The organism is Vulcaniibacterium gelatinicum (genome assembly GCF_008033445.1).
Classification (GTDB): Bacteria; Pseudomonadota; Gammaproteobacteria; order Xanthomonadales; family Xanthomonadaceae; genus Vulcaniibacterium_B; species Vulcaniibacterium_B gelatinicum.
In genome coordinates, this window is the sequence record NZ_VNKO01000003.1 from 1 (window position 1) to 108,758 (window position 108,758).

Below are 108,758 nucleotides of genomic sequence, written 5' to 3' on the forward strand. Positions count from 1 at the left end.
GATCTTCGAGCGGGTGAATGCGTACCTGGCGCGCAAGGGCTTGAGCCTGCGCGCGGGCACGATCGTGGACGCCACGATCATCGCCGCGCCGAGCTCGACCAAGAACCGGGACGGCGAGCGCGACCCGGAGATGCACCAGACGAGGAAGGGCGACCAGTGGCACTTCGGGATGAAGGCGCACATCGGCGTCGATGACGAGTCCGGCCTGGTGCACCACGTGGAATGCACGGCGGCGAACGTGGCCGACGTGACCCAGGTGCACAAGTTGCTGCACGGCCGGGAGGACACGGTGTGCGGCGACAGCGGGTATACCGGCGCGGACAAGCGCGAGGAGCTGCAGGGGGTGGACGCCGGATTCCTGATCGCGGAGAAGCCCTCGAAGCTGCGCGCGATCCGGAATCGGCGCGAACGTCGCTACGCCGAGCGCTGGGAGCGCTACAAGGCGAGCCTGCGGGCGAAGGTGGAGCATCCGTTTCGGGTGATCAAGCGGCAGTTCGGCTACACCAAGGTGCGCTACCGCGGTCTGGCGAAGAACGCGGCGCAGGTGCTGACGCTGTTCGCGCTGTCGAACCTGTGGATGGCGCGCCGCTGTTTGTTGCAACCGACGGGGTAAATCCGCCCGATGGGCGGGGAAACCCGTCGAAAATCGCCGGAAATGGTGGGAAAGCGATCAAATCGAGGCTGGTCCGGCGCGCTGATGCTGAAATCCGAGTATCAGAGTGCGTTGATCAGACCTTCCCTAGTACAAGAAATAAACCAGCTCCGCCGCCGGACTGACCCTGAATCCGCACAGCGGGATGCTCTCGGCGAGGTCGGGGCCATCAGGCCGGGGGATGATCTGGTGGGTGAAGTAGGCTTCGAAGGCGCCCCACTCGGCCAGCGCTTCCATCGCTTGCAGGAGCTCCCCCGCAACGAACGGCCATTCTTCGAGCTCGAACAGCTCCCCCATGCCTTCCGGCACCAGGAAAAATTGTCCTTCCTGGCGGGCATGGAAACTGCCGACAGGTCTGACTTCGACTTTGTGGCCGGGCGAATCCGGGCAGGCCGCAGCGCCCACGCGCCAACCAGTCGCTGCGGGGAACTGCGCGAACGCTTCCCGCATGTTTTCCACGAGTTCGGAAACGAGCATATGGTCACTCCGGATCAAACACGCACCTTCACGCAGGGCGGCTACTGCCTCACCTGCGTGCGTATCCGGAACGAGCCAACGAAATAGAAATGGGGAAGCGGCCGCGGGTCGGCCTGCGAGTGATGGGCGACGCGCCCGCCCCTCTCCCGCAAGCGGAAGAGGGGCGACACCGAGGGAGACGAAACGGAGGTTCTCAGAGCATCGGCAACTTCAGCCCCTGCTCCTTCGCACACCGCTTCGCGATCTCGTAGCCGGCATCGGCATGGCGCATCACGCCGGTGCCGGGGTCGTTCCAGAGGACGCGGGCGAGGCGTTTGTCGGCGGCTTCGCTGCCGTCGCAGACGATGACCACGCCGCTGTGCTGGCTGTAGCCCATGCCGACGCCGCCGCCGTGGTGCAGGCTGACCCAGGTGGCGCCGCCGGCGACGTTGAGCATGGCGTTGAGCAGGGGCCAGTCGGAGACGGCGTCGGAGCCGTCGAGCATGGCCTCGGTCTCGCGGTTGGGGCTGGCGACGCTGCCGGAGTCGAGGTGGTCGCGGCCGATGACGATGGGGGCCTTCAGTTCGCCGTTGCGCACCATTTCGTTGAAGGCCAGGCCGAGCTTGTGGCGCGTCCCCAAGCCGACCCAGCAGATGCGCGCGGGCAGGCCCTGGAAGGCGATGCGTTCGCGGGCCATGTCGAGCCAGCGGTGCAGGTGGGCGTCGTCGGGGATCAGTTCCTTGACCTTGGCGTCGGTCTTGTAGATGTCCTCGGGGTCGCCGCTGAGCGCGACCCAGCGGAACGGGCCGACGCCGCGGCAGAACAGCGGACGCACGTAGGCAGGAACGAAGCCGGGGAAATCGAAGGCGCTCTTGCAGCCTTCGTCGAAGGCCATCTGGCGGATGTTGTTGCCGTAGTCGAACACGGGGATGCCCATGTCCTCGAACGCGAGCATGGCCTCCACGTGCACGCGCATGGACTTCTTGGCCGCGTCGCGCACGCGCTCGGGGTCCTGCACCTGCAGGCGCTGCCACTGCTCCACGGTCCAGCCGGCCGGCAGGTAGCCGTGCACGGGGTCGTGGGCGGAGGTCTGGTCGGTGACGGCGTCGGGGCGCACGCCGCGGCGCACCAGCTCGGGCAGCACTTCCGCGGCGTTGCCGAGCAGGGCGATGGAGCGGGCCTGGCCTGCCTCGGTGTACTTCTCGATGCGGGCCAGGGCGTCGTCGAGGTCGGTGGCCTGTTCGTCCACGTAGCGGGTGCGCAGGCGGAAATCAATGCGGCTCTGCTGGCACTCGATCGCGAGCATGCAGGCGCCGGCCATGGTCGCCGCCAGCGGCTGGGCGCCGCCCATGCCGCCCAGGCCGGCGGTCAGGATCCACTTGCCCTTGAGGTCGCCCTGGTAGTGCTGGCGGCCCATCTCGACGAAGGTTTCGTAGGTGCCCTGCACGATGCCCTGCGAGCCGATGTAGATCCAGCTGCCCGCGGTCATCTGGCCGTACATCATCAGGCCCTTGCGGTCGAGCTCGTGGAAGTGCTCCCAGGTCGCCCAGTGCGGAACGAGGTTGGAGTTGGCGAGCAGCACGCGCGGGGCGTCGGGGTGGGTGGGGAAGACGCCGACCGGCTTGCCGGACTGGATCAGCAGGGTCTCGTCGTCGTTCAGTTCGCGCAGCGCCTCGAGGATGGCGTCGAAGGACTCCCAGTCGCGCGCGGCGCGGCCGATGCCGCCGTACACCACCAGCTCGGCCGGGTTCTCGGCGACGTCCGGATCCAGGTTGTTCTGGAGCATGCGGTAGGCGGCCTCGGTCAGCCAGGACTTGCAGTGCAGCTGGCTGCCGCGCGGGGCGCGGACGACGCGGGAGGGGTCCTTGCGGGTGGGCATGGCGTACTCCGGACGGGGAACCGGCCAATTATCGCAAGCCGCAAACGGCGACGCCCGGCGCGGGGCCGGGCGTCGGGATCGGGAAGGGGCCGACGTCAGTTCACCGACGGATCGAGCATGCGCAGGGCGTCGGCCACATTGGTGCGGCCGGTGCGTTCCAGGTCGTCGCGGCTGTAGCTGCGGCCGCTGGCGTTCACGCAGACCGGTTCGGCCTTGGCGTTCTTGCCCGCCTCCTGGCGCGCGTTGCGGGTGGCGACGATGCGCGAGCCGGTATGACGCAGGCAAGCCGGTGAAGCTTCGCGCGGGGCGGTGTCTGCGGCGGGATCGCCGGCAGTGGCGGAAGGTGCCTGCGGAGCAGGCGCTGGCGCCTGTGCGAATGCGGCGGCAGCCACGACCGAAACGAGGGCGATCATGAGGATGCGGCGCATGGGGCACCTCCGGATTCGGAACGAAGTTGCGTTCGACTCCCCCTGTATACGCCTGCGGAGCGCGCTTTTCACGTGCCTGCAGCCCCCGGTTCAGAGACTCGTCAGACTGGCAGGCGGCGGCCGCTATCATCCAGCCGATGACCACATTCCGTGCACTCCTGGCCTCGTGCTGCCTGGCCTGGACCTTGGCCGGCTGCGCCGGCTGGCGGTCCGTCGCCCAGTCCACTCCGGCCGCCGCGCCCATCGCGCCCGCACCGGCGCCGCTGGTGCTGGTCTCGCTCGACGGTTTCCATCCCGATTGGCTGGATCCGGCGGCCACGCCGCATCTGGCGCGGCTGGCGCGAGAGGGGGTGTCTGCGGCGATGCGGCCGTCCTATCCATCGCTCACCTTCCCCAACCACTACACCGTGGTGACGGGGCGGCGGCCCGACCGGCACGGGATCGTGCACAACATCATGCGCGACCCGGCGCTGGGACGGTTCGCGAACTCCGACCCGGAAGCGGTCGGCGACGGGCGCTGGTGGCAGGAGGGCGAGCCGTTGTGGGTCACGGCGGAGAAGGCGGGGCTGCGCACGGCGACGTATTTCTGGCCGGGCAGCGAGGCGGCGGTGCACGGCGTGCGGCCCTCGCGCTGGAAGCGCTACGACGGCACGATCCCGGCGCAGGCGCGGGTGGACGAGGTGCTGGCGTGGCTGGATGCGCCCGCAGCCGCGCGGCCCCGGTTCGTCACGCTCTACTTCGGCATGGTGGACGAGGCCGTGCACGACCACGGGCCGGATTCGGCGCAGGCGCGGGCGGCGATCGCGGCGGTGGACGCGGCGCTCGGGCGGCTGGTGGCGGGACTGGAAACGCGCGGCCTGCTCGATGCGGTGCATCTGGTGGTGGTGTCCGACCACGGCATGGCGGCGGTGCCGCCGACGCAGGTGCTCGCGCTCGAGGACATGGTGGATCCCGCCGATGCGGAATGGGTGACATACGGGCAGGTGCTCGGCTTCGTGCCGCGCGCGGGGCGCGAGGCGGCGGCGGAGGCGGCGCTGCTCGGGACGCACCGCGGCTATGCGTGCTGGCGCCGGGAGGCACTGCCGGCGCGATGGCACTACGGCACGCACCGGCGGGTGCCGCCGATCGTGTGCCAGACCGAGGAAGGTTGGGATGCGTTGCCGCGGGCGCGTCTGGCGCAGCGGCCGGCGACGGTGCGCGGATCGCATGGTTACGATCCGGCGCTGGCTTCGATGCGGGCGCTGTTCGTGGCGCGCGGACCGGCGTTGCGCGCGGGCGCGACCCTGCTGGTGTTCGACAACGTGCACGTGTATCCGCTGCTGGCGCGGTTGCTCGGGGTGGATCCGCTGGCGGGCGATTGGGACCGGTGCGTGCTGGCGGGGGCGCTGCGGGAGCCGGTGGCGGGCTGCGGGCGCTGAGCCCCGGCTGCCATGTCCGAATCCGGCGAGTTCGACCCTGCCCGCGGTGCTAGCCTGCGGACATGGACTCCCCCACCGCCACGCTCGCCCTCGATCCGCAGGTCTGCGAACAGGCGCGGCTGAGCCGCGATCCGCGCTTCGACGGGTTGTTCTTCACCGCGGTGCGGAGCACGGGGATCTATTGCCGGCCGGTGTGCCCGGCGCCGACGCCCAAGCGCGAGAACGTCGCCTATTTCGGCACCGCCGCGGCGGCGGAAGCGGCGGGGTTCCGGCCGTGCCTGCGCTGCCGGCCGGAGCTGTCGCCGGAGGACGGGGCGTGGCGGCGCGGCGACGCGGTGCTGGCGCGGGCGCTGAAGCTGATCGAGGCGGGCGCGCTGGCGGAGCAGCCGCTGGCGGCGCTGGCCGAGCGGGTGCACATCGGCGAGCGGCACTTGCGGCGGCTGTTCGTGGAACGGCTCGGCGCCTCGCCGATCGGCGTGCACGGCACGCGCCGGTTGCTGTTCGCCAAGCAGTTGCTGACCGAGACCCGGCTGCCGGTCACCGAGATCGCGCTGGCGGCGGGCTTCCGCAGCCTGCGCCGATTCAACGACGCGTTCCGCGCCGCCTACCGGATGGCGCCGCGCGACCTGCGCCGGCAGGCGCAGGCGGACGTACCGGGCGAGACGCTGACGCTGCGCCTGGCGTACCGGCCGCCGTACGACTTCGCGGCGATGCTGGCGTTCCTCGGCGCGCGGGCGCTGCCGGGCGCGGAGGTGGTGGACGCAGGCCATTACCTGCGCGCGATCGGCCCTGCGGACGCGCCGGGCTGGCTGCGGGTCGGCGCGTGGGGCGGCGAGGAGCATGCGCTGCGGCTCGAGCTGCACGGCGCATCGCCGGCGACGCTGCTGCCGCTGGCGCAGCGGGTGCGGCGGATGTTCGACCTGGACGCCGATCCGCAGGCGATCGCCGCGACGCTCGGACGCGATGCGCGGCTGCGGCCGCTGCTGCGCCGGCGCCCGGGACTGCGCCTGCCGAGCGGCTGGGACGGATTCGAGATCGCGGTGCGCGCGATCCTCGGCCAGCAGGTCAGCGTGCCGGCGGCGCGGACCCTGGCCTCGCGGCTGGCGGCGCGTTTCGGCACGCCGTTGCCGGACGGCTTCCCGCACGGGTTGCGGCACCGGTTCCCCACCCCCGAAGCCCTGGCCGAAGCCGACCTGGAATCGGTCGGGGTGATGCGGGCGCGCGCCGACGCGGTACGCGGCGTGGCACGGGCGCTGCTGGACGGGCGGGTGGATTTCCGCCCCGAGCAGACGCTGGAGGAATTCGCCGCGCGCTGGGTCGCCCTGCCCGGCATCGGGCCGTGGACCGCGCAGTACATCGCGCTGCGCGCGCTCGGCCATCCCGACGCGTTCCCGGCCGAGGACCTGGTGCTGCAGCGCGCGGCCGCCGACGACGGCGGGCGGCTGACGGCGAAGGCGCTGCGCGCGCGTGCGGAAGCCTGGCGGCCGTGGCGCGCGTACGCGGTGATCCATCTGTGGCGCGAGGCGATGGCCACATCGGCGAAGACGAGGGGCACGACATGATCATCTTCCAGTACCACCCCACCCCGGTCGGCGCGCTGCTGCTGGCCGCGGACGCCACCGGCCTGCGCCACATCGAGTTCCCCGAGGCGCGGCACCCGGCGAAACCGGGCGCGGACTGGCGCGAGGGCGACGATGCGCTGCTGCGCGAGACGCGGCGCCAGCTCGACGAATATTTCGCCGGCGCACGCCGCAGCTTCGATCTGCCGCTCGCGCCGCACGGCACCCCGTTCCAGCTCATGGTGTGGCGCGCGCTGGCGACGATCCCCTACGGCGCCACACTCAGCTACGCCGGACTCGCCACACGCGTGGGCAAACCGAACGCGGTGCGCGCGGTGGGCGCGGCGAACGGCCGCAACCCGCTGCCGATCGTGCTGCCGTGCCACCGCGTGATCGGCGCCGACGGCAGCCTGACCGGCTTCGGCGGCGGCTTGCCGGTCAAACGATTCCTGCTCGAACTGGAAGGCGCGCTGGCTGCGCCGGGGCTGTTCGCCGCCGCGACCGCGGCGCGCTGAGCGCGCTCACTCCGCCAGCAGTTGCCGCATCGTCCGCTCGAACACCGCGGCGATGCGCTCGCCGGCGCGGTGTCGGCCGTTCTCCACCAGCCGTTCGCCGGCCACGTGCACTTCCTGCACCAGCGGCCGGTTGCCGGCGAACAGCCAGCGGTCCACCGCGTCCTCCGCGCGCACGCCGGCGAAGGTGGCCGCGTCGGTGTCGAGCTGCAGCCAGTCGGCGCAGGCGCCGGGCTCGAGCGCGCCGACTGCCTGCCCGCTGCCCGCCGCGCCGCCGGCGAGCGCGCCGCGCAGCAGCGTCTCGCCCACGCTCGACGAGACGCCGACCGCGATGTTGCGGTGGCGGGTGGCCAGGCGCTGGCCGTATTCGAGCCAGCGCAGTTCCTCCACCGGCGAGACCGACACGTGCGAGTCCGAGCCGATGCCCCAGCGGCCGCCGGCCTCGAGGTAGGCGCGCAGCGGGAACAGGCCGTCGCCGAGGTTGGCCTCGGTGGTCGGGCAGATCGCCACCGTGGCGCCGGCACGGGCGATGCCCTGCACTTCCGCCTCGGTCAGGTGGGTGGCGTGGACCAGGGTCCAGCGCGCGTCCACGTCCGCGTTCGCCAGCAGCCATTCCACCGGGCGCGCATTGCGCAGCGCCAGGCAGTCCTGCACCTCGCCGATCTGCTCGGCAATGTGGATGTGCACCGGCAGGTCGGGCGGCAGCGCGGCGAGCACCGCGCGCATCGCCTCCAGCGGCACCGCGCGCAGGCTGTGCAGAGCGCAGCCCAGGCGCAGGCGTTCGTCCTGGCGCGGCCGCAACCGCTCGAGCAGGCGCAGGTAGCCGTCCACGTCGTGGCCGAAGCGGCGCTGCCGTTCCGACAGCGGGCGGCCGTCGAAGCCGCCGGTCATGTACAGCACCGGCAGCAGGGTCAGGCGGATGCCGGTCTCGCGCGCGGCCTCGATCAGCGCATGCGACATCGCCGCCGGATCGTCGTAGGGCGTGCCGTCGGGCTGGTGGTGCAGGTAGTGGAACTCGCAGACCGTGGTGTAGCCGGCCTCGAGCATCTCCGCGTACAGCTGCGCGGCCACCGCGTGCACCGCCTCCGGCGTCATGCGCGCGGCGAAGCGGTACATGGTCTCGCGCCAGGTCCAGAAGCTGTCCTCCGGATGCGTCTGGCGCTCGGCCAGGCCCGCCATCGCGCGCTGGAACGCGTGCGAATGCAGGTTGGGGATGCCGGGCACGATCCAGCGGCCCGCGGCTTCGCGCGGCGGCCGGGCCGGGCCCAAGCGGCCGTCAGCGACGTCGAAGCCGGCGTCGGCGCGCCAGCCGGCGGGGGTCCACAGCATCGAGGCGTCGAGGCTCGGCATGGGCGCATTGTCCATCGCCCGCGGCCGGGATGCGACTTCGCCGTCTAGAATCGCGGCATGACTGCCTGGGACGGATTGATCGTCGGCGCCTCGCTGGCCACGCTCGACGGGGACCATTACGGCGCGATCGCCGACGGTGCGCTCGGCTGGCGTGACGGCACGCTCGTGTTCGTCGGCCCGCGCGCGGCGCTGCCCGGCGAGCCGCATGCGCTGGCGCGCGAGGTGATCGAGGCCCCGGGCTGGATCACGCCCGGGCTGGTGGACTGCCACACCCACCTGGTCTTCGCCGGCGACCGTGCGCGCGAGTTCGAGCTGCGCCTGCAGGGCGCCAGCTACGAGGAGATCGCCCGCGCCGGCGGCGGCATCCTCTCCACCGTGCGCGCGGTGCGCGAGACCGACGAGGACCTCCTGCTCGCACAGTCGCTGCCGCGCGCGCAGGCGCTGCTCGCCGACGGCGCCACCACGCTGGAGATCAAGTCCGGCTACGGCCTGGACCTGGACAACGAACGCAAGCTGCTGCGCGTCGCCCGCCGCATCGGCCAGGCGCTCGGCGTGACCGTGCGCACCACCTTCCTCGGCGCGCACGCGCTGCCGCCGGAGTACGCCGGCCGCGCCGACGATTACATCGCCGCGGTCTGCGCGTGGCTGCCGGTGCTGCATGGCGAGGGCCTGGTGGATGCGGTGGACGCGTTCTGCGAAGGCATCGGCTTCAGCCCGGCACAGACCCGGCGCGTGTTCGAGGCCGCACGCGCGCTCGACCTGCCGGTGAAGCTGCACGCCGACCAGCTCAGCGACCTCGGCGGCGCGGCGCTGGCGGCGGAGTTCGACGCGCTCTCGGCCGACCATGTCGAATACACCAGCGAGGCCGGCGTGCGCGCGATGGCCGCGCACGGCACCGTGGCCGTGCTGCTGCCGGGCGCGTTCCACGTGTTGCGGGAGACGAAGCTGCCGCCGCTGGATGCGCTGCGCGCCCACGGCGTACCGATGGCGGTGGCCACCGACTGCAATCCCGGCACCGCGCCACTGCTGTCGCTGCGCCAGGCGATGCAGCTGGCCTGCACCCATTTCCGCCTGACCCCGGAGGAAGCGCTGCGCGGCGCCACCGTGCACGCCGCGCGCGCGCTGGGCCTGTCCGATCGCGGCGTGCTGCGCCCGGGCATGCGCGCCGATTTCGTGCACTGGCGCGTCGGCCATCCGGCCGAGCTGGCCTACTGGCTGGGCGGTGCGCTGGCGCGGGCGGTGTACGCCGGCGGCCGGCGGCTCCACTGACGCCCCACGGGCGCCCTCCGCCGCAAACAAAAGGCCCCGCGTCCGCGGGGCCTTTTTTCGTCAGGCGATGGCGCGGAGGGTCACTCCTTCGCCGCGGCCTTCTTCGCCACCGCCTTCTTGGCCGGCGCCTTGGTCACGGCCTTGGCGGCCGCCTTCTTCACCACCGGCGCCTTGGCCGTGCCGGCCTTCTTGGCCGGAGACTTCGGACGCGCGTTGCCGTAGCTGGCGTTGTAGCGCTTGCCCTTGGCGGTCTTGCGGTCGCCCTTGCCCATCGTCGTGCTCCTGGAATGCGTGTGGATTTCGCTGCGCTGCGCGCAAGGGCGCGAAGCCTAGCACAAGCGCCGCCGCTCAGGGCGCGCAGCAGGCGTCCTGCGCGCAGCCGTCGGAGAGCCGCAGGTTGGCCAGGTGGGCCAGCCCGACCAGCGTGCCGCCCAGGGTCATCACCACCGCATGCGGCAGCAGCGACTGGTGCAGCGGTGCGTACAGCAGGCCCGCCCACAACGCCGCCAGCCCCAGCACCAGCAGCCCCAGCGCGCGCACCGCGCGGTGCCGGCGGTAGCCCCACAGCAGGCTGAACAGCCCGAGCAGGGTCGCGAAGATCACGAACCCCCGTTCGAACCCGTCGCCCAGCCACACCGCCACCCCCAACGGCGGCAGCACCGCCACCAGCAGCGGCAGCAGCGCGCAATGCGCCGCGCACAGCAGCGAGCCGAGCGCGCCGAGGCGGTCGGGCAACGAGCGGTGCGGGGCCAGGCGGGGCATGGATGACTTCCGGCTCAGGTTCGATTTGTTGGTACATTATAACATTACCTGAAACCGGTCCAGGATGGTTCCCGCATGCCGCAGCACTCCCAGCCTCGCCCCCCCGCCCGCCTGCCGCTGGCCCTGGCCCTGCAATTGGCCCTGAGCCTCCCCGCGCTCGCCGCCCCGGGCGCCGAGGATCCCCGTCACCGCGAACCCAAGGAGTTGGAGACGGTGGAGGTCCGCGGCGTGGTGCTCGGCGGCACCGCCGAGGCGCTGGCCCGCCCGGTGGAGGTGCTGGCCGGCGAGGGGCTGGATGCGGTCAAGGCCGTGACCCTGGGCGACACCGTCAACCGCCTGCCGGGCGTGCAGTCCACCTATTTCGGCCCCGGCGTCGGCCGTCCGATCGTGCGCGGTCTGGAAGGCGCGCGCGTGCAGGTGCTCGCCGACGGCCTGGGCAGCGGCGACGTGTCCACGGTCAGCGCCGACCACGCGGTGTCCATCGAACCGTTCCTTGCCGACCAGGTCGAGGTGCTCAAGGGCCCGGCCACCCTGCTCTACGGCAGCGGCGCGATCGGCGGCGCGGTGAACGTGATCGACGGCCGCGTGCCCGAGCGCGTGACGGAGGCGCCGCTCGAAGGCCGCGCGGAACTGCGCCACGGCTCGGTCAACGACGAGAAGACCGGCATGGTCCGGCTCGACGCCACCGCCGCCTCCGGCAACCTGGTGTTCCACTTCGACGCCCTGCACCGCGAGACCGGCGACTACGAGATCCCCGGCTTTGCCGAGAGCGCCGCGCTGCTGGCCGAGGAAGGCGAGGAACCCGACCCGGCCACGCGCGGCCTGCTGCCGAACAGCGCCGTGCGCACCGACAGCGGCGCGCTCGGCGTGTCCTGGATCGGCGCGCGCGGCTTCCTCGGCGTCGCCTACAGCCTGTTCGACACCCGCTACGGCATACCCGGCCACGCCCACGAGGAACACGAGGGCGAGGAACACGAAGGCGAAGAAGAAGAGGCGCACGGCGAAGGCGGCGTGCGCATCGCCCTGGACCAGCGCCGCAGCGAAGTGCGCGGCGGCTTGGACGACCTCGGCCCGTTCGCCTCGGTGCGGCTGAAGATCGCCGACACCGACTACACCCACACCGAATTCGAAGGTGGCGAAGTCGGCACCGTGTTCGACAACCGCGGCCGCGAGGCGCGCCTGGAGCTCACCCACCGCCCGTGGGGCGGCTGGAAGGGCGCGTTCGGCCTGCAGTGGTCGGACCGCGATTTCGCCGCGATCGGCGAGGAGGCGTTCGTGCCCGCCTCGCGTTCGCGCGATACCGGCCTGTTCTGGATCGGCGAGCGCGGCTTCGGCCCGGTCAAGCTCGAGCTCGGCGCGCGCCACGACCGCAACCGCGTCGCGGTGGACGAGAGCGTGGCCATCGGCCCCGACCGCGACTTCGACACCACCAGCCTCTCGGCCGCGCTGAAGTGGGACGTGAACGAGTCGCTGCACTTCTCCCTCGGCCTGGACCGCGCGCAGCGCGCGCCGACCGCGGAGGAGCTGTACTCCGACGGCGTGCACGTGGCCACGCAGAGCGTGGAACGCGGCGATCCGGCGCTCGACGTCGAGACCGCCCACCGCGCCGAGCTCGGCGCGCACTGGCACGGCGAGCGCCTCAAGCTCGGCGTCTCGCTGTACGAGGTGCGTTTCGACGACTTCATCTATCTCACCGACACCGGGCTGGTCGAGGAGGAACTGCCGGTGCGGCAGTGGACCCAGGGCGACGCGCGCTTCCGCGGCGTGGAGGCCGAGGCCGAATGGCAGATCGCCGACAATGCCAGCGGCGCGTGGGACCTGCGCCTGTTCGGCGACCGCGTGCGCGCCACGCTCGACGCCGGCGGCCATCTCCCGCGGATCGTGCCGGCGCGCCTGGGCGGCGAGCTGCGCTGGGAACTCGGCGCCTGGCGCGCCTCGCTCGGCGCGGTGCGCTACCTGCGCCAGGACGAGGTGGCGGCGAACGAACGCGAAACGCCCGGCTATACCCTGGTGGACGCGCACCTGGCCTGGCACCGCGACACGCCGGGCGGCAACGCCTGGGAGGTGTTCCTGGACGGCAGCAACCTGCTCGACGAGGAGGCGCGCCCGCACACCTCGTTCCTCAAGGACCTGGCGCCGCTGCCGGGGCGCGGCTTCACCGTCGGGGTGCGGACCTTCTTCTGAGGACCGCGTGCCGGGGGCGGGCGCTCAGCCCCCGGCGCAACGGGCGCACAGCCCGTGCACTTCCAGCGTCTGCGCGCGCGGGGCGAAGCCGAGCTCGCGCGCGCGCGTCTCGAGCGATTCGACCACGCTGGCGTCCTCCAGCTCGGTCGCCGACTGGCAGCGGTCGCAGATCAGGAACGGCACCGCGTGCGCCGCGGCGCCGGGGTGATGGCAGCCGACGTAGGCGTTGATCGAGGCGAGCTTGTGGATGAAGCCGTGCTCGAGCAGGAAGTCGAGCGCGCGGTACACCGTCGGCGGCGCGGCGCCCTCGTGGCTGGCCTTCATCAGGTCCAGCAGCTCGTAGGCCTTGACCGGGTGGCCGGCGTCGGCGATCAGGCGCAGCGCGCTGGCCCGGATCGCGGTCAGGCGCAGGCCGCGCTGCGCGCACACCCGCTCCACCTCGCGCACGAACGCGTCGGCGTCGTGCACGTGGTGCTGCGGATCGGTGCAGGCGGGGGTGTGGCGGCCCATGCCGCAAGCATGGTGCCGGAGCCCCGGCAAGACAAGCGCGCGGGTCAGGCCGGGATCCGCGCCAGCGCCGCGTCGATGCGCTCGAGCGCCTGGTCGCGCCCGGCCAGGTACACGGTGTGGCCGATGTCCGGGCTGACCTGGGTGCCGGTGATCGCCACCCGCATCGGCTGCGCCACCTTGCCCATGCCCAGGCCGAGCGCCTGCGCGGTCTCGGCCAGCGCGGCATTCACCGCCTCGGCGCTCCACTGCGGCAGCGCCGCGAGCCGGTCGCGCGCCTCGCGCAGCGGCGCGGCGGCGGCGGCGGTGAGGTGCTTGGCCACCGCGGCCTCGTCGTAGTGCGTGAGCGGCCGGTACCAGACCGCGGCGCGCTCGGCCATGTCCTTCAGCGTCTGCACCCGTTCGCGCAGCGCGATCACCACGTCGGCCGGATCGGGGCCTGCGGCGAGGTCGTAGCCCTGCTGGCGCAGGTGCCACTCCAGGTGCGCGGCGACCTCGCGCGGGTCGTCGTTCTTCAGGTACTGCTGGTTGAGCCAGCCGAGCTTGACCGTGTCGAAGCGCGCCGCGGACTGGTTCACGTCCTCGATCCGGAACTTCTCGATCATCTCGGCGATGGAGAAGATCTCCTGGTCGCCGTGCGACCAGCCCAGCCGCACCAGGTAGTTCAGCATCGCGTGCGGCAGGTAGCCGTCGTCGCGCCACTGCATCACGCTGACCGCGCCGTGGCGCTTGGACAGCTTGGTGCCGTCGGCGCCGAGGATCATCGGCAGGTGGGCGAAGTCCGGCACCGGCGCACCGAGCGCGTGGTACAGGTTGATCTGGCGCGGGGTGTTGTTGACGTGGTCGTCGCCGCGGATCACGTCGGTGATGCGCATGTCGATGTCGTCCACCACCACCGCGAAGTTGTAGGTGGGGTAGCCGTCCGGGCGCAGCAGCACCAGGTCGTCGAGTTCCTCGTTGGCGATCTCGATCCGGCCCTTGACCTTGTCGTGGAAGGCCACGCTGCCTGCGGTCGGGTTCTTGAAGCGGATCACCTTGTTCGGGTCGTCGCGCTCGAGCAGGCCCAGGTCGCGGGCGCGGCCGTCGTAGCGCGGCTTGCGCCCTTCGGCCAGCGCCTGCTGGCGCATCGCGTCGAGTTCCTCGCGCGTCTCGTAGGCGAAGTAGGCCTTGCCGGCGCGCACCAGGTCGTAGGCGACCTGGCGGTAACGCTCCAGGCGCGCGGTCTGGTACACCGGGCCCTCGTCCGGATCCAGGCCCAGCCAGTGCATGCCGTCCAGGATCGCCTGCACCGCCTCCGGCGTGCTGCGCTCGCGGTCGGTGTCCTCGATGCGCAGGATGAACTGGCCGCCGCGCCGGCGCGCCTCCAGCCAGCAGTACAGGGCCGTGCGCGCGCCGCCGATGTGCAGGTAGCCGGTGGGGCTGGGGGCGAAGCGGGTACGGCAGGTCATGACCGGGCTCGGGATGCGGGGAAAGCGCGGAATTCTAGCCTCCCCGCCGGCGGCGGGGAGGCTCCGCCTACAATGCCGCGATGCCGACCCTGTTCGTTTCCGACCTCCACCTCGACCCCGCCCGCCCCGCGATCACCGAGCTGTTCGGCCGGTTCCTGGACGGCGAGGCGCGCCATGCCGACGCGCTGTACATCCTGGGCGACCTGTTCGAGGCCTGGGTCGGGGACGACGATCCGTCCGAGGCCGGCGCCTTCGTCGCCGGGGGCCTGGCAGCGCTCGCGCGCGCCGGCGTGCCGGTGTACTTCGTGCGCGGCAACCGCGATTTCCTGCTCGGCGAGGACTACGCCCGCCGCTGCGGCATGACCGTGCTGCCCGACCCGGCGGTGGTGGTGCTGTACGGGCGGCCGGTGCTGCTGATGCACGGCGACCTGCTGTGCACCGACGACACCGCCTACCAGCAGTTCCGCGCCCAGACCCGCGACCCCGAGTGGCAGCGCCGGTTCCTGGCCCAGCCGCTCGCCGCGCGCCTGGCGTTCGCACAGCAGGCCCGCGCCGCCAGCCGAGCGCACCAGGGCGCGCTCAAGGATGCGGGCACGATGGAGACGATCACCGACGTCTCCCCCGCCACGGTGTCGGCCACCTTCGCCCGCTACGGCATCGGCACCCTGATCCACGGCCACACCCACCGCCCCGCGGTGCACACGCACGAAGGCGGCACGCGCATCGTGCTCGGCGACTGGTACGCGCAGGGCTCGGTGCTGCGCTACCGCGCCGACGGCTTCCAGCTCGAAGCGCTGTAAGGCCCCTCGTCCTCTGCGCTTTTCCACCCACGCGCCCGGAACGTGGGGAGCCCGTCCATGGGGTCTCCCGGGCGGGACTGTCGGCGGCAAGGATGCCGCCGACAAGCCCACAGGGACGTGTTCACGGCGTGTCCCGCCCGGGAGACCCCATGGGCGGGCTGGCGACGAAACACGAGTGCCGCCTTGCAATGCCACCCTGGATCATGGCGGCAATCGCTACGACCGCGCCCCCGCATCCAACTGCTGCAACGCCTCCAGCTCGTCCGCATCGAACCCCGCCGCGCTGCGCGCCTCGAGGTTGAACGGCCCGTACAGCACCGGCCGCGCGTACTCCGCCAGCAACGCCCGGAACCGCGCCCGCGGCTCCACTCCCGCACGCTCGCAATGCCAGCGGAACCAGCGCGACCCCGCCGCCACGTGCGCCACCTCCTCGCGCAGGATCAGCTCGAGGATCCCCGCGGTCTCCTCGTCCCCCAGCGCCCGCAGCTTCGCGATCATCCCCGGCGTGACGTCCAGCCCGCGCGCCTCCAGCACCCGCGGCACCAGCGCCATCCGCGCCATGCCGTCGTGCGCGGTCTTTTCCGCCATCTCCCACAGCCCGTTGTGCGCGTCGAAATCGCCGTAGTCGTGGCCGAGCGCACGCAACCGCGCACGCAGCAACCGGAAATGGCGTGCCTCGTCCTGCGCCACCGACACCCAGTCGGCGTAGTACGCGCGCGGCAGGCCGCGGAAGCGGTACACCGCGTCCCAGGCCAGGTCGATCGCGTTGAACTCGATGTGCGCCACCGCGTGCACGAACGCGACCAGCCCCTCCGGCGTGCCGAACCCCCGCTTCGGCAGCGCGCGTGGCGGCACCAGCCGCGGCCGCGCCGGCCGGCCCGGCATGCGGATCGGCTCCGGCGGCGGCGCATCGTCGGGAATCGCCGACTCCCCGCGGGCGAAGGCTTCGGCCGCGGAGAACGTGGCCGCGACCTTGGCCTCCGGCGTGTCCGCGTCGAGGCAGGCGCGGGCGGCGGCGAACAGGTCCAAGGGATTACGACGCCCGCCGCTTCTTCTTCGCCTCGTCCGAACGCATCTGCTGCAGGCGCTCGAAATAGCCCGGCTCCACGCCGGTCACGTACTCGCCGCTGAAGCACGAACTGTCGAACCTGCGGCCCGGGAACTTCGGCCCGGCCACCGCCGCCTCGAGGTCGGCCAGGTCCTGGTAGATCAGCCAGTCGCAGCCGAGCAGCGCCTGCACCTCCTCCTCGCTGCGGCCGTGCGCGATCAGCTCCTCCGCCGACGGCATGTCGATGCCGTAGATGTTCGGGTAGCGCACCGGCGGCGCGGCCGAGGCCAGGTACACCTTGCGCGCGCCGGCTTCGCGCGCCATCTGCACGATCTGCTGCGAGGTGGTGCCGCGCACGATCGAGTCGTCCACCAGCAGCACCACCCGGCCGCGGAACTCGAGCGGGATCGGGTTGAGCTTGCGCTTGACCGACTTCGCCCGCTCGCCCTGCCCCGGCATGATGAAGGTGCGGCCGACGTAGCGGTTCTTGATGAAGCCCTCGCGGTACTTCACCCCGAGCACGTTGGCGATCTCGAGCGCGGCGTCGCGCGAGGTGTCCGGGATCGGGATCACCACGTCGATGTCGTGGTCCGGACGCAGGCGCAGGATCTTCTCGCCGAGCTTGACGCCCATGCGCATCCGCGCCTTGTGCACCGAGATGTCCTCGATCATCGAGTCCGGGCGCGCGAAATAGACGTACTCGAAGATGCACGGCGCGTGCGGGCGCGGCTCGCAGCAGACACGGGTGTGCAGCTCGCCGCGTGCGGTGACCACCACCGCCTCGCCGGGGGCCACGTCGCGCATGCGCTCGAAGCCGAGCACGTCGAGCGCGACCGACTCGGAGGCGACCATGTACTCGTCGCCGGCCGGCGTGGTGCGCCGGCCGAGCACCAGCGGGCGGATGCCGTTCGGGTCGCGGAACGCGACCAGGCCCAGCCCCAGCACCGCCGTGATCACCGCATAGCCGCCCACGCAGCGCCGGTGCACGCCGGCGACCGCGGCGAACGCGGCCTCCGGGTTCAGCGCCTTCTGCGTGTCGAGCTCGTGCGCGAACACGTTCAGCAGCACTTCCGAGTCGGACTCGGTGTTGACGTTGCGGCGGTCCTGCTCGAACACCTCGCGGCGCAGCGCGTCGGTGTTGATCAGGTTGCCGTTGTGGACCAGGGCGATGCCGTAGGGCGAGTTGACGTAGAACGGCTGGGCCTCGTCCGAGCCCTCCGAGCCGGCGGTCGGGTAGCGGCAGTGGGCGATGCCCACGCGCCCGGTCAGCTGCCGCATCGCGGCCTCGTCGAACACGTCGCGGACCAGGCCGTTGCCCTTGTGCAGGCGCATCCGGCCGCCGTCGGCGGTGGCGATGCCGGCCGCGTCCTGGCCACGGTGCTGCAGCACCGTCAGGCCGTCATACAGCGCGGCGGCCACGTTTCCGGTGCCTGCGATTCCGACGATGCCACACATGCGGGGTTCTCTCCGCGGCCGGGCCGCTGTGATGCGAAATCAGGGGTGCGGACGGACCAGGCCGTCGATGCCGAGCCGCGCCTTCACCTGCGCGCGCAGCTGCTCGGCCTCGGCGCGCGCGAGCACGGGCCCGACGCGCACGCGGGTCAGCGTGCCCTTGTCGGTGCTCACCTGCTCGGTGAAGGCGCTGAAGCCGGCGGCGCGCGCACGGTCGCGCAGCGCAACGGCCTCGGCGGGCTTGCTGAAGGCGCCGAGCTGCACGGCGAAGCCCACCTCGCTCGCGGCGGGCGGCTTGGGCGCCGGCATCGGCGGGGTGGCCGGCTTGGCCGCGGCGGTCGGCGCCGGCGGCTGCGACGGCGCCGGGGCCGGCTCGGCCGCATCCAGAGTCACCACCCGGGCGTCCACGTCGCCGCGCACCTGCTGCGCGCGCAGGCGGGCGGCCTCGGCCTCGGCGTGGGTGGCGAACGGGCCGATGCGCACGCGCTGCAGCGTCTTGCCCTCCGCCTGCACCGCCTCGCGCCAGGCCGGCATACGGGCGGCGCGCAGCGCGGCCACCTGCCGGTCGGCGGCGGCGACGCTGGCGTAGCTGCCGAAGTTCACCGCGTAGTCGCCGCCGGCGGTCGGCGCGGGCAGCTTGTCCTGCGCCGCGGCCGGCGCGGCCGCGTCCGGCTGCGGCGCGGGCTCGGGTTCGGATGCGGGTTGGGACGCCGCGGGCGCAGCCTCGCCCGCTGCCGCGGGCGTGCTCGCGTCCAGGCCGATCACGCCTTCCGCGGCGGCCGGCGCGGGCGCCGTCAGCGGCAGGTCGCGGGTCTCGTAATCGCCCTCCGGCGCGGCCGGCATCTCCAGCGGCACGTCCGACACGCCGCTCTCCGGCGCGGGCCCCTGCACCAGCATCGGCAGGAAGATCACCGCCAGCGCGACCAGCACGGCGGCGCCGACCAGGCGCTGTTTCAGGGCAGGTTCCATTCGGGAGCTCGGCGCGGCCGGCGGAGGACCGGCGTCAGGACAGCCGCGGAATTATACCCGCCGCTCCCGCGCCGCCCATGAACCGAGCACCGCCTGCGCCGCGGCGACGGTGTGGAAGGAACCGAACACCAGCACCCGGTCGCCGGCGCGCGCCTCGGCCCGGACCGCGGCGAGCGCCTCGGCCACGGTGTCGCAGCGGACGGCGGTGGCCGCGGCGGTGCCGGCCAGGCGCTCGGCGAAGGCGTCCACCGGCTCGCCGCGCGGCCCGGCCTGCTCCAGGCCGGCGATGCACCAGGCGTCCACCTCGTGCGCCAGCTCGGCCACCACGCCCGCCGCGTCCTTGTCCGCCAGCGCCGCGTACACCGCCCAGGTGCGGCCCGCATGCGGGCTGGCACGCAGCCAGTCCGCCAGGGCGCGCGCCGCCTGCGGGTTGTGGCCGACGTCGAGCAGCCAGGCCACGCCGTCGCGCTCGATCCGCTGCAACCGCCCCGGCACCATCGCCGCGGCCACGCCCTCGGCCAGCGCCGCCTTCGGCAGCGGCCGTCCGAGCGCGCGCAGGGCCGCGATCGCGGTGGCGGCGTTGCGCAGCTGCACCGGCGCGGCCAGGCGCGGCATCGGCAGCTCGACCGAGAACCCCACCTCGCGCCAGCGCCAGTGCTGCGCATCCACCGGTTCGAAGAAGAAGTCGCAGCGCGCGCGCACCGCCGAGGCGCCGATCGCATAGGCATGGCGCAGCACGCTCGCCGGCGGGTCGTCCTCGCCCAGCACCAGCGGTTTCCACGGCCGCGCGATGCCGGCCTTCTCCTGTCCGATCGTTTCCCGGTCCGGGCCCAGCCAGTCCTGGTGGTCCAGGTCCACGGTCGTGATCACCGCGACGTCGGGATCCACCAGGTTCACCGCATCCAGGCGCCCGCCCAGGCCCACCTCCAGCACCGCCAGGTCGAGCCCGGCGCGCTGGAACAGCCACAGCGCGGCGAGCGTGCCGTACTCGAAATAGGTCAGCGGCGTGTCCGCGCGCGCGGCCTCCACCGCCGCGAACGCCGCCGCCAGCGCCTCGTCGGTGGCCTCCACGCCGTCCACGCGCACCCGCTCGTTGTAGCGCAACAGGTGCGGCGAGGTGTAGGCGCCGACCTTCCACCCCGCCGCGCGCGCGATCGCCTCGATGAAAGCCACCGTCGAGCCCTTGCCGTTGGTGCCGCCGACGGTGATCACCTTGCGCGCCGGGCGCCGCAGCCCCATCCGCGCCGCGACCTCGCGCACGCGCTCGAGGCCGAGCGCGATGGCCTTCGGGTGCTGGCGCTCGATCCAGGCGAGCCAGTCGGCGAGGGAACGGGACATGGGCGGCATTGTAGGGACGGGCCGCGTCACAACGCGCGGTGCACGGCCTCGCCGAACAACGGGGTGTCATGGCTGCAGTCGTTCAGGCGCACCACTTCCAGGCGTTCGACATCGGGGCCCTCGAGCAGGTTCAGCGTGGTCGGCGCCTGGCGGAAGCTCCACAGCCGCGCCAGCGGCAGGCCGAGCACGCGGCACAGCAGGACGCGGTTGACCGCATCGTGGGCGACGATGAGCAGGGTGTCGTCCTCGCCCAGGCCCGCGCAGGCGCGCACCAGCGCCGGCCAGGCGCGGTCGAGCACGTGCTGCAGCGATTCGCCCTGCGGCATCAGCACCTCGTGCGGGGTATGGCGCCAGGCGTGCAGGCGTTCGCCGTCGCGTTCGCGGATCTCGCCGGCGAGCAGCCCTTCCCAGGCGCCGTGGGCGATCTCCATCAACCCCTCGTCGGTGCGCAGCATCGCCGCGCGCGCATCGCCCAGCGCCAGCTCCGCGGTGCGGCGCGCGCGCTGCAGCGGCGAGGACACGGCACGGGCGATGGCGACCTCGTGCAGGCGCACGCCGAGCGCGCGCGCCTGCGCCTCGCCCAGCGGCGAGAGCGGGATGTCGGTCTGGCCCTGGTAGCGGCCTTCGGCGTTCCACGGGGTTTCGCCGTGGCGGGCAAGCAGGATCTTCATCGTCACACCTGTTGCAGCGAGAGGATTCCCGGCGTCGCGCGCAACTGCGCGAGTTGGGCTTCGTCGAGGGGGCGGTCCACCGTGATCGCGGCGCGCGCGTAGCCGTCGCCGGCCGCGCCGAGGGCGAAGTTGACGATGTTGATCCCGGCCGCACCGAGCGTGCTGCCGACCACGCCGACCATGCCCGGGCGGTCCTCGTTGCGCATCAGCAGCACGTGCGCCTGCGGGTCGAACTCGATCTCCACCCCGTCCAGGCGCACCACGCGCGGGCCGCGGTGCAAGGTCGCCTCGATCTCGCGGGTGCGCTGCCCGTCCGCGACCTGGATCCGCACCAGGCGGTCGAAGCCGTCGCCATCGCCGCCCACCGTCTCCGACACGGTGAGCCCGCGCGCAGCGGCCTCGTGCAGCGCGTTCACCGGCGTGACCCGGCCGGAATGCTCGCCGAGCAGCGCGGCCACGAGCAGGCGGGTGAGCGGACGGGTGTCCAGCGCCTCGGTGCGGCCGGCGTAGGTGACGTGCAGGCCGGTCGGCGCCGGCACCAGCTTCGCGGCCAGGCGGCCGAGCGCCGACATCAGCGGCATCCACGGCCCGACCTCGCGTGCGGCCTCGGCCGACAGCGGCGGCAGGTTGACGCAGCCGGCGACCGCGCCGGTCTGCAGGAAGTCCACGATCTGGCGCGCGAGGATGGTGCTGACCGCCTGCTGCGCCTCGCTGGTGGAAGCGCCCAGGTGCGGGGTCAGGATCAGGCGCGGGTGCCGGCGCAGCGGCGAATCGGCGGGCAGCGGTTCGGTGGCGAAGGTGTCGAGCGCGGCGCCGGCGAGGTGGCCTTCGTCGAGCAGGCGCAGCAGCGCAGCCTCGTCCACCAGGCCGCCGCGCGCGGCGTTGATCAGCCACGCACCGCGCTTCATCGAACGCAGGCGCGCCTCCGACAGCAGGTGGGTGGTCTCCTTCGTGCGCGGCACGTGCAGGGTCACGATGTCGGCGCTGGCGAGCAGCTCGTCGAGGGATTTCAGCGGCACGCTGCCCTTGCCCGCCGCCGCCGGCGGCAGGAACGGGTCGTGCGCGATCACCTCCATGCCGATGCCCTGGGCCTTGCGCGCGACGGTGCTGCCGATCCTCCCCAGGCCGATCACGCCGAGGGTCTTGCCCTCCAGCTCGAAGCCGGTCAGCCCCGCCTTCGGCCACTCGCCGGCCTTCATCCCGGCGTCGGCGCGCGGGATGTGGCGGGCCAGGGCGAACAGCAGCGACAGCGCGTGCTCGGCCGCGGCCAGGGTGTTGCCGTCGGGCGCATTCATCACCGCGATGCCGCGCGCGGTGGCGGCGTCCACGTCAATGGTGTCCACGCCGGCGCCGGCGCGGCCGATCACCTTCAGCCGCGGCGCGGCGGCGATCGCCTCGGCGGGTACCTGGGTGGCCGAGCGCACGATCAGCACGTCCACGTCCGCGAGCGCGGCGGCGAGCCGGGCGGGGTCCTTGATCGGGTCGGAGGTCTCGACCTGCCAGCCCGCTTCGCGCAGCAGGGTCAGGCCGTCTTCATGGATGCCGTCGCAGGCCAGGATCTTCATGTTTCGCAGGCTCCGGTGAGGGAAGGGAGCGCGGAAACCTGCGGGCCGGCACTGCGTGAAAGCCGCTGGAGCGCCGCGGGACGGGCCCGGGCGCGGAACCACTCACGTGTCGGGAGACGGGGCCGGCTGGCATGGGAATCCGCGACCGGCCCAGCGTAACAGAGTCCGGCCCTGTCGCGACCGGCCAAAACGAAAGTGCCCGTCCGAAGACGGGCCCCCTCGCGTCGGATCGGGCCGGCCACCGGCCCGGGTGGCATCTCATTCCGCCGCCTGCACCCCCTGCCCCGCCGACGGCACACCCATCTCCGCCAGCAGCGCCGGCGCCGGCATCACCTCCTGCATGATCCAGCGCATGTAGCGCTGGTCCACCGCGATCATGCGCGTCATGGTCGGATCGAACACCCAGTTCGAGCTCACCGACTCCCAGTTGCCGTCGAACGCCAGCCCGACCAGCCGCCCGTACGCATCGAGCACCGGCGAACCGGAGTTGCCGCCGGTGATGTCCAGGTCGGACAGGAAGTTGACCGGCACCGTGCCCAGACGCGGATCGTCGAGGCCGGCGTAGCGCTTCGCAGCGATCGCCTCCAGCTGCACCTTCGGCGCGTCGAACGGCTCCTCGCCGGTGGCCTTGGCCGCCACTTCCTCGAGCCGGGTGAATTCGGTCTGCACGCTGCCGTCGGCCTTGGTGTAGCCCATCACGTTGCCGAAGGTGATGCGCAGGGTCGAGTTGGCGTCCGGATACACGAACTGGCCGCGGCTCTTCTTGTAATCGGCCACCGCCTGCAGGTACCGCGGCCGCGCCACCAGCGCCTCGCCGGTGCGGATCTTGGCCTCCTCCTCGAGCTTGAGCACGGTCGGCATCACCGCCACCGCGAACCGGATCGCCGGATCGTCGCTGGCCTCGAACGCGGCGCGGTCGGCGGCGAACCACTGCATGCGCGCCTCGAGGTTGCCGAGCCTGCTGCCGGCGAGCGTGTCGAGCGCGCGCTGCACCGCCGCCTCGTCGTTGCCGCCGAGCCAGGCGTCCACCGCCGCCACGCGCTGCGCCGCCGGCAGCTTGAGGTACTCGCGCAGCCAGTACTCGACCAGCTTGCGGTCCATCTCCGGGTGCCAGCGGCGGTCCATCTGCTTCAGCGCGCCCTCGATCGAAGGCAGGTCGCGCTCCTGGTACCCCAGCTCGCGCTCGACGTCGGGCTTCTGCTTCTCGATCGCCAACCGGTACAGCGAGGCGGCCGCGCCGAGCACGCCGCTGCTGCGCAACTGGCCGAACACCAGGTCGCGCTCGCGCGTGGCCCGCGCCTGCGCCGCCAGCGCCACCAACGTCCGGTGCGCCTGCAGCGCGGCCCGGCCCTTCGCGCCCTGGCCGCGCAGCCAGGCCAGCACGGCCTGTTCCTCGGCCTGCTTGGCCGCAGCCGCGCCGATGCGCTTGAAGCCGTCGAGCTGGCCGTCATAGTTCTTCATCGCGTTCTGCCAGCTGCGCACCGTGTTCGCGTACTTCACCGCGATCTCGGGGTTGCGCTTGCCTTCGGCCTCCACCAGCGCCACCAGGCGCTTGTAGTGGCCGCCGACCACCGGATAGGTCCACTCCGCGGTGTCCCGGAACTCGTCGAGCAGGGCATAGCGGTTGGTGCGGCCGGGGTAGCCCGCGACCATCACGAAGTCGCCCGCGCCCAGCGGCCGGTCGGCGAGCTTCAGCCAGCGCCGGGGCTGGTACGGCACGTTGTCGGGCGAGTACGCCGCGGGCTTGCCGTCCTTGCCGACGTAGGCGCGGTAGAAGGCGAAGTCGCCGGTGTGGCGCGGCCACATCCAGTTGTCCACCTCGCCGCCGTAATTGCCCACGCTGCCCTGCGGCGCGTAGACCAGGCGCACGTCCTTGATCTCGAGGTTGCGGAACAGGCGGTAGGCGGCGCCGCCCATGAAGCTGGCCACGCGGCAGCGGTAGCCGGGCTCGGCCTCGCACTCGGCGACCAGCGTCTTCTCCATCGCGTCGGCCGCGCGCGTACGCGCCAGCGGGCCGTCGGCGGCGGCGATCGCGGCCTGCATCTGCGCGGTCACGTCGCGGATGGACTCGAGCACGTAGATGCGCGCGTTCGGCCCGGCCGACAGCTCCTCGGCGGTGCCGGCGGCGACGAACCCGTCCTTCATCAGGTTCTTCTCGGGCGTGGAGTTGAGCTGGATCGCGCCGTAGGCGCAGTGGTGGTTGGTCACCACCAGCCCCTGCGGCGAGACGAAGCTCGCGGTGCAGCCGCCGAGCGAGACCACCGCGCCCATCGGATCGCCGGTGAGGTCGGCGAGCTGGGCCGGGTCGAGCTTCAGGCCGGCCTGTTTCAGCGGGCCGGCGATCTCCGGCAGTTGCTGCGGCACCCACATGCCTTCGCCGGCATGGACGGCCTGGACGAGGCCGGAGGCGGCGAGGGCGAGGGCAAGGGCGAGACGGGTCGGACGCACGGACGGATTCCCCGGGTGAAAGGATCCCGGAGTTTAGCCCGCCCCGTGCGCCGCGTCGGGCATGACCGAAGGCACGGGCGACGCGGGGCCGTCGCGGCACGGCGCGTATAATCCGCGCCCTCGCCGCGCAATGGCGGCGCCGCCGGCCCTGCCCCATGTCGCAGTCCCCCTTCCCCGCCACCATGCGCGCGCTGGTCAAGCGCGAGGCCGCCAAGGGCATCTGGATGGAACAGGTGCCGGTGCCCGTGCCGGGCCCGAACGAGGTGCTGATCCGGCTCGAGAAGACCGCGATCTGCGGCACCGACCTGCACATCTACCTGTGGGACGAGTGGAGCCAGCGCACGATCCGGCCGGGGCTGGTGATCGGGCACGAGTTCGTCGGCCGCATCGCCGAACTCGGCCCGGGCGTGACCGGTTACCGCGTGGGCCAGCGAGTCAGCGCCGAAGGCCACATCGTCTGCGGCCACTGCCGCAACTGCCGCGGCGGGCGCCAGCACCTGTGCCCGAACACGGTGGGCATCGGCGTCAACCGCGACGGCGCGTTCGCCGAGTACATCGTCATGCCGGCCAGCAACCTGTGGCCGATCCCGGACCAGATCCCGAGCGAGCTGGCCGCGTTCTTCGACCCGTTCGGCAACGCCGCGCACTGCGCGCTCGAGTTCGACGTGGTCGGCGAGGACGTGCTGATCACCGGCGCCGGCCCGATCGGCATCATCGCCGCCGGCATCTGCAAGCACATCGGCGCACGCAACGTGGTGGTCACCGACGTCAACGACTACCGCCTCAAGCTCGCCGCCGACATGGGCGCCACGCGCGTGGTCAACGTCGCCAACACCTCGCTCAAGGAGGTGATGGCCGACCTGCACATGGAAGGCTTCGACGTGGGCCTGGAGATGAGCGGCAATCCGCGCGCGTTCAACGACATGCTCGACTGCATGTACCACGGCGGCAAGATCGCCCTGCTCGGCATCCTGCCCAAGGGCGCGGGCTGCGACTGGGACCGGATCATCTTCAAGGGCCTGACCCTGCACGGCATCTACGGCCGGCGGATGTACGAGACCTGGTACAAGATGACCCAGCTGGTGCTCGGCGGCTTCCCGCTGCACAAGGTGCTCACCCACCAGCTCCCGATCGAGGAGTTCCAGAAGGGCTTCGATCTGATGGAATCGGGCAGGGCCGGCAAGGTCGTGCTGAGCTGGAACTGAGCGGGCGGCCGCCTCAGGCCACCCGCACCCGCAGCCCGTCGCGCCGCCAGCGCGCGGCCAGCACCGCGAACATCGCGGTCAGCCACAGGCCGAGGTGCCACTCGAGCACGTTGCCCCAGCGGTCGTTGGCCTGCTCGTCGAGCACGAAGTACTCGCGCGCGATGCTGGCCAGCCCCAGCGCCATGAACCCGGCGGCGACGATCAGCAGCGGACGATAGGCCGGCGGCCGCGGCGGACGCGACAGCGCGGCCAGCGTCGCCAGCAGCGCCAGGTAGGTGCCACCGAAGTAGAGCTTGACGCCGTAGCGGCGCAGCACCGCGTAGATCTCGCCCTCGCTGCCCAGGAACGTGGCGTACAGGGCCAGGAACGCGCCGGCCACCAGCCCCAGCCACGGCAGCAGCCGCGCCGGGCCGCGCGCCGTGCCCCGCAGCCACTGCGCCACCGCCAGCCAGCACAGCACCTGCAGCGCGGCGCAGGGCAGCATGACCATGCGGAACAGGTCGTTGCCCAGGCCGTGGCGCGCGGCGCGACTGATCGAAACACAGCCCTGCGTGTAGGGATTGCAGTCGGGGATCAGGCCATCGCTGACCGACAGCCACCAGGCCAGGTGCGCGGCCAGGAACGGCAGCAGCGCGCACAGCAGCGGCAGCGGCCAGAGCGGGAGTCCGGGGCGCGGAGCGTCGGCCATGGCGCATGCTAGCGCCCGTGGCCGGCGGCCGCGAGCCGCTAGAATGCCGGTCCTCGCGCAGTTCCCCACAGGATCCCGCCATGTCCAGCGCCCCGGCCTCCGCCCGGCCCACCCTCACCCGGCGTTACGCCGACACCCTCGACGAGATCCGCGCCCAGGGCCTGTACAAGTCCGAGCGCATCATCACCTCGCCGCAGTCGGCGGAGATCACGCTCGCCGACGGCCGCACGGTGCTGAACTTCTGCGCCAACAACTACCTCGGCCTGGCCGACCATCCGGACATCATCGCCGCGGCCAAGCAGGCGCTGGACACACACGGCTTCGGCATGGCCAGCGTGCGCTTCATCTGCGGCACGCAGGACCTGCACAAGCAGTTGGAAAAGACGATCGCCGACTTCTTCGGCACCGAGGACACGATCCTGTACGCGGCCTGCTTCGACGCCAACGGCGGCCTGTTCGAGCCGCTGCTGGACGAGAACGACGCGATCGTCTCCGACGCGCTCAACCATGCCTCGATCATTGACGGCATCCGCCTGTGCAAGGCCAAACGCTACCGCTACGCCAACTGCGACATGGCCGATCTCGAGCGCCAGCTGCAGCAGGCGAAGGCCGACGGCGCGCGCACGATCCTGATCACCACCGACGGCGTGTTCTCGATGGACGGCTTCATCGCCCCGCTCGACGAGATCACCGCGCTGGCCCGGAAGTACGACGCGCTCGTGCACATCGACGAATGCCACGCCACCGGCTTCCTCGGCCCGACCGGCCGCGGCTCGGCCGAGGTCAAGGGCGTGATGGACCGGATCGACATCTTCACCGGCACGCTGGGCAAGGCGATGGGCGGCGCGCTCGGCGGCTTCACCACCGCCAGGAAGGAAGTGATCGAGCTGCTGCGCCAGCGCTCGCGCCCGTACCTGTTCTCCAACTCGCTGCCGCCGCACGTGGTGGCCGCCGGCATCAAGGCGTTCGAGATGCTGGACGCGGCCGGCGAGCTGCGCCAGCGGCTGGCCGAGAACACCCGCTACTTCCGCGAGCGCATGACCGACGCCGGCTTCGACCTCAAGCCCGGCACGCACCCGATCTGCCCGGTGATGCTGTACGACGCGCCGCTGGCGCAGCGCTTCGCCGAACGCCTGCTCGAGGAAGGCATCTACGCGATCGGCTTCTTCTTCCCGGTGGTGCCCAAGGGCCAGGCGCGCATCCGCACCCAGATGAGCGCGGCGCACACCCGCGAGCACCTCGACCGCGCGGTGGACGCCTTCACCCGCATCGGCCGCGAGCTGGGCGTGCTGAAGACGGGCTGAGCATCGGCGCCAATGCCCGCACCTCGGCGGGCGCGAGGTGCCGCCAGGCGCCCTTGGCCACATCGCCGAGCACGACCGGGCCGATCGCCACCCGCACCAGCCGCAGCACTTCCACCCCGCAGGCCGCGAGCAGGCGCCGGATGTGCCGGTTGCGGCCTTCGTCCAGCACCAGTTCGAGCCAGGCGTTCCGCTCGCCCGCGCGCAGCAGGCGCGCCGATTTCGCCGCCAGGTGCTCGCCGTCGCAGGCCACGCCGGTTTCGAGCCGGGCCAGCAGCGCCGCGTCCGGTATCGTGTCCACCTGCACGTGGTAGGTCTTGTCGGGCCCGCGCGCCGGGTCGGTGATCGCCGCAGCCCACACGGGGTCGTTGCTGAACAGCAGCAGCCCCTCGCTGGCCTTGTCCAGCCGTCCCACCGGCGCCAGCCACGGCAGCCCGGCGCCGTCGAAGCAGCGATAGACCGTCGCCCGCCCCTGCTCGTCGCGCGCCGTGGTGACCAGGCCGCGGGGCTTGTTCAAGGCGAGGTACAGCCGCGGCGCGGCATCGAGCGGCGCGCCGTCGAGCGTGATGCAGTGCCGGCCCGGAGCGATCGGGTGTTCCGGATCGCGCACGATGCGGCCATCCACCCGCACCCGTCCGTCGCGGATCCGGCGCGCGGCCTCACTGCGCGAGCACACGCCGTGCCGCGACAGCACGCGGGCCAGGCCATGGCGGGGCGGACGCTGCTGCCTCATGCGCGGACGGCCGCGGTGGCCGCGGCCGTCGAAACGGGGGTGCCGGCTCAGCGCTTCTCGTCGCCCGGCGCCTGCGGCGCAGGCGTCGGCGCGGCCTGGCCCTCCGCCGGTGCCGCCGCCGATGCCGCACCGCGGGCCACGCGCACTCCGCGCGCCTTCATCCAGGCGTCGAACTCGTCGGCGGTCATGCGCTTGCCGTTCTGGTGCATGTTGAAGCGCCAGGGCGTGTTGTCGAACTGCGTGCGCGGCTTGTAGGTGGCCGGGTCAATGACGTCGGCGGCCGGCGAAGGCGCCGGCTGCACGCTGGCGACGTTGCGGCACTGCTCGATCTTCAGGCGCAGCAGCACCTGGTCCACCGACTGCGCCTCGTCCAGGGCCTGGGCCAGCACCCCGCTCGGTGCCCCGAGCTGATGGATCGGGGTCACCAGTTCGGGCGCCACCGGCGGCAGCACCGTCGGCCGCACCGGCAACGCCGGCGGCGCGGCGAGTGCGGCGCAATCGGCCGGACTCTGGGCCTGCGCGGCCGCGACCAGCCCCCACAGCGACACCCCGATCAGCACGCGATGCATGCCCCACCTCCCGCACGAACTCGCCGCAGTGTAGGCCACGTCCCGGAGCGGCACAACGAACACGCTCTCCCGCGGCCGAATTGTGACGGCAGGCAGGCTCTCGCTCCGAATTCAGCAGGACGCCACCCCCGTCGGGGCGGCGCGCCCAGCGTCTCCCGCGGCTTGGGCGACGGCTTCTGCCGGCGCCGCGTTCGTACCGCTCAGCCACCGCCCTCGACGGAGCGAGGTTTGTTCAGTTCTCAGGCTCGGGCTTGCGCACGCACTTGTAGTCCGTGCTGTGCGGACCGTAAGAGACCGGATGCGTCCCGCGCGGGCACTTCGGGCGCAGCGGCTGGATGCTTTGCTGCTGCCTGTCCCGGGGCGTGGATTTCGTCTTGATCACGAGGCGACCTGCTTGCGGCTGCGGTTGCTGCTCCGATTGCGGCTGTGCGGAGACATTCCCGGCCGTGGCGTCGGCGGTGGCACCACCCTTCTGACCGTCGGCGGCGTACAACGGCACGGCGACGGCCAGGGCGGCCAAGGCGGCGACAGTGCGGAAGCGACGAGCGACATGTTTCATGGGACGGCTCCTTTCGGTCACGGAAAAATCGGCGCTCCCCTTTCCGGGATGGGGTGGCTCAGGCACCGGGTTTCTATCGCTTGGCCAAGACAGCAGTCAACCACTGCGACCCCGTTCATTCGGGTTGCCGTCAGGTCATGCCGGCACGCCGCATGCGCCCCAAAAGGAAGAAGCCCGGCCAGGCCGGGCTTCTTCGATACCGCTACCGCTCCATGCGATCGGCAGATCAGTTCTGCGCGTTCAGCTCGGTGCGACGGTTGGTTTCGCTCTTGCAGCCGGGGAACGCATCGCCCAGCGACTCGAGCGGACGGCTCTCGCCGTAGCCGTTCGGACCCGCCAGACGCGCGGCGTCGATGCCGTTGCTGGTCAGGTAGTCGTACACCGCGCGGGCGCGGCGCTCGGACAGGCCCTGGTTGTACTCGTCGCTGCCGCACTCATCGGTGTGGCCCGCGACCTCGACGCGCAGGTCCGGATACCGCTTCAGGATCTCGATCGCCTCGTTCAGGATCGCGATCGCGTCCGGACGCAGCTCGGACTTGTCGAAGTCGAAGTTCACGCCCTTGAGGTCGATGGACACCGGCACCGGGCAGCCGTCCGGACCGATGGTCTGACCCGGCTGCGAGCCCGGGCACTTGTCGTCGCAGTTGTTCACGCCGTCGCGGTCGTCGTCCAGGTCGGCGCAGCTCGGCGCGACCGGGGCCGGCGCGACCGGGGCGGTCGGCTCGGGGCCGAGCGGGATGACCACGCCCACCGAGGCGAGCAGGTCGGCGAACCAGTCCTGGTTGCGCGCGCTCACACTCTGGTCGTCGAAGTCGGCGCGATAGGCGAGCTCGGTGCGCAGGCCCACGCGACCCATGTCGCCCTGCATGCCCACGCCCACCTTGGCCGCCAGGTTGCCGTTCTTACGCTGGGCAGGCGAGTTCGGGCTCGGAATCACATACTCCTCCTCCGAGCGCTGGTAGCCCAAGCCCATCAGGAGGTACGGATGCCAGTTGTCCCCGCCCGCGTTGAAGTGGCGGCGCAAGTCGAAGGAGATGCCGTACTGGCTCCAGAGCAGATTGCGGTTGGCCTCGAACTTGGGGTTCTGGTAATTCAGCTCGGCGTCGAGCGACCAGTTCGGGCTGACGAACTTGCCCAGGCCCAAGCCTAAGAACGGAGCATTGCGGGTTCCGCGTTCAGAGTCCTGGATGTTGAAACCCGCCGAGCCAGTCACGTACCAGCGGTCGTCGAAGTCCTGGGCCGTAGCGGCCTGCGCGGCGAACAGACCGCCGAGCAGCGCGACGCTGAGAAGTTTCTTTTTCATGCTCAACTCCTTGATCAGGGTATTAAGAAACCGGTACAGCGCGAATCGATTGGACGGCCGTCAGCACGCCATCTCGGGCACCCTAGGTGCGGCCGCGTGAAAGCCGCGTTAACGCTAACATAACAGATGGGCCGCCGGCCACCCGCGCGGCGGGCGACCCATTCAGGTTCGCTCCGACTTCAGTCCGGATATCAGACCCGGTAGAGGTTCAGGTAATCCGAGATGGACATCGCCTCCAGCTCGGCCGGATCACCGGCCAGCTCCATCAGGCGGTCGGCCTGGGCCCTGGACAGGTGGGCGCGGATGGCGGCCTCGAACTTGGCCATCAACACCGGGATGCCCTCGGCGCGGCGGCGGCGGTGGCCGATCGGGTAGTCGATGGACACCTTGTCGGTGGCGGTGCCGTCCTTGAAGAACACCTGCACCGAGTTGCCGATGTAGCGCTTGTCCGGGTCGAAGTAGTCCTTGGTGAACTGCGGGTTCTCGCGCACCGTCATCTTCTCGCGCAGGGCGTCGATGCGCGGGTCGGCGGCGACGGCGTCGGTGTAGTCCTCGGCGGTGAGGCGGCCGAAGATCAGCGGCACGGCGACCATGTACTGGAGGCAGTGGTCGCGGTCGGCGTAGTTCGCCAGCGGGCCGGTCTTGTCGATGATGCGCACGCCGGCCTCCTGGGTCTCGATCTCGACCCGCTCGATCTCGTCCAGGCGGTCCTTGACTTGCGGATGCAGCTGCATCGCGCACTCGACCGCGGTCTGGGCGTGGAACTCGGCCGGGAAGCTGATCTTGAACAGCACGTTCTCCATCACGTACGTGCCGAACGGGCGCTCGAAGCGGAACTCCTGGCCCTTGAAGGCGACGTCGTAGAAGCCCCAGGTCTTGGCGGTCAGCGCGCTCGGGTAACCGATCTCCTTCTTCTGCACCGCGTTCAGGGCGTGGATCACGGCGCGGCGGCAGGCGTCGCCCGCGGCCCAGCTCTTGCGCGGGCCGGTGTTCGGGGCGTGGCGGTAGGTGCGCAGCACGCCGTTGTCGATCCAGCTGTGCGAGACGGCGTTGATCACCTCATCCTTCGTGCCGCCGAGCATCGCGGCCGAGACCGCGGTCGAGGCCAGGCGGACCAGGATCACGTGGTCCAGGCCGACCCGGTTGAAGGCGTTCTGCAGGGCGTACACGCCCTGGATCTCGTGCGCCTTGACCGCCCACTTCAGCACCTCGCCGACGGTCATCGGCTCGTCGCCGTCGCGCACCGCCTGGCGGCTCTTCCAGTCGGCCACGGCCAGGATCGCGCCGAGGTTGTCCGACGGGTGGCCCCACTCGGCCGCCAGCCAGGTGTCGTTGAAGTCGAGCCAGCGCACCAGGGTGCCGATGTTGAACGCGGCCTGGACCGGGTCGAGCTCGAACGAGGTGCCCGGCACCAGCGCGCCGCCGGGCAGGATCGCGCCGGGCACGATCGGGCCGAGGTGCCGCACGCACTCGGGGAACTTCATCGCCAGCATCGCGCAGGCCAGCGAGTCCATCAGCATGTAGCGCGCGGTGTCCAGCGCCTCCTTCGACTCGACCTGATAGTCGAGGACGTAGTCGGCGACGGCGACCATCGGCTGGTCGGGATTGGGGCGGGCGGCGGAACGGAGGTCGTAGTGGCTCATGCGCGGCTTCGCGGGCGAGAGGGAAGCCCGCTATTTTGCCAGAGCCGCGACAGGCGCCCCCGCCACCGCCAAAAGCATCGGAAAATCAGTGGGTTCCGATCCGCGTTCAGCCGGAGTTCGGTTTCCGGCCGTTACCGTGCGCGCGCTTTCCGGCCCGCCGCCGTTCAGGCGGGCACCGGCGCCGGCCCCCTCCCCGGCCGGCGCCCGGGCAAAGGCAGCCGCAGAGCCGCCGCCTTCGTATTGCGAATCCTTCGCAAGAGCCCGGCCATCCCTGGCCGGACTTTTCACGACGCCATGCCGGTCCCCGGCGCCGATCCCGTCTTCCCATGGAGCGGGGGCGGCACCGCCCGGCGCAACGGAGCAAGGAGTCCGACGACATGAAGCTGGCCTGGATCCTCTGGCTGTCGCAGATCCTGCCGCAGCCCGCCGCCGATTCGCTGTGCCTGAGCGCCACCGTGTACCTGGAGGCCCGCGACCAGTCGGTGCGCGGCCAGCAGGCGGTGGCCGAGGTGGCCCTGCGCCGTCGCGACAGCGGCCTGTGGGGCGACAGCGTGTGCGAGGTGGTCACCGCCCGCAAGCAGTTCGCGCCGACCCTCGTCTCCCCCCACACCCGGCTGAGGAACACCGAGGCCTGGGCACGGGCGGTCACCGTGGCCCTGGAGGCCGAGCGCAACTGGGCCCTGCCCCCCGGCCGGCGCAAGGAGCTGGTGCCGGGCGCCAGCCATTTCGCCGCCCACGCCCTCGCCAGCCCGAGCTGGCGCAACGCCTACCAGGTGGCGGTGATCGGCGACCACACCTTCTACAAGGTCCAGGCCCTGCGGCCGCGCGGTTCCTGAGTTTCGTTGCCCGGCGGGCATGAACGAAGAGGCCGCGCATCGCTGCGCGGCCTCTTCCACGTCCGGCGCTGGCGGCATGCGCGGGGAAGTCGCCAGGCCTCAGCGCCGCTCGATCGGCACGTACTCGCGGTCTTCCGGGCCGACGTAGTTCGCGCTCGGGCGGATGATCTTGCCGTCCTCGCGCTGCTCGATCACGTGCGCGCTCCAGCCGGTGGTGCGCGCGATCACGAACAGCGGGGTGAACATCGGCGTCGGGATGCCCATCATGTGGTAGGCGGACGCCGAGTACCAGTCGAGGTTCGGGAACATCTTCTTCAGGTCCCACATCAGCGTCTCGATCCGCTCGCTGACGTCGAACAGGGTCTGGTTGCCGCCCTCCGCGCAGAGCCTGCGCGAGATCTCCTTGATGATCGGGTTGCGCGGGTCGCCCACGGTGTACACCGGATGGCCGAAGCCGATGATGATCTCCTTGCGCTCCACCCGCGCGCGGATGTCGGCCTCGGCCTCGTCGGCGCTGCGGTAGCGGGCGATGATGTCCATCGCCACCTCGTTGGCGCCGCCGTGCTTCGGGCCGCGCAGCGCGCCGATCGCGCCGGTGATGCACGAATGCAGGTCGCTGCCGGTGCCGGCGATCACGCGCGCGGTGAAGGTCGAGGCGTTGAACTCGTGCTCGGCGTACAGGATCAGCGACTTGTCGAGCGAGTCGGCGTGCAACTGCGACGGCGGCTCGCCGTGGAGCAGGTGCAGGAAGTGGGCGGCGACGCTGTCGTCGTCGGTCTCGACATCAATGCGGCGGCCGTTGCGGGTGAAGTGCCACCAGTACAGCAGCATCGAGCCGAAGCTGGCGATCAGGCGGTCGGCGATGTCGCGCGCCTCGGCGGCCGGGTGCCCCTCGCGCTCGGGCAGCACGGTGCCGAGCACCGAGCAGCCGGTGCGCAGCACGTCCATCGGGTGGGCATTGGCCGGCACCAGCTCCAGCGCCTCCTGCACGATCGCCGGCAGGCCGCGCAGGCGCTTGAGCTTGGCCTTGTAGGCCTTCAGCTGCGAGGTGGTGGGCAGCACCCCGTGCACCAGCAGGTGCGCCACCTCCTCGAAGGTGGACCGGGTGGCCAGGTCCTTGATGTCGTAGCCGCGGTAATGCAGGTCGTTGCCGCTGCGGCCCACGGTGCACAGCGCGGTATTGCCCGCGGCGGTGCCGGACAGGGCGACGGACTTCTTGGCCTTCGGGAGGACTTGCTCGGTCATCTGCCTGCTCTCACTTCTTCGCGAAAAGGGTGTCGAGCTTGCGCTCGTACTCGTGGTAGCCGATCCGCTCGTACAGCTCCTCGCGGGTCTGCATCATGTCCACCACGTTGCGCTGGTGGCCGTCGCGGCGGATCGCCTCGTACACGGCCTCGGCCGCCTTGTTCATGGCGCGGAACGCCGACAGCGGGAACAGCTGGATCGCCACCCCCGCCGAGGCCAGCTCCTCGCGCGTGAACAGCGGCGTCTTGCCGAACTCGGTGATGTTGGCCAGCACCGGCGCCTTCACTGCCTCGACGAAGCGGCGGTAGGTGTCGAGGTCGTAGGCAGCCTCGGCGAAGATGCCGTCGGCGCCGGCCTCCACGCACGCCAATGCGCGCTCGATCGCCGCGTCCACGCCCTCCACCGCGATCGCGTCGGTGCGGGCGATCAGGAAGAAGTCCGGATCGGTCCTGGCGTCGGCCGCGGCCTTCACCCGGTCCACCATCTCGCCCAGCGGCACGATCTCCTTGCCGGGGCGGTGGCCGCAGCGCTTGGCGCCGACCTGGTCCTCGATGTGGCAGGCCGCCGCGCCGGCCTTGATCAACGACTTCACCGTGCGCTCGATGTTGAATGCGCTCGGGCCGAAGCCGGTGTCAATGTCCACCAGCAGCGGCAGGTCGCACACGTCGGTGATGCGCCGGGTGTCGATCAGCACGTCCTCGAGCGTGTTGATGCCGAGGTCGGGCAGGCCGAGCGAACCGGCGGCGACGCCGCCGCCGGAGAGGTAGATCGCACGGTAGCCGGCGCGTTTGGCCAGCAGGGCATGGTTGGCGTTGATCGCGCCGATCACCTGCAGCGGCTGCTCGGCGGCCAGGGCCTGGCGGAATCGTGCGCCGGGGGATGGCATCGTGGTTCGGCTCCCGTCAAGTGAAAGCCACGGAGCGGCACGGATGAACACGGATCATTGTCTTCTCATCCGTGTCCATCCGCGGAAACCCGTGGCGGGGGCGCTTTAGCCCAGCAGGTGAGCGACACCGGCGCGTTCTTCTTCCAGCTCGGCAAGCGTCTTGTTCATGCGCTCGCGGCTGAAGTCGTCGATCGGCAGGTCGCGCACGATGCTGTACTCGCCATTCTGCGTGGTCACCGGGAAGCCGTACATCACGCCTTCCGGGATGCCGTAGCTGCCGTCGGACGGCACGCCCATGGTCACCCACTTGCCGTTCGAGCCCAGCAGCCAGTCGCGCACGTGGTCGATCGCCGCATTGGCCGCCGAAGCCGCGGACGACAGGCCGCGCGCCTCGATGATGGCGGCGCCGCGCTTGCCGACGGTCGGGATGAACACGTTCGCGTTCCACTCCGGGTCGTTGATCATGTCCTTCAGCGACTTGCCGCCGGCGGTGGCGAAGCGGTAGTCGGGGTACATGGTCGGGCTATGGTTGCCCCACACCACCAGGCGCTCGATGTCGCCGACCGCCACGCCGGCCTTGGCCGCAAGCTGGCTCAGCGCGCGGTTGTGATCGAGGCGCAGCATCGCGGTGAAGTTCTTCGCCGGCAGGTCGGGCGCCGACTTCATGGCGATGTAGGCGTTGGTGTTGGCCGGGTTGCCGACCACCAGCACCTTGACGTCGCGGCTGGCCACCTCGTTCAGCGCCCGGCCCTGCTCGATGAAGATCTTGGCGTTCTCCAGCAGCAGGTCCTTGCGCTCCATGCCCGGGCCGCGCGGCTTGGCGCCGACCAGCAGGGCGACGTCGGCGTCCTTGAACGCCACACGCGGATCGTCGGTGCCGACCATGCCGGCGAGCAGCGGGAACGCGCAGTCCTCCAGCTCCATCATCACGCCGCGCAGCGCGGCCTGCGCCTTCTCCAGCGGCAGTTCGAGCAGCTGCAGGATCACCGGCTGGTCCTTGCCGAGCATCTCGCCCGAAGCGATGCGGAACAGCAGGGCGTAACCGATCTGGCCGGCGGCACCGGTGACGGCGACGCGGATGGGCTTCTTCATGGGGGGCACTCCAATGAACTGGATGTCGGGGACTACGGTTTCGTCATCCCGGCGCGAGTCGGGATCCACCCTGCCTTCCGCATGGCCGCCGGATGGCATTCCATGCAGCCGCCGGAAGCGGGATGGGCCCCGGCTTCCGCCGGGGCGACGGGGTGGTTACTGCAACTCGGCGAAGAACTCCTGGAACCGCTGCAGACCCGGCGCCAGCTGCGGCGTCGGGCAGGTGTAGCTGATGCGCAAGGCACGCGGCTCGCCGAAGGCCGAGCCCGGCACGCAGGCCACGCCCTTGGCTTCGAGCAGCGCGTTGCACAGTTCGACGTCGTTGCCAACCTTCAGCCCGGTCGGGCCATGGGTCCGGCCGTAGTAGGCGCTGACGTCGGGGAACACGTAGAACGCGCCCTGCGGCCGCGGGCAGCGCAGGCCCGGGATCTGCGCCAGCGCCGCCAGCACCTGGTCGCGCTTGGCCTGGAACTCGGCGCACTTCTGCACCGGCACGTCCTGCGGCCCGGTCAGCGCGGCGATCGCCGCGGCGGTGGTGATCTCGGGCAGGTTGGTGATGTGGTTCGAGTTCATCGTGACCACGGCCTGGGCCACCTGCTCGGGGCCGGCCATGAAGCCCACGCGCCAACCCGGCATGCCGTAGGTCTTCGACAGCGAATCGATGAAGATCACCCGGTCGCGCAGCTCCGGCCGCGCGTGCACGAAGTTGTGGTAGCCGACGCCGTCGAACACCATCCGGTTGTAGATGTCGTCGGTGATGATCCAGGTGTCCGGATGCCGCACCAGCACCTCGGCGAGCGCGGCGATCTCGTCCTTCGTATAGACCATGCCGGTCGGGTTCGAAGGATTGTTGAACAGGAACACCTTGGGCTTCTTCGCCAGCGCGGCGTCGAGCTGCGCCGGCGTGAGCTTGTAGTCCTGCTCCGGCGGGCACGGCAGCAGCTCGATCTTCGCGTTGACGATCTCGGCGATGTCCAGGTAGCTGGTCCAGTACGGGGTCGGGAACGCGATCGTGTCGCCCTCGTCCAGCAAGGCCTCGGCCAGGTTGTAGATCACGTGCTTGGCGCCGACACCGGTGGCGCAGTGGGCGCGGGTGTAGCCGGTCAGGCCGATCCCTTCCATGTGCCGGAGGAAGGCGTCCAGCAGTGCATCGGCGCCACGGTTGCTGCCGTACTGCCCGGAATCCCTGGCCAGCGCCTCGCGCGCGGCCGCGTACACGTGTTCGCCGGGGAGGAAATTGGGAACGCCGATCGAGAAGCTGATGATGTCGCGGCCTTCGGCCTTCAGGCGCTTGGCCTTCTCGGCCACGAGCATGATCGCGCTGGGCTTGGCGCGGCCGATGCGCCGGGCAAGCTGGGGCATGGAGATTGACCTGGTGGGGAGGCTGTGTATTGTACCGGCGCGGCCGGCCCGACGCAGCGGGCCGGCGTGGTCGCGCGGGGGCGGCGGCCGCCGCGAGGGGAAACATCCACAGGGGAAGGAGCACCATGACCGCACGCCGTAACGGTGGCTTCCGGGCCATCCTGCCGTTCGCCGCACTCCTGCTCGCCGCCCTGCTCAGTCTCGATGCGGCAGCGGTCACCCGCGCCAGGGTCGCCACCGACAACGACGGCAACCTGGTCAAGGTGGATGGCAGCATCGTCCTGATCGAGCCGGACATCGAGCTCTCCCTGGTCACCGCCGGCGGGTTGCTGGAGCCACGCAAGGAATGGTCCGACACCGCGCGGCGACTGTTCCCGGCGCAGGTCCGCCGCCAGCTCGCCGGGCGCAATGTCGAGCTCAAGCCCGACTTCGACGTCCCGGACGACCTCGACCCCGCTTCCCGCCTCGGCCAGATCGTCCGGCTCAACGAGGCGGTGGCGATGAGCATCACCCAGTACTCGATGCCCGGCAGCGTGCTGGCGACCAAGCGCGACGCGAAGGGCCGGGCGCGGATGGACTGGAGCCTGGGCACCGGCGTGTCGGCCCTGCGCGAGGCCACCGGCGCCGACTACGCGCTGTTCACCTACATCCGCGACAGCTACACCAGCGGCGGGCGCGCGGCATTGCGCATCGTCGGCTTCCTCCTGTTAGGCGGCGACATCGGCGGCGGCGCGCAGATCGGGGTGTCAACGCTGGTGGACCTGCGCACCGGCCAGGTCGTCTGGTACAACCTGCTCGCCAGCCAGACCGGCGACCTGCGCGACGAGCAGGGCGCGCAGCAGACGGTCAGGAACATGCTGCAGAAGCTGCCGCTCTGAGCCATGCGCCCGCGCCTGCCCCTCCGCACGATCGCTGCGGTGATGCTGGCCACCGCCGGCATCGGCATCGCATCCGCCGGAACCGTCGCCCACCTGCGCCCCGGGGAGCGTCCCGCGGCCGGTTCCACCGAGGCCGAGCTCTGGTACGCCATGGACCAGGCCGAGAAGGAAATCCGGCAGTCGCCCTACCTGGTGCGTGACCCGGCCCTGCAGGCCTATGTCGAGGGCGTGGTGTGCAAGGTCGCCGGCCCGTACTGCCGCGACCTGCGCGTCTACATCGTGGACATCCCGGTGTTCAACGCCTCGATGGCCCCGAACGGGGCCACCCTGGTGTTCACCGGAGCGCTCCTGCGCATGCGCGACGAGGCCGAACTCGCCGTGGTGATGGGCCACGAATTCGCCCACTACAAGGCCCGGCACTCGCTGGAAGGCTGGAACTCGGCCAAGCGCACGACCGCCTTCCTCAACACCTTCGGCCTGATCACGTTCGTCGCCGGCGTGCCCATCGCCGGCAACATCGCCATGCTCGGCGGCATCTCCTCGCTGTTCAAACAGTCGCGCGACAACGAGCGCGAGGCCGACCGGATCGGTTTCGAGGCCGCCACCGCGCAGGGCTACGACCCGCAGGCCGGGGTCCGGCTGTGGGAGCGCCTGCGGCGCGAGGAGAAGGCCGACCGCACGCACAAGGACCGTGCGGTGTTCGCCAGCCATCCGCAAAGCGAGGAGCGCATCGCCGACATCCGCGCCGCGGCCGCCACCCTCGCGCCCGGGCCGGCGACGACCAACCTCGAGACCTTCCGCGCTGCGATGCGGCCTTTCCAGGAGAAGTGGCTGGAGGCGGAGCTGTCGCGCCGCACCTACGACACGACCCTCCAGGTCCTCACCGAACTGCGGCAGGACGCGCCGCCCGAGAGCAAAGCGCTGTACACCTTCTACCTCGGCGAGGCCCACCGCCGCCGCAACCGCGGCGACGACAAGGCCAAGGCGGCCGCGCTCTACGCCGAGGCATTGTCGCTGCCGCAGCCGCCCGCCGCCGCCTGGCGCGAGCAGGGCATGCTGCTGCGCGAGCAGGGTGACCAGGCCAGCGCGCTGGCCGCGTTGCGCCGGTACCTGGAGGCGGCGCCCGACGCCGGGGACGCGGCGCTGGTCAGGCACTACATCACGAAACTGGAAACGACCCCATGACGCTCCGCAAGGGACAGGTCCGCGCGCTGCACGTCCTCCTCCTGCTGCTGGTCGCGCTGCTGGCCGCCTGCGCCAGCCCGGGCGGCCGGCTGCAGACGAAGGGCACGATCAAGGTGTTCGACATGACCCTCGACACGCCGCTGGACTGGGCGCGGATCAAGTCGCACCGCAACGAGCTGTGGACCATCGACGGCGTCATGCTCAACCGGCTGCTGATCTTCTCCGGGATCAAGCCGAACGAGCACGTGTTCCAGCTCCGGCGCGAGCGCAAGTCGCGCCCGGACGGGCCGTGGTACCGGCCCGGCATGCGCCTGGACGAGCTGCAGAAGCTGGTCACCGACGGCCTGGCCGACCAGCAGTGGACCGGCATCCGCGCCAGCAACCTCCGCCCGCACCAGTTCGGGAGCGTCGAAGGCGTGCGCTTCGACCTCGAACTGGCCAATCCGAGCGGGCTGCTCTACCGCGGAACGGTGGCCGTCGCCGAACGCAACGGCCGCCTGACCGTGCTGGTGTGGCTTGCGCCGCAGGAGCACTACCACGACCGCGACGTGGCCGCGGTCAACCACATGCTGGACACGATGCGCTTCAACTAGCCGCGTTCAGGCGGCCAGGATCCGGTTCCACTCGGCCACGCGGTCGGCCCTGGCGGCGAGCGCCGCCTCGGCGTCGCCCTCGATCCGCACCGAGCGGATCCGGTCGCCCTGGCGCATCGCGTCCACCACGTCCTGCCCTTGCACCACCTTGCCGAACACGGTGTGCTTGCCGTCCAGCCACGGGCAGGCGACGTGGGTGATGAAGAACTGGCTGCCGTTGGTGTTCGGGCCGGCATTGGCCATGGACAGCACGCCGCGCTCGTGGCGCAGGCCGTTGCCGGTCTCGTCCTCGAAGCGGTAGCCGGGGCCACCGCGGCCGGTGCCCTCGGGGCAGCCGCCCTGGATCATGAAATCGGCGATCACGCGGTGGAAGGTCAGGCCGTCGTAGAAGCCGCGCCGGGCCAGGTTGACGAAATTGGCGACGGTGAGCGGGGCCTTGTCGGCGGCCAGCTCGATGCGGATCGCGCCGCGGTCGGTGTCGAAATGGGCGGTGAGGGACATGGGAGCTCCGTTCAGCGGGGAAGAGGGCTGCGCGCCGGCTATAATACCCGGCTTCCCTTCCCCGCCCTTCCGCGCCAGCTCCGGCGCGAGCCTCCCTCATGCCGATCGAACGCCTGCGCAACATCGCCATCGTCGCCCACGTGGACCATGGCAAGACCACCCTCGTGGACCAGCTGCTCAAGCAGTCCGGCACGCTCAGCGAGCGCGCGGTGGTGCCGGAGCGGGTGATGGACAGCAACGACCTGGAGAAGGAACGCGGCATCACCATCCTCTCCAAGAACACCGCGATCCGCTGGACCGATCCGAAGACCGGCGAGGCCTGGCGCATCAACATCGTGGACACCCCCGGCCACGCCGATTTCGGCGGCGAGGTCGAGCGCGTGCTGTCCATGGTGGACTCGGTGCTGATCCTGGTGGACGCGTTCGACGGGCCGATGCCGCAGACGCGGTTCGTCACCCAGAAGGCGTTCGCGATGGGCTTCAAGCCGATCGTGGTCATCAACAAGGTGGACCGCCCCGGCGCGCGCCCGGGCTGGGTGCTGGACCAGACCTTCGACCTGTTCGACCGCCTCGGCGCCACCGACGAGCAGCTCGACTTCCCGGTGGTGTATGCCTCCGGCTTGCAGGGCTACGCCGGCCTGACCGAGGACGTGCGCGGCGGCGACATGACGGCGCTGTTCGAGGCGATCGTGCAGCACGTGCCGGCACCGCCGGTGGATCCGGACGGCCCGTTCCAGATGCGCATCAGCTCGCTCGACTACAACAGCTACGTCGGCATCATCGGCGTCGGCCGGATCCAGCGCGGCAAGGTGCGCACCAACATGCCGGTCACGGTGCTCGACCGCGAGGGCAAGGCGCGCGGCGGCCGCGTGCTGCAGGTGCTGGGCTTCATGGGCCTGGAGCGGATCGAGGTGCCGGAGGCGCAGGCCGGCGACATCATCGCCATCAGCGGCGTGGAGGGGCTGGGCATCTCCGAGACCGTGTGCGACCCGAGCGCGCCGGAGGCGCTGCCGGTGCTGACCGTGGACGAGCCGACCATCTCGATGACCTTCCAGGTCAACGACTCGCCCTTCGCCGGCCACAAGGAACGCAGCGGCGGCAAGTTCCTCACCAGCCGCCAGCTGCGCGACCGCCTGCTGCGCGAGACCCAGCACAACGTCGCGCTCAAGGTCGAGGACACCGCCGACGCCGACAAGTTCAAGGTCTCCGGCCGCGGCGAGCTGCACCTGTCCATCCTGATCGAGACCATGCGCCGCGAGGGCTACGAGCTGGCGGTGTCGCGTCCGGAAGTGATCGTGCGCGAGATCGACGGCGTGCCGCAGGAGCCCTACGAGCAGCTCGTGGTGGACCTGGACGAGCAGTACCAGGGCGGCGTGATGGGCCGCCTGGGCGAGCGCAAGGCGCAGCTGCGCAACATGGAGCCCGACGGCAAGGACCGGGTGCGCATGGAGTTCATCATCCCCGCGCGCGGCCTGATCGGCTTCCAGACCGAGTTCCGCACCCTCACCGCCGGCACCGGCCTGCTGTTCCACGTGTTCGACCACTACGGCCCGAAGGCCGAGGGCGCGATCGGCCAGCGCCAGAACGGCGTGCTGATCTCCAACGACACCGGCACCTCGACCGCCTACGCCCAGTTCGCGCTGCAGGAGCGCGGCCGGCTGCTGATCGAGCCGGGCGAGGAGATCTACGAAGGCCAGATCATCGGCATCCACGCCAAGGACAACGACCTCACCGTCAACGCCCTGCGCGCCAAGCAGCTCACCAACTTCCGCGCCGCCGGCAAGGACGACAACCTGATGCTGACCCCGCCGCTGAAGATGTCGCTGGAGCAGGCGCTGGAGTTCATCGACGACGACGAGCTGGTCGAGGTCACGCCGAAAGCGATCCGCCTGCGCAAGAAGCTGCGCGCCGAAGTGGACCGCAAGCGGGCCTCGCGCGCGGCCTGAGCCGGGCCGTCAGGCGCCGGCCGGCGCCGCCAGCTGCCCCTGCTTGCGCACGATCAGCATCGCAATCTCGAGCGCCTGCTCGTAGTTCAGGCGCGGATCCACGCTGGAGCGGTAGGCGCGCTCGAGGTCGCGCTCGGTGAGCTCGCGCGCGCCGCCCAGGCACTCGGTGACGTCCTCGCCGGTGAGCTCCAGGTGCACGCCGCCCAGGCGCGTGCCGGCGGCCGCGTGCAGGTCGAAGGCCTGCTCGAGCTCGCTGCGGATGTTGTCGAAACGACGGGTCTTGTAGCCGTTGGCGGTGGCCTCGGTGTTGCCGTGCATCGGGTCGCACACCCACAGCACGCGCCGGCCCTCGCGCTTGACCGCCTGCAGCAGCGGCGGCAGCTTCGCCGCGACGTTGGCCGCGCCCATGCGGTGGATCAGGGTCAGCCGCCCCGGCTCGTCGTCGGGATTGAGCGCCTCGACCAGCCGCAGCAGCTGGTCCGGCGTCACCGACGGGCCGATCTTGATCCCCACCGGATTGCGGATGCCGCGGAAGTACTCCACGTGCGCTCCGTCCAGCGCGGCGGTGCGCATCCCGATCCACGGGAAATGGGTGCTCAGGTTGAACCAGCCCCACTGCCGCGGCACCTGCCGGGTCAGCGCCTCCTCGTACGGCAGCAGCAGTGCCTCGTGCGAGGTGTAGAAGTCCACCCGGTTGAGGTTGTGCACCTCGCTGCCGGACAGCGTCTCCATGAAGCGCACCGCGTCGCCGATCGCGGCGACCATGCGCTGGTATTCCTCCGCCAGCGGCGAATGGCGCACCCAGCCCAGGTCCCAGTACTCGGGATGGTGCAGGTCGGCGAAACCGCCGTCGATCAGGGCGCGCACGAAGTTCATGGTCATGGCCGAGCGCGCGTGCGCCTTGACCATGCGCCGCGGGTCCGGCGTGCGTGCGGCCGGATCGAACTCGGGCGCGTTGACCATGTCGCCGCGGTAGCTCGGCAGCGTCACCCCGCCGATGGTCTCGGCGTCGGCCGAGCGCGGCTTGGCGTACTGGCCGGCGAAGCGGCCCACCCGCACCACCGGCTTGCGCAGGCCGTGCACCAGCACCAGGCTCATCTGCAGCAGCACCTTGAGCCGGTTGGAGATCACCTCCGAGTTGCACTCGGCGAAGCTCTCGGCGCAGTCGCCGCCCTGGAGCAGGAAGCGGCGCCCATCCTGGGCCTCGGCCAGCTGCTGCCGGAGCGCCAGGATCTCCCACGAGGTCACCAGCGGCGGCAACGCGCGCAGCTCGGCCTGCACCGCGGCGAGCTCGGCGGGATCCGGATACTCGGGGATCTGCGCCGCCGGACGCGCGCGCCAGCTCGACGGCGACCAGCCCTCGGGCAGGTGCACGGGATGCAGGGAGCGGTCGGTCGGGGTCATCGGTCGCAAGGGGGTGTTGCGGTGCATCAAGGCATCATCGCGCCCGACCGCCGGCGCCGCAACCGTTGCGCGCGCAACGACCCGGCCGGCGCGGCGGACCTCAGCGACGGCGGAACGCGGCGAACGCCGCCCAGCCCGCCAACAGCACGAACCAGACCAGGCTCCAGGCCGGCATGGACAGGCCGAGGAAGCTCCAGTCCACGTTGGCGCACTCGCCCGAGCCGGTCAGCACCTTGCGGATCACGCCGGTGAGCGGCATCGCCTCGAGCATGTAGTCAAGGCCGGGGCCGCACGCCGGCACCCGGTCGGGCGGCAGGTGCTGCAGCCACACGTGCCGCCCTGCGATCCCGAGCCCCACCAGCGCCGGCAGCAGCGCGACCACACCCCACGCGCGCCGTCCGCCCGCGCCCTGCGGCGCATGCAGCCCGCCGAGCAGGAACACCAGGCCCAGCGCGGCGAAGGCCACGCGCTGGAAAATGCACAGCGGGCACGGCTCCAGGCCGCCATGCAACTGGGTGTAGAGCGCGAACCCGATCAGCGCGGCGCAGGCAAGGAAGCCGGCGAGGAACTGGGCGCGGAAGGACCAGCGGAAGGGAGATGTCGTCATGCTGCGCACGATAGGCGGTCTGGCGCGTCCGCGGTAGCCTTGCGCGCGGCGGCGCACGGGCCGGGTTCACGCTGGTCGCGGGGGGGCGCCGCCGGAAACAGGAACGCCCCGGCAAGACCGGGGCGTCTCGGAGGCATCGCAGGGCTGCGCGGCGGCAGCCCGGCCGGATGGCTTACTCGGCCTCGGCGGCCTCGGCGGCCTGCGGGCGGTCCACCAGCTCGACATACGCCATCGGCGCGTTGTCGCCGGGGCGGAAGCCGCACTTGAGGATGCGCAGGTAGCCGCCCGGACGCTCGCGGTAGCGCGGGCCGAGCTCGACGAAGAGCTTGCCCACCGCCTGCTTGTCGCGCAGGCGGGCGAACGCGAGGCGGCGGTTGGCCACGCCGTCGTTCTTGGCCAGCGTGATCAGCGGCTCGGCGACCCGGCGCAGCTCCTTGGCCTTCGGCAGGGTGGTACGGATCAGTTCGTGCTTGATCAGCGACGCGGCCATGTTGCGGAACATCGCTTCGCGATGGGCGCTGGTGCGGCTGAACTTGCGTCCGGAGTTCTGGTGGCGCATGGTCGTGGTTCCTTTAACCCATCATGCCGTGCGAGGCGAGGCCCGCGGGCGGCCAGTTTTCGAGCTTCATCCCGAGCGAAAGGCCGCGCTGGGCCAGCACTTCCTTGATCTCGGTGAGCGACTTCTTACCCAGGTTCGGCGTCTTGAGCAGCTCCACCTCGGTCTTCTGGATCAGGTCGCCGATGTAGTAGATGCTCTCGGCCTTGAGGCAGTTGGCCGAACGCACGGTCAGCTCGAGGTCGTCGATCGGGCGCAGCAGGATCGGATCGATGCCGCCCGCGGCCGGCTTCGCCGCACCGCGCTCGCGGTGGGTGAAGTCGCCGAACACGCTGAGCTGGTCGGTGAGGATGTCGGCGGCGGTGCGCACGGCCTCCTCGGCGTCGATCGTGCCGTTGGTCTCGATGTCGAGGATCAGCTTGTCCAGGTCGGTGCGCTGCTCGACGCGCGCGGCCTCGACCGCGTACGCCACGCGGCGCACGGGCGAGAACGAGGCGTCCAGCATCAGGCGGCCGATCGCGCGGGTCTCCTCGTCCGGACGGCGACGGGCGGCGGCCGGCTGATAGCCGAAGCCGCGCTCGATCTTCAGGCGCATGTTCAGCGCCGTGTCCTTGGTGAGGTGGCAGATCACGTGGCCGGGGTTGAGCACCTCGACGTTGTGGTCGGTCTTGATGTCGCCGGCGGTGACCACACCCGGGCCCTGCTTGCTCAGGGTCAGGGTGGAGGAATCGCCGGTGTGCATGCGGATCGCGACATCCTTGAGGTTCAGCAGGACTTCGAGCACGTCCTCCTGCAGCCCCTCGACCGTGGTGTACTCGTGCAGGACGCCGTCGATCTCGACCTCGGTGATCGCAAAGCCGGGGATGGACGAGAGCAGCACGCGGCGCAGCGCGTTGCCGAGGGTGTGGCCGTAGCCGCGCTCCAGCGGCTCGATCACGACCTTGGCGCGGTGCTCGCTGATGCGCTCGATCTGCGGGCCACGCGGGCGCAGCACTTGGGTGGCGGTAACCGTCATTCGTGATGTCTCCTGCGACCGCCCGGGGGCGGCGGCCGATGGCAATGGATTACTTCGAGTACAGCTCGACGATCAGCGCTTCGTTGATGTCGGCCGGCAGGTCGGCGCGGTCGGGCACGGCCTTGAACACGCCGGCGAACTTCTTCGCGTCCACCTCGATCCACGACGGCGTCAGGTCCATCTGCTGGGCGACGGTCAGCGCCTCCTGCACCCGCAGCTGCTTCTGCGCGCGCTCGGACAGGGCGATGGTGTCGCCCGGCTTGACCTGGTACGAGGGCAGGTTCACCGACTTGCCGTTGACCAGCACGCCGCGGTGCGAGACCAGCTGGCGCGCGGCCGGGCGGGTCACGGCGAAGCCCATGCGGTAGACGACGTTGTCGAGGCGCGCCTCGAGCATCTGCAGCAGGGTCTCGCCGGTGTTGCCCTTCCGGGTCGAGGCCTTCTTGTAGTAGTTGCGGAACTGCCGCTCCAGCAGGCCGTAGATGCGCTTGACCTTCTGCTTCTCGCGCAGCTGGGTGGCATAGTCGGAAAGCTTGCCCTTGCGCGCGGTGGGGCCGTGCTGGCCGGGCTTCTGCTCCAGCTTGCACTTGGAGTCGAGCGCGCGGGTCGGCGTCTTCAGGCCGAGGTCGGCGCCCTCGCGGCGGGCGAGCTTGCAGGTGGGACCGATGTAACGAGCCATGTGTCTTCAGCTCCTCAGACGCGCCGCTTCTTGGGCGGACGGCAGCCGTTGTGCGGGATCGGCGTGACGTCGATGATGTTGGTGATCTTGTAGCCGACGGCGTTCAGCGAACGCACCGCCGACTCGCGGCCCGGACCCGGGCCCTTGATGCGCACCTCGAGCGACTTCAGCCCGTAGTCGAGCGCGGCACGGCCGGCCTTCTCGGCGGCGACCTGCGCGGCGAACGGGGTGGACTTGCGCGAACCGCGGAAGCCCGCACCGCCCGAGGTCGCCCACGCCAGCGCGTTGCCCTGGCGGTCGGTGATCGTGACGATGGTGTTGTTGAACGAGGCATGGACGTGCGCGATGCCGTCGGTGACGACGCGCTTGATCTTCTTCTTGGTCTTGGCAGCAGCAGCCGGCTTGGCCATGGTCTGGGTTCCTTACTTCTTGATGGCCTTGCGCGGGCCCTTGCGGGTGCGCGCGTTGGTACGGGTGCGCTGGCCACGCACGGGCAGGCCGCGACGGTGGCGCAGGCCGCGGTAGCAGCCGAGGTCCATCAGGCGCTTGATCGCCATGCCGACTTCGCGGCGCAGGTCGCCCTCGACCGTGTACTTGCCGATCTCGGCGCGCAGGCGCTCGACCTCGGCCTCGGTCAGGTCGCGGATCTTGGTGGACGGGCTGACGCCGGCCGCCTCGCAGACCTGCTTCGAACGGGTACGGCCGATGCCGTAGATGCTTTGCAGCCCGACCCAGACGTGCTTCTGGGCAGGCAGGTTGACGCCTGCAATACGCGCCATGACGCGATCTCCAAACTGGTTGGCCGCCGGGTTTGGCTACCCGGCCGAGTGAATCGGAAATTGTATCAGGGTCCCGAAAGCCCAGGAAGCCCGCGGCAGGGCCGCGGACCCGGCATGGGGAGTGTGCCCATGCTCCGGCGACGGACCCCGGCTGGCCCCAGGCCGACCGGCCTGGACCGCCCGCGCCACCCCGCGCGGGACCACCGGAGCCCACCCGCGCGCGGGACCGCCGCGCGGGTCGCCCATTCGGGATCCCGGGATCGCTCCGGGATCCGCCGCGGCACCGGGTCGTGCCGCACGGCGCGGGCGTGGCCCGCCGCCGTCTTCGGAGCGCCGGCCCGGCCGGCGCCCCGCCCCCTCACCGGCCTGGCAGGCCGGAGCGGGACCCCTTGAGGTTGGCCTTCTTCAGCAGGCTCTCGTACTGGTGCGACATCAGGTGGGCCTGGATCTGGGCGATGAAGTCCATCACCACGACCACCACGATCAGCAGCGAGGTGCCGCCGAAGTAGAACGAAGTGCCGAACTCGGTACGCATGAATTCCGGCAGCAGGCACACCAGCACCAGGTACAGCGCGCCGGCGGCCGTGAGCCGGGTCAGCACGCCGTCAATGTAGTCCGCCGTCGCCTTGCCCGGACGGATGCCCGGGATCAGCGCGCCCGACTTCTTCAGGTTGTCGGCGGTCTCCTGCGAGTTGAACACCAGCGCGGTGTAGAAGAACGCGAAGCCGACGATCAACCCGCCGTACAGCAGCATGTGCAGCGGCTCGCCCGGAGCCAGCGCCTGCGCCGCCTTCTGCAGCCAGGTCGCCTGGCCGGAGCTGCCGAACCAGGTGCTGGCCGTGGCCGGGAACATGATCAGGCTCGAGGCGAAGATCGGCGGGATCACGCCCGACATGTTGAGCTTGAGCGGCAGGAACGAGGTCTGGTTCATGTACGCGCTGCGGCCGCCCTGGCGGCGCGCGTAGTTGACCGTGACCCGGCGCTGGCCGCGCTCGATGAACACCACGAAGAAGGTGAACGCCAGCACGATCACCAGGATCGCGATCACCGTCAGCGGGCTCATGTCGCCGTTGCGCGCCTGCTCGAGCGTGCTCAGCACCGCGCCCGGCAGGCCGGCGACGATGCCGGCGAAGATGATCAGCGACACGCCGTTGCCGATGCCGCGCTCGGTCACCTGCTCGCCGAGCCACATCAGGAACATCGTGCCCGCGGTCAGCGCCACCACCGCGGTCAGGACGAAGCCCGGGCCGGGGTTGTACACGACCGGGATGCCGTTGCTGGCGCCGGAGTTCTGCAGCGCGATGGCGATGCCGGCGGCCTGGAAGATCGCCAGCGGGATCGCGCCCATGCGCGAGTACTGGGTGATCCGGCGGCGGCCGGACTCGCCCTCCTTCGACATCGCCTTCCAGCTCGGCAGGATCTGCGTCATCAGCTGGACGATGATCGAGGCCGAAATGTACGGGATCACGTTCAGCGCGAACAGGCTGAAGCGCTCCAGGGCACCACCGGAGAACATGTTGAACATGTCCACGATGGTGCCTTCCTGGGTCTCCATCAGCTGCAGCATCGCCTCCGGGTTCACGCCCGGGACCGGGATGTAGCAGCCGATGCGATAGACGATCAGCGCCCCGAGCACGAACAGCAGGCGCTGGCGGAGCTCGGTGAACTTGCCGAGCCCGCCGCCGAGGGAAGCCGCGTTGCCGCCTCGCGCCATGTGTCGCTTACTCCGCCAGGACCTGGCCGCCGACGGCCTCGATCGCCGCACGTGCGCCGGCGGTGGCCGGCACGCCCTTGAGCACGAACGCCTTGGTGACCTCGCCCTTCTTCACCACCTTGGCCTGCTTGGCGGTGGTCGGCACCAGCCCGGCGGCGCGCAGCGCGGCGAAATCGATCGTGCCGGCCTCGAGCTTGTCGAGCTGGTACAGCAGCACCTCGGCGGTGTCCTTGGCGGTGCGCGAACGGAAGCCGACCTTCGGCAGGCGGCGCTGCAACGGCATCTGGCCGCCTTCGAAGCCGGCCTTGACCTTGCCCTTGCCCGAACGCGCGTACTGGCCCTTGTGGCCGCGACCGGCGGTCTTGCCGAGGCCCGAGCCGATGCCGCGGCCGACGCGGACGCGCTCCTTGCGGGCGCCGGCGGCGGGCTTGAGAGTGTTCAGACGCATGTGGTTACTCCTCCACGCGGACGAGGTAGTGGAGCTGGTTGATCAGACCCCGCACCTGCGGGCTGTCCTTGAGCTCGCGCACGTCGTTGAGCTTGTTCAGGCCGAGCGCGCGCACCGACAGGCGGTGGCGCTGCTGGGCGCCGCGCAGGCCGCGCACCAGGCGAACCTTGACGGTGCCGGCGGCCGTGGTCTCGTTGTTCTTAGCCATTGACCAGGTCCTCCACCTTCTTGCCGCGCTTGGCCGCGATCCGCGACGGCGACTGCATGCTGGTCAGGCCCTTGACGGTGGCGCGCACCAGGTTGATCGGGTTGCGCGAACCGACGGCCTTGGCCAGCACGTTCTTCACGCCCACCGCCTCGAGCACGGCGCGCATGGCGCCGCCGGCGATCACGCCGGTACCCTCGGAGGCCGGCTGCATGAACACGCGCGCCGCGCCGTGCCCGGCCTTGACCGGGTGCCAGAGCGTGCCGTTGTTGAGCTCGACCGCGGCCATGTTGCGGCGCGCGTACTCCATGGACTTCTGGATCGCGACCGGCACCTCGCGGGCCTTGCCGTAGCCGAAGCCGACCTTGCCGGCGCCGTCGCCCACCACCGTCAGCGCGGTGAAGGTGAACTGGCGGCCGCCCTTGACCGTCTTGCTGACGCGGTTGACCGCGATCAGCTTCTCGATCATGCCGTCGTCGATTTCCTCGCGGTTGCGCTCGCGATCGCGGCCCCGCGGTTCACGTTGTTCTGCCATGTGGATCTCTCGCTGTCTGGATGGAATTTGCGGCGTGGCCGCTTATGGTTGTGGATTACCGCGGGTGTTTCGCGGCGGCGGACAACCCGTCGCCGCGCCCGGCACCACCCGTGCCGGCGGGTCGGTCCTGCGTGGGGCCTGCGCCCCGCGCATTCAAGTCAGAACTGCAGGCCGCCCTCGCGCGCCGCGTCCGCGAGCGCCTTCACGCGCCCGTGGTAGCGGTAGCCGGAGCGGTCGAACGCCACCTTCTCGATGCCGGCCGCGCGGGCGCGCTCGGCGATCATGCGGCCGACCTTGGCGGCGGCCTCGATGTTCTTCAGGCTCTTGAGGCCCTCGCGGACCTCGGCCTGCGCGGTCGAGGCCGAAGCCAGGACCTTCGAGCCGTCGGCGGTGAACAGCTGCGCGTAGATGTGCTGGCCGGTGCGCAGCACCGACAGGCGCGGCACGCCGAGCTTGCGGATGTGGGCACGCGTGGCCTTGGCGCGGCGCAGGCGGGCGATCTTCTTTTCCATGGTTTTGTTCCTCGAAGCTGAAGGAGCGGTTCCCGCGGGACCCGGCCCGGAAAGACCGGACCCCGTCGGTGCAGGCCGCGTCAGGCCTTCTTGGCTTCCTTACGGATGATGTTCTCGCCGGCGTACTTCACGCCCTTGCCCTTGTAGGGCTCCGGCGGACGGAACGCGCGGATCTTGGCGGCGACTTCGCCGACGCGCTGCTTGTCGGGGCCGCTGACCACGATCTCGGTCTGGCTCGGCGTGGCGAGGGTGATGCCCTCCGGCGCCTTGAACACGACCGGGTGGGAGAAGCCCAGCGACAGGCTCAGGTCCTTGCCCTGCATCGCGGCGCGGTAGCCGACGCCGACCAGCTCGAGCTTGCGCTCGAAGCCCTCGGACACGCCCTTGACCATGTTGGCCAGGATCGCGCGCAGGGTGCCGGCGAGCGGCACCAGCGACTCGTCGGCGGTGCTGAACATGGCCTGGCCGTTCTCGATGGCGAGCTCGATGCCGGCCGGCTTGGCCACGCTCAGGGTGCCCTTCGGGCCCTTGGCGCTGATGCTCTGCGGTGCGACGGTGACCTCGACGCCCTTGGGCAGGGCCACCGGCTTCTTGGCAACTCGGGACATGCGTGTTCCTCCCTTAGGCCACGAAGCACAGGACCTCACCGCCGACGCCCATCTGGCGCGCCTGCGCATCGGTCATGATGCCCTTGGAGGTGGAGATGATCGCGACGCCCAGGCCCCCGAGGACCTTCGGCAGCGCGTCCTTGCCGCGGTACTGGCGCAGGCCCGAGCGCGAGACGCGCTGCAGGCGCTCGATCACCGGGCGGCCTTCGAAATACTTCAGCACGATCTCCAGCTGCGCCTTGGCGCCGTCCTGGATCACGCGGTAGTCGGCGATGTAGCCCTCGTCCTTCAGGACCTTGGCGATCGCCGCCTTGATCTTGGACGACGGCATGGACACCGTCGGCTTGCCGACCGCGGCCGCATTCTTGATGCGGACCAGCATGTCGGCGATGGGATCAGTCATGCTCATGGATGTTTCCTTCGAGTAGCACCGATATCCGCGGGATCGCGAATTTCGTCTTGCCGGTTACCAGGACGCCTTGCGCAGGCCGGGGACGTCGCCGCGCATGGTGGCCTCGCGCAGCTTGTTGCGGCCCAGGCCGAACTTGGAGTACACGCCGCGCGGGCGCCCCGTCAGGGCGCAGCGGTTGCGCTGGCGGCAGGGCGAGGAGTCGCGCGGCAGCTTCTGCAGCTTGACCACCGCCTCCATCTTCTCCTCGTACGACGCGGTCGTGCTGGAGATGACCTTCTTCAGCGCCTCGCGCTTGGCGGCGTAGCGCTTGGCCAGCTTGGCGCGCTTGGCCTCGCGGTTGACCATCGAAGTCTTGGCCATGTGTCGGAGCCCCTCAGTTGCGGAACGGGAAGCGGAAGCCCTCGAGCAGGGCCTTGGCCTCGGCGTCGGTCTTCGCGGTGGTGGTGATGGCGATGTCCATGCCGCGCAGGGCGTCGATCTGGTCGAAGTCGATCTCCGGGAAGATGATCTGCTCCTTCACGCCCATGTTGTAGTTGCCGCGGCCGTCGAACGAACGCCCGGACACGCCGCGGAAGTCGCGGACGCGCGGCAGGGCGATGTTCACCAGACGGTCGAGGAACTCGTACATGCGGGCGCGGCGCAGGGTCACCTTGCAGCCGATCGGCCAGCCGTCACGGATCTTGAACGACGCCACCGAGATGCGCGACTTGGTCACCAGCGGCTTCTGGCCGGCGATCTTGGCCATGTCGGCCACCGCGTTCTCGAGCACCTTCTTGTTGGCAGCGGCCTCGCCCACGCCCATGTTGAGCGTGATCTTGACGAGACGGGGCACTTCCATCGGGTTGGTGTAGCCGAACTGCTTCATCAGCTTCGGCACCACCTCTTCCTTGTAGATCTTTTCAAGCCGGGTCATGTGGGCATTCCTCAGGCGTCGACCGCCTCACCGCTGGAGCGGAACACACGCAGCTTGCGTCCATCCTCCAGCACCTTGAAACCGACGCGTTCGCCCTTGCCGGTGGCCGGGTTGAACAGCATCACGTTGGAAATGTGGATCGGCGCCTCGCGCTCGATCACGCCGCCGGGCTGGCCGGCCTGCGGGTTCGGCTTGGTGTGGCGCTTGACCATGTTGATGTTCGAGACGACGACGCGGTCGCCGGCCACGCGCAGCACCTCGCCCTTCTTGCCCTTGTCCTTGCCGGCGATGACGACCACCTGGTCGCCCTTGCGGATACGGTTCATGTCAGCTCCTTCCGCTCAGAGCACTTCAGGCGCGAGCGAGACGATCTTCATGAACTTCTCGGACCGCAGCTCGCGGGTCACCGGCCCGAAGATGCGGGTGCCGATCGGTTCATGCTTGTTGTTCAGCAGCACGGCGGCGTTGCCGTCGAAGCGGATCAGGGAACCATCCGGACGGCGCACACCCTTGCGGGTGCGGACGACGACCGCGTTGTACACGTCGCCCTTCTTCACCTTGCCGCGCGGGATGGCGTCCTTGACGGTCACCTTGATGATGTCGCCGATGTGGGCGTAGCGGCGCTTGGAGCCGCCGAGCACCTTGATGCACATCAGCTCCTTCGCGCCCGAGTTGTCGGCGACCTCGAGATAGCTCTGCATCTGGATCATGGCTGCCTCTCCTTACTCGGCCGCACGGGCGACGATCTCGACGACCCGCCAGTTCTTGGTCTTGGACAGGGGCGCGCACTCGACCACGCGCACGATGTCGCCCTCGTTGCAGGCGTTCTCGGCGTCGTGGGCGTGGAGCCTGGTCGAGCGACGGATGTACTTGCCGTACAGCTCGTGCTTGACGTGGCGCTCGACGAGCACGGTCACGGTCTTGTCCATCTTGTTGCTGACGACGCGGCCTTCGACCGTGCGCAGCTTCTTCTGGGTGTTCTCGGTCATGGCAGGCCTCACTTCGTCGCGCCGTCGCGCAGCGCGCCGAGCAGCATGTTCACGCGGGCGATCTCGCGGCGCACGCGCCGGACCTCGTGGGTCTTGGCGAGCTGGCCGGTGGCCTTCTGCATGCGCAGCGCGAACTGCTCCTTCTGCAGCTCCACCAGGTGGGCCTTGAGCTCGTCCGACGACTTCTGACGCAGTTGCTTGAGTTCCATCAGCGCACCGTCCGGGTCACGAATTGGGTGGTCACCGACAGCTTGGCAGCGGCCAGGCGGAACGCCTCGCGCGCGACTTCCTCGCTGACGCCCTCGATCTCGTAGATCATGCGGCCCGGCTGGATCTGCGCGACCCAGTACTCGACGTTGCCCTTGCCCGAGCCCATTCGGACCTCGATCGGCTTCTGGGTGATCGGCTTGTCCGGGAACACGCGGATCCACATCTTGCCGCCGCGCTTGACGTAGCGGCTGATGGCGCGGCGCGCGGCCTCGATCTGGCGCGCGGTCAGGCGCCCGAACGAGGTGGCCTTCAGGCCGTACTCGCCGAAGCTGACCGCGTTGCCGTTCCAGCTCAGGCCTTCGTTGCGGCCCTTGTGGACCTTGCGGTATTTGGTTCGCTTGGGTTGCAGCATGGCTTAGTCCCTCGCCTCGCGGGGGGCACGGGCCGGGCGGGACGGACGCTCGCTACGCTCGGCGCGCGGGGCCTCCTCCTGCTTTTCCTGCCCGATCTGGCTGAAGTCGAACACCTCGCCCTTGTAGATCCACACCTTGACGCCGATGACGCCGTAGGTGGTGTGGGCCTCGGCGAAGCCGTAGTCGATGTCGGCGCGGAGGGTGTGCAGGGGCACGCGCCCCTCGCGGTACCACTCCGAACGCGCGATCTCGGCGCCGTTGAGGCGGCCGGCGACGTTGACCTTGATGCCGAGCGCGCCCAGGCGCATGGCGTTGCCGACCGCGCGCTTCATCGCGCGGCGGAACATGATGCGGCGCTCGAGCTGCTGGGCGATGGACTCGGCCACCAGCTGCGCATCGAGCTCGGGCTTGCGCACCTCGGTCACGTTGATGTGCGCCGGGACGCCCATCAGCTCGCTGACCTCCTTGCGCAGCTTCTCGATGTCCTCGCCGCGCTTGCCGATCACCACCCCCGGGCGGGCGGTGTGGATCGTCACGCGCGCGGTCTTGGCCGGACGCTCGATCAGGATCCTGCTGATCCCGGCCTGCGCCAGCTTCTTGCGCAGCATCTCGCGAACCTTGAGGTCGGCGGCGAGGTACTCGGCGTATTCCTTCTTGCCGGCGTACCACTTCGAGTTCCAGTCCTTGGCGATGCCCAGGCGGATGCCGGTCGGATGAACTTTATGACCCATCTGTCTTCACTCCGCCTTACTTGCCGGCACCGACGACCACGGTGATGTGGCTGGTGCGCTTGAGGATGCGGGTACCACGGCCCTTGGCGCGGGCCGCGAAACGCTTCAGCGCCGGGCCCTCGTCGACCATGATCGTCTTGACCTTCAGTTCGTCGATGTCGGCGCCCTGGTTGTTCTCGGCGTTGGCGATGGCCGACTCCACCACCTTGCGGATCAGGTGGGCGGCCTTCTTGTCCGAGAACTTCAGCAGGTTGACCGCGCGCTCGGCCGACAGGCCACGCACCTGGTCGGCGACCAGGCGGGCCTTCTGCGGGGAGATGCGCGCGGTGCGCAGGATGGCTTTCGCTTCCATGGTCATCTCCTTACTTGCCGGCCTTCTTGTCGCCGCCGTGGCCCTTGAAGGTCCGGGTCACCGCGAACTCGCCCAGCTTGTGGCCGACCATGTTCTCGTTGACCAGCACCGGGATGTGATTCTTGCCGTTGTGCACGGCGATGGTGAAACCGATCATCTCGGGCAGGATCGTCGAGCGGCGCGACCAGGTCTTGATCGGCTTCTTGCTGCTGCCCGCTGCCTCCACCTTCTTCAACAGGTGGTGGTCAACGAACGGTCCCTTCTTCAGTGAACGTGCCATGGCCGATTAGCTCCTGCGGTCGCGCACGATGAACTGCTGGGTGCGCTTGTTCTTGCGGGTCTTGTAACCCTTGGTCGGCACGCCCCACGGCGTGACCGGGTGCGGGTTGCCCTGGCCGGCGCGGCCTTCGCCGCCGCCGTGCGGGTGGTCCACCGGGTTCATCGCCGCGCCGCGCACGGTCGGACGGATGCCGCGCCAGCGCTTGGCGCCGGCCTTGCCGAGCTTCTCGAGGTTGTGCTCCTCGTTGCCGACCTCGCCGATGGTCGCGCGGCATTCGGCCGGAACCTTGCGCATCTCGCCCGAGCGCAGGCGCAGCGTGGCGTACCCCTGCTCGCGCGCGATCAGCTGCACGCCGGCGCCGGCAGCGCGGGCGAGCTGGGCGCCCTTGCCCGGCTTCATCTCGATGCAGTGCACGGTGGCGCCGATCGGGATGTTGCGCAGCGGCAGGGTGTTGCCGACCTTGATCGGGGCGTCACGGCCCGAGATCACCTGGTCGCCGCTCTTCAGGCCCTTCGGGGCGATGATGTAGCGGCGCTCGCCGTCCACGTAGCACAGCAGCGCGATGTGCGCAGTGCGGTTGGGGTCGTACTCGATCCGCTCCACGCGCGCCGGAATGCCTTCCTTGTCGCGCTTGAAGTCAATGATCCGGTAGTGCTGCTTGTGGCCGCCGCCGATGTGGCGGGTGGTGATGCGGCCGTAGTTGTTGCGGCCGCCGGTCTTGCCCTGCTTCTCGACCAGCGCGGCGTGCGGACGGCCCTTGTGCAGGCCCGGCGTCACCACGCGGACCGCGCTGCGGCGGCCGGCGGAAGTGGGCTTGAAAGTCATCAATGCCATGGGTCGTGTCCTCAGGCCTTGGCCATCATCACGTCGATCGTCTGGCCCTCGGCCAGGGTCACGTACGCCTTGCGCCAGTCGCCGCGGCGGCCCTGGCGGAAACGGAAGGACTTGTTCTTGCCCTTCACGTTCACCACATTCACCGCCTCGACCTTGACCTCGAACAGCTGCTCGACCGCGGCCTTGACGTCGGCCTTGGTGGCGCTCTTCGCGACCTCGAAGACGTACTGGTTCGACACTTCCTGCAGGCGCGCGGTCTTCTCGGACACGCGCGGCGCACGGATCACTTCATAGACGTTGACGGCGCTCATGCCAGCCACTCCTCGATCTTCTTGACCGCCTCGGTGGTCACCACGACGGTGTCGGCGGCGACCAGCGTGACCGGATCCAGGCCCTGCACGTCGCGCACCTCCACGTAGGGGATGTTGCGCGCGGACAGGTACAGCGCCTCGGAGGCGTCCTCGGTGACGATCAGCGGACGCTGGCCGACTTCCAGACCCTTGAGCTTGGCGATCAGGCCCTTGGTCTTCGGTGCGTCCACGTCGAACGCCTCGACCACCTTGATCCGGCCCTGGCGGTTGAGCTCCGACAGGATCGCGGCAATCGCCGCGCGGTACATCTTGCGGTTGACCTTCTGCGCGAAGCTGCGCGGCTTGGCCGCGAAGGTCACGCCGCCACCGACGAAGATCGGCGCGGTCAGCGCGCCGTGACGGGCGCCGCCGCCCTTCTGGCGCTTGGACTTCTTGGTGGTGCCGCTGACTTCCGAACGCGTCTTCTGCGCCTTGGTGCCGGCGCGGCCGGCGTTACGGTAGGCGACGACGACCTGGTGCACCAGGTCCTCGTTGAATTCGCGCCCGAACACGGCCTCGGACACCGCCAGCTTGTTGCTGCTACCCGTGATGGCGAGTTCCATAAATCAGGCTCCCTTGCTGGTCGGCCGCACGATGACGTCGCCGCCCGGCGCGCCGGGGACGGCGCCCTTGACCGCGATCAGGCCGCGCTCGGCGTCCACCTTGACGACCTGGAGGTTCTGCACGGTGTGGGTCTCGTGACCCATGTGACCGGCCATCTTCTTGCCCGGGAACACGCGGCCCGGCGTCTGGCGCTGGCCGATCGAGCCCGGGGCGCGATGCGACAGCGAGTTGCCGTGGCTGGCATCACCCATGGTGAAGTTCCAGCGCTTGATGGTGCCGGCGAAGCCCTTGCCCTTGGTCACGCCCTGCACATCCACGGCCTGGCCGACCTGGAAGATGTCGGCGCGGATCTCGCCGCCGAGCTGGAACTGGCCGACCTGGTCGTCTGGGATGCGGAACTCCCACAGCCCGCGGCCGGCCTCGACCTTGGCCTTGGCCAGGTGCCCGGCCTCCGGCTTGTTCAGCAGCGAGGCGCGCTTGACGCCGGCGGTGACCTGGATGGCGCTGTAGCCGTCGGTCTCCACCGTCTTGATCTGGGTGATGCGGTTCGGCGTGGCCTCGATCAGGGTCACCGGCACGGACTTGCCGTCCTCGGTGAAGATCCGGCTCATGCCGGCCTTGCGGCCGACAATGCCCAACGAATGCTTCTTCGCGGTCATGGCGGCGTCCTCAGGTCAGCTTGATCTGCACGTCGACGCCGGCCGCGAGCTCGAGCTTCATCAGCGCGTCCACGGTCTTGTCGTTGGGGTCGACGATGTCGAGCACGCGCTTGTGCGTGCGAGTCTCGTACTGGTCGCGCGCGTCCTTGTCGACGTGCGGCGACACCAGCACGGTGTAGCGCTCGATCTTGGTCGGCAACGGGATCGGGCCGCGCACCTGCGCGCCGGTCCGCTTGGCCGTCTCGACGATCTCGCTGGCCGAGCGGTCGATCAGACGATGATCGAACGCCTTGAGCCGAATCCGGATCTTCTGGTCCGCCATGACGGAGTTCCTCGGTATAAAGAGCGACGGGCCCGGCGGCTGGGTGCGCCGGACCCCGGTTTTGGTTCCCTCGACGCCCGGGGCTGAGCCCTGCACCCCGCGCGCTTCCCTGGTTCGAAAAACAAGGCAGGCCGGTCATCCCGGCCCGCCCAGACGGAGAATTGCGAACGCGCCGAAACGCCCCGCCATCGATGTCCCGAACATGCTTCGGAACGGGCGGAGCACTGCCGCGCGACCTATCCCTGTCTGGCGAAAACGAGGCGCCTCCTGCCCCTCATTTCGCTGATTCGCGGCCAAACCTGAACAGGTCTGCCGCGAGGGTCTTGCATTCTAGCGGGGAGCCGGGGCGGAGCGCAAGCCTGTCGCGCACACCGCCGCCCCTACCCGGACCCGACCGCCTGCGGCCGGGCCCGGAATCCGGCGCCCGCGACCGTGTCGCGGCGACGCCGGGCACCGCCCGCCCCAGCCCTCTCCCGCGCGCGGGAGAGGGGGAAACACGGGGCTTACTTCAGGATCTTCGCCACCACGCCGGCGCCGACCGTGCGGCCACCCTCGCGGATCGCGAACCGCAGACCCTCTTCCATCGCCACCGGGTTGATCAGCGACACCGACAGCTTCACGTTGTCGCCCGGCATCACCATATCCACGCCCTCCGGCAGCGTCACCGCGCCGGTCACGTCCGTGGTCCGGAAGTAGAACTGCGGGCGGTAGCCCTTGAAGAACGGCGTGTGACGGCCGCCCTCCTCCTTCGACAGCACGTACACCTCGCACTCGAAGTCGGTGTGCGGGGTGATCGTGCCCGGCTTCGCCAGCACCTGGCCGCGCTCCACCTCGTCGCGCTTGGTGCCGCGCAGCAGCAGACCCGCGTTGTCGCCCGCCTGGCCCTGGTCCAGCAGCTTGCGGAACATCTCCACGCCGGTCACCGTCGTCTTCTGCGTCGGACGGATGCCCACGATCTCGACTTCGTCGCCCACCTTGATCACGCCGCGCTCGATGCGGCCGGTCACCACCGTGCCGCGGCCCGAGATCGAGAACACGTCCTCCACCGGCATCAGGAACGGCTTGTCAATGTCGCGCTGCGGCTCCGGAATGTACGAGTCCAGCGCGTCCACCAGCTTGATGATCGACGGCACCCCGATCTCCGACTGGTCGCCCTCCAGCGCCTTCAGCGCCGAACCCTTGATGATCGGCGTGTCGTCGCCCGGGAAGTCGTACTTGCTCAGCAGCTCGCGGACCTCCATCTCCACCAGCTCCAGCAGCTCGGCGTCGTCCACCATGTCCGCCTTGTTCATGTACACCACGATGTACGGCACGCCCACCTGCCGCGCCAGCAGGATGTGCTCGCGCGTCTGCGGCATCGGGCCGTCCGCCGCCGACACCACCAGGATCGCGCCGTCCATCTGCGCCGCACCCGTGATCATGTTCTTCACGTAGTCCGCGTGGCCCGGGCAGTCCACGTGCGCGTAGTGCCGGGTCGGCGACTCGTACTCCACGTGCGCCGTCGAGATCGTGATCCCGCGCGCCTTCTCCTCCGGCGCCGCGTCAATCTGGTCGTACGCCTTGAACTCGCCGCCGAAACGCTCCGCACCGATCTTCGTCAGCGCCGCCGTCAGCGTCGTCTTGCCGTGGTCCACGTGACCGATCGTGCCCACGTTCACGTGCGGCTTCTTGCGCTCGAACTTTTCTTTGGACATGGCTTGCTACCTTGAGTGTTCTGGATTCGTGACTGGGATCAGGACTTCTTGATCACCGCTTCGGCGATGTTGGCCGGGGCCTCGGCGTAGTGGTCGAACTCCATGGTGAAGGTCGCGCGGCCCTGCGACATCGAGCGCAGGGTGGTCGCGTAACCGAACATCTCGCCGAGCGGGATCATCGCGCGGATGATCTTGCCGGAGGGGCTGTCGTCCTGGCCCTGGAGGATGCCGCGACGGCGGCTCACGTCGCCCATCACGTCGCCGAGGTAATCCTCGGGGGTGACGATCTCGACCTTCATGATCGGCTCGAGCAGGACCGGGCTGGCCTTCATGAAGCCTTCCTTGAAGGCCATGCTGCCCGCGATCTTGAACGCCATTTCGGACGAGTCCACCTCGTGGTAGGAGCCATCCACGAGCCGGACCTTGACGTCCACGACCGGGTAGCCGGCGAGCACGCCGTTGGCGGCGGCCTCCTGGATGCCCTTGTCCACCGCCGGGATGTACTCCTTCGGGATCACGCCGCCGACGATGGCGTTCTCGAACACGTAGCCCTTGCCTTCCTCGTTCGGCGACATCTCGATCCAGACGTGGCCGAACTGGCCCTTGCCGCCGGACTGGCGCACGAACTTGCCTTCGACCTTGACCGGCTTGCGGATGGTCTCGCGGTAGGCGACCTGCGGCTTGCCGACGTTGGCCTCGACGTTGAACTCGCGCTTCATGCGGTCAACGATGATCTCCAGGTGCAGCTCGCCCATGCCGGAGATGATGGTCTGGCCGGATTCCTCGTCGGTGCGGACGCGGAAGGACGGGTCCTCCTGCGCCAGGCGCGACAGGGCGATGCCCATCTTCTCCTGGTCGGACTTGGTCTTGGGCTCGACCGCCATCGAGATGACCGGCTCGGGGAAGGTCATGCGCTCGAGGGTGATGACGTGGTCGGGGGCGCACAGGGTGTCGCCGGTGGTCACGTCCTTCAGGCCCACGGCCGCGGCGATGTCGCCGGCGCGCACTTCCTTGATCTCGTCGCGCTGGTTGGCGTGCATCTGCAGGATGCGGCCGATGCGCTCCTTCTTCGACTTGACCGGGTTGTAGACCTGGTCGCCGGCGCTGAGCACGCCGGAGTAGACGCGGAAGAAGGTCAGGGTACCGACGTAGGGGTCGGTCATGATCTTGAACGCCAGCGCGGAAAACGGCTCGTTGTCCGAGGCCTTGCGCGAGGCCTCCTGCTCGCGCTCGTCCACGCCCCTGACCGGCGGGCGGTCGGCCGGCGACGGCAGGAAGCGCACGACCGCGTCGAGCATGGCCTGCACGCCCTTGTTCTTGAACGCGGTGCCGCAGAAGGCCGGGATGATCTCGCACTTGATGGTGCGCTCGCGGATGCCCGCGATGACCTCCTCCTCGGACAGCTCGCCCTCGTTGAGGTACTTGTCCATCAGCTCTTCGGAGGCCTCGGCCGCGGCCTCGACCATGAAGGCGCGCGCGGCGGCACACTCGTCGGCGAGGTGCGCGGGGATCTCGGCGTACTCGAACTTGGTGCCCTTGGACTCCATGTCCCAGACGATCGCCTTCATCTTCAGCAGGTCGACCACGCCCTCGAAGCTGTCCTCGGCGCCGATCGGCACCTGCATCGGCACCGGGTAGGCGCCCAGGCGCGACTTCAGCTGCTCCATCACCTTGCCGAAGTTGGCGCCGGTGCGGTCCATCTTGTTGACGAAGGCCAGGCGCGGCACGTTGTACTTGTTGGCCTGGCGCCACACCGTCTCCGACTGCGGCTGCACGCCGCCAACCGCGCACAGCACGAACACCGCGCCGTCGAGCACGCGCAGCGAGCGCTCCACCTCGATGGTGAAGTCCACGTGGCCCGGGGTGTCAATGATGTTGAAGCGGTGCTCGGGGAAGGACATGTCCATGCCCTTCCAGAAGCAGGTGGTGGCGGCCGAGGTGATGGTGATGCCGCGCTCCTGCTCCTGCTCCATCCAGTCCATCGTCGCGGCGCCTTCGTGCACCTCGCCGATCTTGTGGTTGACGCCGGTGTAGAACAGGATGCGCTCGGTCGTCGTGGTCTTGCCGGCATCAATGTGGGCCATGATGCCGAAGTTGCGGTAGCGCTCGATGGGAGTGGTGCGAGCCACGGGAATCTCTCGTGTTGCCGTCGTGCGGACGGGGTTTCCGGAAGGCTCAAGCCGCCTTGCGGCGGCCTGGGCTTGGGGGCGCGGCGGAAGTTCGCCGCGCCGGGCCGGGACGGCCCGGCAGGGACATCACCAGCGGTAGTGGGCGAACGCCTTGTTCGCTTCCGCCATGCGGTGGGTTTCCTCGCGCTTCTTGATCGCGCCGCCGCGGTTCTCGGAGGCGTCGATCAGCTCGGCGGCAAGCTTGCGCGGCATGCCGTTCTCGCCGCGCTTGCGCGCGGACTCGATCAGCCAGCGCATCGCCAGCGCCATGCGGCGGGAGGCACGCACTTCGACCGGCACCTGGTAGGTGGCGCCGCCGACGCGGCGGGACTTGACCTCGACCGCGGGGGCGACGTTGCCGAGCGCCTTCTCGACCAGCTCGAGCGGGTTGGCGTTCTTCTCGCCGATGACATCCATGGCGCCGTAGACGATCTTCTCGGCGACCGACTTCTTGCCGCTCTGCATCACCATGTTGATGAAGCGGGCGATGGTTTCGCTGCCGTGCTTGGGATCGGGCAGCACGCTGCGGCGGGGGACGGAACCTTTACGCGACATAGTGCATCACCCTCAGGACTTCGGACGCTTGGCGCCGTACTTGGAACGACCCTGGCGGCGCTTGGTGACGCCGGCGGCGTCGAGCGAACCGCGCACGGTGTGGTAGCGCACGCCCGGCAGGTCCTTGACGCGACCGCCGCGGATCAGCACCACCGAGTGCTCCTGCAGGTTGTGACCCTCGCCGCCGATGTACGAGATCACCTCGTAGCCGTTGGTCAGGCGCACCTTGGCCACCTTGCGCAGGGCCGAGTTCGGCTTCTTCGGCGTGGTGGTATAGACGCGGGTGCACACGCCGCGGCGCTGCGGGCAGTTCGCCAGCGCGGGCGAAGCGCTCTTGTGGGTTTGCGGGCTGCGCGGCTTGCGCACCAGCTGGTTGATCGTTGCCATTCGTGGGCTCTTTGCGGTTAGGCCGGGGCCTTGACTGAAAACGAAGCAGGCCGAACGGATCCGGCCCACTTAGACGGAAAAGTATAGCCCGCGTTAAACACGAGGGTCAACGCGAGCCGGCGGGGACCTCGGGGGCGGCCCCCCGGGGTCCGGATCTACGGTTCCCGCCCGTCCCTGGGCCGAACACGAGGCGGATCCGTCCGCCTCATTTCGGGGTCTGGGGCGGCCCGGAGGCCGCCGGGGGCATGGTTCAGCTGGCGCTCGACTCCTCGCCCGCCGCGGCCGGTTCGGCCTCGGCGGTGCCGCCGGCCAGCGTCTCCAGCTCGGCCTCGGTCAGGCCCGAGGCGGTGCGGCGACGCTGGTTGTGGTAGGCCAGCCCGGTGCCGGCCGGAATCAGGCGGCCGACGATCACGTTCTCCTTCAGGCCGCGCAGGCTGTCGCGGGTGCCCCGCACCGCGGCCTCGGTGAGCACGCGGGTGGTCTCCTGGAACGAGGCCGCCGAGATGAACGACTCGGTCGCCAGCGAGGCCTTGGTGATGCCGAGCAGCACCGGCTCGAACTTGGCCGGCAGTTCGCCCTTGGCCACGGCGGCGGCGTTGGCCTCGATCACGCGCTGGCGCTCGACCTGCTCGCCCTGCAGGAAGCGGGTGTCGCCCGGATCGGTGATCTCGACCTTGCGCAGCATCTGGCGAATGATCACCTCGATGTGCTTGTCGTTGATCTTCACGCCCTGCAGGCGGTAGACGTCCTGGATCTCCTTGACCAGGTACGCGGCCAGCTCCTCCACGCCCTTCAGGCGCAGGATGTCCTGCGGGTTGGGCTCGCCGTCCACGACCGTCTCGCCCTTCTCCACGTGCTCGCCCTCGAACACGATGATCTGGCGGTACTTCGGGATCAGCTCCTCGTGCTCCTCGCCGTCGGTGCCCTTGATGATCAGGCGCTGCTTGCCCTTGGTGTCCTTGCCGAAGCTGACCACGCCCGACTTCTCGGCCAGGATCGCCGGATCCTTGGGCTTGCGGGCCTCGAACAAGTCGGCCACGCGCGGCAGGCCGCCGGTGATGTCGCGGGTCTTGGACGCCTCCTGCGGGATCTTGGCGACCACGTCGCCGACCCCGACCGCGTCGCCGTCCTGCAGGTTGACGATCGAGCGCGGCGGCAGCAGGTACTGCGCCGGCAGGTCGGTGCCCGGGATGGTCAGGTCGTTGCCGTCCTTGTCCACGATCCGGACCAGCGGACGCAGGTCCTTGCCGGCCGAGCCGCGACGCTTGGGATCGGTGATCTCGCGCGAGGCCAGGCCGGTGAGCTCGTCGGTCTTCTCGATGACGGTGACGCCGTCCACGAAGTCCACGAAGCGCACGTAGCCGGCCACTTCCGAGACGATCGGGTGGTTGTGCGGGTCCCAGTTGGCGATGGTCTGGCCGGCCTTGACCTCGCCGCCGTCGCGGACGCTGATGGTGGCGCCGTACGGCAGCTTGTAGCGCTCGCGCTCGCGGCCGTGGGCGTCGAGCACCGACACCTCGCCCGAGCGCGACACCGCCACCAGGTGGCCGGCGGCGTGCTCGACGTGCTTGAGGTTGTTGAACTTCACCGAGCCGGTGGTCTTGACCGTGACGTTGTCGATCGCCGCCGCGCGCGAGGCCGCGCCGCCGATGTGGAACGTACGCATGGTCAGCTGCGTGCCCGGCTCGCCGATGGACTGCGCGGCGACCACGCCGACCGCCTCGCCGAGGTTGACCAGGTGGCCGCGGCCGAGGTCGCGGCCGTAGCAGTGCGCGCACACGCCGAAGGCGCTCTCGCAGGTGATGGTCGAGCGGACCTTGATCGCCTGGACGCCGGCCTCCTCGAGCTTCTGCACCCACTGCTCGTCGAGCAGCGTGTTGCGGGTGACGAACGGATCCTCGTCGTTGCCCGGCAGGAACACGTCCTCGGCCACGATCCGGCCGAGCACGCGGTCGCGCAGCGGCTCGACCACGTCGCCGCCTTCCACGATCGGGGTCATGGTCAGGCCGTCGCGGGTGCCGCAGTCCACCTCGGTGACCACCACGTCCTGGGCCACGTCCACCAGGCGCCGGGTCAGGTAGCCCGAGTTCGCGGTCTTGAGCGCGGTGTCGGCCAGGCCCTTGCGCGCGCCGTGGGTGGAGATGAAGTACTGCAGGACGTTCAGGCCCTCGCGGAAGTTCGCGGTGATCGGGGTCTCGATGATCGAGCCGTCCGGCTTGGCCATCAGGCCGCGCATGCCGGCCAGCTGGCGGATCTGCGCCTGCGAACCGCGCGCGCCCGAGTCGGCCATGATGAAGATCGAGTTCATGGACTTCTGCTCGACCGTCTCGCCCTTGGCGTTGACCACCTTCTCGGTGCCGATCGCGTCCATCATCGCCTTGGCGACCTTCTCGTTGGTGCGCGACCAGATGTCCACGACCTTGTTGTAGCGCTCGCCGGCAGTGACCAGGCCCGACTGGTACTGCTGCTGGATCTCCAGCACCTCGGCCTCGGCCTCGGCCAGGATCTCCTTCTTCTCCGCCGGGATGATCATGTCGTCGATGCCGATGGACACGCCGGCGCGGGTGGCGAAGCCGAAGCCGGTGTACATCAGCTTGTCGGCGAACACGACCGTGTCCTTCAGACCCAGGCGCCGATAGCAGGAGTTGATCAGGCGCGAGATGTTCTTCTTGGTCAGCTCGACGTTGATCAGCTCGAACGGCAGGCCCTCGGGCAGGATCTCGTGCAGCAGCGCGCGCCCGACGGTGGTCTCCACCAGGCTGCGGCGCGGGACGCGGCTGCCGTCCTCGGCGATCACCACCTCGTCGATGCGCACCTTGATCCGGGCGTGCAGCTCGACCACGCGGTTGTCGTAGGCGCGCTTGACCTCGGCGACGTTGGCGAACGCCATCCCCTCGCCCTTCTTGTTCTCCAGGGCGCGGGTCATGTAGTACAGGCCGAGCACCACGTCCTGCGACGGCACGATGATCGGCTCGCCGTTGGCCGGGCTGAGGATGTTGTTGGTGGACATCATCAGCGCGCGCGCCTCGAGCTGGGCCTCCAGGCTCAGCGGCACGTGCACGGCCATCTGGTCGCCGTCGAAGTCGGCGTTGAACGCGGTGCACACCAGCGGGTGCAGCTGGATCGCCTTGCCCTCGATCAGCACCGGCTCGAAGGCCTGGATGCCGAGGCGGTGCAGGGTCGGGGCGCGGTTGAGCAGGACCGGATGCTCGCGGATCACCTCCTCGAGGATGTCCCACACCTCCGGCTCCTCGCGCTCGACCAGCTTCTTGGCCGCCTTGATCGTGGTGGCCAGGCCGCGGCGCTGCAGCTTGGAGAAGATGAACGGCTTGAACAGCTCCAGCGCCATCTTCTTCGGCAGGCCGCACTCGTGCAGGCGCAGGGTCGGGCCGACCACGATCACCGAGCGGCCGGAGTAGTCCACGCGCTTGCCGAGCAGGTTCTGGCGGAACCGGCCCTGCTTGCCCTTGATCATGTCGGCCAGCGACTTGAGCGGGCGCTTGTTGGTGCCGGTGATGGCGCGGCCGCGGCGGCCGTTGTCCATCAGCGCGTCGACCGCCTCCTGCAGCATGCGCTTCTCGTTGCGCACGATGATGTCGGGCGCGTTGAGCTCGAGCAGGCGCTTGAGGCGGTTGTTGCGGTTGATGACCCGGCGGTACAGGTCGTTCAGGTCCGAGGTCGCGAAGCGGCCGCCGTCGAGCGGCACCAGCGGGCGCAGGTCGGGCGGCAGCACCGGCAGGACGGTCAGCACCATCCACTCCGGGCGGTTGCCGGACTCGATGAATGCCTCGATCAGCTTGATGCGCTTGGTCAGGCGCTTGAGCTTGGTCTCGGAGTTGGTGGCGGCGATCTCCTCCTTGAGCCGGACCAGTTCGGACTGGAGGTCGATCGTGCGCAGCAGCTCGTGCACGGCCTCGGCGCCCATCGCGGCGTCGAAGTCGTCGCCGTGCTCCTGGCGGGCCTGCATGTACTGCTCCTCGGTGAGCAGGGTGCCGCGCTCGAGCGGGGTCAGGCCCGGCTCGGTGACCACGTAGGCCTCGAAGTAGAGGATGCGCTCGATGTCGCGCAGGGTCATGTCGAGCATCAGGCCGATGCGCGAGGGCAGCGACTTCAGGAACCAGATGTGCGCGACCGGGCTGGCCAGGTCGATGTGGCCCATGCGCTCGCGGCGCACCTTGGCCAGGGTGACCTCGGTGCCGCACTTCTCGCAGACCACGCCGCGGTGCTTCATGCGCTTGTACTTGCCGCACAGGCACTCGTAGTCCTTGATCGGGCCGAAGATCGCGGCGCAGAACAGGCCGTCGCGCTCCGGCTTGAAGGTGCGGTAGTTGATCGTCTCGGGCTTCTTCACCTCGCCGTACGACCAGGAGCGGATGAGGTCCGGCGACGCCAGGCCGATCTTGATCGCGTCGAAGTCGAGCGTCTGGCGCTGCTGGTTGAAGAGGTTGAGCAGGTCTTTCATGTCTGTCTCCTAGCGGAGGAACTCGTCGAGGACGGGAAGGGAACAGGGGGTCGGGAGCAGGGGGGGGAGGGCAGGCTGTTCCCTGCTCCCTCTACCCTGCTCCCCGCTTCTCGTCAGTGCTCCTCCAGCTCCATGTTGATCGCCAGCGAGCGGATTTCCTTCACCAGCACGTTGAAGGACTCCGGCATGCCGGCGACCATCTCGTGCACGCCGTCCACGATGTTCTTGTACATCTGGTTGCGGCCCTGCACGTCGTCGGACTTCACCGTCAGCATCTCCTGCAGGGTGTAGGCCGCACCGTAGGCCTCCAGCGCCCACACCTCCATCTCGCCGAAGCGCTGGCCGCCGAACTGCGCCTTGCCGCCCAGCGGCTGCTGGGTGACCAGCGAGTACGGGCCGGTCGAGCGCGCGTGCATCTTGTCGTCCACGAGGTGGTTCAGCTTCAGCATGTGCATGTAGCCGACCGTGACCGGACGCTCGAACGCCTCGCCGGTGCGGCCGTCGTACAGCGTGGTCTGGCCGCTCTCGGGCAGGTCGGCCAGGCGCAGCATGGCCTTGATCTCGTCCTCCGCCGCGCCGTCGAACACCGGGGTGGCCATCGGCACGCCGTCGGTGAGGTTGGCGGCCAGGCGCAGCAGCTCCTCGTCGGAGAACTGCGACAGGTCCACGCGCTCGCCGAGCAGCTTGCGGTCGTGGTTGTAGATCTGGTCCAGGAACGCGCGCAGCTCGGACACCTTGGCCTGCGCCTCGAGCATGCGCTGGATCTTCTGGCCCAGGCCCTTGGCGGCCCAGCCCAGGTGCGTCTCGAGGATCTGGCCGATGTTCATGCGGCTCGGCACGCCGAGCGGGTTGAGCACGATGTCCACCGGGGTGCCGTCGGCCATGTACGGCATGTCCTCGACCGGCACGATGGTCGAGACCACGCCCTTGTTGCCGTGGCGGCCGGCCATCTTGTCGCCCGGCTGGATCCGGCGCTTCACCGCCAGGAACACCTTGACCATCTTCAGCACGCCCGGAGCGAGGTCGTCGCCCTGGGTGATCTTGGCGCGCTTGTCGGCGAAGCGCTTCTCGAACTCGGCCTTGTGCGCCTCGATCTGCTTGGACGCGCGCTCGATGGCGTCGTTGGCCTCGTCGTCCTTCATCCGCAGCTGGAACCAGTCGGACTTCTTCAGGCCGTCGAGGTAGGCGTCGGTGACGGTGTCGCCCTTCTTCAGGCCCGGGCCGCCGTTGGCGACCTTGCCGACCAGCTGCGAGCGCAGGCGCGCGTAGATCGCGCTCTCCAGGATCCGGAACTGGTCGTCGAAGTCCTTCTTGACGCGCTTGATCTCGTTCTCCTCGATCTGGCGCGCACGCTTGTCCTTCTCGATCCCGTCGCGGGTGAAGACCTGCACGTCAATGACGGTGCCGTCCATGCCCGGCGGCACGCGCAGCGAGCTGTCCTTCACGTCGGAGGCCTTCTCGCCGAAGATCGCACGCAGCAGCTTCTCCTCGGGGGTGAGCTGCGACTCGCCCTTCGGCGTGACCTTGCCGACCAGGATGTCGCCGGCGCGGACCTCGGCGCCGATGTAGACCACGCCCGACTCGTCCAGGCGCGAGAGCGCCTGCTCGGACACGTTCGGGATGTCGGCGGTGATCTCCTCGGGGCCGAGCTTGGTGTCGCGCGCGACGCAGGTCAGCTCCTCGATGTGGATCGTGGTGTAGCGATCCTCCTCGACCACGCGCTCGGAGAGCAGGATCGAGTCCTCGAAGTTGTAGCCGTTCCACGGCATGAACGCGACCAGCATGTTCTGGCCGAGCGCCAGCTCGCCGATGTCGGTCGAGGGGCCGTCGGCCAGCACGTCGCCGCGGGCCACGCGGTCGCCCACGTTCACCAGCGGACGCTGGTTGATGCAGGTGTTCTGGTTGGAGCGGGTGTACTTGACCAGCGTGTAGATGTCCACGCCGGCGTCGGTCTCGCCCGAGATCTCGTCCTCGTTCACCTTGACCACGATGCGGCCGGCGTCCACCTGCTCGATCACGCCGCCGCGGGCCGCGTTCACGGTCACGCCCGAGTCGCGCGCCACGGCGCGCTCGATGCCGGTGCCGACCAGCGGCTTCTGCGCGCGCAGCGTCGGCACCGCCTGGCGCTGCATGTTGGCGCCCATCAGCGCGCGGTTGGCGTCGTCGTGCTCGAGGAACGGCACCAGCGCCGCCGCCACCGACACGGTCTGCATCGGCGAGACGTCCATGTAGTGGATCTCGCTCGGCGGCTTGAGCAGCGACTCGCCCTGGTAGCGGCAGGCGACGAACTGCGCGGTCAGGTTGCCCTTCTCGTCCTGCGGCGCGTTGGCCTGGGCGATGACGTACTCGTTCTCCTCGATCGCCGACAGGTACTCGACCTCGTCGGTGACCTTGCCGTTGACGACCTTGCGGTACGGGGTCTCGAGGAAGCCGTAGCGGTTGGTGCGCGCGAACACCGCCAGCGAGTTGATCAGGCCGATGTTCGGGCCTTCCGGGGTCTCGATGGTGCAGACGCGGCCGTAGTGGGTCGGGTGCACGTCGCGCACCTCGAAGCCGGCGCGCTCGCGGGTCAGGCCGCCCGGGCCGAGCGCCGAGACGCGGCGCTTGTGGGTGACCTCGGACAGCGGGTTGTTCTGGTCCATGAACTGCGACAGCTGCGAGGAGCCGAAGAACTCCTTGATCGCGGCCGCCACCGGCTTGGCGTTGATCAGCTCCTGCGGCGTGAGCCCCTCGGACTCGGCCATGGACAGGCGCTCCTTGACCGCGCGCTCGACGCGGACCAGGCCGACACGGAACACGTTCTCGGCCATCTCGCCGACGCTGCGCACGCGGCGGTTGCCGAGGTGGTCGATGTCGTCCACGGTGCCGCGGCCGTTGCGGATCTCGCACAGCACCTTGATCACGTCGAGGATGTCGGAGGTCTGGCCCTGCGCGGCGAGCAGGCGCTGCGCCTCTTCGTCCTTGCCGCCCTTGTACTCGCTGAAGTAGCGGTGGTCGAACAGCACCGCCGGACCCTCGACCGACTTGCGGCCGAGGCGGCGGTTGAACTTCATCCGGCCCACGGCCGAGAGGTCGTAGCGCTCGAAGGTGAAGAACAGGTTGTGGAACAGGTTCTCGGCGGCCTCCTTGGTCGGCGGCTCGCCCGGGCGCATCATGCGGTAGATCTCGACCAGCGCCTCGAGCTTGGTCTTGGTCGGATCCAGGCGCAGGGTGTTGGACAGGTACGGGCCGCGGTCGAGGTCGTTGACCCAGATCGTGCCGATGCTCTCGATCCCGGCCTTGCGGAACCTGGCCAGGTGGTCCTCGGTGATCTCGTCGTTGGCGGCGGCCAGCAGCTCGCCGGTCTTCGCGTCCACCACGTCGTGGGCGAGGATGCGGCCGACCAGGTAGCCGTCCGGCACCGCCAGCGCGGCGATGCCCGACTGCTCGAGCTGCTTGACGTGGCGCGCGGTGATGCGCTTGCCGGCCTCGACGATCACGCGGTCGCCGTCGGCCAGGTCGAAGTCGAGGGTCTCGCCGCGCAGGCGCTCGGGCACCAGTTCGAGCTGCACGCCTTCCGGCAGGATGTGGAAGGTGTTGATCTCGAAGAAGTGCCGCAGCATCTCCTCGTTGGTGTAGCCGAGGGCGCGCAGCAGGATCGTCACCGGCAGCTTGCGGCGACGGTCGATGCGGGTGAACACGGCGTCCTTCGGGTCGAACTCGAAGTCGAGCCAGGAGCCGCGGTAGGGGATGATGCGGGCGCTGTACAACAGCTTGCCCGAACTGTGGGTCTTGCCGCGGTCGTGGTCGAAGAACACGCCCGGCGAGCGGTGCAGCTGGGAGACGATGACGCGCTCGGTGCCGTTGACGATGAAGGTGCCGTTCTGGGTCATGAGCGGGATCTCGCCCATGTACACCTCCTGCTCCTTCACATACTTGATCGCCTTGGTGGACGACTCGCGGTCGTAGATCACCAGGCGCACGGTCACGCGCAGCGGCGCACCGTAGGACAGGCCGCGGTTGCGGCACTCGCGCTCGTCGAACGGCGGCTCGCCGAGCTTGTAGCCCACGTACTCGAGGGCGGCGTTGCCGCTGTAGCTGACGATCGGGAACACCGACTTGAGCGCGGCGTGCAGGCCCTTGTCCTCACGCCTGGACGGCTCGACGTCCGCCTGGAGGAACTCGCGGTAGGAGTCCACCTGGATCGCGAGCAGGTACGGCACCTCGAGGATCGAGCGGCGCTTGCCGAAGTCCTTGCGGATGCGCTTCTTTTCGGTGAACGAGTAGGTCGTGGACGCTGTGGTCATGGGGCTGCCGCCTCGGTTGGAGCCGGGATCGGGGATCGCGGACCGGGTGCCGGCGACGACGGGAGAAGCAGGGCCCTCGCGGTGCGGGGAGGCTGCGTCATCGTTGCGTCGCCTGTTCCTGGTCGTGAATCTCAAATCCCTCGGGGGAGATTTGAACTGTCAGTTGGAAGCCGCGGGTATTGCCGGCACCCGCACGCCCTCTGCTGCTGCTTCCAACTACCAACTCGGTTGGGTTTTGCTGTCCTGCTGCAACGGCCAAAGGCCGGGGGCTTTCGCCCCCAGCCTCGGCTGGTCGCCAGTATCTCGCCGGCGACGCAAGTACCGCTTACTTGACTTCGACAGTCGCGCCAGCGGCCTCGAGCTCCTTCTTGAACTTCTCGGCGTCTTCCTTCGAGACGGCTTCCTTGACCGTCTGCGGGGCACCCTCGACCAGGTCCTTGGCCTCCTTCAGGCCCAGGCCGGTGATGGCGCGCACCGCCTTGATCACCTCGACCTTCTTCTCGCCGGCGGCCTTCAGCACGACGGTGAACTCGGTCTGCTCCTCGACCGGGGCCGCGGCGGCGACCGGGCCGGCGGCGACGGCCACCGGGGCGGCGGCGGAGACGCCGAACTTCTCTTCGATCGCCTTCACCAGCTCCATCACTTCCATCAGCGACTTGGCGGCGATGGCTTCGACGATCTGCTCGTTGGAAAGGGACATTGTGGTTTACCTCTGGAAATTGGAATCGGTAGGGGGGCGTCGCAACCGGCGGGGCGGTTGCCTCAGGCGGCGGACTCGGCCGGGGCGGCGTCGCCGCCACCCTGCTTGTCGGCCACGGCCTTCACGGCGCGGGCGAACATCGCGGCCGGCTCGGCCAGGACGCGCGCCAGCATCGCCAGCGCCTGCTCGCGGGTCGGCAGCGAAGCCAGCACCTCGACGTGGGCGGCGGGCAGCAGCTTGCCCTCCATCGCCACGACCTTGGGCTTGAGCTTCTCGTTGCCCTTGGCGAACTCCTTGATCAGGCGGCCGGCGGCGCCGGGCTCCTCGATCGAGAACGCGTACAGCAGCGGGCCGGTGAGGACGTCCTTGACGCACTCGTAGCCGGTGCCCGCCACGGCGCGCGCGGCCAGGGTGTTCTTGACCACCTTCAGGTACACGCCGGTCTCGCGAGCCTTCTTGCGCATCGCGGTCATCTGCTCGACCGTGGTGCCCGCGTACTCGGCGGCGACCAGGGAGTGGGCCTTCGCGGCCACTTCCGCCAGTTCGGCGACGACGGCTTGCTTCTGGGACAGGTTGAGAGCCATTGCACTCCTCCAAATGAACTCCGCTCGCGGCTCCTGCCGCTTGCGGTCCTGGGCGGCGCCGTCCTGGCGCCGGGGACGCGGAAGCGTCCCGGTGGTGGCCCTTCCAGAAAATGCTTCCAGAGGGGGCATCACCATCTGCGCAGGCCATTGCCCTGCCGGGCGCCGATTAAGCGGTCCCGCCTGCGGACGACGACGACTCCGTGCCTTCCGAGCCTCCCTGCCCGTCGTCGTTGCGCGCGGACCGCGCCTGCGGTCTTTGACGGCGTCGCCTCGGGCCGGAGCCCTCGGCGATGCCCTCAAAATTGGGTTACTTCAGCGAGAGCGACGCCTGGTCCACGATCACGCCCGGGCCCATGGTCGAGCTGAGCGAGATCTTCTGCAGGTAGGTGCCCTTCGCGCTGGCCGGCTTGGCCTTGAGCAGGTCGTGCAGCAGGGCGTGCAGGTTGCCCTTCAGCGCTTCCGGCTCGAAGCTGGCCTTGCCGATCGTGCAGTGGATGATGCCGGCCTTGTCGGTGCGGTAACGCACCTGGCCCGCCTTGGCGTTGCGCACCGCCTCGGCCGGGTTCGGCGACACCGTGCCGACCTTCGGGTTCGGCATCAGGCCGCGCGGACCGAGCACCTGGCCGAGCTTGCCGACCACGCGCATCGCGTCGGGGGTGGCGATCACCACGTCGTAATTGAGGTCGCCGGCCTGCATCTTCTCGGCCAGGTCGTCCATGCCGACCACGTCGGCGCCGGCGGCCAGGGCCTCCTCGGCCTTGGCGCCCGGCGGGCAGAACACGGCCACGCGCACGCTCTTGCCGGTGCCGGCGGGCAGCACGGTCGAGCCGCGCACCTGCTGGTCGGACTTCTTCGCGTCCACGCCCAGGCGCACCGCCACGTCAATGGACTCGGCGAACTTGGCCGTGGCGTGCTGCTTGATGATCTTCAGAGCCTCGTCGATCGGGTACGCCTTGCCCGGCTGCACCGCGGCCTTGATCGCCTTCTGTCGCTTGGTCATCGCCATGGTCTCAGCCCTCCACCACCAGGCCCATCGAGCGGGCCGAGCCCGCGATCGTGCGCACCGCCGCCTCGAGGCTGGCCGCGGTCAGGTCGGGTTCCTTCGCCTTGGCGATCTCCTCGAGCTGCTTGCGGGTGACCTTGCCCACCTTCTCCGTGTTCGGGCGCTTGGAACCCGACTGGATGCCGGCGGCCTTCTTCAGCAGGATCGAGGCCGGCGGGGTCTTGGTGACGAAGGTGAAGGTGCGGTCGGAGTAGGCGGTGATGACCACCGGGATCGGCAGGCCCGGCTCCAGCTTCTGCGTGGCGGCGTTGAACGCCTTGCAGAACTCCATGATGTTCAGGCCGCGCTGGCCGAGCGCCGGGCCCACGGGCGGGCTCGGGTTGGCCTGGCCGGCCTTGACCTGCAATTTGATGTAACCGACGACTTTCTTTGCCATTGCTTTGCTCCTGCGAGTGCGAACGCCTTGCGGCTCCTCGCGTCAGTTGCCGGGACGAACCGCTCGCCCCGGCGTATCCCTCGGTTCAGGCCTTCTCGACCTGGCCGAATTCCAGCTCCACCGGCGTGGAACGGCCGAAGATCAGCACGGCCACGCGCAGGCGGTTCTTCTCGTAGTTGACTTCCTCGACCACGCCGTTGAAGTCGTTGAACGGGCCGTCCACGACCCGCACCATCTCGCCCGGCTCGAACAGCACCTTCGGCTTGGGCTTCTCCACGCCCTCCTGGACCCGGTCGAGGATGGCCGCGGCCTCCTCGTCGCGGATCGGCAGCGGGCGGTCGGCGGTGCCGCCGATGAAGCCCATCACCTTCGGCGTCTCCTTGACCAGGTGCCAGCTCTCGTTGTCCATGCGCGGGATGCCGCCCTCGTCGTGGGTGGCGATCTGCACCAGGACGTAGCCCGGGAAGAACTTGCGCTCGGAACGGCGTTTCTGGCCGGAGCGCATCTCCACGACCTCCTCGGTCGGCACCAGCACCTCGCCGAAGCGGTCCTGCATGCCCATGCGCGCGATCCGGTCGCGCAGCGCCTGGGCCACCGCCTTCTCGAAGCCGGAATAGGCGTGGACCACGTACCAGCGCTTGGTAACTTCGCTCATGCTCACCGTCCCAGCAGGAACTTGACCGCGGCCTGGATCACGACGTCGAAGCCGGCCAGGATCAGGCTGATCACGATCACCGCGACGATGATCGCCAGCGTCGCCCGGCCCGCCTCCTGGCGGGTCGGCCACACCACCTTGCGCAGCTCGAAGCGGGCCTCGGCCAGGAACTCGCGGGTCTGCGCGCCCTTGGCCGTGGTCAGGAACACCACGGCGCCGGCGACCAGGCCGCCGATCACCGCCAGGCCGCGCAGGGCGCCCGGCCACTGGCCGAACCAGTAGAAGGCGAACACGCCCGCCGCGACCAGCGCGAGCGCCAGCGCGTGCTTGACGATGTCGCCTGGATTGGCGGCCTTGGGTTGTTCGACCTTGCTGTTCATCCGCTCTGTCGCCGTCGGGTCTCGACCGCGTCGTCAAGATTTCGGACCCGACCGTCCTTCGGCCGGGCCGCGCGGGCACGGGGCCCGCGGGAGTGGCACGCCAGGAGGGACTCGAACCCCCAACCTGCGGTTTTGGAGACCGCTGCTCTGCCGATTGAGCTACTGGCGTACTGGTTTTTGGGTCGTTTCCGGAAAAGGCAACGGCGGCTTGCGCCGCCTGCCCTCACCCCAGCCCTCTCCCGCGCGCGGGAGAGGGGGAAACACGGGGCTTACTTCAGGATCTTCGCCACCACGCCGGCGCCGACCGTGCGGCCACCCTCGCGGATCGCGAACCGCAGACCCTCTTCCATCGCCACCGGGTTGATCAGCGACACCGACAGCTTCACGTTGTCGCCCGGCATCACCATATCCACGCCCTCCGGCAGCGTCACCGCGCCGGTCACGTCCGTGGTCCGGAAGTAGAACTGCGGGCGGTAGCCCTTGAAGAACGGCGTGTGACGGCCGCCCTCCTCCTTCGACAGCACGTACACCTCGCACTCGAAGTCGGTGTGCGGGGTGATCGTGCCCGGCTTCGCCAGCACCTGGCCGCGCTCCACCTCGTCGCGCTTGGTGCCGCGCAGCAGCAGACCCGCGTTGTCGCCCGCCTGGCCCTGGTCCAGCAGCTTGCGGAACATCTCCACGCCGGTCACCGTCGTCTTCTGCGTCGGACGGATGCCCACGATCTCGACTTCGTCGCCCACCTTGATCACGCCGCGCTCGATGCGGCCGGTCACCACCGTGCCGCGGCCCGAGATCGAGAACACGTCCTCCACCGGCATCAGGAACGGCTTGTCAATGTCGCGCTGCGGCTCCGGAATGTACGAGTCCAGCGCGTCCACCAGCTTGATGATCGACGGCACCCCGATCTCCGACTGGTCGCCCTCCAGCGCCTTCAGCGCCGAACCCTTGATGATCGGCGTGTCGTCGCCCGGGAAGTCGTACTTGCTCAGCAGCTCGCGGACCTCCATCTCCACCAGCTCCAGCAGCTCGGCGTCGTCCACCATGTCCGCCTTGTTCATGTACACCACGATGTACGGCACGCCCACCTGCCGCGCCAGCAGGATGTGCTCGCGCGTCTGCGGCATCGGGCCGTCCGCCGCCGACACCACCAGGATCGCGCCGTCCATCTGCGCCGCACCCGTGATCATGTTCTTCACGTAGTCCGCGTGGCCCGGGCAGTCCACGTGCGCGTAGTGCCGGGTCGGCGACTCGTACTCCACGTGCGCCGTCGAGATCGTGATCCCGCGCGCCTTCTCCTCCGGCGCCGCGTCAATCTGGTCGTACGCCTTGAACTCGCCGCCGAAACGCTCCGCACCGATCTTCGTCAGCGCCGCCGTCAGCGTCGTCTTGCCGTGGTCCACGTGACCGATCGTGCCCACGTTCACGTGCGGCTTCTTGCGCTCGAACTTTTCCTTGGACATTGCGAGTTACCTGAGGACAAGGTGGAGTTGCGATGTGGTGCTCACGACTGGAATCGAACCAGCGACCTCCTCCTTACCAAGGAGGTGCTCTACCGACTGAGCTACGTGAGCAGGTTTTGGGCAGCGCTGCGTCGCGGCGTCAATGGAGCGGGAGACGGGAATCGAACCCGCACCATCAGCTTGGAAGGCTGAGGTTCTACCATTGAACTACTCCCGCGCCGGCAGCCCTGCTTGGGTGTTGCAACCGGCGGGTGGTAAGGCCGCCGGGTGTTGCGGTGGAACTGGTGGAGGGAGGTGGATTCGAACCACCGAAGGCGTAAGCCAGCAGATTTACAGTCTGCCCCCGTTGGCCGCTTGGGTATCCCTCCAAAAGAGCCCGAAATGATCGCTTGGCCGGTGCGGGATGTCAACGCATCAGACGTTGAAGCGGAAATGCAGGACGTCGCCCTCCTGCACCCTGTAGTCCCGGCCCTCCAGGCGCAGGCGCCCGGCGTCGCGGGCGCCGGCCTCGCCGCCGTAGCGGATGAAGTCCTCGTAGGCGATGGTCTCGGCGCGGATGAAGCCCTTCTCGAAGTCGGAGTGGATCACCCCCGCCGCCTGCGGGGCGGTGGCGCCGGCCTTGACCGTCCAGGCGCGCACCTCCTTCGGGCCGGCGGTGAAGTAGGTCTGCAGGCCGAGCAGGCGGTAGGCGGCGCGGATCACCCGGTTCAGGCCGGGCTCGTCCAGGCCCAGGTCGGCCAGGAAGGCGTCGCGGTCGGCGTCGTCGAGCTGGCTGAGCTCTTCCTCGATCGCGGCGCAGACCGGGACCACCTCGGCGCCCTCCCCCGCGGCCCGGGCGCGCACGGCGTCCAGGTACGGGTTGTCGCGGAAGCCGTCCTCGAGCACGTTGGCCACGTACATCACCGGCTTGAGGGTGAGCAGGAACAGGTCGCGGACCTGGGCCCGCTCGTCCTCGGACAAACCCAGGGCCCGGGCCGGCCGGCCCTCGTTCAGGCCGGCGGCGAGGCGGGTCAGGGCCTCCTTGCGGGCCACGGCCTCCTTGTCCCCGGTCTTGGCGGCGCGCTCGGCCTTGGCCAGGGCCTTCTCCACCGTCTCCAGGTCGGCCAGGGCCAGCTCGGTGTCAATGGTCTCGATGTCGGAGATCGGGTCCACCCGGCCGGCGACATGGACGATGTCGGGGTGCTCGAAGCAGCGCACGACGTGGGCGATCGCGTCCACCTCGCGGATGTGGGCCAGGAACTTGTTGCCCAGGCCCTCGCCCTGGGCCGCGCCGGCGACCAGGCCGGCGATGTCCACGAACTCGACCGCGGTGGGGATCACCTTCTGCGGCTTGACGATCCCGGCCAGCGCGTTCAGGCGCGGGTCCGGCACCGGGACCACGCCGACGTTCGGCTCGATCGTGCAGAAGGGGAAGTTGGCGGCGGCGATGCCGGCCTTGGTCAAGGCGTTGAACAGGGTCGACTTGCCGACGTTGGGCAGGCCGACGATGCCGCATTTGATGCCCATGGGGACGGGAACTCCGGTTATTTCGGGGTGTGCAGGCGCTTCATCGCCTCGTTGAAGTCGCCCGCGACCGCCAGCGGCAGGACCGCGAGGGCGTCGTCGATGGCGCGCAGGATGGCGGCCTCGTCGTCGCGCCCGGGCCGGCCGAGCACCCAGGGGGTGACTTTGTCCTTGTGCCCGGGATGGCCGATGCCGATCCGCAGGCGGTGGAACCGGCCATGGCCGAGCAGGCGCATGGTGTCGCGCAGGCCGTTCTGGCCGCCGTGGCCGCCGTCGAACTTGAGCCGGGCGGTGCCGGGCGGCAGGTCGAGGTCGTCGTGGACCAGCAGGGCCTGCTCCGGCTCGATCTTCCAGTAGCGCAGGGCGGCCAGCACCGCCTTGCCCGAGAGGTTCATGAACGTGGCCGGCTTGAGCAGCCAGACCGGCTGTCCGGCCACCTCGGCCTTGGCGGTCTCGCCGAACAGCCTGGCCTCCAGGCCGAAGCGCGCCCCCGCCTGCGCGGCGAGCGCGTCCACGAACCAGAACCCGGCGTTGTGCCGGGTGCGGGCGTGTTCCGGGCCCGGGTTGCCCAGGCCGACGATGAGGCGCAATCCGGTCATGCCGACTCGATCAGCGGCCGTCCGCTCCGTCCGCCCGGTTCATGCCGCGGCGCGGGGAGCGGACGAACCCGGCCGCCGGCGAAACCGAAGCCCGCCGGCGGGGTGGGCGACGCGATGCGGCGGCCGCGGGCGGCCGCCGCGCGCGATCACTTCTCTTCCTTCTTGACCTTGGCCGCCGGCACTTCGGCCGGCTCCGGCGCGGCGGTCTCCTCGACCTCCTCGCGGCCATGCTTGGCCACGACCACGGCCACGTCGTGCTCCTTGCCGAGCCGGAGCTCGGGGATCTCGACGCCGGCCGGCAGCTTGAGGTCGGACAGGTGGACGATGTCGCCGACCTTCAGCCCGGCCAGGTCCACCTCGATGAACTCCGGCAGGTCCTTCGGCAGGCAGCTGATCTCGATCTCGTTGAGTTCGTGGGTCACCACCACGCCCGCGGTCTTGCCGGCCGGCGACTTCTCCTGGTTGAGGAAGTGCAGCGGCACCTTCACGCGCAGGGTCTGGTTCTCGTCCACGCGCTGGAAGTCCAGGTGCATGATCAGCTGCTTGTACGGGTGGCGCTGCATGTCGCGCAGCAGCACCTTCTGCACCTGGCCGTCCACCTCGAGGTCGAGGATCGAGGAGTAGAACCACTCGTTCTGGCTGGCCAGCCAGACCTTGTCGTGGTCGAGCTGCAGCGGCTGCGGGGCGGCGCTGCCGCCGTAGAGGATGGCCGGGATCTGCGCCGTGCGGCGGAGGCGGCGGCTCGCACCCTTCCCCCCGACCTCGCGGCGCGTGGCCGTGATCTTGTGTTCGGTAGCCATGTTGCGTTCTCTCTTGCTTGCGTTGCATTGGGCCGCCTCGCGGCGGCAGGGCGACTCCCCCGCGACCAGGGGAGCCGGAAAACCTCAGTCCACGTACAGCGAACTCACCGATTCGCCGAAGGCGATGCGGCGGATGGTCTCGGCCAGCAGCTCGGCGACGCTGAGCTGGCGGATCCGGCTGCAGGCCCTGGCCGCCTCGCTGAGCGGGATGGTGTCGGTGACCACCAGCTCGTCGAGCTGCGACTTGCTGATGTTGCTGATCGCCGGGCCCGACAGCACCGGGTGGGTGCAGTAGGCCACCACCCGGGTGGCGCCGTTGTCCTTGAGCGCGGCGGCGGCGGCGCACAGGGTGCCGGCGGTGTCCACGATGTCGTCCACCAGCACGCAGGTCTTGCCGGCGACGTCGCCGATGATGTTCATCACCGTGGCGACGTTGGCGCGCGGGCGGCGCTTGTCGATGATCGCCAGGTCCGCGTCGTCCAGGCGCTTGGCGATCGCGCGTGCGCGCACCACGCCGCCGACGTCGGGCGAGACCACGATCAGGTTGTCGGTGCCCTGCGCGCGCCAGATGTCGGCCAGCAGCAGCGGCGAGGCGTAGACGTTGTCCACGGGCATGTCGAAGAAGCCCTGGATCTGGTCGGCGTGCAGGTCCACGGTCAGGACCCGGTCGGCGCCGACCGCGCCGAACATCTTGGCCGCGACCTTGGCCGTGATCGGCACCCGCGAGGAGCGCGGGCGGCGGTCCTGGCGGGCGTAGCCGAAGTACGGCACCACCGCGGTGACGCTGGCGGCCGAGGCGCGCTTGAGCGCGTCGATCAGCACCAGCAGCTCCATGAAGTTCTCGGCGGTGGGCGCGCAGGTCGGCTGGACGACGAACACCTCCTGCCGGCGCACGTTCTCCTCGATCTCGACCTGCACCTCGCCGTCGGAGAAGCGACCGACCAGGGCCTTGCCCGGGCGCACGCCCAGCTCGCGGCAGACCGCCTCGGCCAGCGGGCGGTTGGCGTTGCCGGTGAAGACAAGCAGGTTGCGGTCGTCTTGCATCGTCTTCTCGCTGCGCTCTGACCGTGGCGGTGGGGGGGTGGGGAACCGGGGACCGGGCGACTGGCAGGGGCGGTAGGATTCGAACCTACGAATGCCGGGATCAAAACCCGGTGCCTTGGACCGCTTGGCGACGCCCCTGTTTCGTTCCGGGAGCCGGCGATGCGGCCCGGCACCGGCGTCAGCCGGCCCGCAGCCCCTGCCGTTCGGCCGCCGCCAGCAGCGGCGAACGCGCCGCGCCCGCCGCGACCCAGGCGCGCAGGCCGGCCGGCAGCCGCGCAAGCGCGGCCTCGGCGGCCTCGCGGCTGGCGAATTCGACGAACACGCCGCTGCCCGTGCCGGTCAACCGTGGCGTGCCGACCTGCGCCAGCGCGGCGAACACGGCCTCGACGGCCGGCTCGCGGCGGCGCAGCACCGGCTCGAACGCGTTGCCGTGCACCGTTCCCGAAAGGAAGTCGGCTATTGTCGCGGGGGGCGAATCGCGCGTCAATTCAGGCGCTTGGAACAGCGCCGCGGTCGGCACGTGGACGCCGGGGTCGGCGAGCAGGTACCAGGCGGGCGGCAGCGGGACCGGGGTCAGCCGCTCGCCCACCCCTTCGGCCCAGGCGTTCTCGCCGCGGACGAACACCGGCACGTCGGCGCCCAGGCGCAGGCCGAGCGCGGCCAGGCGCTCGCGACCCAAGTGCCGCCCCCACAGCGCGTCCAGCGCCACCAGCGTGGTCGCGGCATCGGACGAGCCGCCGCCGAACCCGCCGCCGGCCGGAATGCGTTTTTCGATGACGATCTCCGCCCCTTGGGTGACGTTGGCTTCCTGTTGGAGCAGTTTGGCGGCACGAACCACGAGGTCGTCGGCTTCCGCCACGCCCGGCGCGCCCTCCCCGATGCGCCGGATCCGGCCGTCCTCGCGCAGGCGGATGCGCAGGGTGTCGCCCCAGTCGAGCAACCGGAACACGGTCTGCAGGGTGTGGTAGCCGTCGGCGCGGCGGCCGGTGACGTGCAGGAACAGGTTGAGCTTGGCCGGGGCCGGCCAGACGGTCCAGGCCCCGCTCATGGCCGCCAGGCATCCACGATCAGGCGCACCCGGGCCTCGCCGCGGCGGGCCTCGATCCGGGCGGGCAGCTCGGGGGCGCCGGCCACGGCCTGCCAGCCGTCGTACTCGATGGTCCAACCGCCCTGCTCCAGCCGCGCCAGGCGGCCGTCCCGGCCGAACGCCAGGGAGGGCGGGCCGAGCCGGTCCGCCGCGGCCGGGGCGCCGCGCACCCAGGCGCCGAGCGCGGTCACCGGGATCTCCCAGCGGGTGGCCTCGCGCAGCAGGGCCACCGGGTCGGGGCCGGAACGGGGGCCGCCGTCGAAGCCTTCCAGGGTCGCGCCGGAGGCGTCGCCGTGCAGACGCCAGCTCTGGCGGGTGACGGGGGCGCTGAGCTCGAGCACGTAGCGCTCGCCTTCCTGCCACCAGTCCAGGCGCCCGCTGCCGCCGTCGCGGCCGTTGGAGAGGGCGACGCGGCCGGACAGGCCCCAGGCCGTGTGCTGCGCCAGCGCCCGCTCACGCGCGGCCTGGTGTGCGGCGGGCGGGACGGCCAGCGGCGGCAGCCCGGGCCGTTCGGGGCGGGCCGCGCAGGCGGACAGCAGCAGCGCGGCCAGCGCGCCGACGAGGCGGACACGCGTCATGGGCGGAATTTTTCCAGCGCCCGCTTGAGCGCGCGGTTGTCGGGGTCGAGCTTGCGCGCTTCCTCGAACCAGGTGCGCGCCTCGTCCTGCCGGCCCAGCACCCACAGCACCTCGGCGATGTGCGCGGCGATCTCGGCGTCCTTCTGCATCGAGTACGCGCGGCGCAGCTGCACCAGCGCCTCCTGGTGCCGACCGAGGCGGTACAGCACCCAGCCGTGGCTATCGATGATCGCGGCGTTGTCGGGCTCGGCGGCGCGGGCGCGGTCGATCAGCTCCAGCGCCTCGGCGTAGCGGTCGGTGCGGTCGGCGAGGGTGTAGCCGAGCGCGTTGAGGGCGCTGACGTTGTCCGGCTCGATCGCCAGGATCCGGCGCAGGTCGGCCTCGGCGCGCGGGATGTCGTCGCGGCGCTCCCAGGCCAGGGCGCGCGAGTACAACAGCGCCGGGTCGTCGGGGAACGCGGCCAGGCCGCGGGCGAAGGCGTCCATCTCGGCCTCCGGCGCGCGGTCCTTCTGCCGCAGCTCGGCCTCGAGCAGGTAGGCGTCGCGGCGCGCGTCCTCCTCGGCCGCGGCGTCGGCCTGCAGCTTGCCGAGTTCGGCATAGGCCTCGTCCCTGCGCCCGAGTTCGTGCAGCACGTTCGCCCCGCGCAGGCGCGCGGCCGAACGCAAGGGGCCGCCCGGCACGCTGCGATACCACTCCAGCGCCTCGGCATGCCGGTCCAGGAACTCCGCCACCTGTCCCAGCAGCAGCCGGCGCTCGGGATCGGGGCGTGCGGAGTCGGCGCGCAGCTCGTCGTAGAGCGCGGTCAGCCCGGCCTCGTCCTCGGCTTCCGCCAGCAGCGAGGCGCGCAGGCGGTAGCTGCGTTCGTCCTGCGGGCCGCGCGCCATCACCCGCGCGGCCTCGGCGTACTCGCCGAGCGCGCCGTATTCGGCGGCGAGCGCCCAGCGCAGGTCGTCGAGCAGCAGCGCCTGGTCGCCGATCGCGGCCAGCGCGCGCCGCGCCCCCTCCCGGTCGCCGGCCTCGCGCAGCTGGCTGGCGCGCAGCAGGGCCACCCGGGGCTCGCCCGGAAAACGCTCGACCACGATGTCCACGATGCGCGCCGCCAGTTCGGGGCGTTGCAGGCGCTGGGCGAGGCCGCCGAAGGCGAGCCAGGCCTGGAGCCGGTCCGGGATCGCATCCGCCTCGACCAGCGCTTCCAGCACCTGCGCGACCAGTTGCGGATCCTTGCCGCCGCTGCCGAGGGCGACCAGGGCATGGCGCCAGCCGATGTCGTCGCCGCTGCGCAGCAGGGCCTGGAGCTGGCGGCGCGCGGTGCGGGCGTCGCCGCGGCGCAGGGCCAGGGTGGCCTCGACGCCGCCCATGCCCGGCGAACGCGCCGCGCGCTTGCGCCACAACGCGAGCCCCTGCTCGGCGAGGTCGTCGCGGTTGGCGAGCAGGGCGATGCGGGTGGCGCGCTCGGCCAGGCCGGCGTCGTCCACCGCGCGCGCGGCCTGCAGGTACCAGTGCGCGGCCTGTTCGAGCTGGCCGGCCTGGAGCGCGAACTCGCCGGCCATCAGCGGCGTCAGCGGTTCCTGCGGGCGGGTCGCCGCAGCCGCGGCGGCTGGCCAGGCCAGCGCGCAGGCGAGCAACGGCGCCAGCCACGCTTTCGCGGCCGGCATGCGACGCGGCGGGGTCGGGGCGCGCTGCGTGGCAGGCATCGTTCAAGTCCGGGGGAAGGCGGGCCGGTAGAATGACGGCCCTCGGCAGCCAGCTTAGCGCAAGCGCCTGAACGCGGTTCCATGAGCCTGTACGCCATCGGCCTCAACCACCAGACCGCGCCGGTCGGGCTGCGCGAACGCGTGGCGTTCTCGGCCGAGGCGCTGCCGGCGGCGCTGTGCGAGCTGCGCGCGCTGCCTTCGGTGCAGGAGGTCGCGCTGCTGTCCACCTGCAACCGCACCGAGCTGTACGCGCTCGGCGACGACGGCCAGGCGCTGTGCGACTGGCTCGCCGAACACGCCGGCACCGGGCCGGCGCACGACCTGCACGCCTACCTCTACCGGCACCAGGATCTGGACGCCGTCCGGCATCTGTTCCGGGTCGCCACCGGGCTGGATTCGCTGGTGCTCGGCGAGCCGCAGATCCTGGGCCAGGTGAAGGAGGCCTGGGCCACCGCGCGCGCCGCCGGCACGCTCGGGCCGCAGCTCGACCGCCTGTTCCAGCAGGCCTTCGCCACCGCCAAGCGCGCCCGCACCGACACCCGGATCGGCGCCAGCCCGGTGTCGGTGGCCTCGGTCGCGGTGCGGCTGGCGCAGGAATCGTTCGCGCGGCTGGAGGAATCCACCGTGCTGCTGGTCGGCGCCGGCGAGACCATCGAACTGGCCGCGCGCCATCTCAGCGACGGCAAGGTGCAGCGGCTGCTGGTCGCCAACCGCACCCTGGCCCATGCCCAGGAACTGGCCAGCCGCCACGGCGGCGTGGCCCTGCCGTTGACCGAACTCGAGCGCCACCTGGCCGAGGCCGACATCGTGCTCTCGGCCACCGCCAGCCGCACGCCGATCATCGGCCGCGCCCAGGTCGCGGCCGCGCTCGCCCAGCGCCGGCACCGGCACAACTACAGGCCGATCCTGCTGCTCGACCTGGCGGTGCCACGCGACATCGAGCCGGCGGTGGCGGAACTGCCCGACGTGTTCCTGTACACCGTGGACGACCTCGAGCGCGCGCTCGAGGACAACCGCCGCAGCCGGCGCGAGGCCGCGCGCGAGGCCGAGGCGATCGTCGAGCTGCACGCCGCGCGCTTCGTCGAACACAGCCTGGCCGCCGCCCGCCACGAGCCGCTCAAGCGCCTGCGTGCGCACGGCGAACGCGCCCGCGCCCAGGCGCTGGCGAAGGCGCGCGCGCAGCTCGCCAGCGGGCGGCCGCCGGAGGAAGTGCTGGAACTGCTCGCGCACACGCTCACCAACCGCCTGCTGCACGCGCCCACCGCGGCGCTGCGCGAAGCCGCGCTGACCGGCGATGCCGAGCTGGCGCGCGCGGCGGAGCGGATGTTCCCGCCGGACGCGGAAGGCGACGATCCCGCCGGCTAGTGCCGCGCGCGCTTTGACGCCGGCCCTGCCGGCCGGCAAGGTGCGCAGCCGCCTTGCCTTCCCCTCCCCGCCGAGCTCCGCTCCGCCGATGACCCCGTCCCTGCGCCGCAAGCTGGAAGCGCTCGCCGAGCGCCGCGAAGAACTCGAGCGCCTGCTCGCCGATCCCGCGGCGGCCAGCGACCCCGAGCGCTTCCGCGCGCTCTCGCGCGAGTTCGCCCAGCTCGAGCCGGTGGCGCGCGCGCTCGCCGCCGAGGCGCAGGCGCGGCGCGACCTGGCCGCCGCCGAGGCGATGCGCGACGACCCCGAGCTGCGCGAACTGGCCGAGGAGGAAATCGCCGCCGCGAGCGCGCGCCTGGCGGCACTGGAGACCGAACTGCTCGCGCACCTGGTGCCGAAGGACCCGCGCGACGAGGGCAACCTGTACCTGGAGGTGCGCGCCGGCACCGGCGGCGACGAGGCCGCGCTGTTCGCCGGCGACCTGTTCCGGATGTACGCGCGCTACGCCGAGCGCCAGGGCTGGAAGGTGGAGGTCGAATCGGCCAGCCCCGGCGAGCACGGCGGCTACAAGGAGATCGTGGCCCGGATCGAGGGCCGCGGCGCGTACTCGAAGCTGAAGTTCGAATCCGGCACCCATCGCGTGCAGCGCGTGCCCGAGACCGAGTCGCAGGGCCGCATCCACACCTCGGCGGCGACGGTGGCGATCATCGCCGAGGATCCCAGCGACGTCGCGGTCGAGCTCAACCCGGCCGACCTGCGCATCGACACCTACCGCTCCTCCGGCGCCGGCGGCCAGCACGTCAACAAGACCGAGTCGGCGATCCGCATCACCCACCTGCCGACCGGGATCGTGGTCGAGTCGCAGAGCGAGCGCTCGCAGCACGCCAACCGCGACAAGGCGATGAAGCGCCTGAAGGCGGTGCTGGTGGAGGCCGAACTGGCCCGGCGCGAGGCCGCGCAGGCGCAAGAGCGCAGGCTGCAGGTGGGCAGCGGCGACCGCAGCCAGCGGATCCGCACCTACAACTTCCCGCAGGGCCGGATCACCGACCACCGGGTGGAGGGCCTGACCCTGTACGACCTGCCGAACGTGCTCGACGGCCACCTCGAACCGCTGATCGAGCGCCTGCAGCGCGAGCACCAGGCCGACGCCCTGGCGCAGCTGGCCGGGGCCCAGGCGGCCTGACCCGCCGACCGGCTGCGACGGTTCCGGCCCCCGCCGCATCCACACTGACGACATGGCCGCCGCCTCGAGCTTCGCGATCGACGTGCCCGAGAGCCTGCTCGCCCGCGCGCGCGCCGGCGAGCGGGCGGCGTTCGAGCAGTTGTACCGCTGGTTCGAGCGGCCGGTGTTCACCCTCGCCCTGCGCATGTGCGGCGACCGCGAGGACGCCGCCGAGGTGCTGCAGGAAACGATGCTCAAGGTGTACGCGCAACTTGCCAGCTTCCGCGGCCGCGACGGCAGCCCGTTCTGGGGCTGGGTGCGGCAGATCGCGGTCAACGAGGCACTGATGCGGCTGCGGCGCGACCGCCGCCTGGCACAGGAAGTGGCGGCCGAGGCGGCCGCCGAATCCGAGGACCACGCCCCGCCGCCACCGGCCGCCGCCGATGCCGCGCTGCTGCAGCGCGCGCTGGCCGCGCTGCCGGCCGCGACCCGCAGCGTGCTCTGGCTGTACCACGCCGAGGGCTACACCCACGAGGAGATCGCGGCGCTGATGCAACGCACGCCCAGTTTTTCCAAGTCGCAGCTCGCGCGCGGCACCCGCCGCCTGCGCGCGCTGCTCGAGATCGCGGAGCCCACCCATGCCTGACGACATCCGCTCCATCCCCGCCCCGGGGAGCTGGGCCGAGGCCTTCGCCGCCCTGCCGCCGGAACGCCCCGACACCGACCTGTGGCCCGCGCTGGCCGCGCGGCTCGATGCCCGCCGCGGCCCGCGCTGGCCGACCTGGCTGGCGATCGCCGCCACGCTCGTGCTCGCGGTCGCGCTGCCGATGCGCCTGCTCGAACGCGCGCCCGCGGAGCCGGCGACGGACACCGCCGCGACGTCCGCGCCGGCCTCGGAACTGGACCGCTACTACGCCGAATCGGCGCGCCTGGAGACCCTGCTCGCCGCGACCCGCGACGAGCGCGTGGCCAGCGCCACCGGCATGGCGCTCGCCGGCGAACTCGATGCCGAGTTGGCGACGATCGACGCCGCGCTGCGCGATCCCGCCCTGGAAGAGGCGCAGCGGCTGGCGCTGTGGCGGCAGCGCGTGGACACGCTGCGCACGCTGGTCAGTTTCGAAGGCACCCAGCGCTGGCTCGCCGCGCAGGGCGAGCGCTACGACGCCGCGCTGGTGAGCGTGGATTGAGGCAACGCTGATGCAGTCAGCGTTGCCGCGCGTGCCATGGATGTCGCGCTGCGACGCTTTTGCCGTCCCCCGCATCCGGATGCAGTGGACGTACCCGTTTCCGATGAGGTGACCATGCCGCTTTCCCCTTCCCACCGCCTGGCCCGCGCGCTCGCGCTCGGCCTGCTGTTCAGCGGCGCCGCCGCCGCGCAGCAACCCACACCCAAGGCACGCGAGGCCGACAAGGCCGCCGAACTCGAGGCCGCGCGCGCCGAACTGCAGCGCGCCGCGCGCCGCGTCGCCGAACTGTCGCGCGAGCTCGGCGAGCAGAACACGCACGTGTTCGCCGATCGCCACGAACTGCGTCGCCCGGTGATCGGCGTGCTGCTCGCGCCCGACGACGAAGCCGGCGTGCGCATCGCCGGCGTCACCCCCGGCAGCCCGGCGGCCAAGGCCGGCCTGCGCGCCGGCGACCGCCTGCTGCGCATCGGCGGCACGCAGATCCTCGGCAGCAGCGGCGAGCTGCGGCTGGAGAACGCGCGCAAGCTGTTGCGCGCGCGGGACACCAGGACGCCGGTGCGGATCGAATACGCGCGCAGCGGCCGCACCGCCACGGTCAGCGTCACCCCGACGCTGGAGAACCGGCTGGTGGTCTGGAGCGGCGACGCACCGATGGCGCTGGCCGAAGGCCATCCGCTGCCGCCGGGCGTGGCCCCGCACATCCGGCACGAGGTGATGCGGCTGGGCGACTGCAAGGGCGAGGACTGCAAGGTCGTGGCGCTGAGCGAGGCGCTGCGCTGGCACGGCCTCAACCTGGCCTCGGTGGACGCGCGCCTGGGGCGTTATTTCGGCACCAGCGAGGGTGTGCTGGTGCTCAGCACCGGCGAGGGACTGCGCGGGCTGGAGCCGGGCGACGTGCTGCGCAAGGTTGACGGCAAGCCGGTGCGCACCCCGCGCGAGGCGATGGCCGCGCTGCACGCCAAACCCGCCGGCAGCAAGGTCACGGTCGAGTACCTGCGCGACCGCAAGGCCGCGACCGTGCAGGTGACGGTGCCGAAGGCCAGGCCGCTGCCGGTTCCGCCTGCGCCGCCGAAACCGCCCGCGCCGCCGGCTGCGCCCAAGGCGGCACCGCCGCCGCCCCCGCCTCCGCCGCCGGCCACATCCTTCGAGTACGAGATCGCCGGTGACGGCGGGCAGGTGCTGATCGCTTGGGCGGCGCCGCAGACGGTCGAGTTCGAACGGGTCGAAGTGCGCACCGACACCAACGACTGAACACTGCTGCGAGCCACCGCGCACGGCCCGGCCTGCACCGGGCCGTGCGCGTTTGTACCGCGCTCAGCGCGCGCCGTCCGCTCCGCGGGATGCGGGCCGGGCGGCGACCAGCGCCGTGCGCAACGCCTGTGCCTGGCGCCGCACCCACTCGGCCACGCGCGCATCCGGCACCAGCCCCTGCCCGTCGGCGACGTAGTCGAGCCCGGCCAGCACCTCGCGGTACGGGCCGAAGCCCTGCACCCGGAACGGGATCACGATCGCGCGGCCGCCTTCGGCACGCGCGCGTTCGACGAAGGCGCGGATGCGCGCCTCGGCGTCGCGGCGCTTGTCCGGCCAGTCCTCGCGCAGGGTTTCCACCTGCACACGCCGGAACGGCAGGGCCTGCCGCACCGGCTCGGCGCGCGCTTCCAGCCGCGCCAGCCAGCGCGCGTTCTCGGCATCGTCGCCGGGCCCGTGGGCGAGGATCAGCACGTCCTCGCGCGCGGGATCCTCGCTCAGCGCGCGGGCGCGGGCGGCGAGCACCTCGTCCATCTCCGGCGCCTCCAGCAGGCCTTCGCGGCCGAGGGCGAAGTCGGCGTCGCTGTCGAGCCGCCAGAACTCCATCCGGTGGCCGCCGTGCGCGCCATGCCCGGCCTGCGCATCCGCCGCCGGCCGCGCCGGCGCACCCGGCGCCAGGCCCAGGATCTGCGCGGTGCGCTCGTACCAGCTCTCGCCACTGACGAACAGCCGCACCACCCCGATCCGGCGCACGCCCTGCGCCTGCAGCCGCGCCACGCCCTCCTGCAGGCTGGCCGCGTCGGCCATGCCGAAGGCGACCTCGAGCGGGAACTCCGCGCGCAACGGTTGCAACGCCTGCGTGACCTCGCGGTTCCACTCGGCGTTGCCGCCGTGCGCCATCACCAGCACGCCGAAGCCGTCGTCGCGCCCTGCCGCCGCCGCGGGCAAGGCCAGTCCGAAGGCCATCAGCATCGTCAACATCCACGTTCTCATCGTTCCTGTCTCCTGCGACGTTACCAGGCGAACGCCACGCTCAGCGCGAGGCTGCGGCCGGGGCGGGTGTAGCGGTCCAGCGCCGGATCGGCGGCGGTCAGCCCGCCGACGTCGGCCCAGTCCCAGTACTTGCGATCGGTGAGGTTGAACACGCCGAGATCGAGCGTGGCGCCGGGCGCGAAGTCCCAGTGCGCGAGCAGGTCGAACACGGCATGTCCCGGCGGCGTGAACTGCGCCACCCCCGGCGTCAGGTCCGGCATGCGCCGCTGCCGGCGTGCGAAGCGGCCGTGCAGGCCGATGCCCCATGCCTGCGCGTCATAGCTCAGCCCGAGCGCGGCGCGCGCGGGGTCCACACTGGCGAGCGGCCGGCCGCTGCGCGCGTCCTCGCCGCGCTGCCATGCCGCCGCGCCCTGCAGGCGCAAGCCGCGCAGCGCCTCGCGCCAGGCGCCGAAGTCGAACCCGGCCTTGAACTCGAGTCCCTCGATCGTCGCCTCGGCGACGTTGCGCGACTGGAACACGCGGATCGGCGAGGCCGGCGGCGCGCTGACCAGCACCCCGGACTCGATGAAGTCGTCGTAGCGGTTGTGGAACACGGCCAGGCTCGCGTGCAGCGCGGGGCCGGCGTGGCGCAGGCCGAGTTCGAAGCCGTCGCTGGTTTCCGGTTTCAGGTCTGGATTGGGGATCGTGGCGTAGCCGTGCTGGAGGTTGGTGAAGCCGAGGTTGACGTCGTTGTACGGCGGCGAACGGAAGCCGCGCGCGTAGTTGCCGAACACCGACCAGTCCTCCGCGAACGTCCACACCGCGCCGAACTTGGGCGCGACGCTGGTTTCGGTGATGTCGGCGGGGACGATGCCCGGGTTGTCCTCGGCGAAGATCGGGTCCGGCTGCGGGCGCAGCGCGTAGCGGTCCACGCGCAGGCCCGGCACCAGGCGCAGGCGGCCGTCGGCGAGCGCGACCTCGTCCTGCACGAACAGCGCGGCGTTGGTGATCTCGCTGGGCGGGAAATCGCGCACCGGGAACACGTCCGGCGGCACCACGCGGGTGACCTGGCCGGTGGCCAGGGTGATCGCGCGGCCGTCGCGCTTCTGCCGCACTTCGGTGCGGGTCAGCTCCAGCCCCCAGGTCAGGGCGTGCTGCGCCGTGCCGGTGGCGAAGTCCTTGTGCAGCACGGCCTCCATGCCGAGCACGCGCTGGTCGAAGTCGAACTCGCGCTCGCGGCGCAGGGCCACGCCCGCCGCGTTGCGCTGGTGTTCGACCGTCGCCTGGGTGGTTTCGCTGTCCTGCCGGTACACCTGCCACTGCATGCGGTCGGCGAGCACGCTGCCGAGCGCATCGTGCTCGTGCGCGAGCGAGATCCGGGCCCGGGTCTGGTGGTCGTCGCCGATCAGCGACAGCGTGGTGGCGCGGGTGCGCGGCTGGAAGCCGAGCAGATGGCGCACGTCCGTGTCCGTCTCGTCCTCGTTGCCTTCCACGGTCAGCCGCCAGCGCTGGTCCGTGTCCGGTTCGAACACCAGCTTGGCCAGCAGGCTGCGGCCGTTGCGCTCCTGCGGGTTGGGCGTGGTGCGCAGCGCGCCGTCCACCGCGCGCGTGCCCTGGTTGCGGGTTTCGGTGCCCTGGCGGTGGCCGAGGGCGAGCAGTCCCGACCAGCGTTCGCCGCCGAGGGCGAGTGTGGCGCCGGCGAACAGACCCTGCCAGTCGCTCTCGTAGCCGAGCTTGACATCGAAGTGGGCGTCCCTGCCCGGCGCCAGGTCATCGGCGGGATCCTTGGTGACGAAGGCGACCACGCCGCCCAGCGCGTCGGAGCCGTACAGGGCGCTGGCCGGGCCGCGCACGATCTCCACGCGCTTGAGCGTGTCCAGGTCCACGAAGTTGCGGTTGGCATCGGAGAAGCTGCCGATCGCGAAGCTGTCGGAGACGGCGATGCCGTCGGTCTCGATCCGCACCCGGTTGCCGCCCAGGCCGCGCACGCGGATGTCCTTCAGGCCGAAGCGGCCGGTGCCGCTGCCGACCGAGACGCCGGGTTCGTAGCGCACCAGGTCCTTCAGGTCGCGCACCAGCTGGCGGTCGAGCTGTTCGCGCTCGATCACGCTGACGGTGTTCGGCACTTCGGCCAGGGTGCGTTCGGTGCGGGTGGCGGTGACGGTGACGGTGTCGAGGTCATGCGCGTCGGTGGCCGGCGCGGGGGCGGGCGCGGCGTGGGCGGATGCGGCGAGGGCGGCAAGTACGGCGAGCGGGAGCGGCTTGAGCGGCAAAGGCATGGCAGTCCATCGGCAGGGGAACCGGGAGGGCTGGCATGCGGCAGGGCCGCGGCTGGCGCTCGGGGGAGAGAGATCGGATCGCGCCGCGGCCCGGCATGGGCAGGGCCGCGGCGCGCGGGGCTACTTGGTCAGGATCAGTTTGTCGTTGCGGGTGTGGCGCAGGCGGTAGACCTCGCCACCGTGGCGGATCAGCACCTCACGCGCGCCGCGCAGCAGCACGGTGCTGTCCAGACAGCCCGGCGCCGGAGCCGGGGCGGGCTGCAGCGACAGCGAAGCACGAGGACCGGCGGCACGGCGCAACACGAGCGTCCGGATCGGGGGAGTCATCCTTGAAGCCTCCTGTGGCACGGTTCCGTAAACGATAATGATTCTCGTTTGCTTGTCAAGCGATTTGCCGAGGGCTGGTGACCTGGCGTGCGATGCAGGTGGCGGCAGCTTCGGGCGGGGGCGCCGGTCTGCCTGGGGTGGGGTTCGCCGCGTGGGCTCCGCGTCCGGCTCCGACACGCGGCCGCAGACCATCCCTGGCCTGCTCGAACCCCACCCCAGGCAGACCGACGCCTCGGGGATCTGTGTGTCAAAGCTTCGTCGGCCCCATGCGCTGTTGCCGTTGCTCGCCCCTCAAGCGCCCTGATGCCACCCGAGGGTTCGGTGTGCGGGGGTGTCGCGTCAAGCCGGCCATGGATGGCCGGCGCGCGAGTCAGGGCACGACGCCCTGACCGAGCGGAAAGCGACACCCCCCGCGCACCGGACCCGGGACGGCCAAACCACCCGCAATCAAACCAGCCCCGGGCCGATCAAACCTCCCGCAATCAAAGAGACAGAGCGCGGCGACTCAGGCAGTGGCCGCCTCGATCCTGCGCCACACCGCTTCCTCGAACCGGTCCACGAGCGCCAGCGCCTCCAGGTTCTGCTGCAGCTGCTCGACGCGGGTGGCGCCGAGCAGCACCGTGGACACGTGCGGATTGCGCAGGCACCACGCGATCGCCAGCGGTGCGGGCGCCACGCCGAGTTCCGCGGCGAGTTCGGTGAACCGGCGCGCACGCTCCAGGCGCCGCTCCTGCGCATCCCCGATCACCCAGCGCCGCAGCCAGCCGTACCGCTCCTCGCCCAGGCGCGCATCGGGCGGCATGCCCTCGTTGTACTTGCCGGTGAGCAGCCCCGAGGCCAGCGGCGACCAGATCGTGGTGCCCATCCCGTACTCCGCGTACAGCGGCGCGTACTCGAGCTCCACCCGCTCCCGGTGCAGCAGGTTGTACTGCGGCTGCTCCATGGTCGGCGGATGCAGGTGGTGCGCGCGCGCCACCTTGTGCGCCTCGCGGATCGCCGCCGCCGGCCATTCCGACGTCCCCCAGTACAGCACCTTGCCCTGCCGGATCAGGGTGTCCATCGCCCACACCGTCTCCTCGATCGGCGTGTCGGGGTCCGGACGGTGGCAGAAGTACAGATCGAGGTAATCCACGCGCAGGCGCCGCAGTGCGTCGTGGCAGGCGTCGCGCACGTGCTTGCGCGACAGCCCCTTCTGGGTCGGGCGCGGGCCCTTGGCCGCGCCGAAGAACACCTTGCTCGACACGCACCAGGCATCGCGCGGCAGGCGCAGGTCGGCGAGCGCGTCGCCCATCACCCGCTCGGCCTCGCCGTCGGCGTAGCCCTCGGCGTTGTCGAAGAAATTGATCCCGTGGTCGTAGGCGCAGGCCAGCAGCTCGCGCGCCTCGCCGCGGCCGATCCGGTTGCCGAAGGTGACCCAGGCGCCGAAGGACAGCGCCGAAAGCTGCAGGCCGGAAGCGCCGAGGCGGCGGTATTGCATGGCAGGGCTCCTGGGAACGCCGGGAATGCGCGGCGCGGCACAGTGTAGCCACGTGCCCGCAGCGGCCCGCGGGGGTACAATGCGCGGGCTTTCCTCCTCCGGGGAGTAGCCCACCCGCCACGGCGGGGTCGCGCGTCAACACACTTGGCCGGCCGGCCATGGCGCGCGGGTGGCAGCCAGACGGCTGCGACGGACAAGACCGAAGGCGGCACCGCGCAGCCCGGGCCGGGCACGCGATGCCTGCCTTCGCGTCCTGCGAACGCCCGGCCCCGGATCCCCCGATGGAATCGTTGCTCGTCTCCACCCTCGCGGTGGCGGTCGCCGAGATCGGCGACAAGACCCAACTGCTCGCCCTCCTGCTCGCCGCGCGCTTCCGCCGGCCGCTGCCGATCGCGGCCGGGATCCTGGTCGCCACCCTGCTCAACCACGCGCTCGCCGGCTGGCTGGGCGCGCTCGCCGCGCAATGGCTCACGCCGGAGCTGCTGCGCTGGGGCGTGGCCGGCAGCTTCCTGGCCGTCGCGCTCTGGTCGCTGCGGCCCGACGCGCTCGACGACGGCGGACCGGCGCCCACCCGCAACGCCTTCCTGGCGACCGCCGTCGCCTTCTTCCTGGCCGAGATCGGCGACAAGACCCAGGTCGCCACCGTACTGCTCGCCACCCAGTACGCGCCGCTGTCGGCGGTGGTGGCCGGCACCACGCTCGGCCTGCTGGCCGCGAACGTGCCGGTGGTGGTGCTGGGTGCGTGCTTCGCGCAGCGGCTGCCGTTGCGGGCGGCGCGGCGGACGGCGGCGGCGTTGTTCCTCGGGCTCGGGGGGTGGGTGGCCTGGCGCGGGATCGGCGCGTGAGGCGCTATCCTCGCCCCGGACGCGGCAGGGGAGGCGCATGCGCGCGACGCTGCAGAAGATGGGGGAGATCGTCCGCACGCTGCTGACGCGGCCGGACGAGATCGTGCTCGAGGTGGGCGCCAGCGGCGAGCTGCAGGTCGCGCGCCTGCGCGTGGTGCTGGCCGGCCTGCTGCTGCTCCTGCCGCTGGCCAACGCGCTCACCGGCGGCACCGTGAACGAAACCCTGATCGGCCTTGGCGCCGCGGTGCTGGTCAACGTCTTCGCCCACGTCTGGCTGGCGCTGGCGCGGCGCCGGCGGCGCTACCGCTGGCTGCCGTTCGCCACCTCGGCCTTCGACGTCACCGCCACCACCGGCGTGCTGGTGCTGCTGGCGTTCAACCACCTGCCCTCGGCGCTCAACAGCCTGATCGTCTGGTGCGGCTACCCGCTGGCGCTGATGCTCACCGCGCTGCGCGGCGACGGGCGCGTGACCCTGTTCGCGGGGGGGCTCGCGCTGATCGAGTACGCCCTCCTGGTGCTGGCGGTGTTCGCGCTCGCGCCCTCGCCCGAGGCCCTGCTCTCGGCCGATTACGGTGCGGTCACGGCCAGCGCGCAAGTGCAGCGCCTGGTCCTGCTCGTGCTGTTCGCCCTGATCACCACCACGGTGGTGTACCGCATGCAGCGCCTGGTGGAGATGTCCGGGCGCGACGGCCTGACCGGCCTGCCCAACCGCAGCTGGCTGCTGCACCGCATGCCGCGCCTGCTGGAGACGGCGCGGCGCGAGGGCACCAGCGTGTGCGTGGCGCTGATCGACCTGGACTGGTTCAGGCGCCTGAACGAGGACATCGGCCACCAGGCCGCCGACCGCGCCCTGCTGCACGTGGTGCGGATCCTGCAGGAGCTGCTCGAGGACGGCGAGTGGCTGGTGCGCCTGGGCGGCGGCGAGGAGTTCCTGCTGGTCCTGCGCAAGCCGCTGGGCACGTCCTGGGAGCGGGTGGACCTGATGCGGCGCACCGTCGCCGGGCGCCACTTCGTCCCGGAACCGCACGGCGAGCCGCTGCCGGTCACCTTCAGCGCCGGGGTGGCCTGCTTCCCGCACGAGGCCGACGACCTCTCCAGCCTGCTGCGCCGCGCCGACCAGCGCCTGCACGCGGCCAAGCGGATGGGACGCAACCGGGTGCTGGCCCGCGACGCCTGACCTGCGGCGGTTGCCGCGCGTGCCCCTGCGCACTAGGCTGCCGCGTCCGGCCGCGCGGGCGGCACACGGGGGAGACACGATGGAAGCTCTGGCACGGGTCGGCTTCGGCCTGTTCGGCCTGGCGGTGCTGGTCGGCATCGCCTGGCTGTTCTCGAACAACCGCAGGGCGGTGGACTGGCGGCTGGTGGCGACCGGCATCGCCCTCCAGGTCGCGTTCGCGGCGCTGGTCCTGATCGTGCCCGGCGGACGCGACGTGTTCGACGCGCTCGGCCGCGGCTTCGTCAAGATCCTCGGCTTCGTGGCGGCGGGCTCGAACTTCATCTTCGGCTCGCTGATGGACACCTCGAAGTTCGGCTTCGTCTTCGCCTTCCAGGTGCTGCCCACGATCATCTTCTTCGCCTCGCTGATGGGCGTGATGTACCACCTCGGGGTCATGCAGATGGTGGTCCGCGGCATGGCCTGGGCGATCACCAAGCTGATGCGGGTCTCCGGCGCGGAGACCACCAGCGTCTGCGCCAGCGTGTTCATCGGCCAGACCGAGGCGCCGCTCACGGTGCGCCCGTACATCCCGCGCATGACCGAATCGGAACTGCTGACGATGATGATCGGCGGCATGGCGCACATCGCCGGCGGCGTGCTGGCGGCCTACGTCGGCATGCTCGGCGGCGACGACCCGGCCCAGCAGGCGTTCTACGCCAAGCACCTGCTCGCGGCCTCGATCATGGCCGCGCCGGCCACGCTGGTGGTGGCCAAGCTGTTGGTCCCGGAGACCGGCGAGCCGCTCACCCGGGGCACGGTGCGGATCCAGGTCGAAAAGACCGCGAGCAACGTGATCGACGCCGCCGCCAGCGGCGCCGCCGACGGCCTGCGCCTGGCGCTGAACATCGCCGCCATGCTGCTGGCCTTCATCGCCCTGATCGCGCTGATCAACTGGCCGCTGACCTGGCTGGGCGAGGCCACCGGGCTGCAGCAGGCGCTGGGCAAGCCCACCGACCTGGCCGCCCTCTTCGGCATCCTGCTGGCGCCGCTGGCGTGGGTGATCGGCGTGCCGTGGCAGGACGCGACCGTGGTCGGCTCGCTGATCGGGCAGAAGGTGGTGATCAACGAGTTCGTCGCCTACCTGCAGCTCGCCGACATCGTCAATGGGCGCACGCCGGGCGTGACGCTCAGCGACCAGGGCCGGCTGATCGCCACCTATGCGTTGTGCGGCTTCGCCAACTTCAGTTCGATCGCGATCCAGATCGGCGGCATCGGCGGACTGGCGCCGGAGCGGCGCTCCGACCTGGCCCGGTTCGGCCTGCGCGCGGTGCTGGGCGGCTCGATCGCCACGTTCATGACCGCCACCATCGCCGGCGTGCTGACCTGGTTCGGCTCCTGAACCTGCGCGCGCCGCCCGTCCGCCCATGTCCCAGGCCAGCGTCACCGTCGTCGGTTCCTTCAACGTGGACCACGTCTGGCGCTGCGCCCGCCTGCCGCGGCCCGGCGAGACACTGGGCGGGCGCTACCTGAGCGGCCCCGGCGGCAAGGGCTTCAACCAGGCCATGGCCAGCGCCCGCGCCGGCGCCGCCACCCGCTTCGTCTGCGCGCTGGGCGAGGACGCCGGCGGCCAGCTCGCGCGCGCCCTCGCCGCGGCCGAGGGCATCGAGCTGCACGAGACGCGCAGCAGCGAACCGACCGGCACCGCCGGCATCTTCGTGGACGCGCAGGGGCGCAACAGCATCGTGATCGGCCCCGGCGCGAACGCGGCCCTGACGCCGGCCGACATCGAGGCCGAACGCGAGGCGCTGGTGCATGCCGCGGTGGTGCTGGCGCAACTGGAAACGCCGCTGCCGGCGGTGGAGCACGCGCTGCGCCTGGCCGGCGCCGCGGGCGCGTGCACGCTGCTCAACCCCGCGCCGGCCGACGTGGCGCTGCCGCAGGCGCTGCTGGCGCTGGTCCGCATCGCCACCCCGAACGAAACCGAGTTCTGCGCCTGGGCACAACGACAGACCGGCTCCGCGCCGGACCCCGACGCACTCGCCGCGCTGGCCGACGCCGCGCTGCACGCGCTGTGCCGGCGCCTGCTGCCGCAGGGCACGGTGGTGGTCACGCTCGGCGCCGCCGGCTGTTTCGTCTCGCATGCCGACCACGCCCGCCACGGCGACGCCCTGCCCTGCTACCGCGTGCCCGCCGCGCCGGCGCAGGCGGTGGACACCACCGGCGCGGGCGATGCCTTCAACGGCGCGCTGGCCGCCTCGCTGGCGCTGGAGCCGCAGGCCCCGTTCGCGCAGCACGTGCGCTTCGCCAGCCGCTACGCGGCGCTGTCGGTGGAGCGCCACGGCGCGGCGCTGGCGATGCCGCGGCGGGCCGAGGTGGACGCCCGCTTCGGCCCCTGACCGCGGCCCCCGGGGCCGCCCCGCTAGAATGCGCGCCATGCGCATCGGGCCGTACCAGATCGAGCCGAAGGTGGTCCTGGCGCCGATGGCCGGCGTCACCGACAAGCCGTTCCGGATGCTGTGCAAGCGCCTGGGCGCGGGCCTGTGCGTGTCGGAGATGACCACCTCCGACCCGCGCTTGTGGAACACCGCCAAGTCGCGCCACCGCATGGACCACGCCGGCGAGCCGGCGCCGGTCAGCGTGCAGATCGCCGGCACCGTGCCCGAGGCGATGGCCGAGGCCGCGCGCCACAACGTCGCCCACGGCGCGCAGATCATCGACATCAACATGGGCTGCCCGGCCAAGAAGGTGTGCAACGTCTGGGCCGGCTCGGCGCTGATGCGCGACCCGCCGCTGGTCGCGCGCATCCTCGAGGCGGTGGTGGAGGCGGTGGACGTGCCGGTCACGCTCAAGATCCGCACCGGCTGGGCCGCCGGCCACCGCAACGCGCTGGAGATCGCGCGCATCGCCGAGGCCAGCGGCATCGCCGCGCTGGCCATCCATGGCCGCACCCGCGACCAGCTGTACACCGGCCAGGCCGAGTACGACACCATCGCCGAGGTCAAGGCGGCGCTGTCCATCCCGGTGATCGCCAACGGCGACGTGGACTCGCCGGAGAAGGCCGCGCAGGTGCTGCGCGCCACCGGCGCCGACGCGGTGATGGTCGGCCGCGCCGCGCAGGGCCGGCCGTGGATCTTCCGCGGGATCGCGCACTACCTCGCCACCGGCGAGCGCCTGCCGGAGCCGTCGCTGGCGGAGGTGCGTGACATCCTGCTCGGCCACCTCGAACAGTTGCACGCGTTCTACGGCGAGGCAGCGGGGGTGCGCATCGCGCGCAAGCACCTGGGCTGGTACGCCAAGGACCATCCGGAGAACGCCGCCTTCCGCGCCGTGGTCAACCGCGCCGAAACCGCCGAGGCGCAGCTGCGCCTGACCCGCGACTATTTCGATGCCCTGATCGCAGGCATTCCGCCGGAACGCTCGCTAGCTGCGTAACAGGCACACGTACCGACGCCGTGCGTGTCGTCGGCACGCACGGCGCCCGAAACCTGCAGAGGAAAGCACCGACAAGACAACAGGCACCTGCCATCACAGATCCGCCACTCCCACCGCATTCGCAACCCTCACTGCATCCTGGACTGCCTTCTCCACCTGGACCAGCGCATCTGCGGTGGCACGTTTGACGCAAACGGAAGGACTTGGCCGACCGTTCGGAATCTGCTCGGCGAGTTCTTCACAGATGGTCGTTGCTGCCTTGCTGACACGGCCCTCCAGCTCGCGCACATCCGCGACACGCGCAAGATCGAGATCGCCATAATCGACGGCAATGCTCATGCTCGTTTCTTCGACGTAGCCATAACCACGATTGTCGAAGACGCGCCTGTACACAATCTGCGGCGCGGTGACCGTCACGGGCTTCAGCTCTGGAACCGCGCTTTGCGCCTGCGCTGCCGAGGCACCGGATGCAACCAGCAGCACCAGTGTCGCTCCACTTGCAACAATCTTGCCAGTCATGATCGTTCTCCTGACATTGGCCCTGCTCACGCCAGACTTTCCTGACAGACAGGATCCGGCACAGGGCAGTTAACGGGATCAATCCATCGCCATCGGGAGCGTGGCTGCCATGCCACCCGCCGGCACTGCCTCGTCGGAACCTCCAGATCCACCTTCGAGCCACGCGCACGCGCCGGACTTTGTGCGCATGTGTAATGTGCCGATTTAGCTGGCACACAGCCCGAAGCTGCAATCCCCCGTGCGGGGGAGGCATCGAGTGGCCGCATCCACCGCCGACACTGCACCGCCAGCCGCCACGTGGATTAAGCCGCAGTCAGGGTGCAGAAACCCCGCCTGCTACGCGCGTGCCTGGCACTTGCCGCCGCGGCAAGCACGTTCCACGGGCAAGTGGCCGGGATCCGCATCGCGTGCCAACACTCGGGCTGGTACGCTAGGCACCGCGCGGAGCATTCCGCCGCCTGAGCCGCCATGAGCGAAGCCAACCGTTCCTGCGAGTTCCCCTACCTGCACGGCTTCTCGCCGACCGAGCAGGCGCGCCTGGTCAAGCAGGCGCGGCTGGCCGAATCCACCATCTTCCGCAACATCGACTACACCGGCGTGACCCGCCTGCTCGAGGTCGGCTGCGGCGTCGGCGCGCAGACCGAGATCCTGCTGCGCCGCTTCCCCGACCTGCACGTCACCGGCGTGGACCTGAGCCAGGTGCAGCTCGACGCCGCCGCGCGCAACCTCGGCGCCATGCCCTGGCTCGCAGGCCGCTACACCCTGCAGCAGGCCGACGCCACCGACCTGCCCTATGAGGCGCGCAGTTTCGACGGCGCGTTCCTGTGCTGGGTGCTCGAGCACGTGCCCACCCCGGCGCGGGTGCTGGCCGAGGTGCGGCGCGTGCTGCGCCCCGGCTCGCCCGTGTACGTGACCGAGGTGATGAACTCCTCGTTCCTGCTCGACCCGTACTCGCCCAACACCTGGCGCTACTGGATGGCGTTCAACGACTTCCAGTACGACAGCGGCGGCGACCCGTTCATCGGCGCCAAGCTCGGCAACCTGCTGCTCGCCGGCGGCTTCCACGACGTCTCCACCGAGATCAAGACCTTCCACTTCGACAACCGCGAGCCGGGCCGGCGCAAGAGCATGGTCGCGTTCTGGGAGGAACTGCTGCTCTCGGCCGCGGACCAGCTGATCCAGGCCGGCAAGGTCACCCCCGACACCGTCGAGGGCATGCGCCGCGAGATGCACCAGGTGCAGAACGACCCGAACGCGGTGTTCTTCTACGCCTTCGTGCAGGCGCGGGCGGTCGTCTACTGACTCCCACTCGGCGCCCGGATCCCACCCGCGAAGCCGCAGGCGGCCCTGGCCGCCGCCGGGTGCCCCCCAACGGGCAGCGGCGCCGACGGGCCCTCACCCTGAATCCACCCCCAAGGGGCAAGATGCGTCCCCCCCGCCCCGCCCTGTATCATGGGCGGCCATCCTTTCATCCGAATCGAAGGATATCTGTCCGATGACCAGCTCCAGCTACCTGTTCACCTCCGAATCGGTCTCCGAAGGCCATCCGGACAAGATCGCCGACCAGATCTCGGATGCGGTGCTCGATGCGATCCTCGCCCAGGACAAGCGCGCGCGCGTGGCCTGCGAGACGCTGGTGAAGACGGGCGCGGCGATCGTCGCCGGCGAGGTGACCACCGGCGCATGGGTGGACATCGAGGCGCTGGCGCGCCAGGTCATCAACGCCATCGGCTACGACAACTCCAATGTCGGCTTCGACGGCCACACCTGCGCCATCATCAACATGCTCGGCAAGCAGTCGCCGGACATCGCCGCCGGCGTGGACCGCAAGAAGCCTGAGGAACAGGGCGCGGGCGACCAGGGCCTGATGTTCGGCTACGCCTGCAACGAGGCGCCCGAATTCATGCCGGCGCCGATCTACTACAGCCACCGCCTGGTCGAGCAGCAGGCCAAGGTGCGCAAGCAGAAGAACTCCAAGCTGCCGTGGCTGCGCCCGGACGCCAAGAGCCAGGTCACGCTACGCTACGAGAACGACAAGGTCGTGGGCCTGGACGCGGTGGTGCTGTCCACCCAGCACGACCCGGGCATCAAGCACAAGGACATCGTCGAGGGCGTGTACGAGCACATCCTGCGGCCGGTGCTGCCGAAGGCGTGGCTGGACAAGCTGCCCAAGGGCAAGCTGCACATCAACCCGACCGGGATCTTCGTGATCGGCGGCCCGGTGGGCGACTGCGGCCTGACCGGGCGCAAGATCATCGTGGACACCTACGGCGGCATGGCCCGCCACGGCGGCGGCGCGTTCTCCGGCAAGGACCCGTCGAAGGTGGACCGCTCGGCCGCCTACGCCGCGCGCTACGTGGCCAAGAACATCGTCGCCGCCGGCCTGGCCGACAAGTGCGAGGTGCAGGTCAGCTACGCGATCGGCGTGGCCGAGCCGACCTCGATCTCGGTCACCACCTTCGGCACCGGCAGGATCTCCGACGACCGGATCGAGAAGCTGATCCGCAAGCATTTCGACCTGCGTCCGTACGGCATCGTGAAGATGCTCGACCTGATCCATCCGATCTACCAGGACACCGCCGCCTACGGCCACTTCGGCCGCAAGCCGAAGCAGGTCAGCTACACCGACGGCGCCGGCAAGAAGCAGACCGCCACCGCCTTCTCCTGGGAGAAGACCGACAAGGCCGAGGAACTGCGCAAGGACGCCGGCCTGAAGAAGTAACCCACCGGACCCGGGCGTGCGGCGCACTGCCGCACGCCCTGCCCCGCCGAGGGGCGCTGCGACCGTGAAGGCACGGCCAGGCTCGGCGGGACGCGACACGCAGCAACGGCGCCCGTTCATCGAATCCCCCCGGATTCCGACCCGACGGAGCAACCCATGAACGCACAGATCAAGCCCGCCCCCGACTACAAGGTCGCCGACATCTCGCTCGCCGACTGGGGCCGCAAGGAGATCCAGATCGCCGAGCACGAGATGCCCGGCCTGATGGCGATCCGCCGCAAGTACGCCGCCGAGCAGCCGCTCAAGGGCGTGCGCGTCACCGGTTCGCTGCACATGACGATCCAGACCGCGGTGCTGATCGAGACCCTGAAGGATCTCGGCGCCAGCGTGCGCTGGGCGAGCTGCAACATCTTCTCGACCCAGGACCACGCCGCCGCGGCGATCGCCGCCAGCGGGGTGCCGGTGTTCGCCTGGAAGGGCGAGACGCTGGAGGAGTACTGGGACTGCACCCTCGACGCCATCACCCACCCGGGCATGAAGGGCCCGGAGCTGGTGGTGGACGACGGCGGCGACGTGACCCTGCTGATCCACAAGGGCTACGAGCTCGAGCAGGGCAGCAGGTGGGTGGACGAGCCGGCGTCCTCGCACGAGGAACAGGTGATCAAGAACCTGCTCAAGCGCGTGGCGAAGGAGCGCCCGGGCTTCTGGACCAACGTCGTGAAGGACTGGCGCGGCGTGTCCGAGGAGACCACGACCGGCGTGCACCGCCTGTACCAGCTCGCCGAGGCCGGCAAGCTGCTGGTGCCGGCGATCAACGTCAACGACTCGGTCACCAAGAGCAAGTTCGACAACCTGTACGGCTGCCGCGAGTCGCTGGCCGACGGCCTCAAGCGCGCGATGGACGTGATGCTGGCCGGCAAGGTCGCGGTGGTGTGCGGCTACGGCGACGTCGGCAAGGGCTCGGCGCACTCGCTGCGCGCCTACGGCTGCCGCGTGATCGTCACCGAGATTGATCCGATCAACGCCCTGCAGGCGGCGATGGAGGGCTTCCAGGTCGCCACCGTGGAGGACACGCTCGGCATCGCCGACATCTACGTCACCGCCACCGGCAACAAGGACGTGATCACGCTCGAGCACATGCTGCGGATGAAGGACCAGGCCATCGTCTGCAACATCGGCCACTTCGACAACGAGATCCAGGTGGACGCGCTCAACGCCTCGGGCGCCACCAGGGTCAACATCAAGCCGCAGGTGGACAAGTACGTGCTGCCGAACGGGCGCGAGATCTTCCTGCTCGCCGAGGGCCGGCTGGTCAACCTCGGCTGCGCCACCGGCCACCCGAGCTTCGTGATGTCGAACTCGTTCTCGAACCAGACGCTCGCGCAGATCGACCTGTGGAAGAACCGCGACGTGTACGAGAAGACGGTGTACCGCCTGCCGAAGAAGCTGGACGAGGAAGTCGCGCGCCTGCACCTGGACAAGATCGGCGTGAAGCTGACCCGGCTGACCCCGGAACAGGCCGACTACCTCGGCGTGCCGGTCGAGGGCCCGTACAAGCCGGAGCATTACCGGTACTGATCGCCGCACAGGCGGAACGCAGAACGGGCGCTTCGGCGCCCGTTTCCGTTTGCGCCGCCGTCATCCCGGTGGGCCGCGGGCTGAAATGCTTTCCTTCCATCGCGATGAAGCGATAGACTGACCCGGCCACCCAGGACCGCCCGCGCGATGGTGCCGATCAGCTTCGAGTTCTACCCGCCCAAGACCGACGAGCAGCGCGCCCAGCTCGACCGTACCGCGCGCCGGCTCAAGGCCGAGGCGCCGGAATACGTTTCCTGCACCTTCGGCGCCGGCGGCTCGACCCTGTCGTACACGCCGGAGACCGTGCAGCGGCTGCGCGACGCGCACGGCTTCGAGGCCGCGCCGCACCTGTCGTGCATGGGCGGCACCCGCGAGGAGATCCGGCAGTTGCTCAAGCTGTACCGGGCGATGGGCTGCCGGCGCCTGGTCGCGCTGCGCGGCGACCTGCCCTCGGGCATGGCGCGGATGGGCGATTTCCGCCACGCCTCGGACCTGGTCGAGTTCATCCGCCGCGAGCACGACGGGTACTTCCACATCGAGGTGGGCTGCTACCCGGAGATGCACCCGCAGGCGGAGGACGCCTTCGCCGACCTGCGCCATTTCAAGGCCAAGGTGGACGCCGGCGCGGACGGCGCGATCACCCAGTACTTCTACAACGCCGACGCCTACTTCCGCTTCGTGGACGACGCACGCCGGCTCGGGGTGACGATCCCGATCGTGCCGGGGGTCATGCCGATCTCCAACTTCACCCAGTTGCGGCGCTTCTCCGAAGCCTGCGGCGCGGAGCTGCCGCGCTGGCTGGTCAAGCGCATGCTGGCCTACGGCGACGACGTGGCGTCCATCCGCGCCTTCGCCGCCGAGTTCGTGGCCGACCTGTGCCGGCGGCTGATCGCGGGCGGCGCGCCCGGCCTGCACTTCTACACGCTCAACCTGTCGAAGCCGACCCTCGCGGTGCTGGCGCAGCTGCGCTGAGCGGGCGGCGCCGGCTCAGGCCGGTTCCACCCGCAGCGAGGCGCCTTCCACGCCCACGATGCGCACGCGCGCGCCGGCCGGCAGGTCCGGGCCGAGCGCGACCCAGAACGCGTCGCCGATCTTGAGCCGGCCGCGGCCGTCCACGATCGCCGACTCCAGCGGATGCACCTCCCCCACCAGCTGTTCGCCGCGGCGGTTGAGCAGCGGCTGCGTGCTGGCGCCCTGCGGATGGCGCTGCTTGTAGCGCCACCCGATCCACACCGACACCAGCGACAGCAGCGCGAACAGCATCCACTGCGCCGGATACGACATCGGCACCAGCATCTCGACCAGCGCGGTGCCGACCGCGGCGAAGCCGAGCCAGAGCATGAACGTGCCGGGCAACAGCGCCTCGAGCGCGAACAGGGCCAGCGCCACGCCCCACCAGAACCACGGCGATGCCATCATCGGCGCCTCCACTCAGGCCTTGGGCGCGGCCGGCGCCGGCTTGGCCGCCGCCGTCCTGTCCTGCACCGCCTTGGCCAGCTCGGCGATGCCGCCCAGCGCACCGAGCACGCCGGTGGCCTCCACCGGCAGCAGCAACAGCTTCTGGTTCGGCGAGCCGGCGAACTCCTTCAGCGCCTCGACGTACTTCTGCGCGACGAAGTAGTTGATCGCCTGCACGTCGCCCTTCGCGATCGCGTCGGAGACCATCTGCGTGGCCTTGGCCTCGGCCTCGGCCAGGCGTTCGCGCGCCTCGGCCTCGCGGAACGCGGCCTCCTTCTTGCCTTCGGCCTCCAGGATCGCGGCCTGCTTGTCGCCCTCGGCGCGCAGGATCTCGGACTGGCGGTGCCCTTCCGCCTCGAGGATGCTGGCGCGCTTGTCGCGCTCGGCCTTCATCTGCCGCGCCATCGCCTCGACCAGGTCGCGCGGCGGCTGGATGTCCTTGAGCTCGATGCGGTTGACCTTCAGCCCCCACGGATGGGTGGCCTGGTCCACCGCCATCAGCACCTTGGCGTTGATCTCGTCGCGCTTGGACAGCGATTCGTCCAGGTCCATCGAGCCGATCGCGGTGCGGATGTTGGTCATCACCAGGTTCAGGATCGCGAGCTCGAGGTTGGCCACCTCGTAGGCCGCCTTGGCCGCGTCCAGCACCTGGAAGTAGACCACGCCGTCCACCTTCACCACGGCGTTGTCCTTGGTGATGACGTCCTGGCTCGGCACATCCATCACCTGCTCCATCATGTTGAGCTTGCGGCCGATGCTGTCGATCCACGGCACGATGAAGCCCAGGCCCGGCGACAGGGTGTGGGTGTAGCGGCCGAACCGCTCCACCGTCCATTCGTAACCCTGCGGCACCACGCGCACGCCCTTGAGCACGGTGACGAGCGCGAACAGCAGCAGCACGCCGACGAAGATCTCCATGGTTCCCCCTTGCATGCGGCGCCCTCCGGCCGCTGGGGAATGGTAGCGCGGGCCGGGGCCCTGGCCGACAATGGCCCGCACCGCCGCCACCGCTCCGGACCATGCACGCCGCCGACGACTTCCAGCCGCTCTCGCTCGCCGTGCTGACCGTCTCCGACACGCGCACAGCCGCCGACGACACCTCCGGCGACTACCTCGCCGCCGCCGCGGCCGAGGCCGGCCACCGCGTGGTCGCACGCGCGCTGCTGCCGGACGACAAGTACCGGCTGCGCGCGCAGGTGGCGCAGTGGATCGCCGATCCGGCGGTGGACGGGATCCTGGTCACCGGCGGCACCGGCTTCACCGGCCGCGACTCCACGCCCGAGGCGCTGCTGCCGCTGCTGGACAAGGAGATGCCGGGCTTCGGCGAGCTGTTCCGCGCGCTGAGCTACGCCGAGATCGGCACCAGCACGCTGCAGTCGCGCGCCTTCGCCGGGCTGGCCAACGGCACGTTCCTGTTCGCGCTGCCGGGTTCGACCTCGGCCTGCCGCACCGCGTGGGAGCAGATCATCCGCGCCCAGCTCGACGCGCGCACCCGTCCCTGCAACCTGGCCCGGCTGCGGCCGCGGCTGAAGGAGTGAGACGATGCCGATCGACACCACCCTGCGCCTGCTGGCCCGTGCCCGCGGCATGAGCGCGGCCGAACTCGCCGCCGCGATCCCGCGCGCCGG

The 108,758-nt window shown here is 70.6% G+C and carries 112 protein-coding genes, 5 tRNA genes and 1 riboswitch (1 of these 118 running past the window's edge); of the genes, 30 read left to right on the forward strand and 87 right to left on the reverse strand.

From position 1 onward, the window contains the following. On the forward strand, positions 1-613 hold a 613-nt coding region (locus FPV26_RS02435; RefSeq protein WP_147652127.1), incomplete at its 5' end, for an IS5 family transposase. Between the two features lie 126 nt (positions 614-739). Here the strand turns inward: FPV26_RS02435 and FPV26_RS02440 are convergent. The 3 genes from FPV26_RS02440 to FPV26_RS02450 form a co-directional block, all read right to left on the reverse strand. Next, positions 740-1,129, reverse strand: coding sequence for a hypothetical protein (locus FPV26_RS02440; protein WP_147652128.1), 390 nt, complete (start codon positions 1,127-1,129; stop codon positions 740-742). 193 nt (positions 1,130-1,322) lie between these two features. Next, the gene (gene hutU / locus FPV26_RS02445; RefSeq protein WP_147652129.1) at positions 1,323-2,987 is read right to left on the reverse strand and encodes a urocanate hydratase; all 1,665 of its coding nucleotides are present in this window, start codon (positions 2,985-2,987) and stop codon (positions 1,323-1,325) included. Between the two features lie 95 nt (positions 2,988-3,082). Further along, entirely contained in the window at positions 3,083-3,415 is a 333-nt protein-coding gene (locus FPV26_RS02450; protein ID WP_147652130.1) for a hypothetical protein, read from the reverse strand. A gap of 137 nt (positions 3,416-3,552) precedes the next feature. Between FPV26_RS02450 and FPV26_RS02455 the strand changes: the two genes are divergently transcribed. The 3 genes from FPV26_RS02455 to FPV26_RS02465 all read left to right on the forward strand — a co-directional run bounded on the left by FPV26_RS02455 (position 3,553) and on the right by FPV26_RS02465 (position 6,907). Then, positions 3,553-4,833: an alkaline phosphatase family protein gene (locus FPV26_RS02455; RefSeq protein WP_147652131.1), complete on the forward strand. Its 1,281-nt coding sequence runs from the start codon at positions 3,553-3,555 to the stop codon at positions 4,831-4,833. Between the two features lie 62 nt (positions 4,834-4,895). After that, on the forward strand, positions 4,896-6,395 hold the full coding sequence (locus tag FPV26_RS02460) for a DNA-3-methyladenine glycosylase 2 (protein ID WP_147652132.1): 1,500 nt from the start codon (positions 4,896-4,898) through the stop codon (positions 6,393-6,395). Further along, a complete protein-coding gene (locus tag FPV26_RS02465) occupies positions 6,392-6,907 on the forward strand; it encodes a methylated-DNA--[protein]-cysteine S-methyltransferase (RefSeq protein ID WP_147652133.1) in 516 nt (171 codons plus the stop codon). The genes FPV26_RS02460 and FPV26_RS02465 overlap by 4 nt, the downstream gene beginning before the upstream one ends. Positions 6,908-6,913: 6 nt before the next feature. Here the strand turns inward: FPV26_RS02465 and FPV26_RS02470 are convergent, their stop codons facing one another. Continuing rightward, entirely contained in the window at positions 6,914-8,254 is a 1,341-nt protein-coding gene (locus tag FPV26_RS02470) for a formimidoylglutamate deiminase (protein ID WP_181952540.1), read from the reverse strand. 57 nt (positions 8,255-8,311) lie between these two features. On the opposite strand from FPV26_RS02470, the gene hutI reads away from it, so the two are divergent. Then, on the forward strand, positions 8,312-9,523 hold the full coding sequence (hutI, locus tag FPV26_RS02475) for an imidazolonepropionase (RefSeq protein ID WP_147652135.1): 1,212 nt from the start codon (positions 8,312-8,314) through the stop codon (positions 9,521-9,523). Positions 9,524-9,603: 80 nt separating this feature from the next. Here the strand turns inward: hutI and FPV26_RS02480 are convergent, their stop codons facing one another. Together FPV26_RS02480 and FPV26_RS02485 are read right to left on the reverse strand one after the other, a co-directional pair. Continuing rightward, entirely contained in the window at positions 9,604-9,795 is a 192-nt protein-coding gene (locus FPV26_RS02480) for a 30S ribosomal protein THX (protein ID WP_147652136.1), read from the reverse strand. Positions 9,796-9,871: 76 nt separating this feature from the next. After that, a complete protein-coding gene (locus FPV26_RS02485) occupies positions 9,872-10,285 on the reverse strand; it encodes a MerC domain-containing protein (RefSeq protein ID WP_147652137.1) in 414 nt (137 codons plus the stop codon). A 75-nt stretch (positions 10,286-10,360) separates the two neighbouring features. Here FPV26_RS02485 and FPV26_RS02490 point away from each other — a divergent pair, with 75 nt between their 5' ends. Continuing rightward, positions 10,361-12,469, forward strand: a complete 2,109-nt coding sequence (locus FPV26_RS02490) for a TonB-dependent receptor domain-containing protein (protein ID WP_147652138.1) — start codon at positions 10,361-10,363, stop codon at positions 12,467-12,469. 24 nt (positions 12,470-12,493) lie between these two features. Here FPV26_RS02490 and FPV26_RS02495 read toward each other — a convergent pair whose 3' ends face one another. Together FPV26_RS02495 and gltX are read right to left on the reverse strand one after the other, a co-directional pair. Further along, positions 12,494-12,979 (reverse strand): transcriptional repressor, encoded by a 486-nt coding sequence (locus FPV26_RS02495; RefSeq protein WP_147652139.1) that lies wholly within the window; start codon positions 12,977-12,979, stop codon positions 12,494-12,496. A 44-nt stretch (positions 12,980-13,023) separates the two neighbouring features. After that, the gene (gltX, locus tag FPV26_RS02500; RefSeq protein WP_147652140.1) at positions 13,024-14,424 is read right to left on the reverse strand and encodes a glutamate--tRNA ligase; all 1,401 of its coding nucleotides are present in this window, start codon (positions 14,422-14,424) and stop codon (positions 13,024-13,026) included. An 80-nt stretch (positions 14,425-14,504) separates the two neighbouring features. Between gltX and lpxH the strand changes: the two genes are divergently transcribed. Further along, positions 14,505-15,224: a UDP-2,3-diacylglucosamine diphosphatase gene (gene lpxH, locus FPV26_RS02505; RefSeq protein WP_147652141.1), complete on the forward strand. Its 720-nt coding sequence runs from the start codon at positions 14,505-14,507 to the stop codon at positions 15,222-15,224. A gap of 216 nt (positions 15,225-15,440) precedes the next feature. Here lpxH and FPV26_RS02510 read toward each other — a convergent pair whose 3' ends face one another. From FPV26_RS02510 to FPV26_RS02540, 7 genes are all read right to left on the reverse strand, one after another. Beyond that, entirely contained in the window at positions 15,441-16,253 is an 813-nt protein-coding gene (locus FPV26_RS02510) for a ferritin-like domain-containing protein (RefSeq protein ID WP_147652142.1), read from the reverse strand. Positions 16,254-16,257: 4 nt separating this feature from the next. Then, positions 16,258-17,727, reverse strand: a complete 1,470-nt coding sequence (gene purF / locus FPV26_RS02515; RefSeq protein WP_147652143.1) for an amidophosphoribosyltransferase — start codon at positions 17,725-17,727, stop codon at positions 16,258-16,260. A gap of 39 nt (positions 17,728-17,766) precedes the next feature. Next, positions 17,767-18,693: an SPOR domain-containing protein gene (locus FPV26_RS02520; RefSeq protein WP_147652144.1), complete on the reverse strand. Its 927-nt coding sequence runs from the start codon at positions 18,691-18,693 to the stop codon at positions 17,767-17,769. 51 nt (positions 18,694-18,744) lie between these two features. After that, entirely contained in the window at positions 18,745-20,040 is a 1,296-nt protein-coding gene (gene folC / locus FPV26_RS02525; RefSeq protein ID WP_425473035.1) for a bifunctional tetrahydrofolate synthase/dihydrofolate synthase, read from the reverse strand. A 17-nt stretch (positions 20,041-20,057) separates the two neighbouring features. Further along, positions 20,058-20,702: a histidine phosphatase family protein gene (locus FPV26_RS02530; protein WP_147652146.1), complete on the reverse strand. Its 645-nt coding sequence runs from the start codon at positions 20,700-20,702 to the stop codon at positions 20,058-20,060. 2 nt (positions 20,703-20,704) lie between these two features. Continuing rightward, positions 20,705-22,267, reverse strand: coding sequence for a phosphoglycerate dehydrogenase (serA, locus tag FPV26_RS02535; protein ID WP_147652147.1), 1,563 nt, complete (start codon positions 22,265-22,267; stop codon positions 20,705-20,707). 258 nt (positions 22,268-22,525) lie between these two features. Then, complete coding sequence (locus FPV26_RS02540; RefSeq protein ID WP_147652299.1) at positions 22,526-24,637, reverse strand: S46 family peptidase; 2,112 nt, start codon at positions 24,635-24,637, stop codon at positions 22,526-22,528. 260 nt (positions 24,638-24,897) lie between these two features. On the opposite strand from FPV26_RS02540, the gene tdh reads away from it, so the two are divergent. Beyond that, positions 24,898-25,920: an L-threonine 3-dehydrogenase gene (tdh, locus tag FPV26_RS02545; RefSeq protein ID WP_147652300.1), complete on the forward strand. Its 1,023-nt coding sequence runs from the start codon at positions 24,898-24,900 to the stop codon at positions 25,918-25,920. Positions 25,921-25,933: 13 nt separating this feature from the next. On the opposite strand, the gene FPV26_RS02550 is transcribed toward tdh, so the two are convergent. Next, a complete protein-coding gene (locus FPV26_RS02550; protein ID WP_147652148.1) occupies positions 25,934-26,608 on the reverse strand; it encodes a hypothetical protein in 675 nt (224 codons plus the stop codon). Between the two features lie 80 nt (positions 26,609-26,688). Between FPV26_RS02550 and kbl the strand changes: the two genes are divergently transcribed. Then, entirely contained in the window at positions 26,689-27,912 is a 1,224-nt protein-coding gene (gene kbl, locus FPV26_RS02555; RefSeq protein WP_147652149.1) for a glycine C-acetyltransferase, read from the forward strand. Here kbl and FPV26_RS02560 read toward each other — a convergent pair. From FPV26_RS02560 to FPV26_RS02580, 5 genes are all read right to left on the reverse strand, one after another. Further along, positions 27,869-28,642 carry a pseudouridine synthase gene (locus FPV26_RS02560; RefSeq protein WP_147652150.1) on the reverse strand — a complete coding sequence of 258 codons (774 nt, stop codon included), beginning with the start codon at positions 28,640-28,642 and terminating at the stop codon, positions 27,869-27,871. The two genes, kbl and FPV26_RS02560, sit on opposite strands and share 44 nt — an antisense overlap. Before the next feature lie 47 nt (positions 28,643-28,689). Next, positions 28,690-29,211, reverse strand: coding sequence for a hypothetical protein (locus tag FPV26_RS02565; protein WP_246109184.1), 522 nt, complete (start codon positions 29,209-29,211; stop codon positions 28,690-28,692). Positions 29,212-29,443: 232 nt separating this feature from the next. Further along, positions 29,444-29,770, reverse strand: a complete 327-nt coding sequence (locus FPV26_RS02570) for a hypothetical protein (RefSeq protein ID WP_220429065.1) — start codon at positions 29,768-29,770, stop codon at positions 29,444-29,446. Positions 29,771-29,996: 226 nt separating this feature from the next. After that, a complete protein-coding gene (locus tag FPV26_RS02575) occupies positions 29,997-31,073 on the reverse strand; it encodes an OmpA family protein (protein WP_147652151.1) in 1,077 nt (358 codons plus the stop codon). 191 nt (positions 31,074-31,264) lie between these two features. Next, positions 31,265-32,716 carry a bifunctional 2-methylcitrate dehydratase/aconitate hydratase gene (locus FPV26_RS02580; protein WP_147652152.1) on the reverse strand — a complete coding sequence of 484 codons (1,452 nt, stop codon included), beginning with the start codon at positions 32,714-32,716 and terminating at the stop codon, positions 31,265-31,267. A 377-nt stretch (positions 32,717-33,093) separates the two neighbouring features. Here FPV26_RS02580 and FPV26_RS02585 point away from each other — a divergent pair, with 377 nt between their 5' ends. Beyond that, positions 33,094-33,552, forward strand: a complete 459-nt coding sequence (locus FPV26_RS02585; RefSeq protein ID WP_147652153.1) for a cell wall hydrolase — start codon at positions 33,094-33,096, stop codon at positions 33,550-33,552. A gap of 99 nt (positions 33,553-33,651) precedes the next feature. On the opposite strand, the gene prpC is transcribed toward FPV26_RS02585, so the two are convergent. The 4 genes from prpC to FPV26_RS02605 all read right to left on the reverse strand — a co-directional run bounded on the left by prpC (position 33,652) and on the right by FPV26_RS02605 (position 38,137). Next, positions 33,652-34,797, reverse strand: coding sequence for a bifunctional 2-methylcitrate synthase/citrate synthase (gene prpC / locus FPV26_RS02590; protein WP_147652154.1), 1,146 nt, complete (start codon positions 34,795-34,797; stop codon positions 33,652-33,654). Between the two features lie 10 nt (positions 34,798-34,807). Further along, positions 34,808-35,683 (reverse strand): methylisocitrate lyase, encoded by an 876-nt coding sequence (gene prpB, locus FPV26_RS02595; RefSeq protein WP_147652155.1) that lies wholly within the window; start codon positions 35,681-35,683, stop codon positions 34,808-34,810. Between the two features lie 105 nt (positions 35,684-35,788). Then, positions 35,789-36,775, reverse strand: a complete 987-nt coding sequence (locus FPV26_RS02600; protein WP_147652156.1) for a malate dehydrogenase — start codon at positions 36,773-36,775, stop codon at positions 35,789-35,791. Between the two features lie 156 nt (positions 36,776-36,931). Continuing rightward, on the reverse strand, positions 36,932-38,137 hold the full coding sequence (locus FPV26_RS02605) for an aminotransferase class I/II-fold pyridoxal phosphate-dependent enzyme (RefSeq protein WP_147652157.1): 1,206 nt from the start codon (positions 38,135-38,137) through the stop codon (positions 36,932-36,934). A gap of 125 nt (positions 38,138-38,262) precedes the next feature. Between FPV26_RS02605 and FPV26_RS02610 the strand changes: the two genes are divergently transcribed. From FPV26_RS02610 to FPV26_RS02620, 3 genes are read left to right on the forward strand one after another with little or no spacing between them, the layout of a single operon-like run. Continuing rightward, a complete protein-coding gene (locus FPV26_RS02610) occupies positions 38,263-39,015 on the forward strand; it encodes a hypothetical protein (protein WP_147652158.1) in 753 nt (250 codons plus the stop codon). Between the two features lie 3 nt (positions 39,016-39,018). Continuing rightward, a complete protein-coding gene (locus FPV26_RS02615) occupies positions 39,019-40,200 on the forward strand; it encodes a M48 family metallopeptidase (RefSeq protein ID WP_147652159.1) in 1,182 nt (393 codons plus the stop codon). Beyond that, positions 40,197-40,793 (forward strand): hypothetical protein, encoded by a 597-nt coding sequence (locus FPV26_RS02620; RefSeq protein ID WP_147652160.1) that lies wholly within the window; start codon positions 40,197-40,199, stop codon positions 40,791-40,793. Before FPV26_RS02615 ends, FPV26_RS02620 begins: the two co-directional genes overlap by 4 nt. 6 nt (positions 40,794-40,799) lie before the next feature. Here the strand turns inward: FPV26_RS02620 and FPV26_RS02625 are convergent, their stop codons facing one another. After that, complete coding sequence (locus FPV26_RS02625; protein ID WP_147652161.1) at positions 40,800-41,294, reverse strand: peptidylprolyl isomerase; 495 nt, start codon at positions 41,292-41,294, stop codon at positions 40,800-40,802. Positions 41,295-41,392: 98 nt separating this feature from the next. Here FPV26_RS02625 and typA point away from each other — a divergent pair, with 98 nt between their 5' ends. Further along, complete coding sequence (gene typA, locus FPV26_RS02630; protein ID WP_147652162.1) at positions 41,393-43,240, forward strand: translational GTPase TypA; 1,848 nt, start codon at positions 41,393-41,395, stop codon at positions 43,238-43,240. Between the two features lie 9 nt (positions 43,241-43,249). On the opposite strand, the gene FPV26_RS02635 is transcribed toward typA, so the two are convergent. The 54 genes from FPV26_RS02635 to FPV26_RS02900 form a co-directional block, all read right to left on the reverse strand. Next, positions 43,250-44,644, reverse strand: coding sequence for a class II 3-deoxy-7-phosphoheptulonate synthase (locus FPV26_RS02635; RefSeq protein WP_147652302.1), 1,395 nt, complete (start codon positions 44,642-44,644; stop codon positions 43,250-43,252). A gap of 100 nt (positions 44,645-44,744) precedes the next feature. After that, complete coding sequence (locus tag FPV26_RS02640; RefSeq protein WP_147652163.1) at positions 44,745-45,251, reverse strand: disulfide bond formation protein B; 507 nt, start codon at positions 45,249-45,251, stop codon at positions 44,745-44,747. Positions 45,252-45,423: 172 nt separating this feature from the next. After that, the gene (gene rplQ / locus FPV26_RS02645) at positions 45,424-45,810 is read right to left on the reverse strand and encodes a 50S ribosomal protein L17 (RefSeq protein ID WP_147652164.1); all 387 of its coding nucleotides are present in this window, start codon (positions 45,808-45,810) and stop codon (positions 45,424-45,426) included. A gap of 13 nt (positions 45,811-45,823) precedes the next feature. Beyond that, positions 45,824-46,822, reverse strand: a complete 999-nt coding sequence (locus FPV26_RS02650; RefSeq protein WP_147652165.1) for a DNA-directed RNA polymerase subunit alpha — start codon at positions 46,820-46,822, stop codon at positions 45,824-45,826. A gap of 49 nt (positions 46,823-46,871) precedes the next feature. Further along, complete coding sequence (gene rpsD / locus FPV26_RS02655) at positions 46,872-47,501, reverse strand: 30S ribosomal protein S4 (protein WP_147652166.1); 630 nt, start codon at positions 47,499-47,501, stop codon at positions 46,872-46,874. Between the two features lie 14 nt (positions 47,502-47,515). After that, positions 47,516-47,911 (reverse strand): 30S ribosomal protein S11, encoded by a 396-nt coding sequence (gene rpsK, locus FPV26_RS02660; RefSeq protein ID WP_147652167.1) that lies wholly within the window; start codon positions 47,909-47,911, stop codon positions 47,516-47,518. A gap of 12 nt (positions 47,912-47,923) precedes the next feature. Further along, on the reverse strand, positions 47,924-48,280 hold the full coding sequence (rpsM, locus tag FPV26_RS02665; RefSeq protein WP_147652168.1) for a 30S ribosomal protein S13: 357 nt from the start codon (positions 48,278-48,280) through the stop codon (positions 47,924-47,926). 358 nt (positions 48,281-48,638) lie between these two features. Next, positions 48,639-49,994, reverse strand: a complete 1,356-nt coding sequence (gene secY, locus FPV26_RS02670; protein WP_147652169.1) for a preprotein translocase subunit SecY — start codon at positions 49,992-49,994, stop codon at positions 48,639-48,641. Positions 49,995-50,001: 7 nt separating this feature from the next. After that, the gene (gene rplO, locus FPV26_RS02675; RefSeq protein ID WP_147652170.1) at positions 50,002-50,442 is read right to left on the reverse strand and encodes a 50S ribosomal protein L15; all 441 of its coding nucleotides are present in this window, start codon (positions 50,440-50,442) and stop codon (positions 50,002-50,004) included. A gap of 4 nt (positions 50,443-50,446) precedes the next feature. Then, positions 50,447-50,650: a 50S ribosomal protein L30 gene (gene rpmD, locus FPV26_RS02680; RefSeq protein WP_147652171.1), complete on the reverse strand. Its 204-nt coding sequence runs from the start codon at positions 50,648-50,650 to the stop codon at positions 50,447-50,449. Beyond that, positions 50,643-51,182, reverse strand: coding sequence for a 30S ribosomal protein S5 (gene rpsE / locus FPV26_RS02685; protein ID WP_147652172.1), 540 nt, complete (start codon positions 51,180-51,182; stop codon positions 50,643-50,645). The genes rpmD and rpsE overlap by 8 nt, the downstream gene beginning before the upstream one ends. A gap of 158 nt (positions 51,183-51,340) precedes the next feature. Continuing rightward, positions 51,341-51,694 carry a 50S ribosomal protein L18 gene (gene rplR, locus FPV26_RS02690; RefSeq protein ID WP_147652173.1) on the reverse strand — a complete coding sequence of 118 codons (354 nt, stop codon included), beginning with the start codon at positions 51,692-51,694 and terminating at the stop codon, positions 51,341-51,343. A gap of 80 nt (positions 51,695-51,774) precedes the next feature. Next, on the reverse strand, positions 51,775-52,302 hold the full coding sequence (gene rplF, locus FPV26_RS02695) for a 50S ribosomal protein L6 (protein ID WP_147652174.1): 528 nt from the start codon (positions 52,300-52,302) through the stop codon (positions 51,775-51,777). Between the two features lie 13 nt (positions 52,303-52,315). After that, entirely contained in the window at positions 52,316-52,711 is a 396-nt protein-coding gene (gene rpsH / locus FPV26_RS02700; protein ID WP_147652175.1) for a 30S ribosomal protein S8, read from the reverse strand. Between the two features lie 57 nt (positions 52,712-52,768). Then, positions 52,769-53,074, reverse strand: coding sequence for a 30S ribosomal protein S14 (gene rpsN, locus FPV26_RS02705; RefSeq protein WP_147652176.1), 306 nt, complete (start codon positions 53,072-53,074; stop codon positions 52,769-52,771). 13 nt (positions 53,075-53,087) lie between these two features. After that, positions 53,088-53,627: a 50S ribosomal protein L5 gene (gene rplE / locus FPV26_RS02710; protein WP_147652177.1), complete on the reverse strand. Its 540-nt coding sequence runs from the start codon at positions 53,625-53,627 to the stop codon at positions 53,088-53,090. 11 nt (positions 53,628-53,638) lie between these two features. Further along, positions 53,639-53,953, reverse strand: a complete 315-nt coding sequence (gene rplX / locus FPV26_RS02715) for a 50S ribosomal protein L24 (protein ID WP_147652178.1) — start codon at positions 53,951-53,953, stop codon at positions 53,639-53,641. A 15-nt stretch (positions 53,954-53,968) separates the two neighbouring features. Further along, positions 53,969-54,337 (reverse strand): 50S ribosomal protein L14, encoded by a 369-nt coding sequence (gene rplN / locus FPV26_RS02720; protein ID WP_147652179.1) that lies wholly within the window; start codon positions 54,335-54,337, stop codon positions 53,969-53,971. Between the two features lie 12 nt (positions 54,338-54,349). After that, positions 54,350-54,616: a 30S ribosomal protein S17 gene (rpsQ, locus tag FPV26_RS02725; protein ID WP_147652180.1), complete on the reverse strand. Its 267-nt coding sequence runs from the start codon at positions 54,614-54,616 to the stop codon at positions 54,350-54,352. A gap of 8 nt (positions 54,617-54,624) precedes the next feature. Next, positions 54,625-54,825 (reverse strand): 50S ribosomal protein L29, encoded by a 201-nt coding sequence (gene rpmC / locus FPV26_RS02730; protein WP_147652181.1) that lies wholly within the window; start codon positions 54,823-54,825, stop codon positions 54,625-54,627. Next, on the reverse strand, positions 54,825-55,238 hold the full coding sequence (rplP, locus tag FPV26_RS02735; RefSeq protein ID WP_147652182.1) for a 50S ribosomal protein L16: 414 nt from the start codon (positions 55,236-55,238) through the stop codon (positions 54,825-54,827). Before rplP ends, rpmC begins: the two co-directional genes overlap by 1 nt. Positions 55,239-55,241: 3 nt before the next feature. Next, on the reverse strand, positions 55,242-55,970 hold the full coding sequence (gene rpsC / locus FPV26_RS02740) for a 30S ribosomal protein S3 (protein ID WP_147652183.1): 729 nt from the start codon (positions 55,968-55,970) through the stop codon (positions 55,242-55,244). A 16-nt stretch (positions 55,971-55,986) separates the two neighbouring features. Next, on the reverse strand, positions 55,987-56,322 hold the full coding sequence (rplV, locus tag FPV26_RS02745; protein WP_147652184.1) for a 50S ribosomal protein L22: 336 nt from the start codon (positions 56,320-56,322) through the stop codon (positions 55,987-55,989). Positions 56,323-56,332: 10 nt separating this feature from the next. Further along, positions 56,333-56,602, reverse strand: a complete 270-nt coding sequence (rpsS, locus tag FPV26_RS02750; RefSeq protein WP_147652185.1) for a 30S ribosomal protein S19 — start codon at positions 56,600-56,602, stop codon at positions 56,333-56,335. Between the two features lie 6 nt (positions 56,603-56,608). Further along, positions 56,609-57,436, reverse strand: coding sequence for a 50S ribosomal protein L2 (rplB, locus tag FPV26_RS02755; RefSeq protein WP_147652186.1), 828 nt, complete (start codon positions 57,434-57,436; stop codon positions 56,609-56,611). An 11-nt stretch (positions 57,437-57,447) separates the two neighbouring features. Further along, complete coding sequence (rplW, locus tag FPV26_RS02760; protein WP_147652187.1) at positions 57,448-57,747, reverse strand: 50S ribosomal protein L23; 300 nt, start codon at positions 57,745-57,747, stop codon at positions 57,448-57,450. Continuing rightward, complete coding sequence (gene rplD, locus FPV26_RS02765; RefSeq protein WP_147652188.1) at positions 57,744-58,349, reverse strand: 50S ribosomal protein L4; 606 nt, start codon at positions 58,347-58,349, stop codon at positions 57,744-57,746. Before rplD ends, rplW begins: the two co-directional genes overlap by 4 nt. Positions 58,350-58,352: 3 nt before the next feature. Next, positions 58,353-59,009: a 50S ribosomal protein L3 gene (gene rplC / locus FPV26_RS02770; protein WP_147652189.1), complete on the reverse strand. Its 657-nt coding sequence runs from the start codon at positions 59,007-59,009 to the stop codon at positions 58,353-58,355. 10 nt (positions 59,010-59,019) lie between these two features. Further along, positions 59,020-59,331, reverse strand: coding sequence for a 30S ribosomal protein S10 (gene rpsJ / locus FPV26_RS02775; protein WP_005408208.1), 312 nt, complete (start codon positions 59,329-59,331; stop codon positions 59,020-59,022). A 503-nt stretch (positions 59,332-59,834) separates the two neighbouring features. After that, complete coding sequence (tuf, locus tag FPV26_RS02780; RefSeq protein WP_147652190.1) at positions 59,835-61,025, reverse strand: elongation factor Tu; 1,191 nt, start codon at positions 61,023-61,025, stop codon at positions 59,835-59,837. A 38-nt stretch (positions 61,026-61,063) separates the two neighbouring features. After that, complete coding sequence (fusA, locus tag FPV26_RS02785) at positions 61,064-63,154, reverse strand: elongation factor G (RefSeq protein ID WP_147652191.1); 2,091 nt, start codon at positions 63,152-63,154, stop codon at positions 61,064-61,066. Between the two features lie 126 nt (positions 63,155-63,280). Continuing rightward, entirely contained in the window at positions 63,281-63,748 is a 468-nt protein-coding gene (gene rpsG, locus FPV26_RS02790; RefSeq protein WP_147652192.1) for a 30S ribosomal protein S7, read from the reverse strand. Between the two features lie 12 nt (positions 63,749-63,760). Beyond that, on the reverse strand, positions 63,761-64,135 hold the full coding sequence (gene rpsL / locus FPV26_RS02795; RefSeq protein ID WP_147652193.1) for a 30S ribosomal protein S12: 375 nt from the start codon (positions 64,133-64,135) through the stop codon (positions 63,761-63,763). A 250-nt stretch (positions 64,136-64,385) separates the two neighbouring features. Continuing rightward, positions 64,386-68,597, reverse strand: coding sequence for a DNA-directed RNA polymerase subunit beta' (gene rpoC, locus FPV26_RS02800; RefSeq protein ID WP_147652194.1), 4,212 nt, complete (start codon positions 68,595-68,597; stop codon positions 64,386-64,388). A gap of 113 nt (positions 68,598-68,710) precedes the next feature. Next, complete coding sequence (rpoB, locus tag FPV26_RS02805; protein ID WP_147652195.1) at positions 68,711-72,883, reverse strand: DNA-directed RNA polymerase subunit beta; 4,173 nt, start codon at positions 72,881-72,883, stop codon at positions 68,711-68,713. 325 nt (positions 72,884-73,208) lie between these two features. Continuing rightward, complete coding sequence (gene rplL, locus FPV26_RS02810; RefSeq protein ID WP_147652196.1) at positions 73,209-73,583, reverse strand: 50S ribosomal protein L7/L12; 375 nt, start codon at positions 73,581-73,583, stop codon at positions 73,209-73,211. 62 nt (positions 73,584-73,645) lie between these two features. Next, the gene (gene rplJ / locus FPV26_RS02815) at positions 73,646-74,167 is read right to left on the reverse strand and encodes a 50S ribosomal protein L10 (RefSeq protein WP_147652197.1); all 522 of its coding nucleotides are present in this window, start codon (positions 74,165-74,167) and stop codon (positions 73,646-73,648) included. 307 nt (positions 74,168-74,474) lie between these two features. Beyond that, positions 74,475-75,173 carry a 50S ribosomal protein L1 gene (rplA, locus tag FPV26_RS02820; protein WP_147652198.1) on the reverse strand — a complete coding sequence of 233 codons (699 nt, stop codon included), beginning with the start codon at positions 75,171-75,173 and terminating at the stop codon, positions 74,475-74,477. Between the two features lie 4 nt (positions 75,174-75,177). Then, positions 75,178-75,606, reverse strand: coding sequence for a 50S ribosomal protein L11 (rplK, locus tag FPV26_RS02825; RefSeq protein WP_147652199.1), 429 nt, complete (start codon positions 75,604-75,606; stop codon positions 75,178-75,180). Positions 75,607-75,691: 85 nt separating this feature from the next. Then, a complete protein-coding gene (gene nusG / locus FPV26_RS02830) occupies positions 75,692-76,261 on the reverse strand; it encodes a transcription termination/antitermination protein NusG (RefSeq protein WP_147652200.1) in 570 nt (189 codons plus the stop codon). A 2-nt stretch (positions 76,262-76,263) separates the two neighbouring features. Further along, on the reverse strand, positions 76,264-76,641 hold the full coding sequence (secE, locus tag FPV26_RS02835; RefSeq protein WP_147652201.1) for a preprotein translocase subunit SecE: 378 nt from the start codon (positions 76,639-76,641) through the stop codon (positions 76,264-76,266). A gap of 93 nt (positions 76,642-76,734) precedes the next feature. Beyond that, positions 76,735-76,810: transfer RNA gene (locus tag FPV26_RS02840), tRNA-Trp, on the reverse strand. Between the two features lie 100 nt (positions 76,811-76,910). Further along, positions 76,911-78,101: an elongation factor Tu gene (tuf, locus tag FPV26_RS02845; protein ID WP_147652190.1), complete on the reverse strand. Its 1,191-nt coding sequence runs from the start codon at positions 78,099-78,101 to the stop codon at positions 76,911-76,913. A 35-nt stretch (positions 78,102-78,136) separates the two neighbouring features. Beyond that, positions 78,137-78,212 (reverse strand) — tRNA-Thr (locus FPV26_RS02850). A gap of 32 nt (positions 78,213-78,244) precedes the next feature. After that, positions 78,245-78,318, reverse strand: a tRNA-Gly gene (locus tag FPV26_RS02855). A gap of 65 nt (positions 78,319-78,383) precedes the next feature. Further along, positions 78,384-78,469 (reverse strand) — tRNA-Tyr (locus FPV26_RS02860). A gap of 46 nt (positions 78,470-78,515) precedes the next feature. Then, complete coding sequence (ychF, locus tag FPV26_RS02865) at positions 78,516-79,607, reverse strand: redox-regulated ATPase YchF (RefSeq protein ID WP_147652202.1); 1,092 nt, start codon at positions 79,605-79,607, stop codon at positions 78,516-78,518. Positions 79,608-79,624: 17 nt separating this feature from the next. Further along, the gene (gene pth, locus FPV26_RS02870; RefSeq protein ID WP_147652203.1) at positions 79,625-80,203 is read right to left on the reverse strand and encodes an aminoacyl-tRNA hydrolase; all 579 of its coding nucleotides are present in this window, start codon (positions 80,201-80,203) and stop codon (positions 79,625-79,627) included. Positions 80,204-80,349: 146 nt separating this feature from the next. Further along, positions 80,350-81,003, reverse strand: a complete 654-nt coding sequence (locus FPV26_RS02875; RefSeq protein ID WP_147652204.1) for a 50S ribosomal protein L25/general stress protein Ctc — start codon at positions 81,001-81,003, stop codon at positions 80,350-80,352. Between the two features lie 84 nt (positions 81,004-81,087). After that, positions 81,088-82,047 (reverse strand): ribose-phosphate diphosphokinase, encoded by a 960-nt coding sequence (locus tag FPV26_RS02880; protein WP_147652205.1) that lies wholly within the window; start codon positions 82,045-82,047, stop codon positions 81,088-81,090. Between the two features lie 61 nt (positions 82,048-82,108). After that, positions 82,109-82,185, reverse strand: a tRNA-Gln gene (locus FPV26_RS02885). 40 nt (positions 82,186-82,225) lie between these two features. Then, positions 82,226-83,095, reverse strand: coding sequence for a 4-(cytidine 5'-diphospho)-2-C-methyl-D-erythritol kinase (ispE, locus tag FPV26_RS02890; RefSeq protein WP_147652206.1), 870 nt, complete (start codon positions 83,093-83,095; stop codon positions 82,226-82,228). After that, positions 83,092-83,712: a lipoprotein insertase outer membrane protein LolB gene (lolB, locus tag FPV26_RS02895; RefSeq protein WP_147652207.1), complete on the reverse strand. Its 621-nt coding sequence runs from the start codon at positions 83,710-83,712 to the stop codon at positions 83,092-83,094. The genes ispE and lolB overlap by 4 nt, the downstream gene beginning before the upstream one ends. Then, complete coding sequence (locus FPV26_RS02900) at positions 83,709-85,367, reverse strand: tetratricopeptide repeat protein (RefSeq protein ID WP_246109192.1); 1,659 nt, start codon at positions 85,365-85,367, stop codon at positions 83,709-83,711. The genes lolB and FPV26_RS02900 overlap by 4 nt, the downstream gene beginning before the upstream one ends. A gap of 120 nt (positions 85,368-85,487) precedes the next feature. Between FPV26_RS02900 and hemA the strand changes: the two genes are divergently transcribed. The 5 genes from hemA (at position 85,488) to FPV26_RS02925 (ending at position 90,368) form a co-directional block, all read left to right on the forward strand. Then, entirely contained in the window at positions 85,488-86,771 is a 1,284-nt protein-coding gene (hemA, locus tag FPV26_RS02905; RefSeq protein ID WP_147652209.1) for a glutamyl-tRNA reductase, read from the forward strand. Positions 86,772-86,859: 88 nt separating this feature from the next. Then, positions 86,860-87,951, forward strand: coding sequence for a peptide chain release factor 1 (gene prfA, locus FPV26_RS02910; protein WP_147652210.1), 1,092 nt, complete (start codon positions 86,860-86,862; stop codon positions 87,949-87,951). Positions 87,952-88,003: 52 nt separating this feature from the next. After that, the gene (locus FPV26_RS02915; protein ID WP_147652211.1) at positions 88,004-88,576 is read left to right on the forward strand and encodes an RNA polymerase sigma factor; all 573 of its coding nucleotides are present in this window, start codon (positions 88,004-88,006) and stop codon (positions 88,574-88,576) included. Beyond that, positions 88,569-89,117: a hypothetical protein gene (locus tag FPV26_RS02920; RefSeq protein WP_147652212.1), complete on the forward strand. Its 549-nt coding sequence runs from the start codon at positions 88,569-88,571 to the stop codon at positions 89,115-89,117. The genes FPV26_RS02915 and FPV26_RS02920 overlap by 8 nt, the downstream gene beginning before the upstream one ends. Before the next feature lie 114 nt (positions 89,118-89,231). After that, a complete protein-coding gene (locus tag FPV26_RS02925; RefSeq protein WP_181952541.1) occupies positions 89,232-90,368 on the forward strand; it encodes a PDZ domain-containing protein in 1,137 nt (378 codons plus the stop codon). Between the two features lie 63 nt (positions 90,369-90,431). Here the strand turns inward: FPV26_RS02925 and FPV26_RS02930 are convergent, their stop codons facing one another. The 4 genes from FPV26_RS02930 to FPV26_RS02945 form a co-directional block, all read right to left on the reverse strand. Beyond that, positions 90,432-91,346, reverse strand: coding sequence for a sirohydrochlorin chelatase family protein (locus FPV26_RS02930; RefSeq protein ID WP_181952542.1), 915 nt, complete (start codon positions 91,344-91,346; stop codon positions 90,432-90,434). Between the two features lie 32 nt (positions 91,347-91,378). After that, the gene (locus FPV26_RS02935; RefSeq protein ID WP_147652215.1) at positions 91,379-93,616 is read right to left on the reverse strand and encodes a TonB-dependent hemoglobin/transferrin/lactoferrin family receptor; all 2,238 of its coding nucleotides are present in this window, start codon (positions 93,614-93,616) and stop codon (positions 91,379-91,381) included. A gap of 120 nt (positions 93,617-93,736) precedes the next feature. Continuing rightward, on the reverse strand, positions 93,737-93,943 hold the full coding sequence (gene hemP / locus FPV26_RS12990) for a hemin uptake protein HemP (protein WP_147652216.1): 207 nt from the start codon (positions 93,941-93,943) through the stop codon (positions 93,737-93,739). 505 nt (positions 93,944-94,448) lie between these two features. Continuing rightward, entirely contained in the window at positions 94,449-95,420 is a 972-nt protein-coding gene (locus FPV26_RS02945; protein ID WP_147652217.1) for a potassium channel beta subunit family protein, read from the reverse strand. Positions 95,421-95,701: 281 nt separating this feature from the next. Between FPV26_RS02945 and FPV26_RS02950 the strand changes: the two genes are divergently transcribed. The 5 genes from FPV26_RS02950 (at position 95,702) to dusB (ending at position 100,853) form a co-directional block, all read left to right on the forward strand. After that, entirely contained in the window at positions 95,702-96,265 is a 564-nt protein-coding gene (locus FPV26_RS02950) for a TMEM165/GDT1 family protein (protein WP_147652218.1), read from the forward strand. Between the two features lie 37 nt (positions 96,266-96,302). Then, positions 96,303-97,442 (forward strand): GGDEF domain-containing protein, encoded by a 1,140-nt coding sequence (locus FPV26_RS02955; RefSeq protein WP_147652219.1) that lies wholly within the window; start codon positions 96,303-96,305, stop codon positions 97,440-97,442. Positions 97,443-97,521: 79 nt separating this feature from the next. Beyond that, the gene (locus FPV26_RS02960; protein WP_147652220.1) at positions 97,522-98,820 is read left to right on the forward strand and encodes a NupC/NupG family nucleoside CNT transporter; all 1,299 of its coding nucleotides are present in this window, start codon (positions 97,522-97,524) and stop codon (positions 98,818-98,820) included. A 25-nt stretch (positions 98,821-98,845) separates the two neighbouring features. Next, positions 98,846-99,817, forward strand: coding sequence for a ribokinase (locus FPV26_RS02965; RefSeq protein WP_147652221.1), 972 nt, complete (start codon positions 98,846-98,848; stop codon positions 99,815-99,817). A 37-nt stretch (positions 99,818-99,854) separates the two neighbouring features. Next, positions 99,855-100,853 (forward strand): tRNA dihydrouridine synthase DusB, encoded by a 999-nt coding sequence (gene dusB, locus FPV26_RS02970; protein ID WP_147652222.1) that lies wholly within the window; start codon positions 99,855-99,857, stop codon positions 100,851-100,853. A gap of 93 nt (positions 100,854-100,946) precedes the next feature. Here dusB and FPV26_RS02975 read toward each other — a convergent pair whose 3' ends face one another. After that, positions 100,947-101,372, reverse strand: coding sequence for a UrcA family protein (locus tag FPV26_RS02975; RefSeq protein ID WP_147652223.1), 426 nt, complete (start codon positions 101,370-101,372; stop codon positions 100,947-100,949). A gap of 468 nt (positions 101,373-101,840) precedes the next feature. On the opposite strand from FPV26_RS02975, the gene FPV26_RS02980 reads away from it, so the two are divergent. The 4 genes from FPV26_RS02980 to metF all read left to right on the forward strand — a co-directional run bounded on the left by FPV26_RS02980 (position 101,841) and on the right by metF (position 106,644). Next, positions 101,841-102,674 carry a class I SAM-dependent methyltransferase gene (locus tag FPV26_RS02980; RefSeq protein WP_147652224.1) on the forward strand — a complete coding sequence of 278 codons (834 nt, stop codon included), beginning with the start codon at positions 101,841-101,843 and terminating at the stop codon, positions 102,672-102,674. Between the two features lie 193 nt (positions 102,675-102,867). Beyond that, entirely contained in the window at positions 102,868-104,094 is a 1,227-nt protein-coding gene (gene metK / locus FPV26_RS02985) for a methionine adenosyltransferase (RefSeq protein ID WP_147652225.1), read from the forward strand. A 42-nt stretch (positions 104,095-104,136) separates the two neighbouring features. Continuing rightward, positions 104,137-104,215: riboswitch (S-adenosyl-L-homocysteine riboswitch) on the forward strand. 35 nt (positions 104,216-104,250) lie between these two features. Next, positions 104,251-105,672: an adenosylhomocysteinase gene (gene ahcY, locus FPV26_RS02990; RefSeq protein WP_147652226.1), complete on the forward strand. Its 1,422-nt coding sequence runs from the start codon at positions 104,251-104,253 to the stop codon at positions 105,670-105,672. 147 nt (positions 105,673-105,819) lie between these two features. Continuing rightward, positions 105,820-106,644 carry a methylenetetrahydrofolate reductase [NAD(P)H] gene (gene metF, locus FPV26_RS02995; RefSeq protein ID WP_147652227.1) on the forward strand — a complete coding sequence of 275 codons (825 nt, stop codon included), beginning with the start codon at positions 105,820-105,822 and terminating at the stop codon, positions 106,642-106,644. Positions 106,645-106,659: 15 nt separating this feature from the next. Here the strand turns inward: metF and FPV26_RS03000 are convergent, their stop codons facing one another. Together FPV26_RS03000 and FPV26_RS03005 are read right to left on the reverse strand one after the other, a co-directional pair. Then, positions 106,660-107,091: an NfeD family protein gene (locus tag FPV26_RS03000; protein WP_147652228.1), complete on the reverse strand. Its 432-nt coding sequence runs from the start codon at positions 107,089-107,091 to the stop codon at positions 106,660-106,662. Positions 107,092-107,103: 12 nt separating this feature from the next. Then, positions 107,104-108,048, reverse strand: coding sequence for an SPFH domain-containing protein (locus FPV26_RS03005; RefSeq protein WP_147652303.1), 945 nt, complete (start codon positions 108,046-108,048; stop codon positions 107,104-107,106). 101 nt (positions 108,049-108,149) lie between these two features. On the opposite strand from FPV26_RS03005, the gene moaB reads away from it, so the two are divergent. Together moaB and FPV26_RS03015 are read left to right on the forward strand one after the other, a co-directional pair. Next, positions 108,150-108,668: a molybdenum cofactor biosynthesis protein B gene (gene moaB, locus FPV26_RS03010; RefSeq protein WP_147652229.1), complete on the forward strand. Its 519-nt coding sequence runs from the start codon at positions 108,150-108,152 to the stop codon at positions 108,666-108,668. A gap of 4 nt (positions 108,669-108,672) precedes the next feature. Next, positions 108,673-108,758, forward strand: the 5' portion of a protein-coding gene (locus FPV26_RS03015; protein WP_147652230.1) for a helix-turn-helix domain-containing protein. It continues 262 nt past the right edge of the window; only the first 86 of its 348 coding nucleotides appear in the window; its start codon is at positions 108,673-108,675; the stop codon falls past the right edge of the window.

Excerpts from the sequence above, each read along its gene's own strand:
- FPV26_RS02875 (WP_147652204.1), bottom strand. The coding sequence starts at position 81,003 with ATGGCTACCGAACACAAGATCACGGCCACGCGCCGCGAGGTCGGGGGG.
- FPV26_RS02485 (WP_147652137.1), bottom strand. The coding sequence starts at position 10,285 with ATGCCCCGCCTGGCCCCGCACCGCTCGTTGCCCGACCGCCTCGGCGCG.
- FPV26_RS02470 (WP_181952540.1), bottom strand. The coding sequence starts at position 8,254 with ATGCCGAGCCTCGACGCCTCGATGCTGTGGACCCCCGCCGGCTGGCGC.
- FPV26_RS03005 (WP_147652303.1), bottom strand. The coding sequence starts at position 108,048 with ATGGAGATCTTCGTCGGCGTGCTGCTGCTGTTCGCGCTCGTCACCGTG.
- FPV26_RS02980 (WP_147652224.1), top strand. The coding sequence starts at position 101,841 with ATGAGCGAAGCCAACCGTTCCTGCGAGTTCCCCTACCTGCACGGCTTC.
- kbl (WP_147652149.1), top strand. The coding sequence starts at position 26,689 with ATGTCCAGCGCCCCGGCCTCCGCCCGGCCCACCCTCACCCGGCGTTAC.
- ychF (WP_147652202.1), bottom strand. The coding sequence starts at position 79,607 with ATGGGCATCAAATGCGGCATCGTCGGCCTGCCCAACGTCGGCAAGTCG.
- FPV26_RS02615 (WP_147652159.1), top strand. The coding sequence starts at position 39,019 with ATGCGCCCGCGCCTGCCCCTCCGCACGATCGCTGCGGTGATGCTGGCC.
- hutI (WP_147652135.1), top strand. The coding sequence starts at position 8,312 with ATGACTGCCTGGGACGGATTGATCGTCGGCGCCTCGCTGGCCACGCTC.
- FPV26_RS02975 (WP_147652223.1), bottom strand. The coding sequence starts at position 101,372 with ATGACTGGCAAGATTGTTGCAAGTGGAGCGACACTGGTGCTGCTGGTT.
- rplB (WP_147652186.1), bottom strand. The coding sequence starts at position 57,436 with ATGGCATTGATGACTTTCAAGCCCACTTCCGCCGGCCGCCGCAGCGCG.
- FPV26_RS02600 (WP_147652156.1), bottom strand. The coding sequence starts at position 36,775 with ATGAAGAAGCCCATCCGCGTCGCCGTCACCGGTGCCGCCGGCCAGATC.
- serA (WP_147652147.1), bottom strand. The coding sequence starts at position 22,267 with ATGAAGATCCTGGCCTGCGACGGCATCCATGAAGACGGCCTGACCCTG.
- folC (WP_425473035.1), bottom strand. The coding sequence starts at position 20,040 with ATGCCGCCCATGTCCCGTTCCCTCGCCGACTGGCTCGCCTGGATCGAG.
- tuf (WP_147652190.1), bottom strand. The coding sequence starts at position 61,025 with ATGTCCAAAGAAAAGTTCGAGCGCAAGAAGCCGCACGTGAACGTGGGC.
- tuf (WP_147652190.1), bottom strand. The coding sequence starts at position 78,101 with ATGTCCAAGGAAAAGTTCGAGCGCAAGAAGCCGCACGTGAACGTGGGC.
- FPV26_RS03000 (WP_147652228.1), bottom strand. The coding sequence starts at position 107,091 with ATGATGGCATCGCCGTGGTTCTGGTGGGGCGTGGCGCTGGCCCTGTTC.
- rpoC (WP_147652194.1), bottom strand. The coding sequence starts at position 68,597 with ATGAAAGACCTGCTCAACCTCTTCAACCAGCAGCGCCAGACGCTCGAC.
- rplF (WP_147652174.1), bottom strand. The coding sequence starts at position 52,302 with ATGTCCCGAGTTGCCAAGAAGCCGGTGGCCCTGCCCAAGGGCGTCGAG.
- gltX (WP_147652140.1), bottom strand. The coding sequence starts at position 14,424 with ATGACCTGCCGTACCCGCTTCGCCCCCAGCCCCACCGGCTACCTGCAC.
- pth (WP_147652203.1), bottom strand. The coding sequence starts at position 80,203 with ATGACCGGATTGCGCCTCATCGTCGGCCTGGGCAACCCGGGCCCGGAA.
- FPV26_RS02580 (WP_147652152.1), bottom strand. The coding sequence starts at position 32,716 with ATGAGCCACTACGACCTCCGTTCCGCCGCCCGCCCCAATCCCGACCAG.
- rpsN (WP_147652176.1), bottom strand. The coding sequence starts at position 53,074 with ATGGCCAAGACTTCGATGGTCAACCGCGAGGCCAAGCGCGCCAAGCTG.
- rpsE (WP_147652172.1), bottom strand. The coding sequence starts at position 51,182 with ATGGCAGAACAACGTGAACCGCGGGGCCGCGATCGCGAGCGCAACCGC.
- FPV26_RS02565 (WP_246109184.1), bottom strand. The coding sequence starts at position 29,211 with ATGCATCGCGTGCTGATCGGGGTGTCGCTGTGGGGGCTGGTCGCGGCC.
- FPV26_RS02955 (WP_147652219.1), top strand. The coding sequence starts at position 96,303 with ATGCGCGCGACGCTGCAGAAGATGGGGGAGATCGTCCGCACGCTGCTG.
- rplK (WP_147652199.1), bottom strand. The coding sequence starts at position 75,606 with ATGGCAAAGAAAGTCGTCGGTTACATCAAATTGCAGGTCAAGGCCGGC.
- rplP (WP_147652182.1), bottom strand. The coding sequence starts at position 55,238 with ATGCTGCAACCCAAGCGAACCAAATACCGCAAGGTCCACAAGGGCCGC.
- FPV26_RS02575 (WP_147652151.1), bottom strand. The coding sequence starts at position 31,073 with ATGAAAAAGAAACTTCTCAGCGTCGCGCTGCTCGGCGGTCTGTTCGCC.
- FPV26_RS02960 (WP_147652220.1), top strand. The coding sequence starts at position 97,522 with ATGGAAGCTCTGGCACGGGTCGGCTTCGGCCTGTTCGGCCTGGCGGTG.
- rplC (WP_147652189.1), bottom strand. The coding sequence starts at position 59,009 with ATGACCGCGAAGAAGCATTCGTTGGGCATTGTCGGCCGCAAGGCCGGC.
- rplA (WP_147652198.1), bottom strand. The coding sequence starts at position 75,173 with ATGGCGATGACCAAGCGACAGAAGGCGATCAAGGCCGCGGTGCAGCCG.
- rplN (WP_147652179.1), bottom strand. The coding sequence starts at position 54,337 with ATGATCCAGATGCAGAGCTATCTCGAGGTCGCCGACAACTCGGGCGCG.
- rplQ (WP_147652164.1), bottom strand. The coding sequence starts at position 45,810 with ATGCGCCACCAGAACTCCGGACGCAAGTTCAGCCGCACCAGCGCCCAT.
- FPV26_RS02460 (WP_147652132.1), top strand. The coding sequence starts at position 4,896 with ATGGACTCCCCCACCGCCACGCTCGCCCTCGATCCGCAGGTCTGCGAA.
- FPV26_RS02530 (WP_147652146.1), bottom strand. The coding sequence starts at position 20,702 with ATGAAGATCCTGCTTGCCCGCCACGGCGAAACCCCGTGGAACGCCGAA.
- rplL (WP_147652196.1), bottom strand. The coding sequence starts at position 73,583 with ATGTCCCTTTCCAACGAGCAGATCGTCGAAGCCATCGCCGCCAAGTCG.
- rplR (WP_147652173.1), bottom strand. The coding sequence starts at position 51,694 with ATGGAAAAGAAGATCGCCCGCCTGCGCCGCGCCAAGGCCACGCGTGCC.
- purF (WP_147652143.1), bottom strand. The coding sequence starts at position 17,727 with ATGTGTGGCATCGTCGGAATCGCAGGCACCGGAAACGTGGCCGCCGCG.
- tdh (WP_147652300.1), top strand. The coding sequence starts at position 24,898 with ATGCGCGCGCTGGTCAAGCGCGAGGCCGCCAAGGGCATCTGGATGGAA.
- rpmD (WP_147652171.1), bottom strand. The coding sequence starts at position 50,650 with ATGGCTAAGAACAACGAGACCACGGCCGCCGGCACCGTCAAGGTTCGC.
- rpsJ (WP_005408208.1), bottom strand. The coding sequence starts at position 59,331 with ATGGCGGACCAGAAGATCCGGATTCGGCTCAAGGCGTTCGATCATCGT.
- rpsL (WP_147652193.1), bottom strand. The coding sequence starts at position 64,135 with ATGGCAACGATCAACCAGCTGGTGCGCAAGCCGCGCAGCCCGCAAACC.
- FPV26_RS02950 (WP_147652218.1), top strand. The coding sequence starts at position 95,702 with ATGGAATCGTTGCTCGTCTCCACCCTCGCGGTGGCGGTCGCCGAGATC.
- FPV26_RS02625 (WP_147652161.1), bottom strand. The coding sequence starts at position 41,294 with ATGTCCCTCACCGCCCATTTCGACACCGACCGCGGCGCGATCCGCATC.
- FPV26_RS02440 (WP_147652128.1), bottom strand. The coding sequence starts at position 1,129 with ATGCTCGTTTCCGAACTCGTGGAAAACATGCGGGAAGCGTTCGCGCAG.
- hutU (WP_147652129.1), bottom strand. The coding sequence starts at position 2,987 with ATGCCCACCCGCAAGGACCCCTCCCGCGTCGTCCGCGCCCCGCGCGGC.
- prpC (WP_147652154.1), bottom strand. The coding sequence starts at position 34,797 with ATGACCGAGCAAGTCCTCCCGAAGGCCAAGAAGTCCGTCGCCCTGTCC.
- rpsD (WP_147652166.1), bottom strand. The coding sequence starts at position 47,501 with ATGGCTCGTTACATCGGTCCCACCTGCAAGCTCGCCCGCCGCGAGGGC.
- FPV26_RS02650 (WP_147652165.1), bottom strand. The coding sequence starts at position 46,822 with ATGACGGTTACCGCCACCCAAGTGCTGCGCCCGCGTGGCCCGCAGATC.
- FPV26_RS02520 (WP_147652144.1), bottom strand. The coding sequence starts at position 18,693 with ATGGAACCTGCCCTGAAACAGCGCCTGGTCGGCGCCGCCGTGCTGGTC.
- rpmC (WP_147652181.1), bottom strand. The coding sequence starts at position 54,825 with ATGGAACTCAAGCAACTGCGTCAGAAGTCGTCGGACGAGCTCAAGGCC.
- hemA (WP_147652209.1), top strand. The coding sequence starts at position 85,488 with ATGAGCCTGTACGCCATCGGCCTCAACCACCAGACCGCGCCGGTCGGG.
- FPV26_RS02945 (WP_147652217.1), bottom strand. The coding sequence starts at position 95,420 with ATGCAATACCGCCGCCTCGGCGCTTCCGGCCTGCAGCTTTCGGCGCTG.
- FPV26_RS02930 (WP_181952542.1), bottom strand. The coding sequence starts at position 91,346 with ATGTTGACGATGCTGATGGCCTTCGGACTGGCCTTGCCCGCGGCGGCG.
- rpsC (WP_147652183.1), bottom strand. The coding sequence starts at position 55,970 with ATGGGTCATAAAGTTCATCCGACCGGCATCCGCCTGGGCATCGCCAAG.
- FPV26_RS02480 (WP_147652136.1), bottom strand. The coding sequence starts at position 9,795 with ATGGGCAAGGGCGACCGCAAGACCGCCAAGGGCAAGCGCTACAACGCC.
- rpsQ (WP_147652180.1), bottom strand. The coding sequence starts at position 54,616 with ATGACCGAGAACACCCAGAAGAAGCTGCGCACGGTCGAAGGCCGCGTC.
- FPV26_RS02640 (WP_147652163.1), bottom strand. The coding sequence starts at position 45,251 with ATGACGACATCTCCCTTCCGCTGGTCCTTCCGCGCCCAGTTCCTCGCC.
- rplE (WP_147652177.1), bottom strand. The coding sequence starts at position 53,627 with ATGACCCGGCTTGAAAAGATCTACAAGGAAGAGGTGGTGCCGAAGCTG.
- FPV26_RS02490 (WP_147652138.1), top strand. The coding sequence starts at position 10,361 with ATGCCGCAGCACTCCCAGCCTCGCCCCCCCGCCCGCCTGCCGCTGGCC.
- nusG (WP_147652200.1), bottom strand. The coding sequence starts at position 76,261 with ATGAGCGAAGTTACCAAGCGCTGGTACGTGGTCCACGCCTATTCCGGC.
- FPV26_RS02465 (WP_147652133.1), top strand. The coding sequence starts at position 6,392 with ATGATCATCTTCCAGTACCACCCCACCCCGGTCGGCGCGCTGCTGCTG.
- FPV26_RS02935 (WP_147652215.1), bottom strand. The coding sequence starts at position 93,616 with ATGCCTTTGCCGCTCAAGCCGCTCCCGCTCGCCGTACTTGCCGCCCTC.
- prfA (WP_147652210.1), top strand. The coding sequence starts at position 86,860 with ATGACCCCGTCCCTGCGCCGCAAGCTGGAAGCGCTCGCCGAGCGCCGC.
- rplV (WP_147652184.1), bottom strand. The coding sequence starts at position 56,322 with ATGGAAGCGAAAGCCATCCTGCGCACCGCGCGCATCTCCCCGCAGAAG.
- FPV26_RS02965 (WP_147652221.1), top strand. The coding sequence starts at position 98,846 with ATGTCCCAGGCCAGCGTCACCGTCGTCGGTTCCTTCAACGTGGACCAC.
- rpsK (WP_147652167.1), bottom strand. The coding sequence starts at position 47,911 with ATGGCCAAGCCGGCTGCTGCTGCCAAGACCAAGAAGAAGATCAAGCGC.
- rplW (WP_147652187.1), bottom strand. The coding sequence starts at position 57,747 with ATGAGCGCCGTCAACGTCTATGAAGTGATCCGTGCGCCGCGCGTGTCC.
- rplX (WP_147652178.1), bottom strand. The coding sequence starts at position 53,953 with ATGAACCGTATCCGCAAGGGCGACCAGGTGGTCGTCATCGCCGGCAAG.
- secE (WP_147652201.1), bottom strand. The coding sequence starts at position 76,641 with ATGAACAGCAAGGTCGAACAACCCAAGGCCGCCAATCCAGGCGACATC.
- FPV26_RS02570 (WP_220429065.1), bottom strand. The coding sequence starts at position 29,770 with ATGAAACATGTCGCTCGTCGCTTCCGCACTGTCGCCGCCTTGGCCGCC.
- lpxH (WP_147652141.1), top strand. The coding sequence starts at position 14,505 with ATGCCGACCCTGTTCGTTTCCGACCTCCACCTCGACCCCGCCCGCCCC.
- FPV26_RS02450 (WP_147652130.1), bottom strand. The coding sequence starts at position 3,415 with ATGCGCCGCATCCTCATGATCGCCCTCGTTTCGGTCGTGGCTGCCGCC.
- ahcY (WP_147652226.1), top strand. The coding sequence starts at position 104,251 with ATGAACGCACAGATCAAGCCCGCCCCCGACTACAAGGTCGCCGACATC.
- rpsM (WP_147652168.1), bottom strand. The coding sequence starts at position 48,280 with ATGGCGCGTATTGCAGGCGTCAACCTGCCTGCCCAGAAGCACGTCTGG.
- hemP (WP_147652216.1), bottom strand. The coding sequence starts at position 93,943 with ATGACTCCCCCGATCCGGACGCTCGTGTTGCGCCGTGCCGCCGGTCCT.
- FPV26_RS02920 (WP_147652212.1), top strand. The coding sequence starts at position 88,569 with ATGCCTGACGACATCCGCTCCATCCCCGCCCCGGGGAGCTGGGCCGAG.
- FPV26_RS02635 (WP_147652302.1), bottom strand. The coding sequence starts at position 44,644 with ATGACCCCGACCGACCGCTCCCTGCATCCCGTGCACCTGCCCGAGGGC.
- lolB (WP_147652207.1), bottom strand. The coding sequence starts at position 83,712 with ATGACGCGTGTCCGCCTCGTCGGCGCGCTGGCCGCGCTGCTGCTGTCC.
- moaB (WP_147652229.1), top strand. The coding sequence starts at position 108,150 with ATGCACGCCGCCGACGACTTCCAGCCGCTCTCGCTCGCCGTGCTGACC.
- FPV26_RS02605 (WP_147652157.1), bottom strand. The coding sequence starts at position 38,137 with ATGCCCCAGCTTGCCCGGCGCATCGGCCGCGCCAAGCCCAGCGCGATC.
- FPV26_RS02925 (WP_181952541.1), top strand. The coding sequence starts at position 89,232 with ATGCCGCTTTCCCCTTCCCACCGCCTGGCCCGCGCGCTCGCGCTCGGC.
- metK (WP_147652225.1), top strand. The coding sequence starts at position 102,868 with ATGACCAGCTCCAGCTACCTGTTCACCTCCGAATCGGTCTCCGAAGGC.
- FPV26_RS02560 (WP_147652150.1), bottom strand. The coding sequence starts at position 28,642 with ATGAGGCAGCAGCGTCCGCCCCGCCATGGCCTGGCCCGCGTGCTGTCG.
- metF (WP_147652227.1), top strand. The coding sequence starts at position 105,820 with ATGGTGCCGATCAGCTTCGAGTTCTACCCGCCCAAGACCGACGAGCAG.
- FPV26_RS02585 (WP_147652153.1), top strand. The coding sequence starts at position 33,094 with ATGAAGCTGGCCTGGATCCTCTGGCTGTCGCAGATCCTGCCGCAGCCC.
- FPV26_RS02915 (WP_147652211.1), top strand. The coding sequence starts at position 88,004 with ATGGCCGCCGCCTCGAGCTTCGCGATCGACGTGCCCGAGAGCCTGCTC.
- typA (WP_147652162.1), top strand. The coding sequence starts at position 41,393 with ATGCCGATCGAACGCCTGCGCAACATCGCCATCGTCGCCCACGTGGAC.
- secY (WP_147652169.1), bottom strand. The coding sequence starts at position 49,994 with ATGGCGCGAGGCGGCAACGCGGCTTCCCTCGGCGGCGGGCTCGGCAAG.
- FPV26_RS02455 (WP_147652131.1), top strand. The coding sequence starts at position 3,553 with ATGACCACATTCCGTGCACTCCTGGCCTCGTGCTGCCTGGCCTGGACC.
- prpB (WP_147652155.1), bottom strand. The coding sequence starts at position 35,683 with ATGCCATCCCCCGGCGCACGATTCCGCCAGGCCCTGGCCGCCGAGCAG.
- FPV26_RS02620 (WP_147652160.1), top strand. The coding sequence starts at position 40,197 with ATGACGCTCCGCAAGGGACAGGTCCGCGCGCTGCACGTCCTCCTCCTG.
- rplO (WP_147652170.1), bottom strand. The coding sequence starts at position 50,442 with ATGCGTCTGAACACTCTCAAGCCCGCCGCCGGCGCCCGCAAGGAGCGC.
- rplD (WP_147652188.1), bottom strand. The coding sequence starts at position 58,349 with ATGGAACTCGCCATCACGGGTAGCAGCAACAAGCTGGCGGTGTCCGAG.
- rplJ (WP_147652197.1), bottom strand. The coding sequence starts at position 74,167 with ATGGCTCTCAACCTGTCCCAGAAGCAAGCCGTCGTCGCCGAACTGGCG.
- rpsH (WP_147652175.1), bottom strand. The coding sequence starts at position 52,711 with ATGAGCATGACTGATCCCATCGCCGACATGCTGGTCCGCATCAAGAAT.
- FPV26_RS02495 (WP_147652139.1), bottom strand. The coding sequence starts at position 12,979 with ATGGGCCGCCACACCCCCGCCTGCACCGATCCGCAGCACCACGTGCAC.
- FPV26_RS02610 (WP_147652158.1), top strand. The coding sequence starts at position 38,263 with ATGACCGCACGCCGTAACGGTGGCTTCCGGGCCATCCTGCCGTTCGCC.
- rpsS (WP_147652185.1), bottom strand. The coding sequence starts at position 56,602 with ATGGCACGTTCACTGAAGAAGGGACCGTTCGTTGACCACCACCTGTTG.
- FPV26_RS02540 (WP_147652299.1), bottom strand. The coding sequence starts at position 24,637 with ATGTGGGTGCCGCAGCAACTGCCGGAGATCGCCGGCCCGCTGAAACAG.
- FPV26_RS02900 (WP_246109192.1), bottom strand. The coding sequence starts at position 85,367 with ATGCCGGCCGCGAAAGCGTGGCTGGCGCCGTTGCTCGCCTGCGCGCTG.
- rpoB (WP_147652195.1), bottom strand. The coding sequence starts at position 72,883 with ATGACCACAGCGTCCACGACCTACTCGTTCACCGAAAAGAAGCGCATC.
- rpsG (WP_147652192.1), bottom strand. The coding sequence starts at position 63,748 with ATGTCGCGTAAAGGTTCCGTCCCCCGCCGCAGCGTGCTGCCCGATCCC.
- dusB (WP_147652222.1), top strand. The coding sequence starts at position 99,855 with ATGCGCATCGGGCCGTACCAGATCGAGCCGAAGGTGGTCCTGGCGCCG.
- FPV26_RS02550 (WP_147652148.1), bottom strand. The coding sequence starts at position 26,608 with ATGGCCGACGCTCCGCGCCCCGGACTCCCGCTCTGGCCGCTGCCGCTG.
- FPV26_RS02880 (WP_147652205.1), bottom strand. The coding sequence starts at position 82,047 with ATGCAAGACGACCGCAACCTGCTTGTCTTCACCGGCAACGCCAACCGC.
- ispE (WP_147652206.1), bottom strand. The coding sequence starts at position 83,095 with ATGAGCGGGGCCTGGACCGTCTGGCCGGCCCCGGCCAAGCTCAACCTG.